The organism is Paenarthrobacter ilicis (assembly GCF_016907545.1).
Lineage (GTDB): Bacteria > Actinomycetota > Actinomycetes > Actinomycetales > Micrococcaceae > Arthrobacter > Arthrobacter ilicis.
In genome coordinates this window covers 797747-913089 of the sequence record NZ_JAFBCD010000001.1, presented here as the reverse complement: position 1 = coordinate 913089, position 115343 = coordinate 797747, and the positions used below count along the sequence as shown (strand labels likewise).

Sequence of the window (115343 nt, the reverse complement as noted above, 5' to 3'; positions counted from 1 at the left end):
GCGCGCACAAAGGTCAGAGACCAGGTAACCAACGAGCGGAAGGTGCTGCAACACCAGCTCGTTGCGCTGTTCGCGATTCAAGAGTGAGTCCCCCCATGAGACCGGAGTGTCAAGAGCCAACCGGGTTTCCTCCTGCTGGGTCGATGCCAGAGACCAATCAAAGCATCGCAGTTGGGGCGTCCAATCAGCTACGTATTCAGTGAACATACCACCTCAAAAGCGCTGTGCGTGTACGCTCAACAGAAGTACAGATAAACCCTGCCAAATCGTAATTTTGGTGGGCCATAAAATGAATTGGGGAACCGTGGGGGCGGACGAGCTATCGGCAACGCTGTGGCGACAACGAAGACAACTGGATTTCCTGCTCTTCCTTCTCGAAACCCAGCTCCTGCACCTCCGGGCCGGCAACTGGCACCGGCTGGATTTCACCGCGTCCGAACTCGAAAAAGTCCTGGAGAACTTCCGGTTCGAATCCCTTGCCCGCGGGGTAGAAGCCTCTGCCTTGGCCGCCGAATGGAACGCCCCGGACCAGGTGAACCTTCCTGCCCTGATTGACCTCGCACCCCCCGGTTTGTGGCCTGAACTTTTCAGCGACCATCGCCGCGAAATGGTGGCCTTGCTGGCCGGCATCGACCACGCTGCCGAAGCCAACACGGAACTCCTGCTGGCGCCGCCGTCCGCGGAGAGCGCCGACGGAGACGTTGGGGACCTCGGATTACTGACACGCGACGCGAATATCCACAGGGCACTGTCCGCGGTACGTGCCGTTTCCCTGCGGACGCTCCGCACCTTCCTGGGCCTGGATTAGCTCAACCACGCCGGGCACCGGGGGCACCAGGTTGCAGCAGGCACCATGTGGGAACGGCGATTTCCACCGATCGTCGCAACAGGTTTGCTGTGATCTTTCATGGCAAGCGGGCCGGTGAAAATCACCCGTTACTTGCAGGGCAGGCGTGTAGCGTTTAGGGCACCTTCACCGGGCAGTTTTACGGGCGGGTCTTACGGGAATCCGGGAACCCCTGAACGCCGGGAAGATTCACGCACGTTAACTTGGGCGGCACGGCGCCCGGTGGCGGACCGTCTTACGGGCGTGCAGATTAGCCTGCCAGAGCGCGACTTTAGTATTTCTGACGTCGAAGGGGGTTGTGGGAGGCTTTACGAAATTAGGCTCTCAGCGTCAGCTGAATCTCGCCTGACTCTCATGATGTTGCTGAGGAGCCCACGAAATGCCACCACGACAGAGTCCTGCCCAGAAACTTGCTGCCAAGCTGCTGCTTGGTGGGGAATGGGCGCCGGTCACCAACACGATCGGCTTTCTTCAACGGCCTCTTGATGAAGCCGTCATTGAGTGGAGGCAGTGGGCTCAAGAGAGCCATTACCAGCCGGCGCCTGGCTTCGGGATCACTGAATACCGGGGCACTCTAAGGGAGTTACTGGGTAAGTTGTTGCCGCTGGGCTACGGTCAGCGCTGGCTTCTGTTGGAGACCACTAACCCCGAGTGGACAGCTGTCATGGAAAACACCCACGACACCTCGAGTCGGGGACCCATAGGGGAACACTTCGCCGCAGCCCGCGGACTCACCACAGTCCAAGTGGAGGACGTCCCGAAGAACATCAAGCGCATGCCGGATGAGCCTGCAAGGGGACGGTGGGGAAGCCGGAACCTGACGGTCTATAACGAGAACGGCTTCCGCAGAGGCCTCAGTCTTGAAGACTTCGAGCCCTGGCGGTTCAGCGAGAACGGAGAGCCGTACGACCTTGAGGACACGGAGCAGTACTCACTGCCGCGGCCTTTGGACTGCTTCCCTCACGAGACATTGGTTGATATCTGCAGGAACCTAGGCCTTGACCCATTCGAGGAGGACTTTTACGTACCGAACGGGCGGGGGTTTATTATCGAATCCCTCCATGAACCAGCCGGTGATGAGCCATGGGCCAAGAGGTACACCTTGGCTGAGGCCAGAGCCGGATATGAGGACCTTGAGCGCCCCCGGGTTGACGATCCCGTCCTAGGGAATGCGCTCTATTCCTTGGGCTCTGCAAACCCGAACCCGGACGTTGTTTATCCTTCGCTGGGGTATCAACCGTTTCGTAAGCCGACACCGTGGGACGAAGCGTTGAAAGAGTTCGAAAAGAGCGTTCAACGCTATGCCAGCTATCCTGCATCGGCGTCGTTGAGTGTAGGGCTGGAGGAGTACGGCGTCCTTGCGTCGCCCACCTACGCCACTGGTGGCACAGGGAGCGAGAGCATAAGTGTGAGTGTCACGCCCCCGCTGCTCGAAGCACCACCGGAAGTCCAGGAATACACTGCCGCCTACTCGGTGCTCCAGTGGACCCAAGCCAATGGCAGATCTGTTAGGGAGTTCTACCCGAACCGGAAGCAGATGACGGTCATTCGTAACTTGTACAAAGACAACGACCTCTACCCCTTCGACGTTACCTCCACCCAGGTCTACGCAACACTGGCCATCGACAAAATGATCCGCGACGTCACCGACCTCAGGATCACCCAGCAGCTCGTGGACTGGGAAACCCAATTAGCTGCCCGAGAACCCGCGGAGAAAACCAATGAGTACGACGAAAGGAACAACTCCTGCGCTTGGGAGATCCGGAAGGTCATCCAAGATCAAGAACACCTGATCTGGAACACCCAAATCGACGGCCGACAGCACTAAGACGTCCAGCACGTAAAGGACCTGCAAAACAGAATCCACGCAGTCTAAGTGCGACGCACGCTGAGGGATCGGCTATCGGACAATCTCGAGAGGAGACTTGGTGCAGAAGCATCTAGGATCTCCTCTATGACAGTTCCCGACCTTTCCGCAGCTCATGAGTGAGATTTCCATCGGCCATAAGGGGACTCTCCACCTCTGCATCGATGATCGAAAGCGAAACTCTGACGGTACTTCCGACTACCTCACGGTCACAGCAGATCTCGACGGGCTTCGCGCCGAAACAGAGATCTACGACGTCGATGGATTCTGGCACCTTCTTTCCTACTTTGAGGAACTTGAAACCAATTGGCGCGGGTGGGATGGCCTCAAAGAATTTAATTCACTGGAACACGACTTCCGACTCTCAGCGAAACACGTGGGGCACTTACGCGTATTCATCGAGTTAGCCGCCCCAGACCGGCTGGATCCTTGGGCGGCCAATGGTGAGTTCGTCCTGGATCCCGGCGAGGAGCTGACGACTGCTGTGGAAGCACTTAGAACCTTATTAGGAGCGCGGTAGAGTATCCTTTACCGGGAGCGCAGTTGAGGGCATTGCCGTCTTGATCGCCGTGGCTGTTATACGTCGTATCCCACATCCGCGAAGGCTCCGATCTCGTCGCGAAGCTGCTCAGCAATCTTCGCTCCCTCAGCTCTCCAAGCGTTCTCAGCATCCGGCGAACTCCAGCCGCTCACGTGCAATTTTTCCACTTCCCAGGCGTCGTACCATGCTCGAAGCCGGGCGGTGAGCGCCGGTGAGAGTCCGAAGTCCGCCGGCTCCATGGTGTACTTGGTCGGGTGCTCGGCCGTGCTGTTCTCCCAGAGCGGCCATAAATGACCATAGTCAGGAAACAGGCGGATAATGCGACGAACTGGCATGACCGAATGTTAGTCCTGATCGCAGATCGTGACACTCCCCCTGGAAAACGGCCCTGCACCACTCTGCGTCAAACAGGTGTCCTTAATCCAGATGCCGGCCGTACGGTTAGGGATCCCTTAGCGGACGCATGGACCAGCTGTCACAGTTAGTGGGCCTGCACCCGAAGTGCGGAGCGACGGCACAGGCCGTAAAGAAGAAGCCGGGGAATTCCGGGTCCGCTACGCTCCGGTGTATGCCTTCCTCTTGGACCGTCCTGATCTCTGTGCACGCAATAGCCGCAAGCTATGCACTCATATTTGGAGCCGTTAACCTGCTGCGGCGGACCAAAGGCGGCAGCCTTCATAAGGTTGTAGGCCGAATCTGGGTTGCTTCCATGTACATCGTGGTGCTGACCTCTTTCGGAATCCGAACCATAGACGGCGGGTTTAATTGGCTCCATGCACTCTCGGTTCTAACGTTTTGCACACTGACGGCAGGACTGTGGGCTGTCCGAAAAAGGAACATCCGTGCCCATCGCAGCTTCATGACCGGTAGCTACTTTGGTCTGATCGGCGCCTTTGTGGGTGTGCTGGCAGTGCCCTCGCGTCGCATCCCCCAGCTCGCCATCCATGAGCTTCCCTTGCTGGGGCTGCTAATTCTGGTTCTGCTGGGCACAGCAGCCCTAACGATTCTTGGCCTTGCTCGGCTTCGCAAAGCGCAAAGGCCTCTCAGCGTCCGGTGAAGGATCTCCCAAAGGGCCCATGGTGGCGTGCGGAGGATACGGGCTTGACCGACACCTGAGCGGATCGACAGCGTAGCCTCGGTTACATGGGGACTTCACTTCGGCTTAAGGTATTCGGCTTGGCAGCAGTACTCACCGGATGTTCGGCTGCGCCGCCAACAATTTCCGAATCTGAATTTAGCGGAGGACTTCCGTCGGAGGCGATTACCGCTAATCCAGGTTCCTGGGCCGAGGATCCGTCGTTCCCTTCTCCTGTCCCCGTGGCCGGCTGGCTGGATGCCGGTGCAATGTTTGCTGTCGTCCTCAGCGGCAGTTCAAGCTGTCCTGCCTTCCCGTCTTCAATCGAGGTCCTCAATCCCCACCACGTTAAATTGAACCTTGCAACCCGTGGCGGGCAAGACTGTTCAGCCGATATGGCCCCGCGTACATACGCAGTCAAGACTCCCGCTGACTTAGACGTCTCCACCGAGGTCACGCTCGAATTTGGAGATACGCGAGTTGTTTTGCCTCCACTGTGAGTCCGCACCAATCGTTCGCCATACTCGGCACCCTGCTTTCGAGGGGCCCGCAAGAGGATCCTTTACCGGGCATGGGTGGTGACTCTTCCTGCTCGGCATTTCGGAACCTACTGTTGATTGGATGGCATTGAGTAACGGACACCGCATCTCGGCGGACCTATGCCCCAAGACGATTGAGTGCGTGTAGGTAGTCGAATCGCCTGGAATGCATAACGATTTCTAGGTTCGATCGCCCTATGACACGTTCTGTCAATCAAATATGAATATTATGTTAGATCTGTTCATCAACATGACAATGGGGTAATCATGGTTCTGAAACACATCAGCAAAGTCGCTGCCATACTGGCAGCCTGCGCAAGCTTGTTGTTCGCGGGACTGGCGCCTGCCGGCGCCGCCTAGCCTGCGGTAGCAGCACAATCCATTTCTGCGTCTCAATCTGAACCCGGGGGGCATGAACTGCGAGAACCGGCGGGACAATATTATTCGTTCTGCATCAACCTTGGGGTTTCCCACAGCTGGACTAACAATGACCCGAGCACCTGCCCGGGTTACCTTGACGTCTACATCGGCGGCAAGCAAGTTGCGCACTTGAACATCGGTGCCAGCGCTGGAAGCATCACTTGGACCTGCGCCGCTGGGGTGGGTTTGGGCATGGTTACTGTGTTCGCCCCAGGTGGAGCAGTGGTCGGCTGGGCCCTCGCCGGTACGTTGACGGGCATCGGACTCACCCTTGCCAGTTGTGCCGGCTGGTAGTCTGCTTCTTCCTTAGCACATCCGAAAGGTGGCCACGTGGCCAATAAAATTCCGAATCCTTGGATAAGCGCCTCGTTCTTCGCCTGGGCGATACTGTTCGCGCTGTGGCAGCCTTTTGTCTGGTGGCGAGGAGTTGCAGCAGTCTTAGCTGTGGCTCTCGGATTTTGGGGTCTTTTCCTGTCGTGGCGCCACAGGCGAAAGAACTCAACCACTGTGCCTCCGAAACCTTAAGAAACCTTTTCAGAGCATTGACAGAGGTGACGGCGTCGCTCCGGAGGGCAGTCCTCCAAATGACACCGCAGGCCAAGAGCGGCGGGGGTACCCCGCCGCTCTTGGTGTTTTGCGTCCTACCCAGGTACTTACCAACCTCGTGACGCTGCTGATAGAAGCTCCCCAGTGTTTTCTGCATGCTCACGGAGGGGTGAATATGTCAACGTAATTCAGGATCACGTGACGGGGTACGAGGACGGATGGAAACTACGCGGCCACTATGTTCGAGGAACCTACGCGGTGCTGGATTCCGCTGGCCGTAATGCCCATCTTGAACGCCCGGAACTCACCGCCGCCCTAGTGAAGGACTGGCTCGCACGGACCGGCACGGCTGCCCGGTAAAGGATCCTTCACCGGGCATCGCTCGTTAACCCACCAACTTGTGGCCGGTAGCCCTCAGAATGTCCCCTAACCACACGAAAGCGTATGAAATGGCGTTGTCGGGATCCGCCGCGACGCTTCTGACGTTCTCCAGGGATTCAGAGAGCTGACCAATGGTGAGTTCGGCCGGCTGGTCATATACGTCGTAGAGCTCATCGGGTGGGATTGACCAGAAATAGTCCGCGTCCACCTCGATGGTCGAACCATGGCGTTCCTCGACGTGCCGTATCAGGACATCGAACGCCTCCCGCAATTCCTGGGTTGTGAAACTCGTTGGATGGTCGGTCATAGAGGTCCTTCGTTCATCAACAAATCTTTGGCGAGCTGGGAAGCTTTAGGCTCCACGTGCATGACACTAATCGTTCCGGACCAAGATGTGAGCTCGTGCGTCCGCTGAAGGATCCGGTTACGAGCGCGCGCTTCCACGGACTAAGAGCCGTGAAGGTAGCCCGGGGGTGTTGGAGGCGTGCATAGTAGAGTCGCTAGCGTCGTTAGCGCTTATAGGTAGTCGAAGTATCTGAGCCACCAGCTCGGCTCGCTTGGCAGAAACACCCTAGCGGGGACACAACCGTCGTAGGGTCTCCACAAAGGCTCTTCTGGAATGAGGATGTAGTTTTCCGCGTCCAAGGACTTAGAAATGCGTGCGATATCACTTTCGTGGACGAGCGCGTCAAACTCCTCTTGGTCGTATGCTCCCGGGTTCTCGAGCGTTAGCACGGCGAGGCCGCCGAAGTTCGAGACTCGGACGACAAGATTCCGCCCGGTGGCCGTGGCAGCGGCAGGAACGATGACCTGGGCGTGATAGGTGGCGTCCTGGACGCTCCGATCTGCGCCGCAAGCAGACCCAAAGGCGGCGTTAAGCCGGAAGACGAGGCCGTCGAACTGTCGGCGTGCGGCCTCCCAGTCAAACCCCTGCGGCATCTCCACGTGTGCGGGGTCGTCCAGTTGGTGCAGTAGCGCCCAGAGATCCCCGCTGTCGATTCGCACTCCGCCAGCCTACTTTGTTCCACGAAGAAGCCGAAGATAGAACGGCAGGCCGCCACTGCGGGTGCCGGCGGTCTTAGGAGTCTTCATGCAATGTACAAGCCCTACAAGCCCGGATGTTCGGTGAGGGATCCCCCTACGGACACCCAAACTGGACGCTATCGCGATACTCTCGCTGGCTCAGCAACATTCCGCGCTCGTGGGGCGTGATCCAATGCGGCAGCAGCGGCGTGATACGCCGCGAACTTCTCAGATGCGGTGGACCGATCCAGGACGGCCCGGGGACGACTGTGGATCTCCTCAGCGGCGAACAGCACATCAGCCGGTTCGACTTCGCTTAGGTCGTCTCCCTTTCGAAAGTACAGACGACAAAGACCATTAGCGTTTTCGTTCGACGCCCGCTGCCAAGGGCTGGCCGAATCGCAAAAGTACACAAGCACACCCAGCGCAGCATTGACCTCAGCCTGCTTAGCCATCTCTGATCCCCGGTCCCACGTCAACGTCCCCAGTAACGTGGCGGGCATACTTCCGAGCGTCTCGATGAGCTGGTCCCGCATGTTGTCGGACCTGTTTCCGGGCCGGAGCGCGAAGGCGATAATGAACCGGGAAGAGCGTTCAATCAGCGTCACTATCGCTGATTTGTTCCCTTTACCCATGACGAGGTCGCCCTCCCAATGGCCAGCTTCTTCTCTGTTCCCAATATGGGCTGGCCGGTCACCGATCTTCAGTGCCGGGCGGATACAGCGACCGGTAGATCGTTTCGTGCGCACTCCAAAATCGCCCTGGGTCACGGGCTATGGAGCGAATACTCGCCCGCACCAGCAGCCGGTCGGCGATGAAGATACGTTCATCTTTGGACCTACAGCGGCTCGGCACGGCTATCGGAAAGGCCTTACGGGGACGCGGGGCCAAGCACTGCTGTTGCGACGTCGGTTGGAAACCGCCAACTACTCAGCCGGAGGCGCCGGGGGACGGAAAGCTGCCAGCAGTTCCTCGGCGTCTGGCCCGGCCTGGGTTGCGGCGAGGTTGGCAGCGGCTATGGCCTCAATAACCTCGCTGCGTTGGATGGACACGCCCCGCGGCGCCTCGATTCCGATCCGAACGCCGTCACCGCGCCCCTCCATGACGGTGATGACGATGTCATCCCCGATCATGATTTTTTCGCCCGGCTTACGCGTCAGTACCAGCATGCTTTCAATCTACCTTTCCGAGGACCGATGCGGTGGCCGGATTGCCGTCCACCCACCCGGCAGGGATGCCCAGGCCATCCACCGTTTCCGGGCTGGACGTCTCCGAAGCCCCGATTACAGCCAGCGCATCCACGCCCAGGCCCGCGCCCTCCAGCGAGCCGCGGAGGGAGCCCACCCACTGTTTGGTGTCCTCCGCCTTGCGCCCGGCATCCACGACGATCCAGACCTGGTCAGCGCCCAGGCCCGCGATGTCGCCGGTCCGGGACGGGACAGCGCGTTGGCGGCCGAGGCCAAACGCAACCACAACGTTTTGGCCGGTTAAGACGGCCTGGGCGCGTGCCGCCGTCGCGCCTTGACGGCCTTGGACATGAAGATGGCCAAAGGCACTCAGGTGTCCTGCGGTGCGGACATCCGAGCCGCCTGCCGCCATGGACATCTCCAGGGCCGGTCCGAGGGCGTCGTCTCCGAGCCCCAGGAGGACAATGAGGTTGCCGGCGCCCTTGAGGGGCCGGGGAACCGGAACAACGCCCGGCACCGGCAACATGGCCGGACCGGGCAACGGCAACGGCAACGGCACCGGCAACGGAACAGAAGGGGGCCCGCTGGGCTGCAACTCCTTTCCCAGCTGCTCCAGCAGTCCGGCGAAATCCGGTGAAGCAGTGGAAACCGGCGCAGGCCTGTGGAGTTCACGCTCGGCGGCGTCGGCACGCTCCAGCAGGGCAGCGATGGCCGGCCCGTGCAACTCGTGCGGCCCGGCCGGCTTCTGGACCGGACCCGACGCGGCAGCAGGGGCCTCGGGGACGTCCAGCACTTCCACCGTGGCCTCAAACCGGGCGGCGGCGAAGAGTCCGGCGATGCCCGGGTTGGTGACCTTCTCCGCAGCGACGATCCGCGCACCTGGGCCGTGCTGACGGAGCGCTTTGGCGCGGATTGCTTCCAGAGAGGGACCACTAAGCCTGAAGCGCTTCTGCATAGCGGACCACCCCTACCGTTTCGATGCGGATGGTGGTGGCGGTCACCTCGCGGTAGGAAAGGACCGGGACACCGCCGTCCGGACCTCCCACCAAGCGGCGGATCGCGGGGCGCAGAGCCGGCGCGCAGACCAGCACGGCTTCCCGGCCGGCAGCGGCAGCCCCGTCAGCGGCCGATGTGAGCGAGGCGAGGACGCCGTCCAGCTTGGCCTGCCCCATAACGATCTGGGTGCCGCCTTCGCCCGGACGCATGTCCTCCAGCATGGATTGTTCCAGGAGGGGATCGATCATGATCACGTTGAGCACGGCGCCGTCCAGGTATTTGTCCGCCACAACCGGTCCCAGGGCGTGCCGTGCCGATTCCACCAGCGATTCCGGATCGGTGGAAACCTTGGCCCGCAGGGCAAGGGCCTCGTAGATCCGGGGAAGGTCGTTGATAGGGACCTGCTCCTCCAGGAGCCCTTGGAGGACCCGTTGGATTTCGGCCAAGGACAGGAGCGCGGGCGTCAATTCCTCCACAGCGGACGGGCTCTGCTTGCGGACGCCCTCCGTGAGCACCCGCACGTCTTCGCGGGTCAGGAGCCGGGCAGCATTGGCCGAGATGATCGAGGACAGGTGCGTGACCAGGACTGACACGCGATCAATCACGGTTGCTCCGGTCATTTCGGCGCTGTGCCGCATCTCCGTGGGAACCCATTTCCCGGACAGGCCGAAGACGGGTTCTATGGTGGCGGTTCCGGGCAGGGCGTCCAGGAATTCGCCCAGGGCGAGGAGCTTGCCCGACGGCGCCACTCCCCTCCCAGCTTCAACACCGGCTATGCGGATGGCATAGGTGGAAGGGGGCAGGTCCATTGCGTCCCGGGTGCGGACGGGCGGGACCACCAGCCCGAGTTCCATGGCGATCTTGTGCCGAAGGGACCTTACGCGGGCCAGGAGGTCGTCCGAGGCGCCGGACACGATATCCACCAGGTCCGGAGCCAGCAGGATCTCCACCGGATGGACCCGCATGTCTTCCATGAGCCGCTCGTTGGGGTCCTCCTCCCCCATCACGACCGCAGCGCTTTCCGCTTCCTGGGCCTCTGCCTGGAGTCTTTGTTGAGTGGCCACCCGCCGCGAGGCCAGAACCAGCAACGCCCCCACCACAAGGAACGGGAGGATGGGCATGCCGGGAATGACGGCCATGCTCCCGGCCGCCAGTCCGGCAATGAGAAGCGCATTGGGCGACTGCATGAGCTGCGAGGAGGCCGTGCGGCCCATGTCCTCCTCGGCGTTGGACCGGGTGACGATCATGCCGGTGGAAACAGCCATGAGCAGCGCGGGAATCTGGGTGACCAAGCCGTCGCCCATGGTCAGAAGGCCGTAGGTGTTCAGGGCATCGCCGGCATCCATCCCGCGCTGCAGCACGCCAATGGCAATGCCGCCCACAAAGTTGATGATGATAATGATGATGCCCGCAATGGCATCGCCTTTCACGAACTTGGAGGCGCCATCCATGGCACCGTAAAAGTCGGCTTCGGCGGAAACTTCGGCACGCCGTTTCCGGGCTTCGGCGTCGGTGATGAGTCCGGCATTGAGGTCGGCATCAATGGCCATCTGCTTGCCCGGCATGGCGTCCAGGGTGAAGCGTGCCCCCACCTCGGCGACGCGCTCGGCGCCCTTGGTGACCACCACGAACTGGATGACCACCAGGATCAGGAACACCACGGCCCCAATGATCAGCGAACCGCCCACGGTGACCTTGCCGAATGCCTCGATCACCTGGCCCGCGAAGCCTTGCCCCAGGACCAGGCGCGTGGAGGCCACATTGAGTCCCAGGCGGAACAGCGTGGCCACCAGCAGCAGTGACGGGAAGACTGAGAAGTCCAGGGGCTTCTTGACGAACATGCTGGTCAGCAGGATCAGGAGGGCCAGCAGGATGTTGCACACGATCAGGAAATCCAGCAGCGCGGCCGGCAGCGGAACAACCAGCAACAGCACAATCCCGACGATGCCTACCGGCACGGACAGCCGTGCAAACTTGTTGTTCTTCATGCCCGCAAACTTTCTTTCATCCGATGGATACCCCGTGCCGTTCCCCGCGTCTTCAGCGACATCACGAAGGCCAGCACTCCGGCCACCGATCGATACAGCTCAACCGGAATCTCCTGCCCCAGCCCACACGCCGAATGAAGGGCCCGGGCCAGCGGGATGTCCTGCACCATGGGTACTCCCTTGGTCTCCGCTTCCTCCCTGATCCGTGCTGCGATCAGGCCCGATCCCTTGGCCACGACGCGGGGCGCCGAAGTGCCGGCGTCGTATTTCAGTGCGACGGCGACGTGCGTCGGGTTGACCAGAACCACGTCGGCGTCGCCGATCGCCGCGATCATCCGGTTCCGGCTCATGCTGAGCTGCCGGGACCGGCGCTGGGACTTGATGAGGGGGTCGCCGTCGGTGTTCTTGTTCTCGTCCTGGACTTCCTTCTTGGACATCCGGGTCTTTTTCCGGTTACGCCTCATCACCACGAAAATATCCGCCGCGGCCAGCACCAGGCCTGCCGCAACAGCAAACTGGATGAGTGCACCGATCCCGCCGGCGGCAGCTGCCAGCACACCGGCCACCGGCATGCCGCCGGCTGTCAGCAACACGGGCATGAGCCCCTGCACCACGGCGTAAAGGACAAGACCCACGACGGCGGTCTTCAGCAATGCTTTGACGCCTCCCCAGAGTGCCTGCCCGCCAAACATCCTCTTGAAGCCGGCCAGTAGGTTGAAGTGCTCGAACTCGGCGCGGAACTTCTTGAAGCGGATGCCACCCTGCAGCGCAGACCCCGCCAGGACCACCACGGTGACCACCAGGAGCAACGGGCCAAGAATGCCTGCCAAGGAGCCCAGCCCTGCTTCAAGCGCTGCCACGGCTTTGGCGGGATCGGGTTCCGCGATCACACCTTTGACGGTAAAAAGCTGGTCCACCGCGGCATTGGAGGCGTGGCCGATAGTGGCCGGGAGCATCGCTGCGGCGGCCCCGACTGCCAGCCAGGCCATGAGGTCCTGGGAACGGGAAAGCTGGCCCTTCTCCCGGACTTCGCGCATCCGCTTATCAGTGGCTTGTTCTGTTTTCTCTTGCGAATCCGCCACTAGCCCACCCCCAGGAGTGTGCTGGCCGCCTGCTCGGCGAGCATGGCTACCAGCCGGGGCAGGGCAAGGAAAAGAAAGCCGGCCAAGGCCAGGGTGATAAAGATCTTGAGTGGAAAGCCCAGGGAGAACGCATTGAGGGCAGGTGCCACCCGGGTCAGCAACCCGAGCCCGACGTCGGCAAGCACCAGCACCACCAGGAGCGGGCCGGCGATCTGCACCGCGGCCAGGAACATCCCTGTGACGGCGCCGATCATGGCTTCGACGGGTTGGCTGAGGTCGAAGCCACCGGCCAGCGGCAAGGCCTTGAAGCTGCCCGTGAGCCCAGCAATGACCACTTGGTAGCCATCCGAGGCAAAGAGAAGGGCCAGGGCGGCCATTTGGAGCAACCGGGTGAACTGGGCCCCGTTGACCATCATTTGCGGATCGAAAGCCTGCGCCATCTGGAACCCGCTGAAGAGGTCAACCAAGCTCCCGGCAGACTGGATCGCGGCGAAAATCACCATCACCAGGAAACCCAGGACCAGCCCCGTCACGAGCTCCAGAACCACGGCTGCCACGAACCCGGCCGTGTCCGCAGGGACGGAGCCGGCGGACAGCCGCTGGGAGACAGCCAGACCCAATCCGATACCAAGCATCGCCTTGATGCGGGCCGGTATGGCGTGGTGGGCGAACGGCGGCGCCACCACCAGAAAGGCAGTCATGCGGACCGACGCCAGCAACAGGACCTGGATCCACGACTGGTCGATGGGGATGTCCACCTCACGCGCCACCAATCAGCCCGGGAATCCGGGCGAACAATTCATTGGTGAACGCCACCATCTCGGAGATCATCCAGTGGCCGCAAACCACCAGCGCGATGGCCACGGCAACAGCCTTGGGGACAAACGACAACGTGGCTTCCTGCAACTGGGTAATGGACTGGAGCAACGAAACGGCCAGCCCAACCACCAGGGCCGTGACCAGCGTGGGTGCTGCGAGCTTGGCGGCGACAATCATGGCCTGGAGGCAAATGTCCAGGACGGCGTTGGTATCCATCAGCCGCTCGAGTAGCTCTGGATCAGGGACGTGATGACCAGTCCCCAACCGTCCACCAGGACGAACAGCAGGATCTTGAACGGCAAGGAGATCATCACCGGCGGAAGCATCATCATGCCCATGGACATGAGGGCTGCCGAGACCACCAGGTCAATGACCAGGAAGGGGATGAAGATCACGAAGCCGATGATGAACGCCGCACGGAGCTCGGAAACCATGAAGGCCGGGACCAAGGTTTGGAACGGCACGGCCTCCGGATTCGCCGGGTTGTCCATCTTGGCGGCCCGCGTCATCAGCGCGATGTCCTCCTCCCGCGTATGCGCAAGCATGAAGTGCTGGAGCGGTGCCCAGCCTGCGGACATGGCCCCGTTGAAGTCCAGTCCACCGTTCAGGTAAGGCTGAACGGCCACCGTGTTGATGTCCGAAACCACGGGCCACATGACGAACAAGGAGAGGAACAAGGCCAGCCCGGCAAGAACTTGGTTGGGCGGAATAGCGGGCAGTGACAGGGCATTCCGGGTCATTGCCAGCACCACGAAGATCTTGGTGAACGACGTCATCATGAGCAGCAATGCCGGTGCCACGGAGAGCAGCGTGATCCCGATGAGCGTGACCACGGCAGTGGACGGCGTCCCGTCCAGCCCGTTGATATCGATGCTGACGTTACCGGAACCGGGAGACGCGGGCGCGCTGGGGGCCGTGGGTTGGGTGGGGTCTATGGGTGTGGCCTGGGCCGCGGCCGTTCCCAGCAGCAGCAAAGCCCCTGTGAGCAGCAAAACCGCCGCACCGGAAAGCAGCTGTGGCAGGGCACCGCCCCGGGAAGCAGGAAATGGCCGGACCCACAGCCCCAGCACAGCAGCCCGCGTCAAGTGCGGCGTCCGCGGATGGCGTCGGAGGCTTGCCGCCACGTGGAAGCGGACAGGATGGAGCCGTGCATGGGATGCTCCTGCACCTGTCCACGGTGGAGCTCGCTGCGCCGCCGGAGCACTGGAAGGGACCCTGTGACCGGTTCCACGGCAGGAAGCGGCACGGATGCCTGGCCCGACGCCTGCCTGAACAGTTCCGCGAAGCTCCCGGCGGATTGTGGAGCTCCCGCATCAACTGCTTCCGGTGCCACGACGGGTGCATCGCTGCTGTGAAGGACCGTTACCGCCTGCTCCGTGACGCCCAGCAGGAAACGCTTGTCCCCGGCGTCGATCACCACCACCGACGCCTTTTGACCGATCACTTGGCGGCTGACCACAGTCAGGGCGGCATCCGCGCGACGCCGGCCCTTGCCCTTCCCCAGGCGCTTCTGCACAAGCCAAATGAAGCCCAGCACGGCGCCGAGGGCTACAAGCACGCGCAGCCCGAGGATGAATGAGTCCATCTACAACGTGCCCTCTGAACCGTCCAGGATGCGGGTGATGCGGACGGCGTAGTCCTGGTCCACAACAACCACTTCGCCGTGGGCGATCAGCCTGCCGTTGAGCAGCACGTCAGCCGGCGCACCGGCTGACCGGTCCAGTTCAATGACCTTCCCGGGCTCAAGGGCCAAGGCGTCGCGTACCGACATCCGGGTACGGCCGATCTCCACCGTCAACGCCATTTCGACGCTGCTGATAAGGCCCAACCTGGCGGCCATGTCATTGCCTTGGCTGCGGGCACCGGCAGTCGACGCTGCCCCATTGTCACGCACGCGGACGGCAAACCAGCCGAAGGGGGCGCCGCCGTCGTTCAGTTCAAAAACTGCAGTGTTGGGATCGGACAGCAGCCCGGCGGAGTCTTCCTCGCGCAGCTCGCCCAACACGCCGGCGTCGAACGCTGAGGCAGCCTGTTCCATGGCGGGGCGCAGGACATCGACGGCCTGCACGGCACTCTGGACCGCACTTCCCAACCCGGCACCCCCGGCGGCGGACAGGAAGGACCGATCCACCAGCAGCAGCGCGAAATCGGCCGTCAACGCACCGACGAACGTGGCCATCACGGAGGGGGAAGCATGGGCAGCCGCGTCCTGGGCCGGAACAATGCCCGCGACGCGCAGCGTGGATGCGCTGGGCAGGCTGCGGGCCAAGCGCTCGGCTGCGGCCGCCTGAAGGGTCAAGATGTTGCTCATCGCTGGTACTCCTCGGTTGTGACGATGACCGCGGCGGCCCGCGAGCCGTTGCGGGCGGCCGCTGCGTTGGCCAGGCGGGTGCCATTGATGGTGACGTCAAAAGGCCGGTTCTCAAGGTGGGGCAAAGGCAGGACATCGCCGACGGCGAGACCCAGGATTTGCCCTGGCGTCACCGGCGCGGGGGTCAACTGGACCGCCACGTCCACGGGGACCTGCGCAAGCTGGGCACGGACCAGTGCCTCGTTGTCCACGCTGTGGACGGTTGGATTCACATCGCCGAGCCTGGACAGAAGGACGTCTGCGGGGATGGCCAAGGTGGCAGCACACTGTGTTTCACCGACGTTGACGCTGAACGATGCCACGATCATGAGCTCCGACGGCGCGGCCGCCTGCGCAAATTGTGAGTTGTACTGGATGCCGTCCATGGTCACGGCCTGGGTCAGGAGGTTGCCCAGGGAGTAGCGGAGATCCTCCAGCACTTCCTCCACCATGCGGGACACCAGGGCCTGCTCAATCTGAGTGAACTTCCGCTCAGGGACCGCTGTATCCCTGGAACCACCCAGCATGCGGCTCAGCCAGGACAACGCGGCCGTGGCGGGGAACTGGATGACCAGACGGGACTCGCTGCCATCGATCCGGCACAGCACCATGGACGTGACGGACGGCAGCGACGCAGAGTATTCGTCGTAGCTCTGCATGCTCAGCTGCTCCAGCGTGGCCGTGGACTTCAGCCGGATCTTGGCGGTGAGCTGGGTACCCCACTGGCGTGCGAAGGTTTCGAAGGCGACCTCCAGCACGCGGCTGTGCTGGCGCGGCAAAGTGGTGGGTCGACGGAAGTCATAGACGTCCACGCTGCGCTGGCGTGCTGCCGCGCGATCTTCCGGTTCTCCCACGGACGGCACTATCGGCACGTCAGTGTGGCACGTAAGACATTTACCGCTACGACTATTTTGCTGCTTTGGCGGCCTCCGCCGACTCCTTGGTCTGGGCCTCGATGGCACCCGGAATGAGGGCGCGCACATCTTCCGGGCTGGCGGACAGGAGCACCACATCCACCCGCCGGTTCAGTTCCATGAGTTCCTCGGTGGAATCGTCCGTCACCTGCCGTGCGGCGCCGAAAGCCACCGCGCCGATCCGCGCCGGTGGCATGCCGGAGTCATCCACAAAATACCTGAGCACATTGACTGAGCGTGCGGCAGAGAGCTCCCAGGTGGAGGCATATTGCGTGATGCCCTTTGCTGCGTGGCCTTCCACCATGACCTCAAGCCCTGAACCCACCACCGTGGGTGCGATGGTCCGCAGGATCTCGAGGGCACGGCTGGTCAAGTCCGGCATGTCCGGCTGGAAGAACGTCTGCGAACCCACCAGCTTCACGGTCAGTCCGCGCTCCCCCACGTCGAACTGCACGTTGGCGCCCAATCCCTGGGCGGCCAGCTTGTCCTTCATCTCGTTTTCGAGGGCAGTGAGCTTGTCCACTTCCTTCACGGCAAGATCAAGTGCAGAGAATCCCTCGCCGTCCGAAGCCGCAAGCTCCGCGGGGACCACCACACCGGTAGCGGTATCCACCTTTTGGCTGATCTGCGTGCCGAAGCCCGTGGCCAGGGAATTGCGCAGCTTCTCGAATTTGTCCTGGTCCACCGATGACATGGCGAACAGGACAATGAACATGCACATCAGCACGGTGACCATGTCCATGTAGGACGCCATCCAGCGCTCGTCAACATGGTGCTCTTCGGGCTGGGAGCCCCGTCTCCTGCGGGACCTCATGCTGCCCTGGACGCCGAAAGCTTGCCGGGCTTGCCGCCGTCGTCCGCTTTGTCCTTGGTTTCCTTCGACTTGCCCTTCGTGTCCGCCGGCGCCATGGCGCGAAGCCTTTCCGCAAGCAGCATCGGCTGGGTTCCGTTCTGCACTGCCAGAAGACCTTCCATCAGCAGCGTCATGCGTTCGACGTCCAGCTCAGACAGGCGCTTGAGCTTGGCACTCAACGGCAGCCAGATGAAGTTCGCGGACAGCAGGCCCCAAAGGGTGGCCACGAAGGCCGCGGCAATCATCGGCCCCAAATGGTCAGGCGAGGAGAGGTTTTCCAGAACGTGGGTCAGCGAGACCACGGTACCGATGATGCCAATGGTGGGGGCGTACCCGCCCAGCGCTGCGAAGAACTTGGAGGACACGTGATCGGCGCGCATTTTGGTGTCGATCTCGTCCTCCATCAGGAGGCGCAATTCCTCGGCGTCCGTGCCGTCGGCGATGTTCTGCAGCGAGCGCTGCAGGAACGGGTCCTTGGCGTTGTTGGCCTCCTCCTCCAAGGACAGCAGGCCGTCGCTGCGGGCCTTCTCGGCAAGCCGGACCAGCTCGTCAATGCTCTCCGTGGGCTTTGCAGGCTTGCCGAGGAAGGCCTTGGGGGCATCCTTGAAGGCCTGGAGCACATCCTGGAGGGTGTTTCCGGCCAGTCCCACAGCAATGGTGGCACCAAAAACAAGGATCATGGGCGCGGGCAGGAGCAGCGACATGAGGTTGGCATGTTCCAGGGTGACCATGGCCACCACGGATGCAAAGGCCAGCAGCAGACCGACGATTGTCATGGACTACCTTCCGTTCGGGTGGGTGGGTTCTGGTGCGTGGCCTGGATCCGGGGACTCCCCCGGCTCCCTCGGTTCCTCCGGTTCCGGGGACCGGACCAGGCTCAGCGGATAACCCGTCACGGCTGGAAGGTCGTGGGCGCGGCGAAGCACACCCGCGCGATAGTTTGCGATCAGCTCCACCACCTCAGCCAATGATTCGCGCACAACGTAAGCGGCGCCGTCGAGCGTCACCAAATGGGTGTCCGGACTCTCGTGGATCCGTTCAAGGATGTCCGGATTCACGGCGAAGCGTGTGCCGTTCAGGCGGGTGACAACGATCATGGGCCGTTTCTGGGTGGCTGTGGCTGGAGGCGGTGCTGTCCCCTACTGTCGGCCGGGAAGCGCGGGACGTTAGGAAGGCGTCCGGAGCACTGTGCTATGTGCCAGATATGGCACATAACCACTTTCGGCTTGAATGTGCAATATTTGGCACAAAATGACGTCAACCGCGTATGATCAATATATGTCACAAACGCCGTTTTACCGGGCCGTGAATGCCGCTTCCTTGGGGCGGGCCATCAGTGATGCCCGCAAGGAAGCTTCCCTGACCCAGCAGGAACTCGCAGACCGGCTCGGCACCGCCCGCCGGACTATCGTCCGGCTCGAGCACGGCGAAGCGGTCTCCGTAGTCGTCGCCATGGAGGCCATCCGGGTGCTCGGCCGCGACGTCGCCCTGGTCCCGAGATTCTCGAAGCTGCAGGTCAAACCGTGAGCCCGCGGAGCAAGAGCCTCGAGGTGTTCCTGCATGGGAAGCACGTTGGTGTTCTGAGCGGACACGGGCTCAGAATGTCCTTCCAGTACGACACGGACATCGTTGCTGAATACGGCTCCTCCTCCATCCTCTTGTCCCTCTCACTGCCGGTGAGCCAGAAGAAAATCGACGGAACGGCGGTGTACAACTACTTCGACGGACTCTTGCCGGAGGGCCAGGTGCGCTCCCACCTCGCGTCGGAGAACGGGCTGTCCACCCCGGATGCCCTGGGGCTGCTGTCCGTCCTTGGCGCCGACTGTGCCGGCGCGGTCCAAGCGCTCCCGGCAGACACGTCACCGAACGGCCCCACCGACTTCCACCCGATGACCGCTGACGAAGTCGTCGGCGTCGTCGAGGCTCTGCCGACCTGGGACCTGCCCGATGACCTCGCGATCACCGCATCGCTTGGTGGCATCCAGTCCAAGGTGCTGTTGAGCCGGCACGGTGACGGCTGGGCCTGGCCGGGCCGGGGGACGGTGTCGACGCACATCATCAAGCCGGAGCCTCTGGATTCGCCGGTCCCGCACCTGCTCGCTTCCGAAAACTGGGCGCTGAAAGTGGCCGCTTCGGCCGGCCTGCCCGCCGCGGAAGCACATCTGGAGACGTTTGGGTCGCGCGAGGCGATCGTCGTAGCCAGGTACGACCGGACTCCGGATGGCGGTCGACTCCACCAGGAAGATTTCACCCAAGCCCTGGCGCTGGCAAGCGCCTCCAAGTACGAAGCCTCCACAAACCCACCGTCCCGTTTGACCCAGCTCGCGAAGGCTGCAGCACCGCACAGCAGGGACGACCGGGAATTCCGGCGCGGGCTGCTGCGGGCCATTACCTTCAACCTTGTGATCGGCAACGGGGACGCGCATTCGAAAAATTACTCCGTCATGCTCCGGGACGGCGGCGAAGTGATGCTCGCTCCTCTCTACGACGTCGCCCCTACCCTGCTGCTCTACGCCCCGAGCTACAACGCCGGCCATGTGGTGGGCGGCCAATCACTGCTCAACTACCTCACCCTGGAACACCTCATCCGCGAAGGCGTCTCATGGGGCATGGACACAGAGGATGCAAAGGCGACGGCGGCCACCGTGCTCGAGTCGGTGGCCACCGCGGCGGCCTTGGAGCCCCCCATCGAAGAGATTGGCTTCCTGAGCGAACTCGTCTCAACGCGGGCCAATGACCTGCTTGCGGGCAGGACGGCCCGCCGTGCCCTCGCCGGCCAGATGCCGGCGGCCACCTAGGAAGCGGAAGGCAGCCACCATCCGTGGGCTATTAGCGCTTCAGATTGCTCAGTTCCTGCAGTACTTCGTCGGAGGTGGTGATGATGCGGGCGTTGGCCTGGAAACCACGCTGCGCCACAATCAGGTTGGTGAATTCCTGGGACAGGTCCACGTTGGACATCTCCAGCGAACCGGACGTCAGCGAGCCCAGCCCTCCTTCACCGGCTACGCCAAGCTGGGCCGCACCCGAGTTTGCCGTGGCAACGTAAGTGGAGCCGCCGGCCTTCTCCAAGCCTTCGGGGTTGGTGAAGCGGGCCAGCGCCACGCGGGCAAGGACCCCCTTGGCGCCGTTGCTGAAGGATCCGATCAGGGAGCCGTCTCCGGCCAGCGTGAAGGACTCAAGTTGGCCGGCCGCGGAGCCGTTCTGGCTGCCGACGGCCAGGGTGCTCATCTGCGCGAAACCGGTGACTGCGCCCATGGCCACGGTGATCCCGCCAACGGTCATGGTCCCGCCGGACGTCAACGCACCGTTGGCGAAAGTGAGAGTGGAAGCACCCGTGGCGCCATTGGCGTCCGCGCCCGCCACATTCCAGCCAGTGGCCGTGCGGCTGAAGGTCAATGTGAGGCTGCGCTCAGCTCCATTGGCGTCGAACACCTTGACCTGGCGCTCAACGGACGTGCCAGTGGCCGCGTCCGAGGGCAGGTTGCCGCCGAGCACCGCGTTGGTAGTCGCAACTGCCGGAGCTGTGGCATCCGGGGACAACGTGATGGGCCCCGTGGCTCCGCCTGTGTTGACCACACCGTTGGTGGCGCTCCAGCCCTGGAGGATGCCGCCGTCGGGACTGACCAAGCGGCCGGCCGCGTCCATCTGGAAGTTGCCCGCGCGGGTGTAGTACTGCTGCGTGCCCTTGCCCGTGACGAAGAAGCCCTCGCCGGAAATCATCAGGTCAGTGCCGCGGCCGGTGCTCTGCGAGGAACCTTGGCCGAAGTTGGTGCTGACACCGGCCACCCGGACGCCGAGTCCGATCTGGGCCGGGTTCGAGCCACCCACCTCCTGCTGCGGGCCGGACGCGCCTTGGGTCATCTGCGACAGTGTGTCCTGGAACTGGGCGGACGAGGTTTTGTAGCCGGTGGTGTTGACGTTGGCGATGTTGTTGCCGGTGACGTCAAGCATTGCCTGATGGGCTCGGAGGCCGGAAATTCCGGAGTACAGCGAACGGAGCATGGTGTTGCCTTTCTTCGGGTTGGTTCGGGGTAAGTCTGGGGTTAATTCAGGAGGCGTTTTTCTGCACTGCTGCGGTCATTCCGGTGATCAGGTCCAACGGCACCTTGGCGGTCCCCACGGTCACGGTCGGAACACCGCCGGCAAAGGACACTGCACTGGCAACGCCCGTCCCTTTGGTGCCGTCGGCCAACGTGTAGCTCACCTCGGTGCCAATGATTTGTGCCGCCGCGGTGCGCATCTGCAGGGAAAAGCTCTCCTTGGAGCCAGCCGTGAGCTCGGTCATCTTCTCCATCATGGAAAGCTGCACCGACTGGCTCATCATCTGGTTGGTGTCCATGGGCGCACTGGGATCCTGGTACCTCAGCTGCGTCACCAGCAAGGACATGAAGACTTCGGAATCCATGGTCTTCACGGGAGTGCGAACAGCCTCCCCCGATCCGACGCCGTTGTTGGCCGCAATTGCGGGAATGGTCATGGTTGTCTCTCCTTCACGTCAGACGAGGATGTCCAGGCGGTGTGGACTGCTGGGGTCATGTACGACGCCGGGTGGCAGCTGGCGGGGTTGGTGCGGTTGGTCATCGGTTCCGTTCCCTGTGGTGTCACCGAAGCGTCGGGGCTGGGCCTCGGGATCACGAGTCCCCGCGCCAAGCCCCGTTCCTTGCCCTGCGCCATGGCCGTGCCCCTGCCCCGTGCCTTGGCCGTCTTTGCCGGAGTCGGCCGGGCTGTTGTGCGAGGAGAGGCTCAAGCTGGCGCCGGATTCTTCAAGCCCCCGCCGGAGTTCCGGGAGGATGTGCCGCACTGCCTCCCTGCCCGCATCACCGGGAGCGAACAGTTCAATACGCACGCCGGTGCCATCGATGTGTGCCCGGACGGTGAGGGGGCCAAGGTCATCCGGGGAGACCCGCAGCGTCATCACGTGCTCCCCGAGCCCGGCCGACGCCAGCGAGAACAGGGGCGTGGCGAGCTGATGCGTGAGGGGCTGTTGGGGTGCGGGGGCAGCCGGAGTGGGCAGGACCGGTGCGGGCGGCAGGGGCGCGGGCTGCAGGGTAGGCGTGGTCTCGAGTGCAAACGCGGGCTGCACCGGAGCGGGCTGCGCAGGCAGGGCTGGCGCGGGTTGTGCTGGCGCGGGTTGTGCTGGCGCGGGCAGGGCTGGCGCGGGTTGTGCGGCGGGGGGTGGGACCGCGCCCAATTCGACGGTTCCCTGCGGATTCGATGGTAGGAAGCGTCGAGTGTGCAGCGAGCCATCTAAATGGGCAGTGGGAGTAGCCGGAGGGGTCGGAGCTGAAACCGGTACGGTCCGGGCGGCCGCTTTACCCCCGGCATCGGAAGCGCCCGCGACCTTCGAAACCACGGCGTCGCGGGCATCACTGCCGGCAGCAACACCCGTCTGAGTACCAGCGGTCGCCCCTACAGCCACAGAACCCTCCAGCCAGGAGCCAGCCACAGGCCCGTCCGTTTCGGGGATTCCCTGCGGGTTGGACGGCAGGAAGCGTCGAGTGGGCAGCGAGGCAGCGTAAGGGGCGAAGTCCATGTGCCCGGCGGACGCAGTCACCACCAGATCCCCACCAAGGGCGGCGGCGTCGTCCTTGGCAGCGGCCGTGCCTGGACGTGCGGACTCGCCCAGCAGCATGGCTTCACCCGCGCCACCAGCCCCAACCCCAGCCCCAGCCCCAGCCCCAGCCCCATCCGAAGCCAAGGAAACCTCAGCACCATTAGCACCAGCGATGCCGGCCAATCCAGCCGGCGATCCGTCCGAAGCACCCGTCGCGCCCGTTTCGGGGGTTCCCTGCGAAACAGGCGGCTCCAACCATCGAATGGGCAGCGAAGCATCGAACTGGGCATCCGTTTCGACGACTTCCTGCGCGTTAGACGGAAGGAGACGTCGGTTGTGCAGCGGGGCATCGACATGGCCATCATCGAGCCAGGTCCCCGAATCCATTTCGGAAGCCATCACGGCGTCGAAGGCACCCCCACCCGAAGAAGCGGCACCTCGCACCTCGCCAGCAGGAGCTCCCACACCGGCAGGACCACCCATGAATCCCCCGGCAGCAAATCCACCAACCGCCTGCATCACGCACTCCCTGCCGGAACAATCCGGCGGATCGACGTCAGGTTGGAGTACTTCTCCCATGCGTCGCGGATTTGGATGGTCTGGCCCGGAACGGGAGCGTCGATGGCCTTGCCGTTGCCCAGATAGATGGAGATGTGTTCGCCGCCGTAGCTGACCAGGAGGTCCCCGGGTTTCGCCTCCGCCAGTGATGCGACAGGTGTGCCCTTCTGCATTTGGTCGCTGACCACGCGCGGCAACTCCACCCCAAGATCCTTGAACACCCTCTGGACGAATCCGGAGCAGTCCATGCCCACCGCCGGGTTGGTGCCACCCCACACGTAGGGCACGCCGATGTACTTCTTGGCAGCTGCCACCACGGCGTCACCCGAAACGGCGCCGCCGCTGGTGCCGACGGCCGCCGCCCCAGCGGTCGCCGTCGTACTTCCAGCAGCGGGCAACAGCGAGCCCAAGCCCGCAGCACCCACCCCGGAAACCAGCGAAGAGGACGAGGAGGATGAGGTCCCCATGGCGCTGCTCAGGGCAGAGGCGAAGGACGCAGCGTCGGCAGCCGAAGCCGCCGAGGAACCCGAAGAAACCGCCGTGGAAGTCCTGGCCCCCTGGGCCAACTGCTGCAGCTGGGACTCGATGCTCTGAATCCGCCCAATGGCATCGGTCATGCTCATGAGCCGGCCTTCCTGTGCCACGCGGTGGAGGCGATTTCGTCCAGGACGCCCTGTTCGGCGCGGAGGGCGGACGCGGCGTATTCGGCATAGTGGCGGACTTCGAGTTTCTCCAGCCCCACGGCGCGGCGCTTCGCTTCGGTGTACTCAGCCCGGGCTGAGGCTGCCTCGGTTTCGGCCACGGCAGCAAGCGCATCCAGCTCGGCCAGCATGCTCTGCGAGGAGGCCCGGGCAGCCGCGATGGCCAGGAGGGACGCGGAATCGCCAGCGTGCCCGGCCGAATCCGCCAGGGCTTCGCGGGCTTCTGCCCGACGCACCCGCAACGATGCCGACCGCGAGTTGGCCGCGGCCAGCCCGCTTTCCGCGGACTTCTGTTCGGCCTGCCGCAGCCGCAAGAGCCCGGCCAGGGAGAATTGTCGGTTCACGCGGCTCCTTCAAAGTGTCCAAAGTGCGCTGAGAGTCGTGTCAGTTCGGCCCAGGCAGTGCTGTGGGGCGTCGATTCGTTCATCCCCTGCCGGAGGAACTGGTTGATGGCATCCTCGTGATCCAGGGCGGCGTCCACCAGGGGGTTGCTGCCGTGCCGGTACGCGCCCACGTCGATCAGGTCCTGGGCACTCCGCCGCGCTGCGAGGACCCGCCGGAGCATCACGGCGAGCGCCGTATATTCGCGGGCGTTCACTTTGGACGCCACACGGGACACCGAGCCCAACACATCAACGGAGGGAAAGTGCCCCGTCACGGCGAGTTTGCGGTCCAGGACCACGTGGCCGTCCAGGATGGATCGGGCGGCATCGGCGATGGGTTCGTTGTGGTCGTCGCCGTCCACCAGCACGGTGTAGATCCCGGTGACAGAGCCGGTTTCGGCGGTCCCGGCGCGTTCCAGCAGCCGGGCCAGGACGGAAAAGGTCGACGGCGGGTAGCCGCGGGTGGCGGGCGGCTCACCTGCGGAGAGGCCGATCTCGCGCTGGGCCATGGCCACGCGGGTCAGGGAGTCCATCATGAGCACCACGTCCTTGCCTGCTTCACGGAAGGACTCGGCGATCCGGGTGGCGGTGACGGCTGCGCGGATCCGCATGAGGGCGGGTTCGTCGGAGGTGGCAACCACCACCACGGAGCGGGCCAGCCCCTCGGGTCCGAGGTCGTCTTCGAGGAACTCGCGGACTTCGCGGCCGCGCTCCCCCACCAGTGCGATCACGGAGACTTCGGCGTCGGTTCCCCGGGCCACCATGGACAGCAGGGAGGACTTGCCCACGCCGGACCCAGCGAACAGGCCCATGCGCTGCCCGCGGCCCAACGTGGTCATGGTGTCCAGCACACGGACCCCGGTCTGCAGGGGTGTGTCGATGCGTGCCCTGCTCATGGCCGACGGTGCTTCCTGATCCAGGGGCACCATGCGCGACGGCGGGAGGGGGCCTTTGCCATCGATCGGCCGGCCCAGGGCGTCCAGCACCCGTCCGAACAAGCCCTTGCCAGTGGGCACCAGCAGGGGGCTTCCTTTGGCCCGCGCCGGAGCCCCAGCGGCCACACCTGTCAACCGGCCAAGGGGCATGCACCGCACGGCCCCGCTGACCGAGGCGACTACTTCGGCGTCGAGCGTTTCATGGCCCGCGCCGACAGTAACAAGCTCACCCACGGCACAATCCAGCCCGGCAATTTCCAGGCCCAGGCCCAGCACGGACGTCACCGTCCCGACGCGCTGCGGGGCGGCGGCCGCAACGGCTGCATGAAAGCGGTCCGCGTGTGGCCTCATGCACCGGCTCCCAGCAGGGCCTGCTTGGCCCGCTCGAGCGCGGCACCAATGCGTGCATCGATCCACCCGTTCAGATACTCCCCCACCGCGTCCCCGGGGGCGAGCGTGTCGTCAGCCGTCAGCTCGACGCCGGCAACGTCCACCACGCCGGCGGCCGCGAGCGCTGCGAGGTCGCGCGGGTGGAGGCGTACCGTGGTGACGCGTCCGACGCCGGTGCCTTGCGTTCCGAGGGCACGCTTGAGTGCGGCGCGGGCGGTGTTCTCCCCTTGGGCAAGTTCGTAGCCCAGGATGGCTTCCGCGAGTTCGATCGCACTGACCGCAAGCACATCCTGCACATCAGCCACAGCGACTTCCTGGCGCTGTTGCGCGGCGCTGGCTGCCGCCTGCAAAAGCTGGACGGCCCGCGCCAAGGCCGAGCGGCCGGCGTCGAGCATTTCCTCATGCTCTTGCTGCAGGCGCTGTTGCAGTTGCAACTGTTCCGCCGCGGCGGCCTGCAGCCCCGCTGAGTAACCGGCGGCATGGCCTTGGACGAAGGCGCGGTCCGGTTCGCCGGAACGCCCGGTGGTGCTGAGCCCGGTGGTGCTGAGCCCGGTGGTGCTGAGCGAGGGAAAAGTGACCGGGGTGTAGCCCTCAGTAGACAAAGTCGTCCTCGTCTCCGCGCCGCACCACGATCGCGCCTTCTGCTTCGAGTTCGCGGATGGACCGGACGATCTCGGCCCTGGCTTCCTCCACTTGGGAGGCACGGACCGGACCGGAGGCGGCCATCTCCGACTCAAGGATTTCCAGGTTGCGGCCGGACATGTTGGCGCGGACGGTATCCAGCACCACCGCCGGGGCGCCCTTCATGGCCAAGGCCAGGACATCGGCGCTGACCCCACGGAGGATCTGCTGGATGTCGCGCGGTTCCAGCTTCACGATGTCCACGAACGTCAGCATGCGTGCCCGGACTTCCGTGGCGAGCTCGGGGTCCAAGGTGCCCAAGCCGTCCAGGACCGAGCGTTCGGTACTGACGTCGGACCGGTTGATGATGTCCACCAACGGTTGGATACCGCCAACAATTTCGTTGGACTTCCGTTGCGACATGACGGCACCAGCGCGGACCTTGAGGGTTTCAGCCACGATGCCAACTGCCTCGGGCGACGCGGAGCCCATGGTGGCGATGCAGCGGGCAACCTCGATGCGCTGGGTGTCGCCCAGCCCGGCCATGACCACCGAGGCCTTCCCCGGCCGCAGGTGGGCGAGGATCAGTGCGATGGTTTGCGGCAGCTCACCGTCGATCAGCGCCAGGATCTGGCCGGGGTCCATCATGTCCAGGAACTCGAAGGATTTTCCGGCCATGGTGGACGCGAGGCGGTCCATGAAGCCGGCGGCTTTGTCCGCGCCGAAGGATGCTTCAAGAAGTCCGACGGCGAATTCCTGGCCGCCGCGGGCCGTGCGGCGGCCGCTGACGGCCAGTCCGTGGAATTCGTTGATGACATGGTCCGCGACCACCGAGGAGACACGGCGCAGCCGGACTATTTCTGCGGCGATCTCTTCGGCCTCGGATTCGGAGAATTGCGCCATGACCGCGGCAGCGCTGGTGGGGCTCATTTGCATGAGCACCACGGCCACCTTTTGCACCCCGTTCAGGGCCGAGGCTTCGGGGACCAGGGTCATACGGACTGCCTCTCATCCATGAGGCCGCGCAGGTACTCTGCGGTGCGGGCGGGGTTGTCGGCCACCATGGCCTCGATCTGGGCGCGCTTGAGTTCGCCGTCAAGTGCTTCCGAGCCCGGCAGCGGCAGCGCGGGCGTCGGCGGGACAGGGGATGCGGGCTGGATGGAGGTCAGCTCGATCGCCGAGGTGGGGGGTCCGCTGATGGCCTGCGTGGGGATGGCCTCCGGCAGCGCAACGTAGTCCACCCGCTCGCCGAGGTCCACGGGCTCACGTCGCTGGCGGCGCTTCAGGGTGATGAGGACCACCACGATCAAAGCGATGGCTGCCAGCAGGATGCTTGCGGCCAGGATCAGGGTGTTCTTCAACGCCGCGTCCTTGGCTGCTTCGGCATCGGCCTGCGCGGTGCCCAGCGCTTCGGCAGCCTTGTCTGCGGCCGCGGTGCTGAAGGGCAGCACTTCAACAGTGACTACGTCTCCCCTTGCCGTGTCGATGCCGGCGGCGGAGGTGACCAGCGCCCGTACCGAATTGACGTTGACTCCACCGGCTGCTGCCTGGTTGATCGCCACCGAGATGGTCTGGCGCTTCACGGCACCCTGGGGAATGGTGCGGTCCTCGGTGACCTTGTTGACGGCGTTGTTCTTGGTGGTATCGCTGGAGTCATAGGATCCGTTGGCGTTGGTTCCGCCCGGGACGGCGATGTTGTCCGGGCCCAGGACACCGGCCGCTCCGCCGCCGGTTCCGGTGTACTTCTCGGTTTTGGTGGACTCGCTCAGTGCAGGGGTGTCGGCGGCGGGCGTGAACGTTTCGCTGCGTTGTTGGGCGGATTCCGCGGTGACATCCGCGGCGACGGCAACAGTTGCATTGCCCGGTCCCACAACACTGTCCAGGACTGCCCGGACGGCGTCGGAAGTGCGCTGCTGGTAATCGGTTGCCTGCTTGGAGGAGGATCCGGTGGCGCCCCCGCCCACAGTGGAGAGGACGTTTCCCTGGGAGTCCACCACGGAGACGTTGGTGGGCTTCAGGTTTTCGATCGCTGCGGAGGTCAGGTGCACAATGGCTTGCACTTTGTCCGCGGACAGGGTGGTCCCGGGCTGGGTCTCCACGAATACCGAGGCTGTGGCCTCCGGTGTGGTGTCCACGAACACGGACTTCTCCGGAATGGCCAGCCTGACCGCGGCGCTCTTGACCCCGTCCATCGCTTGCACGGTGGTGCTGAGCTCGCCCTCCAGTGCGCGCTTGTAGGTCACTGACTGTTGGAACTCAGAGGACGTGACACCCAGTTTGTCCAACAAGGAATAGCCAGTGGCAGCGGCACTCGGCAACCCGGCTGCGGCAGCCTTCAACCGTTCGTCGTAGACCTTGTCCTCCGGGACCAGGATGGTGGAACCACCGTTGCTGAGTTCGTACGGGATGTTGTCTTTCCGGAGTTGCTCCACGATGCTGTTCGCATCGGTGTCCTTCAGCCCGGAGAACAGGGGCGAATAGGCAGGCTTCCCCAGCCATGCAGTCAGGGCCACGCCGCCGAGGACCAGCACCGCGATGCCCAGGATGGCGAGGGTTCGCTGGGCAGGGCTGAATGCCTGGATACCGCCCCCGAGCTTGCGGAAAAACCGGGAAATCGCTGGTGGCATCAGGCCTGCATCCTCATGATCTCGTTGAACGCATCAATGCCCTTGTTGCGGACGGCGGCCACCAGTTCAAAAGTGACCTGGGCCCGCGTCGAGGCCAGGGTGGCCCGGTGAATGTCGTCGAGGTTGCCGGTTACCGCGGATACTGCCAGTTCCTTGGACGTTGACTGCAGGGACTGCAGATTGTCGACGGCGCCAGTCAGGGCGGCGCCAAAGTCGGCACCGGTAGTTGCCGGCGTTGCGGGGCTCGCGTAGCCAGTGCCGCTCACGCCTTGGATCGCGGTAATCGGGCCGAGGGACATCAGGATTTTCCTATCTCAAGGGCGGCCAAGTAGGTTTCGCGTGCCCGGTCAACCACCTGGGCGTTGGCCTGGTAGCCGCGCTGGGCGATGATCAGGGTCCCCATTTGCTCAGCCATGTCAATGTCCGGGTACCGGACATTGCCGTTGGCATCGGCCAAGGGATGGTCGGGTTGGTAAACAATCCGGCCTTCACCATTGCCCAAAGGAGTGCTTTTGACATAGACGCCGTCGCCGTTGTTTCCCTCGGCTGCTTCGATGTACCGGGCGCGGAAGGCCTGGCCATCCGTTCGGGATGCGTTGTTCATGTTGGCGAGGTTGTCCGAGACCGCATCCAACCACTTGCGGTGGACAGTCAGTGCGGAACCGGCGATACCTATTGCGTCGAAGGTCATCAGTTGGTCCTCAAGGCCGTGCGCAGGGAGGTGAATTCACCGGCAGCTGCCCGCGAAGCGAACTGGTAGCGCAGCACGGTGTCGATGTTGGACAGAGTCTCGGTGTCCAGATTGACGTTGTTTCCGTCGGTCCGGGTGGGTTCCTCGGAGGGAGCAACCGTTGCGTTGGCATGGCCGTCGCCGGAACGCACGGAGGCTGCCAGTTGATCTTCGAAAGAGACCCTCTTGGCTTGGTAATTGGGAGTGTTGACGTTCGCGATGTTGTTGGCGATGGTCCGCTGGCGCAGGGAGAGCGCGTCCAAGGCGCTGGCCAAGGCGGCGGAAGTCACGGATTCAAGCACAAAGTCCTCACCTGCTGGTGTCCCAAGGCCAATCCGTGGCCATGCATCGAGCGATCCATGCTCAGCAACACTTATCGGCCGGGTTGGAAAGCACGTTAGGAAAACTTCCGGACTTATTTTGTGCCCTGGTTTTCCCAGCCGGCGCATATTTTCGTGTGGATAGACTGGCGAAACCTACGGCGTCGAACGAAAAAAGGGCAGATTCATGACGATTGACCTCGAAGAGCTTTACAAAGACCTGCACACGAACCCTGAACTCTCCTTCCAGGAAGTCCGGACGTCCGGCATCGCAGCCCAACACCTGGAAGACCTTGGCTTCACCGTGCATCGCAATGTGGGCAAGACCGGGGTGGTGGGTGTCCTTGAGAACGGCCCTGGGCCGGTGGTCATGCTCCGTGCGGACATGGATGCCCTGCCGGTCAAGGAGGCCACTGGCCTGGACTATGCAAGCACGGCAGCCGGCGTGGACCCTGAAGGAAATGACGTCTCCGTGATGCACGCCTGCGGGCACGACGTCCACGTGACGTGCCTGGTGGGCGCGGCCGAATCACTGGCCGGCCGGAAGCAGGAATGGCAGGGCACCCTCATCGCAGTCTTCCAGCCCGCAGAGGAGTGGGGCGGTGGGGCGCAGACCATGGTCAAGGATGGTCTGTATGAGCGCGTTCCCAAGCCGGACGTCGTCCTGGGCCAACACGTGGCGCCTTTTCCGGCCGGTTGGTTCGGCGTGCGCGCCGGCGTCACCATGGCCTCAGCCGATTCCCTCAACGTGATCCTGCATGGGCGTGGCGGCCACGGTTCCCGTCCCGAGACCACCGTTGATCCTGTCTTCATGGCAGCTGCCGCCACCGTCCGTTTGCAGGGAATCGTGTCCCGGGAACTCGCCGCCAGCGACTCTGCAGTGGTAACGGTGGGCCAGATCCATTCCGGTACCAAGAACAACATCATCCCCGAGACCGCGAGCCTGGGACTGAGTGTCCGGTCCTTCAGCGACGCAACCCGGGACAAGGTGCTGGGCTCCATTGAACGGATCGTCAAGAGCGAGGCGACCGCATCCGGTGCCCCCAAGGATCCGGAATTCGTCTATGAAGAACACTTCCCGTTGACGGTCAATGATGAAGCGGCCGCCGCACGGGTCAAGGCCGCATTCCAGACTGCTTTCGGTGAAGGACACATCATCGATCCCGGCCCGGTGTCCGGCAGCGAGGACGTCGGAGCGCTGGCGAAGGCTGCCGATGCTCCCTTGGTGTTCTGGTTCCTTGGCGGTGCGGACCCGGCGTTGTTCCAGGAGTGGGCAACCACCGGCAGGCTCCCCGATGTTCCGTCCAACCACTCCCCCTACTTCGCACCGGTCATCCAGCCGACGCTGGCCCACGGTTCGAAGGCCATGGCTACGGCGGCACTTGAATTCCTCGGCGCCGGGGCCTCCGACTAGCCGCGAACGTCGAGCAATAACGGCCGGTCCGGGCCCGCGCCCGATCGCACGGCGTCGATGGCACCGAGCTGCGTGCCGGCGTCGTGCTTCAACCCCGCAACCATGGCGACCGCGTCCGCTTGGGCATCAAGGACCCTTCGGGCGCGGTCAGCCAAGGCTGCGGGCAGTGGCCCCACCTCCAGCGGGGGCGTCCACGACGGAACCTCCCCACCGGAGACAGCCAGGGCAATGTCCCGCTCGAAACCGTCCAGGATCCCGGCCCAGGCCTCAAGCGACTCCAAGGGCCCTGCCACTGGCAACGGGTGCGGACGTGGGAACCGGGGCATGTGCTGACAGTGCTGCCGCGGCCTCGTGCCAGCCTTGGCGCAACGGCTCAAGGAGTTCGACGCATTCCTTGGTACGGTCCACGTCGCGGTAAATATTGGCGCCTATCAGGGCTTCAAGACAGTAGTCGTAGATGCTTGCCAATGACTCCGCGCCGTCCCAGGCGTCCGTCCGCAGCGAGGAACGCAGCTCAGTCACAATGGCCTGGGCGTGCAGCAGGTTTTCGCGGGCCGTGTCCCACGTGTTGCCCTCTTGGGCGAGCTGGGCGCGCTTGAGGTCCAACAAGAGCCTGTCGTAGAGCATGGTGAGCAACCGTGCTGGAGGCGCGGAAAGGACAGCGTCGTCGTTGTACCGGGAAATTTGCTGGGCGCGGAGTGCCATTATTCTCCTGAGGACTGCTTCGAGAGACTGGAAATTTGACCGGACAACCAGGCCGATTGGGACTGGAGGCCGCCGAGGACAACCTCCATGTTGGTGTAGACCGACTGCAGCGTGGCGCGGCGGGTGATGAGGCGCTGGTCCCAGTCCGCGATCCTGTTGCCGAGATCCCTGACTTCGGATTCGCGGCCCTTGATGAGCCCGGACACCGCGCCCTTGTAAGGGTCCGAGGCTGCCGTGGCGGCGTCGGCGAGCCGTGCCGCGAGTCCCTGGACGGCTGCCTGGGTGGCCACGGGATCAGCGGCGAGTGACTTGGCGAACTTGTCGGCGTCGAAGGTGAAGTCGCCAGCTTTGGTGATGTTGATGCCGTACTCGGCGGGAGACTTCCCGGCGATGGGCCGGGACAGTGCAGCCAGAACTTGGTCGTTGACCGCGCGGACCGTGCTGTTGCCCGTGAAAATCCCGGCCTTGGGCACGGAGGCGCCCTTGGAATCAGTGGTCTTTGACACCGCAGAGTAGATGGCAATGAACCCCAGGACGTCGTTGACCGATTTGACCAGGTCCTCGGCTTTCTTGGTGGTCCCGGCAACGTCGCTCGCAACAGTCACCGTGACCGGACCCGCCGTCACAGCCGACGCCGTGATGGAGACACCGGGAAGGACATCCTGGAAGGTATTGCTGCCGGACGTCAGGACCTGCGCGGCGGCAGTGCCGGCGTACAGCGTCGCTTGGGCGTCTTGGGCGGATTTCACGACGGCGGCACCCGCCTCGCTCACCAGGTCCACTGCGGTGCCATCACCCACCTGCGCGGGGGTGCCACGGTAGGCGGTAAACGCACCGGCCGCCCCTGGGGTGGTGGCTGTGAGCTGCAGCCGGTAAGTCCCGTTGCCCGCCGGGACTTTCACGGCATGCGCACCGGCAGAGGCTGCGTTGATGGCCGAAACCACGTCATCCAAGGATGTTCCCGCAGGGACAACCTCGGTCTTCTTACCCGTGGAATCGACAATCGTGAGCCGGTCAGGCACACCGCCGCCGGCCGGCCAAGCGGTCATTGCAGCAGTGACGTTGACCTGGGTCTGGGCCAACTGCGTGACTGTCAGATCGATCGATCCGGCAGAGGCCGCCGTCGTGGTCTTTGCCGTGATGGAAGGTGCGCTGCTGCTTGCGGTGAAAAGGTTCAGCGCACCGGCAGCCGAGCCTGCCACGGAAAGGTCCTTCAATGCCGTCAGCTTGGTATTGAAGGATTGCAGCGTGGAAATGATGGTCTGGTTGGCCGCCAGCTTGGTCTTGAGCTGGGTCTGCGGCAGTGCCTCGACCGACATGAACGAGTTGATCAGATCGGTGGTTTTGAGGCCGCTGACAAGGCCGTCAATCGCAGTTCCCACGCGTGCCCCTTCCGGAAGGCTCGTTGTACGAAGTGTCCGACGCCGGCCGGCCAGGACGGGTCCCGGCCGGCCGGCGCAGGCTCATGCGTCTAAAAACCGTGAAGGCTTAGCGCAGGAGGGACAGGACACCCTGGCCGGACTGGTTTGCCTGGGCCAGCATGGCAGTGCCGGCCTGGGACAGGATGTTGGCCTTGGTGTACTTGACCATTTCGGCTGCCATGTCCGTGTCGGCGATGCGGGACTGTGCGGCCTGCAGGTTTTCGCCGGAGACGTTCAGCGTCTTGATCGCGTGGTCCAGGCGGTTCTGGTTGGCGCCGAGGTCCGAGCGCTGTGCCGAAACCGTGGTGATCGCTGCGTCGATAGCCGTGATCGTGGTCTGGGCAGCGGCGTTGGTGGTGACATCGAAACCGGTTGCGCCAGTGGCCGAGGACAGGGTGCCGGCAGCCGTTGCCACGTCGCCAAGGTTGACGGCGATGGTGTCGTTGGCAGTACCGGCGGTACCAACCTGGATGTTCTTCGAACCGCCCTTGAGCAGGTCGATGCCGTTGAAGTTGGTGGACTGCGTGATGCGGTCCAGCTCCTTGCCCAGCGAATCGGCTTCGTCCTTGATGGCATCGCGTGCTGCCGTGTTGTTGGTGTCGGAGGCACCCTGGACTGCGAGGTCGCGCATGCGCTGCAGTACGGAGTGGACCTCGCTGAGGGCACCTTCAGTGGTCTGGATGAGGCTGATGCCGTCCTGGGCGTTACGTGCGGCAACCGCGGAGCCGCTCACCTGGGACTTGAGGCCTTCAGAAATGGCAAGGCCGGCTGCGTCGTCCGCAGCACGGTTGATGCGCAGGCCGCTGGAGAGCTTCTCCATCGACTTGGACAGGTTGTCCTGCGTGGCGTTCAAGTTGCGGTACGCGTTGTTTGCCATCAGGTTGTTGTTGATCTGCATGCCCATGTTGTTTCCTCCATGATGTGGACTTAAGGTGCGACAGCCCATCCGTGGGCCGTCACAGAGCACTATCGACCGGCCACTGCGGACCCGTTAGGAAATTCCTGCGTAAAGATTCAGGGGCCCCGCCGCCTAACCCCGGCGCCGGCGCGGCCGATAGCTAATGGGGAGTTGGCGGGAGCTACGCCACCACAACCGCACCCGATACCGGAATTGGAGTTGACCCCCGTGGCCATCCAAGAACTGTCTGCCCTTCTGTGGCGCGAGCGCGAACTATTGGACCTGTTGACCTTTAAGCTCGAAGAAGAGCAACTGCTCCTGACGGCCGGCAAGTCCCGTTGGTTGCCCCACGGCACCCGGGAAGTGGAACAGGTACTGGAGCGCGTTTCCCAGGCCGGACTGGCACGCGCAGTAGAGATCGCTGCCGTTGCTGCGCAATGGGGCGTCTCGCCGGATTCCCCGCTTGCCGAGCTGGCCGAAGCAGCGCCGGATCCTGCCTGGGCCGAGGTCCTCACATCCCACGTCACAGCCATGCGCCAACAGACGGCGGCCATCAAGGAACTTCGCGATGCCAACCAGCAGTTCCTGCGCGCAGCCGTCCGCTCCACCCAGGAAACCCTGGCAGACCTCAAACCCGCGGCTGGGACCTACGACTCCCAGGGCCGCACCGGGGACCGGGCAGCAGCGCACCTGGTCGACCGGCAATTCTGACCGTCACACCAGCGAAAAGGACATCTTCACGTGAGCACCTTCGGCGGACTCAATACGGCCTACCGTGGCCTCACCGCGGCCCAGCAAGCCATCAACCTGGCCGGGCAGAACATCGCCAACGCCACCACTCCCGGCTACACGCGCCAGCGACTGGAACAGTCAGCCATCGGTGCGCCGTCTTCCGTTGGGCTTAACCCGTCCATCGGCCAGGCCGGACAAGGCGTGTCAGTGGACGGAATCGCGCGGCTTGGCAACAGCTTCCTGGACGCAGGAGTCCGCAACACTGCGGCGCAAACCGGCTTTACGGGACTCCGCTCCACCGAATTGCAGCAGCTTGAGGACGCACTCCAGGAACCCGGACCGCACGGAATCTCGACGGCGTTGCACACCTTTTGGGCGTCATGGCAGGGGGTCTCAAACCACCCGGGCGAGGCCACTCCGGCGTCGGTATTGCTGGAAGCCGCCACCACCCTCAGCGCAACGGTGTCCTCGGGCTACAAGGCACTCGATGCTCAGTGGACCCGCGTCAGGGGCGAGGCTTCAACCACCGTGGATGAGCTCAACGCCGTGGCCGGCCGGGTTGCCGAGCTCAATGCGACCATCCGCTCGGTGCTGGCATCCGGTGGTTCCGCCAACGAACTCATCGATGCCAGGAACCAGATGACCGAAGCCATCGCCACGTTGGCGGGCGGAACGGTCCGTGACAACGCAGATGGCACCGCGGACGTGGTCGTCGGCGGCAACGCCCTGGTCTCGGGGACCTCGCACCGGGAACTGAAGCTGGCTGGCCAGACCACCATGGGCGCGGCCGGTCAGCCGGTGCGGCTGGAGTGGAAGGACCGTCCGGGCGTCGCGGTAAACCTCGACGGCGGACAACTCGCCGGAGCGGTATCGCTCCTGGCACCTGCAGCAGCCGGGAGCAAGGGACAAGGAACCGGCGGGGCGATCGCTGAAGCGGCAGCCGCCTACAACGCTTTCGCCACCCAATTGATGAACGACGTCAATGCTGTCCACCGCACAGGTCAAACCCCCAACGGGACAGGCAACCTGGATTTCTTCGCCATCACACCCGGAGCTCCCGCTGCGCTGTCCCTCCGTGTTGTTCCCACCAACGCCGCAGGAATCGCTGCCGGCGCGCCCGGAGGCGGGTCCCTGGACGGCAGCATCGCCGACGCTGTGGCCCAGGTTGGCTCGAAACCGGGTGCACCGGACACGTTCTGGAACGGCGTGGTGGCCGGCATCGGAATGGCCTCCAGGTCAGCCCAACAACACTCCCGGTTGGCTGACGCGGCGAGTGCTTCCGCCGTCGGGCAGCGTTCCTCGTCCGCGGCGGTGAGCCTGGATGAAGAAAACGTGGCTTTGCTGGCAAGCCAGCATGCCTATCAAGCGGCGGCCCGCGTGATGACGGCCATTGACGAAGCCCTGGATGTCCTGATTAACCGCACCGGATTGGTGGGAAGGTAAGCCGTGCTCAATCGAGTGACCAACCAGATGATGTCAGCCTCCGCGCAGCGGAACCTGCAAATGTCCCAATCCCGGCTCGCGGAGTTGCAGGAACGGGCCCAGACGCTGAAGAACATCAGCCGCCCCTCGGACGACCCCGCCGGTGCGGCCCAAGCCATCGCCAAGCGCGCCCAACTCAGTGCAGCTACGCAGTACGGCTCCAATATCAGCGACGGCAACGGCTGGCTGGCCGCCGCGGACACCGCCCTGGGTCAGTCAACCAACATCCTCAACCGCGTGCGGGACCTGGTGGTCCAGGCCTCCAACGGGACGCTCAACAGCACCGCGAAGGAAGCGATCGCCGTCGAGATCGAAGGCCTGGGCAAGGATCTCCTCACGCAGGCCAACACGCAATACCTGGGCCGCAACGTCTTCGCCGGCAGCTCGGACACAGTGGGTGCCTTTACCAACACCACGCCCCCATCGTTCCTCGGGACGGGCGGCAGCTCGGTGGAGCGCCGGGTCGACGCGGCGCGGACCGTCCGTGTGGATTCCGACGGCGGTGCGATCTTTGGCGATGGCGCCGGCTCGGTGTTCGCTTTGGTGAGTGACGTCGTCGCCGATATTCGCTCCGGGGCCGATCCCAACGCCCGGCTGGCCGCGATCGGCGACCGGATCAAAGCGGTGATCGACGGGCGCTCGGACGTGGGCATGCGGCAGACGCGGCTGGGACAGGCTCAGGACTCCCTGGAAGGGATGAAAACTACGCTGGAAACCCAGCGGTCCCGTGTTGAGGACATGGATTTGGGAAAGGCGGTCATGGATTTGAAATTGCAGGAAACCAGCTACCAGGTGGCGCTTGCCGTCACGGCCAAGGTGCTGCAGCCCACGCTCATGGACTTTCTCCGATGAGCACGGCTTTGGCGTTCGACACGCTGGATTTTGTCTCGCCCATGCCGGGCCTGGAGTCCGCAGAAGGCTTCTCCCTGCGCGGGATTGCCGGCGCGGAGGGCCTCTACGCACTGGAAGTGGCCCAGCCGCGGGTGCGGATGTTCGTGGCGGACGCTGCCGTGTACGTCCCTGATTACCAGCCGGTTGTCCCTCCCGCGGTTTTGGAAACACTGGGAATGGGCAGCACTGCGGAGGGAACCGTCTTGGTGGTGGTGAACCCTGCACCCGGGAAGACCACCGTGAACCTGATGGCCCCCCTTCTGGTGAATCCGGACGGCCGGTGCCTCCAGGTCATCCTGGATGGCGCCGCCTATCCACTCCGGGCGGAGCTGGCGGGCTGAGCCTGGCGCTATAAGGCCACGGGTGCTTTCCGTGCGGCCTCCACAGCGGCCTTTGTCTCGGCCATGATCAGGTCCGCGTTGATGGCGGCTCCGGCCATGGTTCCCGCAGCGGCCGATGCCATGACCTGCGCCGTGGGGTTGGCGACGTTGCCGGCGGCCCACACGCCAGGCACCGAGGTGGCACCGCCCATGGGGTCCGCCTCGATGTACGTGCCCACGCCCATGGGGTGTTCCACGGCAGGAATGCCGAGGGACTCCAGGACAGCGGAGCGCACGTCCATCCGCGGCGCGGCAACGATCGCGTCCACCGGCACCACTTTTCCTGAGGCAAGCACCACACCGCTCAGGGCATCCCCGGTAACGTCCAGGGCCTGAACCCTGCCTTCCACCACGGTGATGGAACGTGCGGCCAACTGCTCCCACTGCTCGTCCGTGGGTTCCACTGACTCGTTGAGGAACAGGGTGATGTCCGGGCTCCACTGCCGGAAGAGCAATGTCTGGTGCATGGACATGGGCCCGGATCCCACGATTCCAATGGCCTTGTCCTTGACCTCCCACCCGTGGCAATACGGGCAGTGCAAAACGTCTTTGCCCCACCGCTCCTGCATTCCTGCAACGTCAGGAAGGGTGTCCACTACTCCGGAAGCCACCAGCAGGCGCCGCGCGCCCACAACGGTTCCATCGGCCAGCACCACCTCGAAGGCGGGCCCGGCAGCAGCCCCGGGTTCCGCCGTCGAACGCGCTGCCACCACTTCGCCGTTCACGACGACGGCCCCGTAGGAAAGTGCCTCTTCGCGCCCAAGTGCCAGCAACTCCAGCGGGCTGATGCCGTCCCGGGACAGGAACCCGTGGACGCCCGCGGCCGGCGCGTTGCGTGGTGCGCCGGTGTCCACCACCAGCACCGATCGCCGTGCCCGGCCCAGCGTCACGGCCGCACTTAACCCGGCCGAGCCACCACCAACCACCACGACGTCGTACTGATCAAGCGTCCGGTCATTCCCTGAATCGCGTTCCACTGTTCCTCCACATCCTTGGACCGGCTCCTTGCCGCCTCTTCCATGGTTTGCCACAGGAAGCCAATCCGGCAATTATTTTTGCCGCTATGGCAAACTGGAGCCATGACATCGGACTTCAGCACAATGCTGGACGCAGTGGGCCCCCGCCTGCGGGCCATGCGGACCCAGCGCAACGTGACCCTGGCCGAGGCTTCAGCGGCCACAGGAATTTCAGTCAGTACACTGTCGCGGCTTGAATCCGGCCAGCGGAAACCCACGTTGGAACTGCTGCTCCCCATAGCCCGGCTGCACCAGGTGCCCTTGGAGGAACTGATTGATGCACCCGAAACGGGAGACCCCCGCATCCACCTCAAACCCCACGTCCATGAGTGGGGAACGGCGGTCCCGCTGACCAAGAGGCCGGGCGGAATCCAGGCGTTCAAAATGGTGCTTCGCCCCGGAACCGGCAAGGAGATGCCCACCCCGCAGTCCCATGAGGGTTATGACTGGATGTATATCCTCAACGGCAACCTGCGGCTGGTATTGGGCGACAACGACTTTGTCCTCAAACCCGGCGAAGTGGCCGAGTTCGACACGCGCACACCCCACTGGTTCGCGAGCGCCGACGGGCGTCCGGTTGAGCTGCTGACACTGTTTGGCCAGCAGGGCGAGCGGATGCACGTGCGGGCCAGGCCAAAACGATCCGAATAATGGCCCATGAACAGCCCCGGCTAGGAGGCGAGCCACTCGCGGGCGTTGCGGCGGGAGGCCACGGCATTATCCGGCTGGTTGATTTCCGCCCACACTTCATCCAGGGAGAGGCCCAGCACGTCCGCGATGGCTGCAACGGTGGGGAAGGCCGGGGTGGCAACGCGGCCCGACTCGATTTTCCTGAGGGTTTCCGGTGAAACCCGGGCATCCAGCGCCGTCTCCAGCATGGAACGCTCACCCCTTGCCCGTCGCAAAAGGGCGCCGAGACGCTGACCGCGCTCGGCCTCTGCGGGCGTAAGGGGAAGCCTGACCATGGCTCCAATTCTAATACCGGGATAATATTGCCGGGATAGTTATTGGAATTTCCTTCGAAAGGCGCGTCATGATCGAAATCCTCAGCCCCAGCGAACTTCTCCGAGCCAAAGATGCGGGCGCACTTGTGGGCAATATCCTGCACAGCCTGAAGTCCCGCTGCACCGTGGGAACCAACCTCCTGGAGATCAATCAGTGGACCAAGGACATGATCCTTCAGGCGGGCGGGCAGTCCTGCTATGTGGACTACGCGCCATCGTTCGGGCGGGGTCCCTTTGGGCATTACATTTGCACCGGGGTCAACGATGCCGTGTTGCACGGGAAGCCCCGCGACCATGTCCTGGCTGACGGGGACCTCCTGACTCTGGACCTGGCCGTATCCCTCCGCGGGATCGCCGCCGATTCGGCCATCAGCTTCATTGTGGGCAACTCCAAGCCGGCAGAGAGCGTGGCGATGATCGACGTTACCGAACAGGCCTTGAAGGCAGGCATCGCCGCAGCCCGGCCCGGGGCGCGGATAGGCGATCTCTCCTACGCGATCGGATCAGTGCTGGGTGAGGCGGGCTACCCCGTCAACGTCGAGTTCGGCGGCCACGGCATCGGATCCACCATGCACCAGGATCCGCACGTTCCCAACATGGGCCGTCCGGGGCGGGGATACAAGCTGCGCCCGGGTCTCTTGCTGGCCCTTGAACCGTGGGTCATGGAGGACACCGCCCAGCTGGTCACCGACGACGACGGCTGGACGCTGCGAAGCGCCACTGGCTGCCGCACGGCCCACAGCGAGCACACCATCGCCATCACCAGGGATGGCGCAGAGATCCTCACACTTCCCACAGGAGCCGATCTGGGCTGAAGCACGTGGCATCACTCCAGTAACAAATGAATGGCATTCGCTTAAGCCTTGCGCTCCAGCGTGACACACACCATACTAAATGAACGCTATTCATTTAGTGACTGTCGTCTCATCGGAGTACATGCCACCATGATTGAAATTACCCGCCTTGAAGCCCCCACCTCCTTGGCCCGCACCGAGCCCTCCACCCGCACGCCGCTGCGTGTCGGCGTCGTCCAACACCGCTGGCACGCCGACCAGGCTGCCCTGCACGCCGAACTGAACCACGGCATCGAGCGCGCAGCCCAGCTGGGCGCCTCGGTGGTGTTCCTTCCGGAGCTGACGCTCTCCCGCTACCCGGCGGACACCCGGCCGGAAAACAACCCGGGTGCGGGGATCCGTCCATCGGACATCACGGAGGACCTGCTCACGGGTCCCACGTTCACTTTTGCCGCCCACGCGGCGCGGAAGTACGGTGTCTCGGTCCACGCCTCGCTGTACCAGCGCGCAGAGAATCCGGACGGCACGGACGACGGCCTGGGCCTGAACACCGCCATCCTGGTATCCCCCGCCGGCGAGCTTGTGGCCCGCACGCACAAGCTGCACATCCCCGTCACCGCCGGATATTACGAGGACAAGTTCTTCCGCAAAGGCCCTGACGCCCAGGACGCCTATGCGGTCCACGCCCCCGCGGAACTGGGCGGCGCCAAGCTGGGCATGCCCACCTGCTGGGATGAATGGTTCCCGGAACTTGCCCGCCTGTACTCCCTGGGCGGCGCAGAAATCCTGGTGTACCCCACGGCAATCGGTTCCGAACCGGACCACCCGGACTTCGATACCCAGCCCCTCTGGCAGCAGGTGATCGTGGGCAACGGGATCGCCAACGGGCTGTTCATGGTGGTTCCCAACCGCTACGGCAACGAAGGGACCCTGGACTTCTACGGATCCTCCTTCATTTCAGATCCCTACGGCCGCATCCTGGCCCAGGCTCCCCGCGACGAATCCGCCGTCCTGGTGGCGGACCTGGACCTGGACCAGAGGAGGGACTGGCTGACGCTGTTCCCGTTCCTTTCAACCCGGCGCCCGGAAACATACGCCCGCCTCACCGAACCGGTGAACGCCGACGCTCCCCTCGGCTCCGAGAACCAGGCAGTCAGCGCGTGAGCGCCTGGCGCATGCCGGCGGAAACGGCACCGCAGGACCGCGTCTGGATGGCTTTCCCCACCGGGGGTTACACCCTGGGTGACACTGAGGAAGAGGCACACGCCGCGCGCTCCACCTGGGCCGCCGTCGCCAATGCAGTCCTGGAATTTGAGCCGGTCACCATGGTGGTGGCGCCCGACGACGTCCAGCTGGCTGCGCGTTACCTGGACCCACGCGTTGAGGTACTGACCGCCGAGCTCAACGACGCCTGGATGCGGGACATCGGACCGTCGTTCGTGCTCGACGCCAACAGGACACTGGGAGCCGTGGACTGGATCTTTAACGGCTGGGGCGGCCAGGACTGGGCTGCCTGGGACAAGGACTCCCTGGTGGCCGAATGCGTGGCCGGCAACTCTGGAGCCCGGCACCTTCCTTCCGGAATCGTCAACGAAGGCGGCGGCATCCAAGTGGACGGCGAAGGAACCGTACTGGTCACCGAGACGGTTCAGCTGGATCAGGGCAGGAACCCCGGCCTGACCAAAGCGGACATCGAGCAGGAACTGGCCCGTACCATCGGCGCCACCCACGTGGTGTGGCTCCCCCGCGGCCTGACCCGCGACTCGGAGAAGTTCGGCACACGTGGCCATGTGGACATTGTGGCTGCCATTCCAAGCCCGGGGACGCTGCTGGTCCATTCCCAGCAAAACCCCGCGCACCCGGACCACAAAGTCTCCCGCGACATCATCGACTTCCTGCGCACCACCCATGACGCAGCAGGCCGCGAATGGAACATCATCGAAGTTCCGGCACCGCAAACCCTCACGGACGACGAAGGGTTTGTGGACTTCAGCTACATCAACCACCTGGTGGTCAACGGCGGAGTCATCGCCTGCAGTTTCAACGACCCCATGGACGAGAAAGCACAGCGCATTCTCGCCGATGCCTACCCCGGACGCCGCGTCGTCAGCGTTGACGCACGCGAGCTCTTTGCCCGGGGTGGCGGCATCCACTGCATCACGCAGCAGCAGCCTTCGGCCATCTAGAAAGGGCCCACTATGAGCCAGACCATCCGCAGCAGCGCCAAGGCTGCCCCCGCGCACCAGATCAGCGGCAAGGGACTGAAGACGGGGCAACTGGGGCTCCTCGCCGTCGTCGTTCTTGGTATTTCCACCGTCGCCCCGGCCTACACGCTGACCAGCGCGCTGGGCCCAACGGTCAACCAGGCCGGGCTGCAACTGCCCGTGATCTTCCTGATCGGCTTCATCCCCATGATCCTGGTTTCGCTGGCCTACCGGGAGCTCAATGCCGACTCCCCGGACAGCGGCACAACCTTCACCTGGGTCACCAAAGCGTTCGGCCCATGGGTGGGCTGGATGGGTGGCTGGGGCCTCCTCGCCGCCAACATCATTGTTCTGTCCAACCTGGCCGGGGTAGCCGTGGACTTCTTCTACCTCTTCCTGGCACAGGCCACCGGCAACGCGGAACTGTCGGACCTCGCGGACAACAAGGCCGTGAACGTCCTGACCTGCCTGGTGTTCGTTGCCTTGGCCGTCTGGATCAGCTACCGGGGACTCCACACCACCAAGATCGTCCAGTACGGATTGGTGGGGTTCCAGTTGCTGGTCCTGGGGCTCTTTGTGACCATGGCCTTCGCCAACTGGTCCACGTCGGAGACCGCCGTCCCGTTCAGCATGGACTGGTTCGACGTCACCAAAATCGAAACGTTCGGCCAGATTGCAGCAGGCATTTCACTGTCCATCTTTGTTTACTGGGGCTGGGACGTCTGCCTCACCGTGAACGAGGAAACGGCCAACGGCAAGAAGACCTCCGGACTGGCCGGCACCCTTACCGCCGTGGTTGTCCTGGGCATCTACCTGGTGGTGACCATTGCCACCATGATGTTCGCCGGCGTAGGAGACACCGGAGTGGGACTCAACAACCCGGAGAACCAAGCCAACGTTTTCACCGCCTTGGCGTCTCCCGTGATGGGCCCGTTTGCCATCCTTATGTCCCTGGCAGTGCTCTCAAGCTCGGCAGCGTCCCTCCAGTCCACGTTCACTTCCCCCTCCCGGAGCCTGCTGGCGATGGCGCACTACGGCGCCCTCCCCAAGCCCTTCCGCCACATGAGCAAAAAGTACTCGACGCCGGGCTTCGCCACCATTGCTGCCGGCGTCCTGTCCGCGGGCTTCTATGCGGTGATGCACGTGATCAGCGAGAACGTCCTGAACGACACCATCCTGGCCCTGGGCCTGATGATCTGCTTCTACTACGGGCTCACGGCCATTGCCTGCGTTTGGTACTTCCGCAACAGCGTCTTCTCCAGTGCACGGAACTTCTTCCTCCGCCTGATGTGCCCGTTGCTGGGCGGCGTCGGCCTGTTCGTGGTGTTCCTGCAGACCGCCGTGGACAGCTGGGCACCGGAATTCGGGAGCGGCTCAGAAATCTTCGGTGTGGGGCTGGTGTTCGTCCTGGGAATTGGGATCCTGGCACTGGGGGCAGTGGTCATGCTCATCTTTGCCCGGGTGAGCCCGGGGTTCTTCCGGGGCGATACCCTCCGGAAAGACACCCCGGCCTTGGTGGTCCCCGAGTGAATGGATTACCAGTGGTGGGCCACGTCCACCACCAAGCGTGAACCGCCGTCGGGACCATCAAGGATGAGTACCCTGAACGGAAGCCGGGCACGTACGCCCACTCCCAGGCTGGTGGTGCCCTCAAAGCTTCCGGCGTAAGCAATCTGCCGGAACGTTTGATAGCCGCCGACGTTGGAGACTTCTTCCTTGAACACCGGGGCGTACGTTACCTGACCGGCGGTGTCGTAGGACGGAGCAGTGACCGTCAACTGGAGGTAGGCGCCGCCGGCCATGGGGATCTGGAAGCCGGTGGCATCCTGGATGACTGCCGGGACATAGCGCACGGAATACCCTGCTGCTTTGCCGGTCATATCGATCACCAGGCGGTCGTAGCACGGTTGCTGGCCTGTGCGGACGCCGGTGACATTTGCGGAACTCATATGGGGATCGGCCTTGGCCAACGAACCCCACGGGATGCCGCAATACGTTGCAGCCGAGGCGGGCCCCGGCACTGCCAGACCGAGCCCGGCGACTGCGAGTACGGCCGCCAAACCCGCTCCGAATTTCCTCATTTTTCTGCCTCCTTCAGGCGAAGTTGATACTTCAACTTTAGGAGGCAATGCGGGCAAAAGAACGGGCCGAGACCGCTTCGGCGCAGAACCGTTAGGAGAGGTTCCGGACGGTCACAGGAGGGTTATCGGAAGCCCGAAAAGCGGGCATTCCAGGGGTCGGACAGGGTTGGCCCTGCCCCCTCCCGTGACCAAGGGTAACGAAGTGCCGGACGATTAGCCTTCGCAGTCCTTGCAGTACTTCATGCCATTCTTTTCCAGGGCAACCTGGGAGCGGTGGCGGACCAGGAAGCACGAGGCACAGGTGAATTCATCAGATTGCTCGGGCACCACAACCACCGTCAGTTCCTCGCCGGAAAGGTCGGCGCCCGGAAGGTCGATTCCTTCGGCTGTATCGGTGTCCTCAATATCGATCACTGCCGCCTGCGCGGAGTTGCCTCGTGATGCTTGGAGTGCCTCAAGCGATTCGGCGGGAGAGTCTTCTTCTGTCTTGCGAGGGGCGTCGTAATCAGTAGCCATTGAGGGTTCGCTTTCGTTGCCGCAGAGTGCCTATTCCGGCACCTCAGTGCAGCAGTTTAGGCCACGGGAGCCCTATACAACGAAAAGTGTGCTCAACGCAACACTCAAGCCAACCCCTGTCGCGAAACTAGGCCTCCCGGGAGGCCGCGGCCGCGTGCGACTGAATGGCCCTGGCGCTGGCTACGGTGACTCCGCTGAGGGCCGGGAGCCACGTCAGGTCGCCCCCACGGCCCTGGTGCGTTTCAGCATCCGGACCACTGCAGTCCAGCACATAGGCGGCTTCGATCCACGCTCCGATGGTGGAGCCTATCTTGGTTGCCAACGAGGCTGCTGCTGCGATCATGTGCCCACGCTAACCAGCCCCGGTTCTGACGGGGTTTCGCTGATGTCACGGGCTTGTAAACTGTCACGGCGCACCTTGGTGGCCCGCAGCTGCGGCGACTCAGCCAGCCAGTGCTTGCTCCACGATGTACTCCGCGATAGCCATGGAGGAAGTAGCCCCGGGAGAAGGCGCGTTCCGGACCATTACTGCGTCCCGGCGTCGTGCGATGACGAAGTCATCCACCAAGGAGCCGTCGCCATTCATGGCCTGGGCGCGCACGCCGCGGGTTCCCGGGAGCACCGTGGCACCCTCCAGCGCGGGCACGAAGCGCATGGCCTCGCGGAGGAACTTCTTCTTACTCACTACCGTGTGGAACTCACGGACCGCGGACGGAACGTTCTGCCGGGCAAAGTTCCAAAATCCCGGGAAGAGAGCGTAATCCAGCACGTCTTTGGGGTTCACAGTGCCCCACGAATACGCCTCACGCCCCAGGGAGATGAACGCGTTGGGGCCAAGCATCATCTCGCCGTCGATCCGTTTGGTCAGGTGCACGCCCAGAAACGGGTGCTTGGGATCGGGGACGGGGTAAATCAGTCCCCTCACCTGTGCCCGCGCTTCCGGGCCCAGGAGAAAGTACTGGCCAAAGAAGGGCACAATCCGGGGAGTTGACGGTTCTCCGGTGGCCTTGGCCAAACGATCGGACTGCAGGCCGGCGCAGGCAACCACCAGGTCAAAGTGCCCGCTGCCATCCTTGGTCTGCAGCTGCACGCCATGGTCCTGTTGCTCAAGCGAGGTAACTTCCAGCCCCAACCGGATGGACCCACCTGCCGCCCGGACGTCGTCGGCCAGTGCATTGGTGATGGCTGCGTAGTCCACGATTGCCGTCTCCGGCGAGTGCAGCGCGGACAGTCCCACGGCATTCGGTTCCACCTCGCGAATTTGCTCGGCACGCAGCATCCGCACCCCCGGCACCCCGTTGGCCCAGGCCCGGGAGAAGATGGCCTCCAGGCGTCGTTGTTCCTCAGGTGTTTGGGCAATGACCAGCTTCCCGCAGGCCTCATAGGGCAGGTTCTTGTCTGCACAGAAGTCTCTGAGCAGGTTCACCCCGCGCCGGCAGAGTTTCGCCTTGAGACCGCCGGGCTCGTAATAAAGGCCCGCGTGGACCACCCCTGAGTTGTGACCGGTTTGGTGCGCAGCCAGGCGGTCTTCCTTCTCGTAGAGGGTGACCTCAACGCCGTCGAGCCTCTTACCCAGTTCCCGCGCCACCGCCACACCAATGATCCCGCCGCCCACCACGGCACAGCGCTTGATGAGTGTCCTGGCCATGGCGCTCCTCGTCGTCGGGGGTGGTCCTTGTGTGAGACAGCATGCCATGGAGTGGCTGGTCAGGGCACGCACAAGGGGCGGCACATCCGTGCCGCCCCTTGTGCGTGCTTATTGCTGAGGCCGTGCCTGGTTCGTGACTAGGCAGTCGGCTGATCAAACCGCTGACCGGCCGGGTTGGACGGCAGGAGCGAGAGGACCAGAACCACGATCGGCACAACAACCAGCAATGCCAGCCAGCCGCTGAAGTTGCCATCGTGGAGACGACGAACCAACAGGGAAAGCGACGGGATCAGGATTGCCAAGTAGAAGACGACGTAGATGATCATGCCGATAACGAAGCCCGGGCCAGGCGTGGCGGTTCCGCTTGCGGAAACGGTGGCCCCGGCTGCTCCAAGAACGCCGGCGAGGATCTGCAGCACAAGGCCGACAACGCCGAGCACCAAGGCGACCCACCAGTATTCGCTGCGGCTGGCGCGGCCGCTGAACGTGGCGTACTTCTTGAAGAAACGCTGGACGGCTGCGCCAATCGGTGCGCCGTAGTAGGGTGCCCACAGCGGCGGCTCGCCGGCCTGCGCTGCGTAGGGCTGGGTCTGTTGCGGTTGTTGCGGATAGCTCATTGGTATATCCCCCGGGGCTAGGTGAGTTGGGTGTACTCAGTGACGAGTCGTGCCAATCGTAATGCCCCCAGCCCGGATTAGGCAGTTCGATGGATGAAATTAACCCGGATTTAGCCTGTTGAAGGAATATGTCGTCAATAAGTCGGCCGGAACTGCGAAAGCATCACTAGTGGGCGAACTGCCGGCGAAGGTCCGTTTTACGGATCTTCCCACTGGCTGTCCGCGGCATGTCCTGAACGAACACCACGGACTTGGGGATCTTGTACCGCGCCAGCTTCCCGTCCAGGTGCGAGCGCAGCTCATCCTCCGTGAGCGTCAGCCCCTCCCTCAACGTCACGACAGCGCGGGGAACTTCGCCCCACAGCTCGTCAGCGACGCCGATCACGGCCACGCTGGCCACGGCCGCCAGCTCCGCGATGGCGGCCTCCACCTCTGCCGGGTAGATGTTCTCGCCACCGGAAATGATCATGTCCTTGATCCGGTCCGAGACAAAGAGGAATCCTTCACTGTCCACATACCCCATGTCCCCGGAGCGGAACCAGACCGAGTCGGCATAGCTGTCTGCCGTGGCTTCGGGCCGGTTCCAGTACTCCTTGATGACATTGGGTCCGGAGATCTGGATTTCGCCCACCTCGCCAAGGCCTGCGATGCCGCCCAAGGGATCGGCGATGCGGACATCGGTAAAGAAGTGCGGCAACCCCGCGGAGCCTGCCTTGTCCTTGGAATTGGCAACCGGAAGCATGGTGGCACCCGGCGCGGTCTCGGTCATTCCATAGCAACTGGTGAAGCCGATTCCGCGCTGTTCATACGCATCCAGGACTCTCTGCGGAACGGCGGAACCGCCGCAGGTGAGTTTCTCCAGGGAGGTCAGATCCGTCGTCGCCCAGGTGGGGTGGTCGCACAGCATCTGGAACGTGGTGGGGACGCCGTTAAGCGTGGTGATCTTGTGGCGTTCCACCAGCTCCAGAACCAACCCGGCGTCGAACTTCGCTTCGAGCACCACCGTGGCGCCCTTGAGCAACATCGGCAACAGGCCCATGTCCAGTGACGCCACGTGGAACAGCGGAGAGATCATCAGGGCTACGTCGTTCCGGCTGAGGTCCATGTCCACCACGGTGTTGATGCAGTTCCAGGTGATGTTTCCGTGGGTCAGGAGCGCACCCTTGGGTTTACCGGTGGTGCCTGAGGTGTAGAGGATCATGGCGGCATCCTCCAACGCCACCGGTTGGTCCAGGGGCGCGTCGGCCGCCGCTTCAATCACCGCAGCATAGTGTTCGACGCCGGTTGGCAGCTGGGGCGCCGCGCTTTCCGGGCCGTCGTCGGGAGCCACCACAAAACGGTGGGTGACCTCCGTGTCCGACACGGCCGCGGACGCCACACCTTCCAGGGCGGATGCGTTGATCAACAGCCGGGCTCCCGAGTCCTGAAGCTGGAACTGAAGTTCCGGTGCTGCCAGGCGGGTGTTGAGGGGAACGAACAGGGCTCCCACCACACCACAGGCAAAGAAGGTCTCCACAAAGGACGGGTGGTTTTCACCGAGGTAGGCCACGCGATCTCCCTTGACCACTCCCCTGGCCGCCAAGGCATTGGCCAATCGGTCCGTCCGTTCCGAGAGCCGGGCGTAGGTGAGCGTGCTGTCCCCGGAAACCAAGGCCGCTTTGGACCCCGATTTTGCGAGGCGTCGGCGCAGCCAGGATCCAACTCCGTTGTTGTCCATGGTTCGGTACTCCTAACTGACCGTTGAAAGGTCGTTGTTCTTAGACTCCCGTGTCAGCAGGATGAAGACAATCGATACCAGCGACATCACTGACAGGAAGATCACTACGGGGACGATGCTTTGGCCCGAGTCCTTGTACAGCCCGGCAACGATCCCCGGTGTGAAGCCTGCGCCGATCAGGGTGGCCAGCTGGTAGCCCACGGCAGCACCGGTGTAGCGGTTGGTGGTACCGAATTGCTCGGAGACGAACGCTGCCAAGGGGCCGTAAAGCGATGAGTGCAGGATCAAGGCCACAGCGAATGCCAGGAAGACCAAGGCGACGTTGCCGGAACTGAGCAGCCCGAACATGGGGAACAGGTACAGAACGAACATGGCCAGTCCGGCGATCATCACTGGCCGCCGCCCCAAACGGTCCGACAACCGCCCGCCCAGCAGGACAAAGAGGATGGAAATCGCTGAAGCCCCTGCGAAGGCGTACAGCACTCCTTGCTGTGGCGCCCCTTTGGACACCGCGTAGGTGACGGCGAAGGTGGGCAGCACCACCTGGAGGCCAAAGCCCGCCGCTCCGGCAAACATGATCATGATGAGTGCTTTGGGATGCTTCAGCACTTCAAGCAACGGAATTTTGCGCTGCTTGCCCGCTGCGGTTTCCTTGGCGACTGCCTCGGCAAAGATGGGACTCTCCGAAACGCGCAGCCGCACGAACATACCCACGATCAGCAGGACAAAGGACAACAGGAACGGCACACGCCAACCCCACGCCAGGAACGCGTCCTGCGGGAGGGCCGAGAAAATACCCATGACAACGGTGCCCAACACGGCGCCGGTGGGTGCGCCGGCGTTCACGAATGAAGCCGCGAAACCGCGCCGTTTGGGGTCGGAGTGCTCCAGCGCCATCAGCGCGGCACCTCCCCATTCGCCGCCGACAGCGATGCCCTGGAAGACACGCAGCACCACCAGCAGCACGGCACCCCACGGGCCAATGACGTTGGCTCCGGGGATCAGCCCGATCATGGTGGAGGCGATGCCCATCATGGCCATGGACACAATGAGCATTCCCTTCCGTCCGATGCGGTCCCCGAAATGACCAAAGATGATGCCGCCCAGGGGCCGCGCGACGTAGCCTGCGGCGAAGGTTGCGTACGCTGCCACCACGCCCACCCATTCATCGGTGCCGGCGAAGAACACCTTGGGAAACGCGACGGCTGCGGCGGTTGCGTACAGCAGGAAGTCGTAGAACTCGATGGTGCTGCCCAGGTAGCTGGACATGATGACGGTGCGCGCTTCTTTGCGCTTGCCGGCCGTGCTCGACGATGCGAGCGCAGTGCGTCCTGACATGGCTGTTCCTTGGAGTTGAAGGAGAGGGTTTGGTTATTTGTAGAAACGGGCCAGGAATTCGGCCACGACGGCCGGGCGTTCCTGCCCCTCGATCTCGATGGTTGCGTTGACTTTGATCTGGGCCCCGCCCTTGACCTCAGTGACCTCGGCGATGCTGCCGTTCATGCGGACCTTGGAGCCCACCTTCACCGGTGAGGTGAACCGGACCTTGTCCAGGCCGTAGTTGACTTTGGTGGTGACGTTTTCGACGTCGAACAGCTCGCCCCAGAAAGGGATGATCAGGGACAACGTGAGGAACCCGTGGGCGATCGGGGCACCGAAGGGTCCGTCTTTGGCGCGCTCCGGATCAACGTGGATCCACTGCTGGTCATCCGTGGCATCTGCAAACAGGTTGATCTGCTGCTGGGTGATTTCACGGTAGTCGGTGGTTCCCAGGTCCTTGCCGGACATGGTGAGCAGGGTGTCGAAATCGACGACGAGATTGGGCATCTTTGCCTCCTGGCAGTTGGTGGTTGAAGAGAATCAGTGGGTGAAGGCGCTGGCGCCTGTGAGCGCCCGGCCAATGATGAGGGCGTTGATGTCGTGGGTGCCTTCGTAGGAATAGACGGCCTCGGCGTCCGCGTGGAAACGCGCGACGTCGGAGGCGAGCGTTATGCCGTTGCCGCCCACTGCTTCGCGGGCAAGGGCCACGGTTTCGCGCATCAGCAGCGACGTCTGCATTTTGGCCAGGGCCGAGTCCTGGTCCCGGAAGATTCCCCAGCCCTGCTGTTCGGTCAGCCGCACCACCAGGGAGAGTGACGCGGTGATGTTGCCAAGCATCCGGGCAAGCTTCTCCTGGACCAGCTGGAAGGATCCCAGCGACCGCCCGAACTGTTGGCGTTCCTTGACATAGGCCAAGGCTGCTTCAAAGGCGCCTGCCTGGAGCCCGGTCGCGATCCACGCAACATCCGAACGCATGGCGCGAAGCATCGCCGCAACATCCTTGAAGGAGTTCACTTTGTGCAGCCGCTGCGCCTCCGGGACCCGGACACTGTTCAGGGTGATGTGGGCGTTTTGCATCATCCGCAATGAGGTTTTCCCATGGATTTTCTCCAGGTTCACCCCGGCGGCGGTTCGATCCACCAGAAAAGCCTTCACCTGCCCGTCGGCCACATCCCGGGCGAACACACACAGCACGTCTGCCGCTGAGGCTCCCCCGATCCACCGTTTGGCTCCGTCCAAAACCCAACTTCCGGCGTCAGATGAGGTGGAACCGTCGGGTCCCGGCTCGAACCGTGCAGTGGTTGAGAGGCCACCGGCGATGTCCGAGCCGTGCTCCGGTTCGGTCAGCGAGAAGACTCCCTTGAGGGAGAAATCTAAGACCTTCGGCATCCATTCCCGCTGCTGCTCTTCGGAAGCCCCCACCCGGATGGCGGTCCTGAACAGACCGGCCTGCGCGGTGTACCACGTGGCCAGGGAAGCATCGGTGCGCGCGAATTCGAAGATCCGGAAACCGTGAAAGATCCCGCGGGCGGGTTCGTCAAAGGGTTCCATCAGGTCAAGATCAATCAGGGGCCGTGCCAGCTGGTCCGGGAATTCGCCCTTTTCCCAGTACTCGGCCAAGAGCGGCTTGGCTTGGGAGTCCAGAAAGCTGCGGAGCCGGGCCAGCACCCTGCGTTCGTCGGTGGTGAGCAGCGCCTCGGCGTCGTACCAGTCCGACGCGGAGTAGAGCCGCTCCCCCGGTGCCGGAATTCCGGCACCCATGCCGGTCTCCGTCGTCGTATGCGTCATATCAGCCACCCAACCCGAGCAGCCTGACGGCGTTGTCCTTGAGGATTTTGGGGCGGACTTCGTCCTTCAACGGCAGGTCCGCGAACGCGCCCAGCCATTTCTGTGGGGTGATCAACGGGAAGTCCGTGCCGAACAACACCTTGTCCTGGAGAACAGAGTTGGACAGGCGGACCAGCGATTCCGGGAAGTACTTGGGCGACCATCCGGAGAGATCGATGAAGACGTTGGACTTGTGCGTCGCGATCGAGTTCGCCTCATCCTGCCACGGCACGGAAGGGTGCGCCATGATGATCTGCAGCCCGGGAAAATCAGCTGCCACGGAATCGAGCAACAAGGGGTTGGAGTAGGCCAGCTTGATGCCGTAGCCACCGGGCAGGCCCGCACCCATGCCGTTCTGGCCGGTGTGGAAAATACACGGCAGACCCTGTTCCTGCAGCGTCTCCCACAAGGGGTAAAACTGCTGGTTGGACGGATCGAAACCCTGCAGTGACGGGTGGAATTTGAAACCCCGTGCGCCCAGTTCAACAGCCTGGTGCTTGGCCCCGGCAATTGCGTCCTCCCCAGTGCGGGGGTCGACGCTGCCGAACGGAATCAGCACATCGTTGTTCCGCGCCGCCCCTTCAATCAGCTCAGGAATGCTGTTGGGCTCATGCTTGAGCTGCGTCCGGGCATCGACGGTAAAGACGACGGCGGCCATGTTAAGTTCGCGATACACCTCCGCGATCCGGTCCAACGATGGTGTCCTGTCCTCCGCCTTGAAGTACTTTGCCGAGGCTTCGGTGAGTGCTTCGGGGAGGGAGCCGTGACCGCAGCTGTCCACTTCCAGGTGGACGTGCATGTCGATTGCGTCCAGGGCCTCAACGTCGAGGCCAAGTTCATACCGGGCCATGGCTAGTGGGCCTGTGCCGCTTCAGGGGTGGCCGGTTCGGGTTGCAGGCCTTCAGGAAGCGGCAGGAACTCCTCACCATAGCTCTGGAGCGCATCCGGACCGAACAGGGACTGCGCGTTGCCAATCAGGGCCTCGTACGTCCAACCACCCTCGCGGTACTCGGTGCTGGCGGCCTCGGGGTGGGTCCATACCTGCAACCGGTCACCGCCGGCACCAATGGCCTGGCCCGTGATCCCGGCAGCCTCATCCGAGGCAAGGAAGGCAATGAGCCCCGCGACGTCGTCGGCCGTGCCAAACCCCAGGTCATGGCGGAAGAAGGACGGCATGGCCTCGCCGCGTTCCTCGGCTTCGACGGCCTTCCGGAAGTACGGGACGGTCTTGGTCATGGCTGTGGCCGCCACCGGTACCACCGTGTTCACGGTGACTCCGGCTTTATTCATTTCGAGCGCCCAGGTGCGGACCATGCCCACAATGCCGGCCTTGGCAGCGGCGTAGTTGGTCTGCCCGAAGTTGCCGCGCTGCCCCGTGGGAGAACCGATGGTGATGATCCGGCCGGCCACACCGTTTTCCTTGAAGTACGCGAACGCTTCACGAACGCACGTGAACGTTCCCTTCAAGTGCACGTTGATGACCAGATCAAAATCCTCGTCCGTCATCTTCAGCAGGCTCTTGTCCCGCAGGATTCCGGCATTCGTGACCAGGATGTCCAGCCGGCCGAACGCCTCAACAGCACCGGCTACCAGCGCCTTGGCCGCCTCGGTGGTACCCACCGGAACCACCACGGCCGTGGCCCGGCCACCGTCAGCCTCAATCTGCGCAACAGCTTCCGCCGCGGTCCCAGGGTTCACGTCGTTAATGACGACGGCGGCGCCCTGGCGGGCGAGTTCCCTCGCGTAAGCGAGTCCAAGACCCTGTCCACTACCAGTGACGATTGCAACCTTGCCGTTCAAACTCATGGCCTGCTCCTTCGCATGCAGTATCCGGCTGGAGCCGGTGGGGCCGATCCCACGGCCACGTGAGATCCTTGTCATGATCAATGACAATACGGATCATTGAAAATGTCAACGATTGTTTTTCTTTACTATTGGAGTTCTCATGGGCCGGCAAGGCACTGAAGTGGAAGCACCGCGCCTGGCGGCGGCCCGGATCGGCAACGATGTGGGCTTGCTGCTGGCCAAACTTCACGCCACAGGATCAATACTCAACAACAAGGCGTTGGCCGATTACGGGCTCCGGGAACGGTCTTTCTCCGTCCTGACACTGGCCTGCAGCGGACTAGAGCCAACGCAGCGGGAACTGGCCGATTTCCTGAGCCTGGACCCGAGCCAGGTGGTCAGCCTGGTGGACGACCTGGAAAACCGGAGGCTGGTGGAGCGCGCTCAGGGAAAGCTGGACCGGCGGGCCAAAATCATCGTGGCCACAGCTGAGGGACGCAGGATCCACACCAAGGCCCGCGCAGCGCTGGATGCCTGCGAGCAAACGCAACTGGAACGGCTGGATGACGAGGAGAACGCGCAATTGAGGGCGCTGCTCAGGAAGGCTCTGTGGGGTTAGCCGTCGGCACTTCCGGCTGGAGCTACAACCACTGGGAGGGCGTTCTCTATCCTCCCGGGCTGGCAACCGCCAAAAGGCTGGCTACGTACGTTGAAAGATTCAGCACGGTTGAGTTAAACGCGAGTTTCTACCGCGGGCCCCGCTACACCATTTTTGGGGGTTGGCGGAATCGCCTACCGGAGGGCTTTGCCATGTCGGTCAAGGTGGCCTCCTTCCGCGGTGGATCCGGGTGGCGGTCGAATTCAGGCACCAGACCTGGGACCATCCGGACGTCTACGGGCTCCTGGAACGCCACGGCGCCGCCTATTGCATCATGAGCGGCGCCAATCTGCCCTGCATTCTCCGCGCAACGGCACCCTTCGTGTACGTACGGATGCACGGACCGGATCGCCAGCATCTCTACGCAGGTTCCTACCCGGATGAGGACCTGAGGTGGTGGGCCCAACGAATCCAGGAGTGGAGCGGCCAGGGAAGGGACGTTTATGTCTACTTCAACGACGACGGCGGTGGTCACGCCGTGCGGAATGCAGACACTCTGCGCCGGCTACTGGGGGAAGGTTGATACACCCTCCCCCGTCACCTTCGCTCAGGCGAGGCGGCCCCGGACGATCTCGCTGACAGTTTTTCCGTCGAACCGCCCTGCGACCTTGGCGGTGACCGGCTTCATGACAACCCCGATTGACCTCATGGAGAGCTCCTGCCCTTCAGCTTTCAACCCAACGATGATGTCATCCACCATCGCTTCAACTTCCTCGCGGGTAAGGGCCTTGGGCAGATAAGCCTCAATGATCACGGCTTCCGCAACCTCCGCTGCCGCACGATCGTCCTCACCGGCTTCCGTGTAGATGCGGGCGGTGTCGCGACGCTTGGCAGCTTCTTTCTGCAGCAGTGACGTCACCTGCGCGTCGTCAAGTTCAACCGGAGTCTTTCCGGACTTCTCCCGCGTGGTGATCTCACCCAGCACGTTCCGCACGGTGGTCAAGGCCACCTTGTCGCCCGCCTTCATATGATCCACAACGTCGGCTTTCAAGCGTTCTTTGAGTGACATGCTGCTCCTTGTTCGAGAATTCTGTTCCCATCTTCGCAGTTAGGGTTGGCATGTGACAGCAGACAACCGCAGCACACCTTTGCACTCAGGCTCCCGTGGGCGACGCCGGCTCAAGCTGCTTTTGTGGCGGACAGCAGCTCTGCTGTTTCTCATTGGGGCCATCGCAGGCTCGGCGGCGCTGGTGACGACGCAGGCCCAGGTCGCCCTGTTCAGTGAGATTGTTCCAGCAACCGTCATCGCCCAGGATGCCTCCCGACATAGGGGCGAGCACTGCGTGGTGCAATTGGACTATGTCGTTGGCGGACAGGGTTACCGGGGGTCCTTTGATACGAATTCCACGTGCAGAGCAGTCCCCGGCCCGGGATCGGACGTCATGGTCAGTGTCTACTCGCACGATCCCCGGCAGCACCTGAAGCTCGTGGGGCATGACGGGAGCAGCTGGACACCTTGGCCTGCCTTTGTTGCCGGTGCGTTGTTAATAGGGGTGGCTTGGGTAATTTTTGTCATCACCAGCGAGGCCTACAAGCAGCAAATAGACGCAGGACCCTTACCAACCAATCCAGGGGCGCGGCCTTGGTAGCTACAGGCGTCCTGCAGCCGATCTTCTAGGGAGCCTCGCTGGGTGGCACTGGCCGGGGCGGATCCTTCTCCACTGGCCCACTGACCACCACTTGCGCCGGGCTGTGCAGAAGGTAACCGTTGAGCCAGGAAAAGAGCGCGCGGGCCTTTTGCTGAAGCCCGGACAACAGTGCCAAATGCACCACCAGCCAGGAAAGGAACGCGAACGGCCCCTGCAACTGGATACGTTTGCGGCCCAGTTCGGCAACTGCCGCTCCGCGCCCCACCATCGCCATATATCCCTTGTCCATGTATTTGAAGGGCGTGCGGGTTCCGCCGTTCAAATCAGCCAAGATATTGGTGGCCGCCCACTTGCCGGCCTGCTGCGCCACGGATCCCAGCTGCGGCAGCTTGGCCCCGGTGGCGTCGGTGATGTTGGCGGCATCGCCCAGGACGTACACGCCATCCACTCCGGGGGCAGTCAGATCGGTTTCGACGTCCACACGCCCACCCCGGCCTTGCGGCAGTCCAGAGCCAGCAATGAGGTCCCCCGCCTTCAGGCCGCCGGCCCAGACCACAATCCTGGCGGGCACTACGCTGCCGTTGGCCAGCGTGACCCCGTCCTCCCTTACCTCGGTTACTCCTACGCCCATGTGCAGCTGCACGCCGATTTTTTCCAGATGATCGGTTGCATAGCTTTGGGACTTGGCCGAGAACATGCTGAGGACACTGGGAAGCATGTCCACAAGGTGCACCCGGCACCGCGCAGCAAGCTCCGGAGAAAAGTACTTTTCCACCACGTATTTCACGTTCTCCGCCATGGCACCCGCTGTCTCCACCCCGGTTGGCCCGCCGCCCACCACAACAACGTCCACCGACCCGCCGGGCGTCTTGTCTGCCTGGTCAAGCAAGCGGGTGATACCCGTGCCAAGCCGCGTGGCATCGGTCACGGAGTACAGCGGGAAAGCGAACTCTTCCGCACCGGGAGTATTGAAGAAATTGGGGACGGCACCCACCGCAATCACCAGAATGCCCGCACGGATGGTGCGGCCGTCGGCCGTGGTCACCGAGCGTGCGGCGGCATCAACGGACTCCACCTTTGCCGTGACCACCCGGACAGATTTGTAGCGGCGGAACACCGATCGCAGAGGCCGCGCAATAGCGGAGACGCCGATTTGGGATGTCGCAACCTGATACAGGAGCGGCTGGAATTGATGATAGTTGTTCGAGTCGATGAGCAGGACGCGGACCCCCTTGCGGCCAAGCTCCTTGGCTGACGCAACGCCCGCAAAACCGCCACCAACAACTATGACCTGGTATGAGTCGTCCATGCGAGCAACATACTTCACTGATGGTCTGCGCAACAGGGGTTCCCCAACCCAGCCGGGGACCCTTTCTGCACAGCCTCGTCGCGGGCCGGCCCGCCCGTCAGGCGGGCTTCAGCAATCCGTGCTCCACCACGGCTGCCCGGGACAGGGTTTTGTAGCCCTCCTGCTCGAAGAGGACGGTGATGACGTCGTCTTCATGCCGCATCACAAGCCCCTGTCCCCATTCCTTGTGGATCACCGTGGACTGCAGCGGGAACGGATCGTCGGACTGGGCCGCGCCGGCCGAGTGATCCGGCTGCCCGGGGCGCCTGTCCGGATCGGTGCAATCGTCACAATTTCCGCACGGCTCCGGCAGGTCCTCACCGAAGTAGGCCAGCAGGAACTGCCGCCGGCATCCGTCAGCCTCGGCGTATCCGCGCATCATGGTGAGCCGTGACTGGTCCATCCGCTGCCTCGCCTCGGCCAGTTCGACGGCGCGCTCCACCAAAGTGGGCAGCTTGGCTTTGGATTTCAGCCGGACACCGCGCTTCCCGATGGCCACCGCGTCCGCCTCCTCCAACTGGTTCACCAGGGACGTGATGCGACGTTCCGGCAACCCCGTCAATTCCACCAGGGCGCTCTTGGGAGCCGGAGCCTTGGCGTTCTTGATCAACGCCAGCAGAGACAACAGGGCCTTGGGGTCCGTCGAATGCGTTCCGAAGAACTTGCGCAGGCCGAGGTCCTCGGCACGGTAGTGCAGTATGGCTGCTGCCGGCCCGCCGTCGCGGCCCGCTCGCCCTATTTCCTGGTAGTAGGCATCCAGGGATTCGGGGATGTCGGCGTGAACCACGAACCGGACATTGGGCTTGTCGATGCCCATCCCAAAGGCCGTGGTGGCAACAACCACATCCAGGTGGTCATCCAGGAACTGCTGGTGGATGTTCTCGCGATCGACCGCGGATTTACCTGCGTGATAGGCCGCGGCCCGGAGCCCGGCAGCGTTGAGCTTGTCCGCGTACTTTTCCGTGTCCTTGCGGGTTGCCGCATACAAAAGGCCCATGCCTTGCTCTTTGACCAGGGCAGTGACGTGCCCAACCACCGCTTTGCGTTTGCCTTTGTCCTCCTGGTGGCGGACAACCTCAAGGCTGATGTTGGGACGGTCGAAACCCCGCACCAAAACCACAGGGTCCGTCATGCCCAGCCGCTCCACGATCTCGTCCCGCACGGGAGGCGATGCGGTGGCAGTCAGCGCCACCACCGGCGGATTGCCGAGTCGTTTGCGGACGTTCCCCAGGTCCAGGTAGTCGGGCCGGAAGTCATGGCCCCACGAGGAAACGCAGTGTGCCTCGTCCACCACCAGCATGGTGATGTCCATGGCTGAAATCCGTTCCACTGTGTCCGGCTTGGCCAACTGCTCCGGCGCCAGAAACAGGAAGGAAGCCGTCCCTGACACCACAGCCTCCCAGGCCTCGTCCACTTCCGCGTCGCTGTGCGAAGAGTTGATGGCCACCGCGGACCCGGCTCCAAGGTCCTCGGCCAAGCCGTCCAGCTGATCCTCTTGAAGGGCGATCAGCGGCGATACCACGACGGCGGGACGTCCGGTTTTGTTGTGAAGGTACTGGGCCGCCACCTGGTAGGTGGCTGACTTGCCGTATCCGGTGGGCATGACAGCCAACACATCGCGGCCTTCGGCTAATGTCTTCATACCCGCGAGCTGGCCATCACGCAGGTGTGGGAGGGAAAAAGAGGCAGCCGCCAGGGCTGCGAGATCACGGCTCAGTGACATTGTGGATTGGCTCCGCACGGTGGTTCCTACGGCCACTTGCTTCAGCCGAGATACCCACCCTAACGCGGCAGGGCGCCAGTCGCCGCACGCGCTCGGGCGCATGTGGATAACCTCATCGCCTGCTCGCTGCCGACTTGGCAGTCGAGCAATTTCGTGCCTAAGGTGGAATTCATAAGCTTACTTAGCTTCTTCGTGTTCCACACCTAAACCGCCAGGAGGACCACCATGACGGACCAGTACACCTTCCGAAACCCGGTCACCGCGTACCAGCAGATCTCACCGCCCAAGCAGCACCAGCCGGAGCCGGGATTGGATGCAGACCTCACACCCAAGGCGGACCTTGGCGAGGAAAGCTACCGTGGCACTGGACGCCTGGAAGGGCGCAAAGCGATCATCACCGGCGCGGACTCCGGCATCGGCGCAGCCACGGCCATTGCCTTCGCCCGCGAGGGGGCCGACGTCGTCCTTTCCTATCTGCCGGAAGAAGAAGAGGATGCATCGCGCATCGCCGGGTTCATCGAAGCCGCTGGCCGCAAGGCCATCAAGGTTCCGGGTGACCTGAAGGACTCGGACACCTGCCGGAAGGTGGTGGAAACCGCCGTCTCAGAACTGGGCGGAGTGGACATCCTGGTCAACAACGCCGGCAAGCAGGTGGCGCAGAAGGACTTGGCGGACATCACCGACGAGCAATTCGACCACACGCAGAAGACCAACGTGTATGCGATGTTCTGGTTGACCAAGGCAGCACTCCCGCACCTGCAGCCGGGATCAACAATCATCAACACCACATCCATTCAGGCCTACAGCCCGTCGCCCACCTTGGTGGATTACGCCACCACCAAGGCCAGCATCAACAACTTCACCAAAGGCCTTGCCCAGCAGCTGGCACCCAAGGGAATCCGCGTCAATGCAGTGGCACCGGGCCCCATCTGGACTCCCCTCCAGGTAAGCAGCGGCCAGCCCAAGGAGGAACTGCCGGAGTTCGGGCAGTCCACTCCCCTTGGCCGGGCCGGCCAACCGGCCGAGCTGGCACCGGCCTACGTCTTCCTGGCGTCCGCGGAGTCCAGCTATGTGGTGGGCGAAACGCTCAACGTCAACGGCGGCAGCCCCACTCCGTAGGGTCTGCTCGACGCGACGCACGACGGCGGCACTCCCCTCGCGCGGGGAGTGCCGCCGTCGCGTTTATCCAGCGGAGAGCAGGCGGTCCCGAACCGCTGTCCGGTCAACGTTCAGTTCTTTGAGAAGCGCGGACGCCGGATCCTGCTCTTCGCGCTCCATCAGGGATACCAAGAGGTTGCCGGTGGTGATCTTGCGGGATTTTTCCTTCGCCGCATAGCCAACCATTGCGGCCATCACGTCCCGGGCACCGGAGCTGAACGGTGGCTTCCTGCCACGGACCGGCATTTTGGCGACGGGAAGCCCGCCAACTTCCAGGCCGATAGCCTTCAGCGCCGCGGAATCCAGGCGTCGTGCGGCCTCGCGGGCCTGGTCAAGGCTGACACCCAGCACTTTGGCAGCCCCTGCCTCGTGCAAAGCTCCCAGCAGCAGGTGTTCGGTTCCCAAGCGCTTGTCTCCCCGGCTGCGGGCTTCCTCCATGGAGTACCCCACGATCCTGCGCGTGTCCTGGGCAAATTTCTCGAACATGGCTTACCTCATTCTTTGTATTTTGCGTGCACCGATTGCCGCGAGACACCCAGGGCGTCCCCGATCTGCTCCCATGTCCAGCCCGCGTCACGTGCCGTCATCACATGGACGGCCTCCACCTGCTCGGCCAACCGATGCAAGGCACCCACCGCCCGGAGGCCGATCGCCGGGTCCAATGATTGAATCTGCGTGGAGAGTCCCTGAGCATCCATACGTGTCAGGCTAGCCTGACACAGTGCTGGCTGTCAACGTAGACTGACACGCTTTTGATGCCGCCCTGTTGGGTTGCGGGAGTCTTGAGGTTTTCCTGAGTCAGTGTTGTGGGTTTGTGGTGGTGGTTCTTGATCCGGTCCCGGGAAAGTAGTTCTTGCCAGCCACACAGGCCGGCACCCAAGGGCACAAAGAACAGGCCGGCCGGAAGCGGTGGCCAACTGAAAGGACACTGATCCCCATGGCCATCAGCCTCAAAACCACCTCCGGCAAAATCCTCGCCTCCGTCGCACTGGTCGGCACCGCAGCCGCCGTCGCCGGCATGGGAACCTACGGCGCGTTCACCTCCTCCACCTCCGCCTCCCAGGCCGTCACCGCAGGAACGGTCACCATCGCCCTGGGCGCCCCCGGAGCCGCGAACACCCTGAACGTTCCCGTCACCAACATCCTGCCCGGCGACAAAGTAGAAAAACTCGTCACCCTGGCCAACACCGGCAACTCAGACCTGAACAACATCACCCTCACCACCAACGCCGGAACCACCGCAACCCTGCTCACCACCGACGCCACCAACGGCCTGCAACTGACCATCGAAAACTGCTCTGTGGCCTGGACCGGAACCGCAGCCCCCTACACCTGCGCCGGCACCAAAACCACCGTCCTGGCCAACGGCCCCGTCATCGCAGCGAACAAAACCCTGAACAACCTCACCTCCCTGACCAACACCAAAACCGACAACCTCAAAGTCACCACCACCCTGCCCACCACAGCAGACAACACCTTCCAAGGCGCCACCTCCACCATCGCCTTCGCCTTCACCGGCACCCAACGCACCGAAACCACCAAGTAACCACCACCCCACTGCCGGCAACCGGCAGAACCCGGACCCCGCCGTCGAGGTCCACCCATCAGGCCCCGGGGGCCGGCCGGCATGCCCTTCCGGCCGGTCCCCGGTCCATTTCCCATGAATCCTCGAAAGGACCGCCACGCATGAACTCATCAAGCATCCGCGGCCTGCCCGAAAGGGCCGGGTCATGACGCCCCGCAACAACCGGGAGGGATTCGATATGGAACGGTTGAGGAACCTCGCCGAGGACCTTGGCGATCCCGCGCCGGCCCTGCGCTTCCTCAACAAGTACCTGTCCATGCTGCCCAACCGGGTGGGCCGGATAGTCGAGGCTGTTGAGCACGGCGACCCGATAGAAACCACGACGGCGGTACTGAGTCTGCGGATCACTTCGGCCATGGTGGGTGCGGTTGAGACCGAACACCAGTGCAGGGCGATCGAGTCCATGATTCGCGACGATCACTTCGCCGAGGCGGCGAGCGCACTTCCGGCTCTACAGCAGACGGCCAACCGCTGCGTGGCTTCCCGATCCGATGTGATTAGTGCGGCGCGCACCTCGATGACGCGTCGGGGCGGGTTCTTCCGGTCCTGACGCCAGGGCTGATGCCCTTCGCTTAGTTGCTCATCCGAGGATTCGTCAGTGGCGGGTGGATGTGCCGCCCGGTGGAAGTGAACAGCGCCGCAGGAGCACCTCCGGCAGCCGCCCGAGCCTTATGGCCCGTGGGATTAAGGTGCGGCATCATTTTGCGCGTGAAGTTTCCAGCAGGCAGCGTGGTGTCCCAGACGGCGTCGTAGACACTTCGGAGTTGCGTCAATGTGAACTCGTGGGGCAGCAGGCGGGCGGCCACGGTGGTGTACTCCATCTTCCCGGAGAGTCGCGCGAGCCCGTCCTGCAGGATGACCTCATGGTCAAAGGCCAGGTCCCCGCCGGCAATGACGTCATGGACCGGCTGCCACGTGGCCGCAGCAGCATCGGACCCCGCGGAAATCCGCGGCAGGACGGTTCCGCCAGTTGCCAGGAGCGCCAGATGGGCCACTGACACAACGCGCATTCTGGGATCCCGACCTGGACTGGTATAGGTGGCCAGCTGCTCAACGTGGACGGGCAGCGTGCCCAGATCCAGCCCTGTCTCCTCTGCCAGTTCCCTCCTCGCCGCTTCTTCTGCGGACTCCTCAGGTCCAACGAAACCGCCCGGCAGCGCCAAGGAACCTTTGAAAGGGTGCTCCCCCCGTCGCACCAGCGCAACATTCAACAACCCGGCCGAAACGGCGAAGACCACCAAGTCCGATGTCAGGGCAACTGATGGGTACTTTCCTGGGTCATAAGCCTCCAGGAATTCCTTGGAGGTCTGCGGCTTCGCCTTCATGCCGGCGCTCCTTCCAGTGCCGTCCGGGTTGCCCACGGCGGGGAGGTGAAGCCGTTGCGCTGGGACAGGATGAGATCGATGGTTTCGACGGCGGTCTTCATCCGCCGCTGGTGGTCACCACTGACAAGTATCCAGGAGTGCCCTTCGGCCGTCAGGCTTTCCTTGAACCATTCAGTCATTTCAGCTCGACGGTGTTCACCTTCCCGCCATCCATCGTCCTCGAATGGCACGCCCTCATGGTCCGTGATGAGGTAGAGATCCCTTCGTGGCAGAACATCGGCCGCGTGATAGGAGCCGAAGCTTCCCTCCCCGAGGTAATACCGCTCCCAGAGAGTGGTTGCCAAGGCGTCGGTGTCTGCAATGACCAAGGGGCAAGCATCTGCCGCAGCGTTTTCCATGGCGTTCTGCTGGCCCGCAATGAGACTGAAGTCCTCCGCCGTCCACACCATGTCCGCCAGTGCTGCCTCAGGCTGGTCGGAGAGCAACCGGGCAAACTTGTCATAGGTGTACTGGCGGCCGTATTCGGGGACATCTGCCAGGTGCGGAAAACGGTATACATAGTGCTCCGCGAGAGCCCGGGTCAACGTGGTGGTTCCCGTGGACTCGGCCCCAACAACAATGATGCGGGTCGCCAGGTCCTGGCGTGCGGGCGGGATGATGCTCGCCCAGGTGGCGCCGAGGTCGTCCCGGCACAGGGTGCCACTGATGGGGTGTACGCGCCGGGATGGATCCACCAGGATGTGCTCCGCGCCAAACATCGTGGCAAGCTGTTCGCCGTATCGCTCAGAGGTGAACACGGCGTCCACCGTGCTCACGCCGTTGGACTTGAGTGCCAGCCTCATGAGCTCGGCTTGGGCCAGCCAAATCTCGGCTGAAAGATAGTCCTCGGGGCAATCGTTGGGCATCCCGATGATGTGCACTCCGTCGGCGTCGGCGAATTGCTCCGACAGCCACGCGACCCGGTCCGCAATGGAGATGGATTCGAACCGGCTCCCCAACACCAGGACTGCAACTTCCTTGGACTGCGCGGCCGCAGTGGCGATCAGGTGGGCGTGCCCGGTGTGCGGCGGGTAGAACTTTCCAATAACCATCGCTTGCTGGAACACGTCAGACTCCTGTGGTGATGTTGTCGGTGGCGGCAGCTGCCTTGGCTCCCCGGACCTTCTTCCAGTCAATGAGTCCGTACACGCAGAGGGCCAGGAAACCCAGGTAAAGAAGCCCGGTCAGAGCCAGTCCGCGGCTGAAGTAGAGCGGGACGGATACCACGTCGATCAAGATCCACACGTACCAGTGCTGGAAGATCTTCTTGGCCTGCCAGTAGGTGGCTACCAAAGAGGCCGTCAAAACGAAAGCATCGGGCCATGGGACTTGGGAGTCAGTTCCGTGGGTCAACACTTGGGCCACCACAACCGTGCCCACCACAGCGACGCCCGCAGCCAAGAGCAGTTCCTTCCTTCCGGCGTCGCGGATTGGAAGGTCGTTCGACTCCGAAGTGGCTGAGCTGCCGCGCACCCAGTTGTACCAGCCATAGGCGGAGACCACAGCGAAGATCAACTGGAGGACTGTTTCACCGTAGAGCCCGGCGCCGAAAAACAGAATGATGAAGGCCAGGTTGTTGAGGATGCCTACCGGCCAGTTCCACAATTTCTGGCGGGCCACTCCGTAGACGCAGGCCGCGCCGGTCACGAACCCAATGATCTCGATCCAGCTGACAGGGCTGCCGAGAAGATCGGGGATTGCCGGGGAGTTCATCCAATCGATGAGAGTCATCACTTGTCCGTTCGTAATTATCAATCTGATAATTAAGAGGGTAGCAGACTTATTATGAGTCTGACAATAACCGTTGCATGCATCCGGCGGACCAACTTGTCTCGTCCACGGCCCCATGTGAGCGGGATGGCGCCTCTGGCTCCCCGGGCCGGAGCTTTCAGGCGGCTGCGCCCCATTTCGCCAGCCGGGCGTTGAGCCGGTCCACTTCGTCGAGGACCTCCTCTGCTGCCCACGCCTTGCTGCGTTTGCTCTGGGTGATTGGCGTGATGACACCAGCCGTCGTCAGCCTCTCCAGTGCGCCGTACACTGATGTCTCGGCTACTCCGGCGATATGCGCCGCATGATTCGCTTCGAACACGGGCCGCTCCAGAAGCCAAGGGATGATCTTCTCCTCGGCGGAGCCCTTGCGGGGCTTGGACATCTCCAGCCACATCGCCGGCAGGGCGTCCAGAGCGGCCACACTTTCCCTCGCGGCGTCTGCGGCGCGCAGGGCCGAGTTGGCCAGGTAAAGAACGAACGGGTCGACGTCACCGGTCCGGTAGTTGTTGACGAGGGTAAAGTATCGGTGCACATCGGCGACCATCGCCGAGGCGATGGGAGTCACCGTGTTCTTCGTCAGGCCACGCCGACGGGAGATGGCACCAATGAGCGCCCGCCCGATGCGGCCGTTGCCGTCCGTGAAGGGGTGGATGGATTCGAACTGCGCGTGGGCAATCGCGGCCTGCGCCATGATCGGCACGTCGTCCCGATTGCAAAACGCCATCAGGTCCTCCATCAGCTCTGACACCATTTCCGGCGAAGGGGGAACGTGGACGGCTCCGCGCGGTGAGTAATCGCTGCCGCCGATCCAGTTCTGGACGTCCCGGATCTTCCCTGCGTGCTTCCAGTCCACGGGGTCGTCCTTCATGAGGGTGTGGTGGGCCTGAAGGAGAGACTCCAGGCGCACCATGCCACTCTTTCCGGCGTCGTCGATCATGAACTGGACGGCGTCGGCGGCGGCGACCATCGACCTGGCGTTCTCACTGGCCTTCAAACCGATCATGGCCTTCGCGTAGTCATTGCGGTTGGCGTCTACATGTTCGATCTTCGAGGATGACACAGCCTCACTGCGCAGGAGGAACCCGCTGATGGCGGCCATGCGAGTGCCGGCCGTGACATCCAAGGAGGCGACTGAAACCGCAGCTTTTTCCAGTGCGACGATGGTTTCCCGGCTCGGGCTGTACCAAAGGTCCCCGATCATGGGTGGCACGGAAACCTCGACTTCGGTGAACTCACGGTCTTCACGTGGGGCCCTCCCTGAAGTCGTCCAAGGAATGGTTTTGGAGCCGTGCGGCGGCCAGACATCAGTCATGGGATCCTCAAAAAGTCTGAATAAGGGTGGTGCTATTTAGATTTTAGCCATTAAATCAAAATAGCTCGACGGTTATTGCTCATTTGAGAAGCTGGTGACGGAAACTCCAAGTGGGGGATTGTGACGACGGCCGGCCCCTGCCTTGGGGACGTTATGGAGCAACAGGCAACATTCAGACACAAAAAACCCCTCCACTCCCGGAAAGCAACCGGAAGGGAGGGGTTCGTGGAGCCCCCTGTCGGATTCGAACCGACGACCCCCGCTTTACAAGAGCGGTGCTCTGGCCAACTGAGCTAAGGAGGCAAAACGACTGGTGTCTCAGCCGTTCTGCGCCGTCAAAAACAGCGCTCCACAAGGTTAGCCCAGACCATCCCCCACAATGAAATTCCGGCCCTCAATGCCCGGGGTTAAACCAAACGGCCGGCCACCTTGACATCAAGGTGACCGGCCGTCGTCGTACTTTTGGTTCGCGTTAGCCTTTGGCCGTAATGGCAGTCTGGATCTCGGCGTTCAGGTCCGTAGAGCCGTCCCACTGCTTGCCGTCGATGAAGACGGTGGGGGTACCGGTGACGCCGATCGCGGCGGCTTCCTGCGTGGCGACCTTCACCCACGGGCGGTACTGCTTGCTGTCGACGCAGGAGTCGATGTTGGCCGCTCCCACCTCAGTGGCCATGGCCTTGAGGTCCTTGTCCGAGATACCCGCGCTGCCCTCGGCGGGCTGGCGCTCGAAGAGGAGGTTGAAGAAGTCCGCGTACTTTTCCGGGGAGGTGTTCACAACGCAGGCAGCGGCGTTGGCTGCGCGCGAGGAGTAGTTGGTGGTGGACTGCTGGTCCAGGAACCCAAGCGGGCGGTACTCGAGGGAGATTTTGCCCTCGTTGCGCAGGCTGGTCAGGGACTCGCCGTAGGTGGTCTCGAAACGCTTGCAGACCGGGCAAATGAAGTCGATGTAGGCAATGACCTTGACGGGCTTGCCGGCCTCGGCCTCGCCACCGGGAACGGTGACTGTTGCGGGCTTGGTGGCCTGCGGTGCCGGAACATCGGCCACGTTGACGGTAGCGGGATCGGACTTTACAACCTCCGAGTTGGCCAGCAGGGTCACGCCGCCGTGAACGTTGCCGTTGGCGGGAGTGGGTCCGTTGTCTGCAATCGGCGCGTTGTTCTGGACGTTGCCCACAACCACGAACGCCACAACAGCGATGATGACGACGACGGCAACCACAATGCCCCAGCCAACAAGAAGCTTGTTCCGCTTCTCCTTCTTCAACTGCTCTTCGCGGATTGCGCGCGCCTTTTCCCGTGCCTGGGCGGTGCGTTCAGCCTTTGACAGGCGGGGTTCGTTTGCGGGGCTCATCAGTTCCTCGGGTTACTCGACATCTCAGGGTTTGGCTTGGGGCAACGGGGACAGTTTACGGGAGCGATCTTGGAGTTTTACCGCAACTTCCTGGCCCGGTTGTTGAACGATCAAGTGGCTGTGAAGATTCCGCTAGTAGGCTGGGAGGTGAATCACAGCAACCTTAGGGAGCATTGATGCAGGATTTGGCAAGCGAAAAAGTCGAGGCCGAACAAGGCACCCGGGCTTCTCCCACGAAGAAGCCCACGGCAACCAAGTTCGACTTCATGGTGGTTTCCAACAGGTTGCCCGTTGATCGCATCAGCGATGACAACAAGGAAAGCGGCTGGCGCCGCTCACCCGGTGGCCTGGTCACGGCCCTGGCACCCATGATGACCAAGAGCGACGGCGCGTGGGTGGGTTGGCATGGCGCCCCCGACGAAACCGTGCGTCCGTTCAGCCACGAGGGCATGGACCTGCTTCCGGTCCAGCTCAGCAGCGACGACGTTGAACTGTTTTACGAGGGCTTCTCCAATGCGACCATTTGGCCGCTTTACCACGACGTCATCGCGCCACCCGAGTTCCACAGGACCTGGTGGGATTCCTACCGCAAGGTCAACCGGAAGTTTGCCGACGCCGTCACCCGCCACGCTTCCGAGGGCGCAACGGTGTGGGTCCAGGACTACCAGCTCCAGCTTGTTCCGAGGCTTCTGCGCGAATCCCGCCCGGACCTGAAGATCGGCTTCTTCAACCACATCCCGTTCCCTCCGCCGGAGATCTTTGCGCAGCTCCCGTGGCGTCGCGAAATCATTGACGGCCTGCTCGGCGCGGACCTGTTGGGCTTCCAGCGCCCCAGCGATGCCGGCAACTTCATGAGATCGGCCCGCAGGTTCCTGGGCGCGAGCGTCAAGCAGCAGCAAGTCCACGTCAAGGGCGCCAACGGCCAGGTCACCCACATCGCGCGGGCCCAGGCCTTCCCGATTTCCATCGATGTCGCCCAGATCCGCGAGCTCGCAGACCGTCCGGATATCATTGAGCGTGCCCGGCAGATCCGCAAGGACCTGGGCAACCCCAAAACCATCCTCCTGGGCGTGGACCGCTTGGATTACACCAAGGGCATCCGGCACCGCCTCAAGGCTTTCGAGGAACTCCTGGCGGACGGCCACATCAAAGTGGAGGACGCCACGCTCATCCAGGTGGCGAGTCCCAGCCGCGAACGGGTGGAGCAGTACCGGCTGCTGCGTGAGGAAATCGAAGGTACCGTGGGCCACATCAACGGCACCTACGACACCATCCAGAACACGGCGGTGCGCTACTTGCACCACAGCTACCCGGTGGAGGAAATGGTCGCGCTGTACCTCGCGGCGGACGTCATGCTGGTCACCGCGCTGCGCGATGGCATGAACCTTGTGGCCAAGGAATACGTGACCGCACGCCAGAACGACGACGGCGCGTTGGTCCTCAGCGAGTTCGCCGGCGCTGCCGATCAGCTCAAGCAGGCGTTCCTGATCAATCCCCACGACATCGATGGCCTCAAGTCGACAGTCCTCAAGGCCATCACCCTGGATCCCAAGGAAGCGCGCCGTCGCATGAAGCTGATGCGCAAGCAGATCCTGGACCACGATGTTGACCATTGGTCGGCGGCGTTCCTGGCGGCACTGGAAGAAAAGGTGGTGCGTGATGACAGCTGAGAAACTATCCCTGAAGCCTGAACTCCTGGAGGCGATTGTCCGCATCGCGGGAACCGAACATCTCCTGGTGGCGCTGGATTTCGATGGCACACTCTCCCCCTTGGTGGATCGCGCAGAAGATGCCCGCCCCCTGCCGCGGTCCGCTGCGGCATTGGAGGCGCTGGCCGCGCTTCCACGCACGACGACGGCACTCATCTCCGGGCGCGCGCTGGACAGCCTGCGGCTGGCAGCCTCCCCACCGACAGGGACACTGCTGGTTGGCAGCCATGGGGCGGAGGTCTGGTTGGGGGAAGGTTCCCAAGGACTGGAGCTTGACGACCAGCAGCGGTCCACCCTGGCTTCGGTCCGGGAAATCCTGGCGGAAATCGTGGCGATCGCTCCCGGGACGCTGCTGGAGGACAAGCCTGCCGGCGTGGTCCTCCACACAAGGATGGCTGACGACGACGTTGCCGAGGACGCTGTGGAAGCGGCAACGCGCACGCTCAAGAACCATCCCGGCGTGTACCTGAAGACGGGCAAGCGCGTTCTGGAAACCTCCGTTGTGCACGCGTCGAAGGGAGAAGCCGTGGAGTTCCTCCGCCAAGCCATCGGGGCCACGGCAATCCTGTTCGCCGGGGATGACGTGACGGACGAGGACGCCCTGGGCAGGCTCCTGGGCGACGACGTTGGCGTGAAGGTTGGCCTGGACTTCACCCAGGCGGAGCACCGCGTTGAGGCGCCCGTCCACATGGCCGAATTGTTGGAAACGTTGGTGCGGGAACGGCGCAAAGCGACCTCAGCCGGTTAGCAGCGTGATGCATCACACCTGTGACGTTTGTAACATTTAGGTGGTTTGGCTATAAATCTGACATACTCTTGAATGTGATGTGACGCACAGTACCGTGCGGTGTCACACGATCCTCCCCGGCCCCAGGCCGGGGAGTTCAACTGAAGAAAATGAACCATTCACTACGGATCGTCCGGCACGTACCTGCCGGTGAAGGGATTGATAACTGTGGCTACAGTTACTTTTGATAACGCTACGCGTCTGTACCCGGGCACAGATAAGCCCGCCGTCGATAAGCTCAACATCGACATCGCCGATGGCGAATTCCTGGTCCTCGTTGGACCCTCCGGTTGCGGTAAGTCCACCTCCCTGCGCATGCTCGCAGGCCTTGAGGACGTCAACGCCGGCCGCATCCTGATTGGCGACCGCGACGTCACCGACGTTCCGCCGAAGGACCGCGACATCGCAATGGTCTTCCAGAACTACGCCCTGTACCCACACATGACCGTGGCTGACAACATGGGCTTCGCCCTGAAGATCGCCGGCATCTCCAAGGAAGAGCGCGCTGAGCGTGTCCGCGAAGCCGCCAAGCTCCTTGACCTTGAGCAGTACTTGGACCGCAAGCCGAAGGCACTCTCCGGTGGTCAGCGCCAGCGTGTTGCCATGGGCCGCGCAATCGTCCGTAACCCCCAGGTCTTCCTCATGGATGAGCCGCTTTCCAACCTTGATGCCAAGCTCCGCGTTCAGACCCGTACGCAGATCGCATCCCTGACGCGCCGCCTGGGCGTCACCACGGTTTACGTGACGCACGACCAAGTTGAGGCCATGACCATGGGTGACCGCGTGGCTGTGCTGAAGGACGGACTGCTGCAGCAGGTTGACACCCCGCGCAACCTGTACGACCGCCCGCAGAACGTCTTCGTAGCCGGCTTCATCGGCTCCCCGGCCATGAACCTTCTGGAACTGCCCGTTGTTGACGGCGGCGTTCAGTTCGGCGGAACGGTTTACCCCGTGCCGCGCGATGTCCTCCAGGAAGCACACGGCCAGACGGTTACCGTTGGCTCGCGTCCGGAAGACCTCGAGACGGTTGGCAACGGCGAAGGCCTCCAGGTTGAGGTCGACGTTGTTGAAGAACTCGGCGCCGACGCTTACGTCTACGGCCACACCATCCTTGATGGCAAGAGCCACGACATCGTTGCCCGCGTAGACGGCCGCCGTCCCCCGATGAAGGGCGAGTCCATCTTCGTCCGTCCGCAGTCCGGCCACGTGCACCTGTTCGACACCAAGACCGGTCTCCGCCTGGGCGACTAATACCCACCTGCACCACTTCCGCATTGTGACAGCGGCCCGACCCTTCCCGGTCGGGCCGCTCCCGCGTTAACCAACTCCCGCGAAAGAGCAGCATGCACACGACGGATACTTTGATCCCGCGGCCCTCCCACGTTGAACTTGCGGACGGTCCGGGTTTTACGCTCTCCCCCACAGCCCGCATCGCCGCGCCGGCGGAGGCCGCGCAGGTGGCAGAACAACTGGCTGAATTTCTGCGCCGGGGCACGGGCTTCGGACTCCCCGTCACCGGGGACGCCACGCCGGGGGACATCACCCTCGCCCTGGAGGACGCGTCCGACGGCGGCCCTGAAGCGTACGCGCTCAGCGTCACCCGGGAGGGCGTCCGCCTCACAGCCTCCACACCCGCTGGACTCTTCAACGGGATGCAGACGCTGCGGCAACTCTTCCCCGCGGCCATCGAGTCCGGGAGCCGGGGCCACGGTGCAGACTCCGGCGCGGACGACGCGTGGGTGATTCCCGCCGTCCAGATCGCGGACGCACCGCGGTTCGCCTACCGCGGGCTGATGCTGGATGTTGCGCGCAGCTTCTTCACCGTGGCTGAGGTGAAGCAACAGATCGACGTCATGGTCCAGTTCAAACTCAATGCCCTGCACCTGCATCTCACGGACGATCAAGCGTGGCGCATCGAAATCCACGATCCCGGTGCTGAGCGCAACCCGTCCGGCCTGGACTACTCCCAGCTGACCGCGCTGGGCGGTACCGGCGCCGTGGAAGTGCCAACAGCACTCCCTCCCCGCGGCAACCAGGGGTTCTACACGCAGCAGGATTTCAGGGACATCCAGGCCTATGCCGCGGACAGGAACGTGTTGGTGGTGCCGGAAATCGATCTCCCAGGACACGTCAACGCTGCCCTCGCCGCGATTCCGCAGCTGAACCCCGATGGCCTGGCCAAGCCCATGAGCACCACCGCCGAGGTTGGTTGGTCAACCCTCACCGCCGGCCTCCCCGCTACCTACGAGTTTGCCCGCGAAGTCCTCCACCAGCTTGCGGCCATGACTGATGGACCCTACCTCCACATCGGCGGGGATGAAGCCCACGTCACCGGCCACGACGACTACGTGGACATGGTTCAGCAATTCGTCCGGATTGCCGCCGCCACCGGCAAGGGCGTGGTGGGCTGGAACGAGTTCGCCGCCGTCGAGCTTCCGGAGGGCGCCGTGGTGCAGTACTGGCACGGAGAGTTCACCAACACCGTGAAGCAGGCGGAGGCCGGAGCCAGGGTCATCATGTCCCCGGCCGCCAATACCTACCTGGACCAGAAGTACTCGCCGGAGAGCCCTGTGGGATTGTCCTGGGTGGAGGGCGGGCCCTTCACCTGGTCCGAGTACTACAACTGGGACCCCGCCCAAGGCGGACTTCATGACAGCCGGATCCTCGGCGTCGAGGGCCCGCTGTGGTCCGAAACCGTCCGCAACAACCACCAGGCCCAATGGCTCCTCTTCCCGCGCGCCATCTCCTTGGCTGAAGTGGGCTGGTCCGGTCAGGAACTGCGGAACGGAGGTGACTTCCGACGTCGGCTGGGTGCGTTCGGCGAGCGCCTCACCAACCAGGGGGTCACCTTCCAGGAAGCGCCCGACGTCGACTGGTCCGCCCAGCCTGAATGGCCATTCCCCGGGCAAATGACCGCCTCCGACTCCAAGTACGGAACAATTGAGGCATGAGCGAGCAAAACGGAGCCCAGTGGCACGACGAACCCACCGACTACGGGCAGATCGGCAAGCTCCCCAGGACTGAGGCAGCCAGCGCGCAGGACACCGCACCCCCGGCCAGTGTGATCGGTTCGCTGAACATCACGGCCGCTGCAGCCGATCCTGAACTGCTGGACCTGCCGTGGCACATTGCACTGGAGGACTGGCCCACTGAAAACCTGGCGGCCCTACCCCGTGGTATTTCCCGGCACATTGTGCGCTTTGCCCACCTCGGCGGCTCGGTCATTGCCATCAAGGAAACCTCCGAGCACGTTGCCCGCCACGAGTACCACATGCTCCGGAAGCTGGCACGGTTGGACGTTCCCTGCGTGGAGCCGGTAGCCGTCATCACCGGCCGCACCACCGCGGACGGGCGTCCCTTGAATCCTGTGCTGGTTACCCGGCACCTGAAGTTCTCCATGCCGTACCGTGCGTTGTTCTCGCAGATGCTGCGCAAGGACACCCTGACCCGCTTGATCGACGCGCAGGCGCTGCTGCTGGTGCGCCTGCACCTTGTGGGGTTCTACTGGGGCGACGTTTCGCTGTCCAACACCCTGTTTCGCCGTGATGCCGGCGCGTTCGCCGCTTACCTGGTGGACGCGGAAACGGGCGAGCTCTACCCGGATCTCTCCATGGGCCAGCGTGAGTACGATCTTGAAATTGCCCGGGTGAACATCGCCGGTGAGCTCATGGACCTGCTGGACGGCGGGCTGATCGAGGAGAAGGTGGATCCTGTAGCCACCAGCGAGTTGATCATGGACAGCTACCGGCGGCTCTGGACTGAGCTGACGGAGAAGGAGTCCTTCGAACTCGGCGAACGCTGGCGGGTGGCTGCCCGTATCCGTCGCCTCAACGAGCTCGGTTTTGACGTTGAAGAGTACGCCATCAAGACCACGGCGGACGGCTCCACCATCCAGCTTCAGCCCAAGGTGGTGGACGCGGGCCACCACCAGCGGCGGCTGCTGCGCCTCACCGGGCTGGACGCCCAGGAGAACCAGGCCCGCCGCCTGCTCAACGACATGGACCAGTTCCGAGCGGATAACAATCCGGAGCTGGATGAGGAGATCAGCGCCCACATCTGGGTCAGCCAGATCTTCGAGCCCATTGTGCGCTCCATTCCGCGTCACTTGGCCGGAAAGCTGGAGCCGGCGGAAGTTGTCCACGAGGTCCTGGAGCACCGCTGGTACATGAGCCAGAAGCAGGACCGCTACGTTCCTTTGGCCGAGACCGTGCAGAGCTACCTGGATTCGGTTCTGCAGCATCGTCGTGACGAGGCCGCGATCATGCTGAATCCCGACACGGAGCTGTTGAAGATCCTTGAGGTCGAGGTCGAAGAATCCGGCCGTTATGACGACGAGGACGAGTACCCGGACTCGGACGACTAAGGTTCCAGTGTCTGGGCGAGGCCGGCCAGAACAGGTTCGCGGCCCAGCTCGATGTGCGAGTACGCCAGTGAGTAGGCCAGTTCCGGCTTACCCTTCAGGATAGCGTTGCAGAGTTCGGTATGTTCATCACGCTGCAGCTCGTTGCTGCGGTTGTGGGCCAGCCCGAATATCCAGCGCATCCGCCCGAACAGCGGTTTCACGGATTCAATGAGCAGCCTGTTCCCGGAGAGGCGCACGATTTCGGCGTGGAGCTCGGCGCTGATCAAGGCGACGTCCTCCGTCCGATCGTCGTCGATTGCTTCCTTGGAGGCAGCCATGAGTTCCTCGAGCCGTCCGCCGTCGCTGCCCTCGGCAACACGGGTGGCGGCCATGCGTGCCGCAAAGGTCTCCAGGCAAAGGCGCACGTCAAAAAGCTCGTTGACATCCGTGAGGGTCAGCTGCCGCACCACCGCGCCGCGGCGGGGGAAGGTGGCTACAAAACCGTCCTGCTCCAGGCGCTGGATTGCCTCGCGCACGGGAATGCGGGAGACGTTGTAGAGCTCCGAAAGCTCACGCTCCCGCAACCTCATCCCCTGCGCGTAGGTGCCCGTGACAATGCCTTCCAGCACCAGTTGGTAGACGTTCTCCGCGCGGGCCTCTTCATCGCGGCCATTCCCGTTCTCCGGCATCGCCTCAGCCACTGTCAAACTTCCCTTCATGCCAGTGTCCGCCCCATGTGCCGGACGGCGCCGGTCAGCGTTCCACCCGAGCATACACGGGAGGAAACAGCTCATCCTCCGTGCGGTTCCGGCCGTCCCGGACGGTGTACGCGCCCCGCATCTTGTCAAAGAGTTCCTGGCCCTTGGCGCGCCAGGAGTCCAGATCCACTCCCTCGATCTTTCCGTTGGCCATGATGGTCCTGCCGGCCACCACGGAAAGCACGGCTTGGCGGGCTGTGCCGTTGAGCAGGAGGGTTCGGAGCGGATCATCATGGACTCCGTCACGGATGTCTCCCAGCGAGAAAGCCACCATGTCGGCCTGCGCACCCGGTTGGAGCCGTCCAAGGTCCGGCCGTCGCAGGGCATGCGCTCCCCCGATCGTGGCGGCGTCGAAGTATCCGGCGACGTCACCGGCGTCGTTTGTCCCGGCCATGATCTTGGCGAGCTGCACGCCCGCCTCCATGCCGCGGATCAGGTCCGGCGGGAACGAATCCGTGCCGAGGGAAATGTTGATGCCCGCTTCTTTGTAAGCATTGAACGAGTCCAAGGTGCTTCCGTAGCGCATGGACGTCAGGGGGCAATGGATGATGCTGGCACCACTTGCCGCTAATGCGGCCAGGTCACCGCGGTCTTCGCCAAACACCGCGGGATTCCTGTCCGTATAGGTTGCATGCGGAATCAGGAGGCGTTCGTTGAGCAGTCCCACTTGGTCCAGGAGTTCCAAGGGCGTGACTCCGTGCCAGTCCAGGATGAGCTCGCGCTCCACCAGGCCCTGCAGTGAGTGGAGGCGTACCAGGACATCGCGCTCCGCGGAGGCTGCGGCGGTCTCCTTGAGCAGTTCGATGTCCAGTGTTTCGATCCGGCACGGGAGCAGGACTCCCTGAACCAGGGGATCGTTGAGTTCAGCAGCGTGGTCAATGAAGCGCAATGCGTCAGCGAGTCCCTCACGGCCCCTGCCGTCGTCGAACATTACCGACCGTTCACCGTTCTCCAACACGACGTTCACGCCGGATCTATAGGCGGGGCCCAAGTAGCCGCGCAGGCCCAATCGTCGGCTGGTATCCGCCATGCCCACCAGTTCTTCGAAAGGCTCAGCCCACTCCGAGTGAACTTCGGAGGCGATGGGCATATAGGTGGTGATGCCGTGGAGTATGAGTTGTATCAAGGCGTACTCGCGGATCTGCTGGCGTTCTTCGGCTGTGAAGACGTCCGCGCGCCGGTTCAGGAAGTAGTCCTCTGACCATTGGTGCCCTTTGGCCTGCTCAGCGCCTGCCCAACTGTCCAGGATGAGGTGATCTATATCCGTCAACGCATCAAGGTCGATCAAGCCGGGCATCAGCAGGGCTTCGCCGACGTGGACTTCCTCGTCCACCGGCCCGGTGTACGCGTATCCCACGTAGTCGATGGTGTGGCCGCTGTAGACCACGCACGCATTTTCGAGCAGAACGTGGCGGCCGTTCTGATGCCCCAGCACGTAGCGGGCGGTGACCTTGGTAGGCACGGCGACTCCTGTTCCCTGTCCGGGAGGGACAGCTCGTATTACTCTCTGGTATTCCAAACAGTACATTATTTGTGATTTACATCGCATCAATCCTGCTCTAGTCTATTTTGGTATACAAGAACTCCGGAGCCAGCTCCTGATCACGAAACGAGCAGAACCGTTGACCCAGATACAGTCCGTTGAACCAAGCACCGGCAGTCCCCCACTTCCTCCGGCAACGTCGCCGGAGGCCAAAGCACCTGCCGAAGCACGTTCCCTCCTCGCCACGGCCTGGATGAGGATCCGGCGCAGCAAGGTCGCCCTCCTCAGCCTGTGCGTGGTGGTTGCCATCCTGCTGTTCGCCATCCTGGCTCCCGTCCTCAGCGCCATGTCAGGCAACGACCCCTACACGTCCAACACCAGTCCCGAGGTTCTGGATGACTTTCAAACACCCGGGCTGCCTCTCCCCGGGTATATGTATCCATCGGCCCAGCACTGGTTGGGAGTGGAGCCGGGCCTCGGCCGTGACCTCTTCGCCAGGCTTGCCTACGGCGGACAAGTATCACTCACCATCGCCTTGCTCTCCACGGTGGTTTCAGTGGTCCTCGGAACGGTCCTTGGCGCAGCAGCGGGCTACTTCGGCGGCAAGACCGACGCCATCATCAGCCGCATCATGGACTTGTTCCTGGCCTTCCCGCACCTTCTCCTGGTGCTCTCGCTGACACCCATCCTGCAGTCGCGGCTGAGGGATACGCCGCTGGGCCAAGGCAGCTTCCTTCCCATGGCCTCACTGGTGATCATCCTGGGCTTCTTCGGCTGGGCGTACCTCGCCCGCATTGTCCGTGGCCAGGTGCTGAGTCTCCGCGAGCGCGAGTTCGTCGAGGCCGCCCGGTCCTTCGGCGCCTCGCACCTGAGCATTCTCTTCCGCCAGATCATCCCCAACGTCATGGGAGTCGTCCTGGTGTACGCCACCATGCTGATCCCCACCAACATCTCGGCCGAAGCCGCCCTGTCCTTCCTGGGCGTCGGCGTCAAGGACCCCACACCGTCGTGGGGCCAAATGCTCAACGCCGCCCAATCCGGCAACTGGTACCTCAGCGATCCGTGGTTCCTCGCGGTCCCCGGCATCATGCTCATCGTCACCGTCCTGGCCTTCAACCTTCTGGGCGACGCCGTCCGGGATGCCCTGGACCCCAAGTCCTCCCGCTAGCAAATTTCGCACTAACCCTCATCCCCGCATCGCCTCCCACCCCTCACAAGGAGCATCATGAAAACCCCTGCAAGAGCTCTGGCACTTTCGGTGTTGATCGCCATGGCCGCCACAGGCTGCGCGGCCGGACAGAACCAGCCCGCCAACTCCAACCCGGCCCAGTCCGTCACGGAACTTGCCCCGGTTGTGGTCAAGTCCGGCTTCAACGGCAAGGGCGGGAACATCAACGTCCTCATGTCCTCCGACTTCCAGACCCTGGATCCGGGAAACAGCAACTACGTCCAGACCGCCAATGTGGGCCAGCTGTACTACCGCACGTTGACCATGGCCAAGGAAACGGCCGGCCAGCCGCCAACAGTGGTTCCGGACCTCGCCACGGACACCGGCAAGGTGTCCGATGACGGACTCAGCTGGACGTTCACCCTCAAGGAAGGCGTGAAGTTCGAAGACGGTACGCCCATCACCTCCGCCGATATCAAGTACGGCGTGGAGCGCACCTTCGCGCAGGATGTCTTCACCCAGGCGCCGCAGGAATTGAATGCGGCGCTCGACGCCGGCGGGTACAAGGGGCCGTACAAGGATCCTTCCGCTGCGCTCAAGGCGGTTGAAACGCCCGATGAGCGCACCGTGGTGTTCCATTTGAAGAAGCCCTTTGCGGAGTTCCCGGCCTTGGCATCGCGTTCCAACACGGCGCCGGTCCCGAAGGCCAAGGACACCAAGCTGGATTACACCAATCACCCGGTGTCCTCGGGCCCTTACATGGTGGAGTCCTACAACCGCGGCAAGTCCCTCAAGTTGGTCCGCAACCCGCACTGGGATCCCGCCACGGACCCCAACCGCTCGGCCCTTCCGGACACTTTCAGCTTCTCGCTCTCCACCTCACAGGCCACCATCAGCCAGCAGTTGCTCGCCGACTCTGACCCCAACGCCATCACGCTCGATTCCAATGGCGCACTCCAGACCTCGGACTCAGCCAAGCTGGCCGACGCCAAGGTAAAGGACCGCGTTGCCTCCGGCCTCTTGGGATGCAACGACGTCCTGAGCCTGAACACCCAGAAGATCACGGACCCGGATGTCCGCAAGGCCATCGCCTTGGCCCTGGACCGTCAGTCCATCCTGGTGCAGTACGGTGGACGCCGCTTCGGCGAAATCACGCAGAGCCCCCTGAACGCCAAAATGCGCGGCTATGTGGAGACCGAACTGGAACTTGATCCCACCGGTAAGCCAAAGCTTGAGGAAGCCAAGAAGCTCCTGGAAGGCAGGGACTACCCCAAGACCCTCACCTATGGGTACGCCAACAACCGCGATGCCTTCAAGAACACCGGCACCGTGGTTCAGCAGAACCTGAAGGCCCTGGGCATCGAGGTTGAGCTGGTTCCGATCCCGGCACCCAACTACTACTCCGTCCTGGCCAGCGAGCAGCTGCCGGACATGGGCCGCTCCGGCTGGTGCGGCGGTGCCGATCCGGCGTCGATCCGCACGTCCGCCGATCCCCTCCTGGGACCGAACAACGAGGGCACCAGCTACGGCTTCTCCAACACGTCCCGCTACTTCGATCCCGTAGTTTCCAAGGCCATGTTTGATCTCCGCAATACGGACGGCACCTCGGAGGAACTGGGCAAGAAGTGGTCCGAAGCCTTTGGCTCAGCGTTGAAGACCTACCCGATCGTCCCGCTGATCCGCAGCCACACCAACAGCGTGGTGGGCTCCAACGTCCGCAACGCCCAGGTGGGCTACTTCTTCGGCGGTATCGATCTTTCGATCGTCGGCGTCGAGCAATAGCCGCCACCATCATGATGACTTTCATTTTCCGCCGGACCGGATCACTGGTGCTGCTCCTGGCAGCGGTCAGTTTCATCACCTTTACCTTGTTCCAGCTGGGTCCTTCCGATCCTGCCGCGGCCGCCTGCGGACAGGAATGCACACCGGAACGGGTCGCAGAAGCACGGGTTGCGCTGGGCATGGACCAGCCGTTCCTTGTCCAGTACGCAGATTACATCCGCGGGCTCTTCTCGTCGCGGATGATCGGCGCCCCGGGAGCCCAGACCCTGTGCGAATGGCCGTGCCTGGGCAAGTCCTTCCAAACCAACGAGAACGTAGCGGACATCATCGGACGGTCACTCCCCTACACCTTCTCCATGGCCATCGGCGCGCTGGTGCTGTGGACTGTGACAGGTGTAGGGCTTGGACTCCTTGCCGCCCTGCGCAAGGGCTCGCCCGCGGACAAGTTCATTGTTGGTGCTGCCTCAGTAGGCGTTTCCCTGCCTATTCCGGTCACCGGACTGTTCCTGCTCCTGCTCTTCGTCAATCAACTGCACCTGCTGCCCTTCACCACCAACGAGATCAACAGTCCCTTTGGCCCACAAGGGCCCGGGGCATGGGTGGCCAACTACCTGCTGCCCTGGATCGCCCTGGCAGTCCTGTTCAGCGCGTCCTACATCCGGGTGACGCGCACCAACATGATCGAAACCTTCGGCGAAGACTTCATCAGGACCGCACGGGCCAAGGGACTGGCACCGCGGACGGTTACCTTCAAGCACGGCGTGCGAGCCGGCATCACGCCGGTGGTGACCATGCTCGGCATGGACATTGGCCTGTTGCTGGGCGGTGCAGTTCTCACCGAGCAGATCTTCTCCGTCCCAGGCCTGGGCTTCACCGCCGTACACGCCGCCATTTCCGGCGATCTCCCCGTCACCATGGCCATCACCATGTTGGCCGCGTTCTTCGTGATAGTGGCGAACGTTGTGGTGGACCTCGCCTACGCCGCTATCGATCCCCGAGTGAGGCTCCAATGACCCAGTTGAATATCACCACCAAGAAGGCGAGCGCCACGGCCGGCAGCACGGCAACAGCACCGTTCCTTGAGGTCCGCGACCTCACCGTGAAGTTCCCTACGGATGACGGCGTTGTCTCTGCAGTGAACGGCATGGACTTCTCACTGGAACGGGGTCAGACCCTGGGCATTGTGGGCGAGTCCGGTTCAGGAAAATCCGTGACCAGCCAAGCGCTGATGGGCCTGCTCAAAGGTACGTCGGCTCAGGTCACTGGCCAGGCGATGTTCCAGGGCAGGGACCTGGTCACCTTGCCCGAGTCCGCCATGCGCCCTCTCCGTGGCCGCAACATCGGCATGATCTTTCAGGATCCACTCTCGGCGCTGCACCCCTTCTATACGGTGGGTCACCAGATTGCCGAGGCGTACCTGGTCCACAACAAGGCGAGCAAGAAGCAGGCCCGGGCTGCCGCCGTCGACATGCTGGGAAGGGTGGGTATCCCCAGCCCCGAGCAGCGCTACGACGAGTACCCCCACCACTTCTCCGGCGGAATGCGCCAGCGCGCCATGATCGCCATGGCGCTGATCTGCGAGCCTGAACTGTTGATCGCCGATGAGCCAACCACGGCGCTGGACGTGACGGTTCAGGCCCAGATCCTGGATTTGATGTCCGAACTCCAGGAGGAAACCAACTCTGCGCTCATTCTGATCACCCACGACCTCGGTGTGGTGGCAGAGGTGTGCGACAACGTGCTGGTCATGTACGGCGGGCAGTGCGTTGAGTCCGGGCCGGTGGACGAAATCTTCTATGACACCCAGCATCCCTATACCCTGGGCTTGCTCAACTCGATGCCCACGCTCAACAGCGCCTCGAGCCAGTTGAACCCCATACCCGGCCAGCCGCCGTCGCTCCTTGACCTCCCGAAGGGCTGCATCTTCAGCGCGCGGTGCCAGTACACCGAACTCGCCGGCGACGGCATCTGCACCAGCCAGCGGCCGGAATTGCGGCTTGAGGACGGCCACGGCAAGCGCTGCCATTTGAGCGGCCCGCAGATCATCACCATCCGGAATTCGCGTTAGGACCCGCCATGGAACATCAGCCAATTCTCCAGGTGGAGAACCTGCAAAAGCACTTCCCGCTGAAGGGCGGCATGCTTCCGGGCGCCCCTAAGCGCTCGGTCAAAGCGGTCGACGGCGTATCGTTCAGTCTCGCTCGGGGCCAGACTTTGGGGCTCGTGGGTGAGTCCGGGTGCGGTAAGTCCACCACCGGCCGCATGGTGGCCCGCCTCATGGACCCCACCGGCGGGAGGATTCTGGTGGACGGCGAGGACATCAGCGGACTCCGGGGCAAGGATCTGTACAACTTCCGTCGCAAAGTCCAGATGATTTTCCAGGATCCCTTCGCATCGTTGAATCCGCGTCAGACGGTGGGCACGGCCATTGCCGCGCCCATGGTGGCGCAGAAGATCAACCCGCCGGGTGGGCTCAAGAACCGGGTCAAGGAACTCCTGGACCAGGTGGGGCTCAAGCCAGAACACTACAACCGGTTCCCTCATGAGTTCTCCGGGGGTCAGCGTCAGCGCGTGGGTATAGCCCGGGCGATTTCCCTGAACCCTTCGGTGATTGTGTGCGACGAACCAGTGTCCGCCCTGGATGTCTCGGTGCAAGCACAGGTGGTGAACCTGTTGCAGCAGATCCAACGTGACACCGGCGTTTCCTACATCTTCATCGCCCACGACCTCTCGGTGGTCCGGCACATTTCCCACGAAGTGGCGGTGATGTACCTGGGCAAGATCGTTGAGCAGGGGCCTCGCGACGCTTTGTTCAGCGATCCCTTGCACCCGTACACCAAAGCCCTGCTGTCCGCAGTGCCGCTACCGGATCCCCGGGCCGCACGCGAACAGGTGAAAATCCGGCTGCGGGGAGACCTTCCCTCCCCGGCCAATCCACCCAGCGGCTGCGTCTTCCGGACCCGGTGCCCGTTGATTGGCACACTTCCCGAGGACCAGCGCCAACGGTGCATCGAGCAGATCCCCACACCAGCCACGCCCGCCGCACCAGCCTGCCACCACGCAGGTATGGCCGTGCCGGTCCTGGCCGGTGTGGAATAGATTCACAACCAAAGGAGTACACATTGAATACCCTGATCCGCGCCGTCCGCCCCTGGGGGCAAGCGCTCAGCGACGTCACCCTCGTCGCTGGCGAAGCAGGCGGCAAGATCACCGCCGTCGAACCCCATGACCCTTCCCGGGTTCTTCCGGAGGGCTTCACTGTTGTTGAGGGACGCGGGCGCCTCCTGCTTCCCTCCTTCTCGGATGTCCATGTGCACTTGGACTCCACCCGGATCGGCCTCCCGTTCCGGGAGCACACCGGAGGTCCGGGCGTGTGGACCATGATGATGAACGACCGTCAAAACTGGCGCAACGCCGAGGTCCCGCTGCAGGAGCGCGTGAACGACACCCTGGGCCGGATGATCGCCCGGGGCACCACCCGCGTGCGCTCGTACGCCCAGGTGGATGTGGACTGCAGGCTGGAGCGTTTCGACGCCGTTGCTGCTGCCAAGGAGAAATTCGCTGGTCAGGCGTCGGTTGACATCATTGCCTTTCCCCAGGCTGGCCTGTTGTTGGAGGAAGGGACGGTGGAACTCATGGAGGAGGCTTTGAAAGCAGGCGCCAACGTCATGGGCGGCATCGATCCCTGCACCTTGGACCGGGACCCCGCCAAGCACCTGGACATCGTGTTTGGACTGGCTGAGAAGTATCAGGTTCCCATCGACATCCACCTTCACGAACCGGGTGAGCTGGGCGTCTTCAGCACCGATCTGGTGCTGGAGCGGACCAAGGCGCTGGGAATGCAAGGCAAAGTGACCATGTCCCACGCCTACCAGTTGGGCAGCGTCAACGAAGCCACCACCCGCAGGCTCATCGATTCCTTCGCCGAGTTGGACGTCTCCCTGGCGTCGGTTGCTCCCTCTGCGGCGGGGCAGCTGCCCATCCCACTGCTGACCGAGGCCGGCGTCCGGTTGGGCTTGGGCGAAGACGGGCAGCGGGACTACTGGTCGCCCTATGGCAACACGGACATGCTGGACCGCACCTGGCAGCTGGCCTTCACCCACGGTTTCCGCAAGGACGAGCTCATCGAGCACTGCCTGGCAATCGCCACCATCGGCGGAGCGAGCATCCTTGACCCCAGCGCCACCAGGCTCAAGGACACATCCCACCGTCCCGGCGTCGAGGTCGGCGATCCCGCGGAACTCCTTCTGGTGGACGGCGAAACCGTTGCCTCCACGGTGATGGACCGCAGCAAGGACCGCACGGTCATCCACGCAGGAAAGGTGGTGGCCGACCAGCTGGAATTGGTCTAGCTCCGGGAAAACCCGCCTCCTGCAGGGGGCGGGTTTTTGCGTTAAAGGTTATTCGTCCCGTGCTGTGGTGGCGTCGTCCAGCGGCGTCCACCACGTCACAGCCGGAGTGACGGTGAAGCGGCGGCCTGTGACCTCACGGGGAGCGATCCGGATGAACTGGTCCTTCTGCCCGGCCTCCCAAGGAAACAGCAGGAGGCCGATGGTATCCAGCACATCCTGGGTGAGCTTCACCGCGGACGCCTGGCCCTTCACCACCACGCTCCATGCCACGCCTGTTTCCGCGTTGACGCCATCGGCTTCAATGGCCACAGGTGCATCGCCAAGTGCTGCGTGGAGTTTGGTGCCCTCACCGGTCCGGAACACCAGCGTTCCGTGGTCAAGCTTGTAGTTCACGGGGAAGATGTCCGGGTGATCCCCCACCACAACGGCGAGCCTGCCCACCGAAACGCCGCGGAGGAGCTCCCAACACTGGTTGGTCTCCAGGACTTCAGTGGCCGGGGTGCCTGACTGGTTGGGGCGCGTTGGTGGGTTGCTCATAGGGCCGAGGATACGCCGCCGAGTTGCGCCCGGACAGACCCACCAGGGGACCCCGGATGGCCAGGAACCCGGCACCAGCCAGCACCATGGCTTCAGCGGCCAGCACCCAGAACGTCGCTTCCCACCCCCCGGTCAGGGAATGCAACACTCCTGCACCCAGAGGGCCGAGGGACGCCAAGGCGAAACCGAACCCCTGGCTCATGGCCGAGAGCTTCCCTGCGGACCGGGAGCCATCGGAGCGGATCACCACCAATGCCATGGCCAGCCCGAATCCCGCGCTCTGGACCACGCCCAGGATGCCAACCATCAGGAACATCAGCTCCACGGGTGCCATCAGGACCCCCACCAACGCCAGTGCCACCGACAGTCCGAGTCCAGGAGCCATGATCCTCAGGATGCCTGCACGCCCGGCCAGCACGGGCGCCAGCAGGCTGGCCGGCAAGCCTGCCAGGCTGAACCAGGCGAGCAAAGCGGCGGCATCGGCGGGGGTGAGCCCGCGGGATACCAAGTAAACGGCCAGCCAGGACGTGATTGCGAAATACAGCATGGCCTGGAGTCCGAAGAAGGCAGTTACCGCCCAGGCGGTGCGCTGCTTCCTCAGTGGCGTGGGTACCGGGGCGGCAGCCGGGATGGTTCCCTCTGCGGCAGGGCGGGTTCCATCAGCAGCAAGGGGCGCCGCCGCGCGTGTTCCGGCCCGGTGGACAAGGAAAGCACCCAGCAGGGCCGGGACCGCCCACACCGCCAGGGCGGAGGGCAGGTTGCCGCCGAAGGCCTTTTCGAGTGGTTGAACCAGACCGGCCCCCAAGGCGGCTCCGAGCCCGAACCCCATGGTGCAGAGTCCTGTCCACCAGCCAGTGCCGCGGTTTGCCTTGACGATCTGGGGCACCAGGACGCTGGCGGTCATGATGGCCGCGCCGGCCAGGAAGGTGCCGGGCAGCAGAAGTGCCGGCACGGTGGCACGGACGATCAAGGCAGCAGCAAGGATCATCAAGGCAACGGCCACGGCCCGCCCTGTCCCCAGCCTCCCGGCAAGCCACGGCCCGATGGGACCGGAAATGCCGAAGGCCAGGACGGGCAATGTCCCAAGCAGCGGAAGAAGGGCCGAATCCAGGCCGAACTCCCCCGGAACCTGGTTCATGACGCCTGCAACGGTGGTGATGGCAGGCCGGAGATTGATGGACACCACCACCAGCGACACCAGCACGAAGCCCGTCATCAACCCCGGACTCCGTACAGCGCCGGTCACCGTCTTCTTGCCCACGTCATTCTCCTCATAGCAACTTTGGTATACCAAGTAAGACTATGAGGTGAGGGGTTGAATGTAAATGCGTCTGTATCTAAGGATCTTTGGCGTTGTCGGGTGGGGGATCGATATGCTCTGGAATACCAGAGGAGTCCAACCGTTCCAGATCCCTCAGATAGCTTTCCCGGGGTTCAGGATGCCCTGGGGATCGAAAAGGTCCTTGATCCTCCGCTGCAGTTCCCGTACAGGCTCGGCTTGCTCCAGCCCCAGCCACCGCAGCTTGTATTGCCCCACTCCGTGCTCGCCGGTGATGGTGCCGCCCATGCTGAGTCCCACCCGGATGGACTCGTCCAGTGCGGCATTGAGGCGCTTCAAGGCATCGGCATCGGCCACCGGGTCAATGCGATCCATCCAGAAGGTGGGGTGCAGGTTGCCGTCGCCGGCGTGTGCCACCACTTTGAGGCGGACATCGAAGCGGGCCGCCATTGCTTCAAGCTCCGCCACAAAATCCACCAACCGGGACCGCGGCACGGCAATATCTTCGCCCACCCGGAACTCGTCATCCACTTCCACCCCACGGCTGTTGCGGCGCAGTTCCACCAGCATTTCCGCTTCCTCGCTGGCCTCGGTGGTGACTGTTGCCCCGCCGTCGGCCAGTACCTGGCGAACAACCTCGGCCTCGGCGGCCGCACCGAAGCCGTCCGTCTGCACCAGGAGGAGGGACTTGCCCCGCTTTTGGAGGTCGCCACCATGGAGCTCGTCCAGCTGAACCAGAGTGCCGTTGTCCAGCAGTTCCATGATTGCCGGCTGTACCCGCGCCTTTCCCACCGCCAACACCCCGGCCGCAGCGCTGCGGAAGTCCTGATAGAAGGCTGCGATGGTGTGCACGTCCCGCGGCAGGTACTTCAGGCGCACGGTCACGCCCACCACCACCCCCAGCGTCCCCTCGGAGCCCACCATCAACGCGGTGAGGTCATAGCCTGCTACGCCTTTAAAGGTCTGGTGCCCTGTATGCATCAAGGAGCCGTCTGCCATCACAACATCAAGGGCCAGGACGGAATCCCGGGTGACTCCGTACTTGGCACACCTCAGACCGCCGGCATTGGTGGCAACGTTCCCGCCGATCGTGGACATTTTGTAACTGGCGGGATCCGGCGCATACATCAGGCCGTGTTCGGCTGCAGCGGCGTTGAGGTCGGCGTTGATCACTCCGGGCTCGACGACGGCGGTCTCGTCATCGGCGTTAAGGTCAAGGATGCGGTTCATCCGTTCAAGGCCCAGGACGATGCAGCCCTCGGTGGCGTGGGCGCCTCCGGAGACCCCGGTACCGGCGCCCCGGGACACGATCGGCACACCGTATGCTGCGCAGGTGCGGACCACGTGCTGGACGTCCCCAACGGATTCCGCCCAGACCACGGCAAGGGGAAGGTGCCGTTCCAACAGGGGGCCCTGATCGGCCGAGTAGATGGTCCGGGTCTCTTTGTCCCCCGCAAGCTGGTCCGTGGACAGCCCCGCGGCCAGCTCGTCCAGGAAGGCGCGCTGACTGGAGGCGACCGGTCCGGCCTCCGGCAGTCCACCAGCCCGTTGGTTGATGTTTTCCTCTGATGTTCCGGCCATGGCCGTTTCGTCCGACAAGGCAATCCCTTCGTGCGCACCGCGGACGCGCCGTCTGCGCTGACTTCGCGGCATCAAGTGTTCACAGTCTAGTCAGCCGGTGAAACCGGACGGGTTCCTCCCCGCCCGCCGCAAGGTGCCGACGTCGGAAATCCTGCCTATCGCTGTAAACGCTTCCAAAAGGAAGCATGCTGATCATGACCATCGCGTAGCGTAACCCTCAAAGGACCGGGAGCACCCACTGTCCAGCATTATGGAAGCGCTTCCAATTCACGGCCCACTCTCTTACGATGTTCAGCATGTCCGTTGATTCTTTGCTCTCGGTTCCCGGCCTCGCGCCCACCGCAGACTTCACACAGCTCACCCCGGTCCACCAAGCCTCAGAGGCTCCCGGATGGTGGAGGTCCGCCGTGATCTACCAGATCTACCCGCGCTCATTCCGGGATCTCAACGGCGACGGTGTTGGGGACTTGGCCGGGATCACCGCCGAACTGGCCGAGCTGGCCCACCTGGGCGTGAACGCCATCTGGCTGTCGCCGTTCTACCGCTCGCCCCAGCGGGACGCCGGGTATGACGTCAGTGACTACTGCGACGTCGATCCCTTGTTTGGCACTCTGGGTGACTTCGACGCCCTCATTGCCGAGGCCACGCGGCTGAACCTGCGCGTCATTGCCGACCTCGTTCCCAACCACTGCTCGGACCAGCACGTCGCGTTCCAGGCCGCACTGGCTGCCGGCCCCAACAGCCCAGAACGGGACATCTTCATTTTCCGTGACGGGCAGGGCCAGGACGGCAACCAGCCACCCAACAACTGGCAGTCGCACTTTGGCGGCTCCGCCTGGACCCGCATCATTGAGGCGGACGGACAGCCCGGCCAATGGTTCCTGCACCTCTTCGACTCCTCGCAGCCGGACTTCAACTGGGACAACCCTGCCGTACATGCCGAGTTTGAGCGGGTACTCCGCTTCTGGCTGGACCGCGGCATTTCGGGCTTCCGGGTGGACGTGGCGCATGCACTGGTGAAAGCCGCAGGACTGCCCGATTGGGGCGGCCGCGCCGATGGCAACAGCTCGGAAGGCTTCCCGGGACAGGATGCGCCCATGTTCGGCCAGCCCGCTGTCCACGACATCTACCGCCGCTGGCGCTCCATCCTGGAGGAATACGGGCCGGACAGGATCCTGTGCGCCGAGGCCAACGTGGACCCGCTCCCCCGGCTGGCGGAATGGGTCCGCCCGGACGAGATGCACCAGGCCTTCAACTTCCCCTACCTCCACGCAGGCTTGGACGTCCACAGGCTCCGCCACATCATCACGGACTCCCTGGTGTCGCTGGACGCGGTAGGCGCTCCCAGCACCTGGGTATTGTCCAACCACGATGTTGTGCGGCACGTTTCCCGCTTCGGGTACGACGGCTCCGGCCCCCGCGACGGCGACGGCATCGGTCCCGACGATGTCCAGCCCAACGAGGAAATCGGACGACGCCGGGCTGCCGCGGCCACCCTGTTCATGCTGGGCCTGCCCGGTGGCGCCTACCTTTACCAAGGCGAAGAGTTGGGCTTGCCCGATGCCACCCATATCCCCGGAGACCTGCGGCAGGACCCCACATTCGCCAGGACCGGTGGCCAACGGATCGGACGGGACGGCTGCCGCGTGCCTCTTCCGTGGCGTTCCAACGAACTGCATGCCGGCTTCGGCGCAGGCATGGATCCATGGCTGCCCCAACCCGAGTCCTGGCCCGCACTGGCCAGGGACCTGCAGAAGAGCGATCCGGCGTCGCACCTCAACCTGTACCGCAGTATGTTGGCCCTCCGCGCCGACCACAGGCTGGGCGAAGGTTCGCTTGCCTGGGTGGAGGACCTGTGCTCCGACAGCTGCTTGGCTTTCCTGAACGGCAACACCCTGGTGATGATGAACGTTGGTCATGAGCCCCTCCCGTTGCCTGCGGGCCGGCTGATCCTGCGCAGCTTCACCACGGAAGCCGATCTGGATCCACTAGGCTCTGGGGAGACCATCTGGCTCACTGCCAGCTGACCTTCCACCAAGGAGCGGCATGACAGGCATCAAGGACGTGGCCCAGCGCGCGGGATTGTCCGTCGCCACCGTGTCCCGGGCCCTGAGCGGCAAAGGCAACGTGTCCCCGGCCAGCCGCGAACGTGCCCGCTCAGCTGCTGCTGAGCTTGGCTTTGTGGTGTCCTACCCCGCATCAAGCCTGGCTTCCGGGCGAACGCAGAATGTGGGTTTGGTTGTCCCCTCGGTCCACCGCTGGTTCTTCTCAGCGGTGATCGAGGGGGCCTCAGCCGCCCTGTTGGAAGCCGGCTACGATCTCACGCTCTACAACATCGGCGACGAACCGGAACACCGCCAGAGCGTCTTCAACGATTTCCTCCTGCGCAAACGGGTGGACGCTGTGATCGCCGTTGCCCTCAAGCTCAGCGACGACGAGCTGAAGCAACTGCACGCGGTACACCGTCCCTTGGTGGGAATCGGTGGAGCCCTTCCCGGCGCCGCCACCATCAGGATCGATGACGCGGGGATAGCACGGCAGGCAACCAACCACCTCCTGGGCCTGGGGCACACCAGGATCGCCCACATCACAGGCCTCGAAGCCTACGATCAGGACTTCAAGCTGCCCGGCACCCGCCGCGGCGGTTTTGAGAAAGCAATGAACGACGCCGGGTGTCCCGTCAGGCCCGAATGGATCGCCTTTTCGGACTTCACGGTCGCAGGCACGTACGCAGCTGCCCGCCAGCTCCTGGCTGGCTCCGTTGAGCGCCCCACAGCTGTCTTCGCGGCATCGGACGAAATGGCGATCGGCACCATCCTTGCTGCCCGCGACTTCGGCCTGCGCGTCCCGCAGGACCTGTCCGTGGTCGGTATCGACGGCCACGACCTCGGCGAGGTCCTGGGACTCACCACCATTGACCAGGACGCCAAAGGCCAAGGGGCGTTGGCCGTCCACACCCTGTTGAAGGCCCTCTCCACCGGTGAAGTGCTGGAACCCGCCGATACGGAACACCCCACCCGCTTGGTGGTGCGCTCCAGCACAGCTGTACCGCCGGCCAACAACTGACCAGCGGGCGCAGGGGTCCTAGGAAACCACTCCACCCATAAAACGCTGGTACCGCTCCAGGACCCGTGGCCAGCCATCCGCATAGGCCGCCCGTGTACCCTCCGGATCCTCGGCACCTTCCCACCCATCGTGGATCAGGCGGACCTCGGTCCCCTCCCCCACGGATTGGAAGACCACACGGATTTCCGTGGACCAAAGAGGCGTGCTGCCCGGGTACCAACTGGCATGGAAAGACATCGGAGGCTGCCAGTCGTCGATGGTGCCCCAAATGGTGGTGCGGCCATCCTCAGCAGTCTCAAGAACCAGGTTTTCTTCGAACTCCACATGGGAGCCGGCACCGTAGACGCTTTTCTCCTCCAACGGCCACCACAGGTGGGGGTGATCCGTGAACCCCTGGAAGGCATGGGAGACCGTGGTGGGCACAACGACAGAGACGATCAGCGGTTCAAGATCATCCAGGCCCGCACGGGAGGGCTCGGGTTCCGGGGCGGGGTGGCTGAAGAGGTTTTCCATGACCACCAACTCTACCGGGGTCTCAACGGGTGCGTTTGGTGGGGTGGTGGTTAAGTGCGGAAGGCCCCGAACCGGGTGGTTCGGGGCCTTCTCGTGAATGGTTGTCCGGCGGTGTCCTACTCTCCCACACCCTCCCGGGTGCAGTACCATCGGCGCTGTGGGTCTTAGCTTCCGGGTTCGGAATGGGACCGGGCGTTTCCCCCACGCTATGACCGCCGTAACTCTGTTACCCGTCCCGTCCCCGTGGTGGGGGTGGGTGGGAAATCTTGGGTTACAACTGTGGTGCTTGGTTGTTATGTAGTTGTTTGTTGGTTCCTGTGAACGGTTGTTGTTCGGGAACCACATAGTGGACGCGTGCAGTGTTTTTTGTGTGTGGTGTAAGTTGTTGGCCTATTAGTACCGGTCAGCTTCACGAGTCTTTAGTCCTCGCTTCCACATCCGGCCTATCAACCCAGTGGTCTGGCTGGGGGCCTCTCACACAAATTGTGTATGGAAATCTCATCTTGAAGCGAGCTTCCCGCTTAGATGCTTTCAGCGGTTATCCCATCCGAACGTAGCTAATCAGCGATGCACTTGGCAGTACAACTGACACACCAGAGGTTCGTCCGTCCCGGTCCTCTCGTACTAAGGACAGCCCTTCTCAAATTTCCTGCGCGCGCAGCGGATAGGGACCGAACTGTCTCACGACGTTCTAAACCCAGCTCGCGTACCGCTTTAATGGGCGAACAGCCCAACCCTTGGGACCTACTCCAGCCCCAGGATGCGACGAGCCGACATCGAGGTGCCAAACCATGCCGTCGATATGGACTCTTGGGCAAGATCAGCCTGTTATCCCCGAGGTACCTTTTATCCGTTGAGCGACGGCCATTCCACAATGTACCGCCGGATCACTAGTCCCGACTTTCGTCCCTGCTTGAGATGTCTCTCTCACAGTCAAGCTCCCTTGTGCACTTACACTCGACACCTGATTGCCAACCAGGCTGAGGGAACCTTTGGGCGCCTCCGTTACTTTTTAGGAGGCAACCGCCCCAGTTAAACTACCCATCAGGCACTGTCCCTGACCCGGATCACGGGCCGAAGTTAGATGTCCAAAGTGACCAGAGTGGTATTTCAACGATGACTCCACCCGAACTGGCGTCCGGGTTTCAACGTCTCCCACCTATCCTACACAAGCCACTCCGAACACCAATACCAAACTATAGTAAAGGTCTCGGGGTCTTTCCGTCCTGCTGCGCGTAACGAGCATCTTTACTCGTACTGCAATTTCGCCGAGTTTATGGTTGAGACAGCGGGGAAGTCGTTACTCCATTCGTGCAGGTCGGAACTTACCCGACAAGGAATTTCGCTACCTTAGGATGGTTATAGTTACCACCGCCGTTTACTGGGGCTTAAATTCTCAGCTTCGCCCGTAAGGGCTAACCGGTCCTCTTAACCTTCCAGCACCGGGCAGGAGTCAGTCCGTATACATCGTCTTGCGACTTCGCACGGACCTGTGTTTTTAGTAAACAGTCGCTTCCCCCTGGTCTCTGCGGCCCACACCCGCTCCACAGAGCAAGTCTGTATCACGGGGCAGGCCCCCCTTCTCCCGAAGTTACGGGGGCATTTTGCCGAGTTCCTTAACCATAATTCTCTCGATCGCCTTGGTATTCTCTACCTGATCACCTGTGTCGGTTTGGGGTACGGGCAGCTAGAACCTCGCGTCGATGCTTTTCTCGGCAGCATAGGATCACCGGATCCCCCCTTACGGGAGTCCCATCAGATCTCAGGATCGTGCTCGAAGCACACAGGAACGGATTTGCCTATCCCTGACCCTACATCCTTAGACCGGGGCAACCATCGCCCGGCCCGGCTACCTTCCTGCGTCACACCTGTTAATACGCTTACCTCCCGGGATCAGGTCCCGCGCTCGGCCAAAACCCACACACCACAAGGGTGCTAGGGCAGGCTCCGGGCGGTTAGTATCCCCCGCTTGGCATGGGCGGTTCTTCGCCGGTACGGGAATATCAACCCGTTGTCCATCGACTACGCCTGTCGGCCTCGCCTTAGGTCCCGACTTACCCAGGGCAGATTAGCTTGACCCTGGAACCCTTGATCATTCGGCGGACGGGTTTCTCACCCGTCTTTCGCTACTCATGCCTGCATTCTCACTCGTGTAGGCTCCACCGCTGGTTTCCACCGCGACTTCACTGCCCACACGACGCTCCCCTACCACTCCACACCCCTGAACCACGAAGGCTAGGGTACTGTGTGAAATCCACAACTTCGGCGGTGTACTTGAGCCCCGCTACATTGTCGGCGCGGAATCACTTGACCAGTGAGCTATTACGCACTCTTTCAAGGATGGCTGCTTCTAAGCCAACCTCCTGGTTGTCTTCGCAACTCCACATCCTTTCCCACTTAGCACACGCTTAGGGGCCTTAGTTGGTGGTCTGGGCTGTTTCCCTCTCGACTATGAAGCTTATCCCCCACAGTCTCACTGCTGCGCTCTGACTTACCGGCATTCGGAGTTTGGCTGACGTCAGTAACCTTGTAGGGCCCATCGGCCATCCAGTAGCTCTACCTCCGGCAAGAAACACGCAACGCTGCACCTAAATGCATTTCGGGGAGAACCAGCTATCACGGAGTTTGATTGGCCTTTCACCCCTACCCACAGCTCATCCCCTCCATTTTCAACTGAAGTGGGTTCGGTCCTCCACGACGTCTTACCGTCGCTTCAACCTGGCCATGGGTAGATCACTCCGCTTCGGGTCTAGATCACGCCACTACACTCGCCCTATTCAGACTCGCTTTCGCTACGGCTACCCCACACGGGTTAACCTCGCGACGTAACACTAACTCGCAGGCTCATTCTTCAAAAGGCACGCCGTCACAGTAACCAAGACTGCTCCGACGGATTGTAAGCACACGGTTTCAGGTACTGTTTCACTCCCCTCCCGGGGTACTTTTCACCTTTCCCTCACGGTACTGGTCCGCTATCGGTCATTAGGAAGTATTTAGGCTTATCAGGTGGTCCTGACAGATTCGCACGGGATTTCTCGGGCCCCGTGCTACTTGGGATACTCTCCAGGCTGCACACAACATTACGGTTACGGGGCTCACACCCTCTCTGGCCGGCCTTTCAAGACCGTTCACCTATGCACGCACATCACCTCACTGGTCCGGCAGAACCAGAACGGAAAGTCCCACAACCCCGCCCATGCAACGCCCGCCGGCTATCACACATGAAACGGTTTAGCCTGATCCGCGTTCGCTCGCCACTACTAACGGAATCACTATTGTTTTCTCTTCCTGCGGGTACTGAGATGTTTCACTTCCCCGCGTTCCCCCCACGCACCCTATGTGTTCAGATGCGGGTCACACAATCACCTTGCAGCGTTGTGCGGGGTTTCCCCATTCGGACATCCTGGGATCAACGCTCGGTTATCAACTCCCCCAGGCTTATCGCAGATTCCTACGTCCTTCTTCGGCTCCTAATGCCAAGGCATCCACCGTGTGCCCTTAAAAACTTGACCACACAAAGATCAAAAACTTACTCGAGAGAACCACGAGCCACTTGGGCCCAGGGTTCATTCATAAGAAATTGCTGTATAAGAACACCCACACCACAGGCATGTGTGTTCTTAGATGCTCGCGTCCACTATGTAGTTCTCAAACAACAACCCCATCAACCAGACCACCCCCACACACACGTGCAAGAACAGAACCAGAAGCAGGAAACACAGAAACAACCGTCCCATGCATTGCTGCACAAGGTCCTGTTGCCTCAGAACCCCAACAGTGCGCCAAACACAACCCCCACACACCACACCCCGGAACGCTTTCCCAACAACACCACACCCCCCACAAAGGAAGACGCACGTTGCCGTACTCACACCAGGACACAGCACAGAAGACCATGCCAAAAAAAATGATTCGTTGATATTCCACCCATGAGCACCCACCGCAGAACAGACGCCTGCGCAATGGGCAACACTGACAACCACCACCACACCCATACAGGCACAGCAACCAGTTGCTAGCAGCTCCTTAGAAAGGAGGTGATCCAGCCGCACCTTCCGGTACGGCTACCTTGTTACGACTTAGTCCCAATCGCCGGTCCCACCTTCGACGGCTCCCCCCACAAGGGTTAGGCCACCGGCTTCGGGTGTTACCAACTTTCGTGACTTGACGGGCGGTGTGTACAAGGCCCGGGAACGTATTCACCGCAGCGTTGCTGATCTGCGATTACTAGCGACTCCGACTTCATGGGGTCGAGTTGCAGACCCCAATCCGAACTGAGACCGGCTTTTTGGGATTAGCTCCACCTCACAGTATCGCAACCCTTTGTACCGGCCATTGTAGCATGCGTGAAGCCCAAGACATAAGGGGCATGATGATTTGACGTCGTCCCCACCTTCCTCCGAGTTGACCCCGGCAGTCTCCTATGAGTCCCCGGCCGAACCGCTGGCAACATAGAACGAGGGTTGCGCTCGTTGCGGGACTTAACCCAACATCTCACGACACGAGCTGACGACAACCATGCACCACCTGTAAACCGACCGCAAGCGGGGCACCTGTTTCCAGGTATTACCGGTTCATGTCAAGCCTTGGTAAGGTTCTTCGCGTTGCATCGAATTAATCCGCATGCTCCGCCGCTTGTGCGGGCCCCCGTCAATTCCTTTGAGTTTTAGCCTTGCGGCCGTACTCCCCAGGCGGGGCACTTAATGCGTTAGCTACGGCGCGGAAAACGTGGAATGTCCCCCACACCTAGTGCCCAACGTTTACGGCATGGACTACCAGGGTATCTAATCCTGTTCGCTCCCCATGCTTTCGCTCCTCAGCGTCAGTTACAGCCCAGAGACCTGCCTTCGCCATCGGTGTTCCTCCTGATATCTGCGCATTTCACCGCTACACCAGGAATTCCAGTCTCCCCTACTGCACTCTAGTCTGCCCGTACCCACTGCAGAACCGGAGTTGAGCCCCGGTCTTTCACAGCAGACGCGACAAACCGCCTACGAGCTCTTTACGCCCAATAATTCCGGATAACGCTTGCGCCCTACGTATTACCGCGGCTGCTGGCACGTAGTTAGCCGGCGCTTCTTCTGCAGGTACCGTCACCTTACGGCTTCTTCCCTACTGAAAGAGGTTTACAACCCGAAGGCCGTCATCCCTCACGCGGCGTCGCTGCATCAGGCTTGCGCCCATTGTGCAATATTCCCCACTGCTGCCTCCCGTAGGAGTCTGGGCCGTGTCTCAGTCCCAGTGTGGCCGGTCACCCTCTCAGGCCGGCTACCCGTCGTCGCCTTGGTAGGCCATTACCCCACCAACAAGCTGATAGGCCGCGAGTCCATCCAAAACCACAAAAGCTTTCCACCACCATGACATGCGCCAGATGGTCGTATCCGGTATTAGACCCAGTTTCCCAGGCTTATCCCAGAGTCAAGGGCAGGTTACTCACGTGTTACTCACCCGTTCGCCACTAATCCCCCAGCAAGCTGGGATCATCGTTCGACTTGCATGTGTTAAGCACGCCGCCAGCGTTCATCCTGAGCCAGGATCAAACTCTCCGTTGAAAAATAACAGACACAACCACACCCACCGGAAATAACGGCAAAACGCGGCTGCACAAAATTCGAAACCAGCTGAAAACCAGACCACCACACACGGGGGTGCGCAATGATCCAGCCATAATTTCAACCAATCAATAAAACAATCGGTATCAACAAACTTGGCACACTATTGAGTTCTCAAACAACAGACACTAACCGGCACCACCCACACCCAAAAGGGTCCAAGATCGCTCCGGAGCAACTTTTCAAACTTACCGGCTGCATCCCTTGCGGTCAAATCGGCAAGACTGACTTGATTTTTCCTTGCGGTTTCTTGTCAGTTTGCGGTCTCAACCAGTGGAGCAGCGCGGGTACTAACTATACCCACACTTTGCCCCCGTTGGCAAAGCCGCGTTGGTGACGGCCGCCGTCGTCGAGCGTTTGCCTGCCAACCGGGCCGCAAACCAAAGGTGTGCGGAACCAGCAACGCTCCCCCACCGGAGTGAGAGAGCGTTGCGAGAAAGCGGCCGTTATGTGAGAGAAGGACGCCCAAAACGGGTGGTGATGTGAGAGAGGGTCAGTCTGCCAGGGTGAACCAGGCTGCTCCCAGCGGCGGCAGTGTCACGGACAATGCGGCCGGCTGGCCATCGGTCCCGGGGGCTGCGGCCTTCAACGAACCCGTGTTCCCCACACCCGAACCGCCATACTGCCCGGCATCGGTGTTCAGGACTTCGTTCCACTCGCCGGCGGACGGTACGCCCAGGATGTAGTCGTGATGGGGTGCGCCGGAGAAGTTGATCGCACAGACCAGGGGCTTGCCGTCGTGATCCCAGCGGATGAAGGTGAGGACGTTGTGGTCCACATCCCCGCCGTTGATCCACTGGAAACCGCCGGCCTCGTTGTCCCGCTGGTACAACGCCGGAGTCGCGGCATAAAGCTCATTGAGGTCCTTGATCAGCAGCTGTAGGCCACGGTGTGCCGGGATGTCGGCCAGGAACCAGTCCAGGCCGTACTGCTCCGACCATTCGGCTTCCTGGCCAAATTCGGTACCCATGAAAATGAGCTGCTTGCCAGGGTGCGCCCACTGGTAGGCGAAGAAGCTGCGGAGGTTTGCAAGCTGCTGCCACCGGTCACCGGGCATCTTCCGGAGCATGGAGCCCTTGCCGTGCACTACCTCATCGTGGCTGATGGGCAAGAGGAAGTTCTCCGTGAACGCGTACACCAGGGAGAACGTGATGGTGCCGTGGTGCCACTTGCGGTTGATGGGATCCTCGGAGATGTACTTCAGGGAATCGTGCATCCAGCCCATGTTCCACTTGAGGCCGAAGCCCAGGCCGCCGTGATCGGTGGGGGCAGTGACCCCGGGGAAAGCCGTGGACTCTTCGGCAATGATGATGGCACCGGGGTGGGACTTGTACACCGTGGCGTTGACTTCCTGCATGAAGGAAATCGCCTCGAGGTTTTCGCGGCCGCCGAACTTGTTGGGCCGCCACTGGCCTTCCTCGCGTGAGTAATCCAGGTAGATCATGGAGGCAACCGCGTCCACACGCAGTCCATCGATGTGGAATTCCTCCAGCCAGTACAGCGCATTGGCCACCAGGAAGTTGCGGACCTCGCTCCGGCCGAAGTCGAAGATCAGCGTTCCCCAGTCGGGGTGCTCGCCCAGTGCCGGGTCGGAGTGCTCGTACAGGGCCTGACCATCAAACTTGGCCAAAGCCCAGGCGTCCTTGGGGAAGTGCGCCGGAACCCAGTCCAGCAGCACGCCGATTCCGGCCTGGTGCAGGGAGTCCACAAGGAACCTGAACTCGTCCGGGTGCCCGAACCGGGACGTGGGCGCAAAGTAGGAGGTCACCTGGTAGCCCCAGGATCCGCCAAACGGGTGTTCCGCCACGGGCATGAACTCAACGTGGGTGAAGCCAAGCCACTTGACGTAGTCCACCAGTTCCTTGGCGAGCTCCTTGTAGCCCAGGCCCAGCCGCCACGAGCCCAGGTGGACCTCGTAGACGCTCATGGGTGAGTTGTGCGGATCCTTGGCTGCGCGGGCGGCCATCCATTCCGAGTCCTTGAACCGGTAACCGGCGTCAACAACCCGGGATGCCGTCAGCGGGGGCACCTCGGTACCAAACGCCATGGGGTCGGCCTTCTCCAGCCATTCCCCACCCTTGGTCAGGATCTCGTATTTGTAGCACGCCCCTGCTACAACGCCGGGGATGAAGACTTCCCATACTCCCGACGAGCCCAGGGAACGCATGCCGTGGGAGCGGCCGTCCCAGCCGTTGAAGTCACCCTTGACGCGCACTGCCTGCGCATTGGGAGCCCACACAGCGAAGGACACGCCGTCCACCTCGCTGAGGGAAGACCGGTAATGCTGGACGTGCGCGCCCAGGACATCCCACAGGCGCTCGTGGCGCCCCTCTCCGATCAGGTGCAGGTCCACTTCACCCACGGTGGGCAGGTAGTGGTACGGGTCATCGATGGTGACGGTCTGGTCGTCGTACGCCACTTCCAAACGGTAGTCCGGCACGTGGCCGGGCTGCAGCGGCTCCAGGACGCCAACCCACACACCATGGGCCTCGTGGCTCATTTCGGTGCGCCCGGCCTCAGTCACCACGGTGACGGAAGTGGCCAAGTGCTTCACGGTCCGGACCGTCACGTGGCCGTGATCGTCAAGATGCGCACCCAGTACGGAATGCGGGGCGTGGTAAGCGCCGGCCGCCACGCGTTCCAAGGTCTCCGAATCCACGTGCAGTGGAACCCGCGGCCGTTCGGTGCGTGCAGAGCCAGTCATGTCATTACCTTCCGCTGTAGCTGCCGCGTGCTTTCCGCGGCCTGTAGTGTCGAGGATCCGTCGTGATGCATTAACCGGGATTTCCAGCCAATCGGGCCGGTTTCTCAGCTCGTAGACCACCTCATATAAGGCCTTGTCCAGCCACAATGCCACAAACAGCGGCGAGCGGCGGTCAATGGTTCCGGGGGTCACATCTCCGTAGCCCTCCAGGAACGCTGCGGCACAGTCATCCACCCAGGTTTCGGGCACCACGGCGGCCGGATTCTCCCGCGTGGCTGCACCCGCTGCATAGTCGAAGGACCTCAGCATGCCAGTGACATCCCGCAGGGGCAGGTCCGGGGAATTGCGCTCCTCAATGGTCCGCAGGGGTTCACCTTCAAAGTCCAGGATGGCCCAGCGGCCAGTGTCTCCACCGGATTCCGGGACCCACAGGATTTGGCCCAAGTGAAGGTCGCCGTGGACCCGCTGCAGCCGGCCCACGTCCCCGGCATCCAAGGTGGCCAGCAGTTCGTTGAGGTTCTGGTCATAGGATCCGACGGCGGACCCCGCCTCAGCCCACGACTGGCGGACCCGCCGGGTGAGGGCCGCGATGATGTCGCTCCCATGCTCGCCGCCGTCCTTGGTGCCGAACGTTTCTGCCAAGCGGGCGTGCACGGACGCGGTTGCCGCTCCGAGCCCGCGGGCCTGGGACGTGAAGTCGGCGCCGGTTGCTGCTGCCTCAACTGCAAGCCGCCAGGCATCCTGCCCGCCCACCAGGAATTCGTGGGCCACGGTCAAGTCACCCGTGGCATCCAACGAGGCCCCCGACGACGGCTGGTCCCATGTGCCGGTAATCCAGCCGAGCGTCGCGGGAACCTCGGTGGTGTGGGCCGCAGTCAGCGCCGCCCCCAGCTCCACTTCGGGGTTCCTGCCTGCGGCGAGCACCCGGAAGACCTTCACAATGGCCGACGATTGGCCGTCGCTGACGATGATGGACGTATTTGATTGCTCTCCGGAAAGTACCTGCACCGAGGTGGGCGTTCCAGGGAGTGTTGCGCGGCCGCGGGTGAGGTGGCCTTGGGCCAGTCCTTCCGGCAGGGACGATTCACTGCGCATGAAGGACAACCACGCGGTGGCGAACCCGGGGTCATACACGGCGTCGTACACCCATTGCGTGCCCGACTCAGGATCCTTGTACTCCCCCACCAGGGCCGGAGCTGCCTCAGCCACGGGCTGGCGGTGGAAGCTCAACGGAACCTGGACAACATCGGTGCGGGGACCGCCGTCGGCCGTCCTGTACGTCACCGCCAGCAGCACGATCTCCAGCACGGCGCCGCCGCTGCTGTTGGGCAGCGTGAAACCGCCAACGCGTTCCAACGCGAAATCGGGGCTGTTGACCGGGAACCAGCGCTTGCCGGGAAGCCAGGTCCGCAGAAGTCCTTCAATGATGGGGTTCAAGTGTGCCTTGCTCATCTCATCCTTTGGAGGTCACCACAGGGATCGCCTGGGTATATGGCGACGATGGATTGGAAAACGCCGAGCGGACCCGCAGCCAGTAAAAGCTGTGGCTGCCCAGCATCACGGTCAGGTGACCGTTGTCTCCGACGGCCGGGAACGGCTGGCCGCCAAAAATATCTCGCAGGCCGCGGCCCGCGAACTCGGGAAGGTCCAGGGTGGCTGCAACCGGGTGCTGGGAGAGGTTGAAGACGCACAGGATGGTTTCCGCGTCCTCCCCTTCCGGGTTGCCGGTAGGCAGCTCCCGCACGTAGGCCAGCACGACCTCGTGGTCTGCCTCAATGTGCCGGAACGCACCCAGACCGAACACGGGGTGGTTCTTGCGCACGCTGAGGATCTGGCGCGTCCAGCGGAGCAGCGAGCCCGAGTGGGCGGCCTCAGCTTCAACGTTGGCCATGCTGTAGTTGTAGACCAGGGACTGGATCACCGGCAGGTAGAGCTTTCCGGGATCCGCGCCGGAGAACCCCGCATTCCGGTCCGGGTTCCACTGCATGGGAGTGCGGACGGCATCGCGGTCATCCAGCCAGATGTTGTCCCCCATGCCGATCTCGTCCCCGTAGTACAGGAAGGGGCTGCCCGGCAGGGACAGCAGCAACGCGTTGATGAGCTCGATCTCGGAACGGGAGTTATCCAGCAAGGGCGCCAACCTCCGCCGGATGCCGATGTTGGCCCGCATGCGCGGATCCGGCGCATACCAGCCCAGCATTGCGGCGCGTTCCTCCGCGGGGACCATCTCCAGCGTCAATTCGTCGTGGTTCCGCAGGAAAGTCCCCCACTGTGCACCCTTGGGGATATCCGGGGTATCGCGGAGGGTCTCAATGATCGGGGCGGCCTTCTGGTCCCTCAACGCGTAGTACAGCCTGGGCATGATGGGGAAGTGGAACGCCATGTGGCACTCCGGGGCTTCCTCGGTCCCGAAATACTCAACCACCTCGTCCGGCGGCTGGTTGGCCTCGGCAATGATCACCCGGCCTGGATAGTTCTCGTCCACCATCCGGCGCAGGTCACGCAGGAAGCCGTGCGTTGCCGGCAGGTTCTCGCAGTTGGTGCCCTCTTCTTCGAAAAGGTACGGGATGGCGTCGGCCCGGAAGCCGTCGATTCCCTGGTCCAGCCAGAACCGCACCACGTCGAAGAGGGCTTCAATGACTTTGGGGTTCTCGAAGTTCAGGTCAGGCTGGTGGCCGAAGAAGCGGTGCCAGAAAAACTGTCGGCGGATGGGATCGAAGGTCCAGTTGGATTCCTCCGTGTCCACAAAAATGATGCGGGCGTCCTGGTACTTCTCATCCGTATCGCTCCACACATAGAAGTCGCCGTAGGGCCCGGTGGGGTCCTTCCGGGATTCCTGGAACCAGGGATGCTGGTCCGAGGTGTGGTTTAACGGAAGATCGATGATCACCCGGACACCACGGGCGTGGGCCTCGGCCACCAGGCGTTTGAAGTCGCTGATAGTGCCGAACTCGTCCAGCACGGAGGTGTAATCGGCAATATCGTAACCGCCGTCGCGCAACGGGGAATGGAAGAACGGCGGCAGCCACAGGCAATCGACGCCAAGCCACTGGAGGTAATCCAGTTTTTCGATCAACCCATGGAAATCGCCGGAACCATCCCCGTTGGCGTCCGCAAAGGCCCGCACCAGTACTTCATAGAAAACTGCCTTGCGGTACCAGGTTGGATCATGCTGGAGACCGGGGGCGTTCAACTCGAAGGTGTTCTTCGGAGTGAAGTACTGGCTGGGGTTTTGCGGAGTGAAACTCACTAAGGATGCCTCCGGATGCTCAGGATGTGGGCCGGCTCAACGTGGGCATCCAGGCGGACGTAGTTGTGCTCTCCCCATTCCCAGCTCTGGCCGCTGATGAGGTCATCCACCCTGTACCGGCCGTCCTCATTGAGGTCGGCGGGGTCCAGCTGCAAGGCGGCAAGGTCCAGGGACACCGTGCTTTCGCGGGTGTTGTGCGGATCCACGTTGACCACAATGATCAAGGTGTCCTTGGTGCCGTCCGGCAACGTCTTGTGCTTGGAGTACACAACGGTGGCGTCATCCGTGCTGTGGTGCAGGGTGAGGTTCTGCAGGTCCCCCAAGGCCACGTGGTTCTTACGGATGGCGTTGAGCCGGGTGATATACGGGGCCAGGGTCCTTCCGGATGCCGCAGCGCCTTCCCAGTCCCTGGCCTTGATCTCGAACTTCTCGTTGTCGATGTACTCCTCGGCACCCGGACGGGCCACGTGCTCGAACAGTTCGAATCCGGCGTAGACGCCCCACAGCGGGCTGGCCGTCGAGGCCAGGACTGCGCGGATCTTGAACGCGGCCGGACCGCCGAACTGCAGGTACTCCGTGAGGATATCCGGGGTGTTCACAAAGAAGTTGGGCCGGAAATACGCCGGGCTGACGTGGCTGATCTCGTGGAAGTACTCTTCCAGTTCAGTCTTGGTATTCCGCCAGGTGAAGTACGAGTACGACTGCTGGAACCCTGCGCGGCCCAGTGCGTGCATCATGGGCGGGCGGGTGAAAGCCTCGGCGAGGAAAACGACGTCGGGGTGTTTCTTGTTGATCTTCCCGATCAGCCATTCCCAGAACCACACCGGCTTGGTGTGCGGGTTGTCCACCCGGAAGACCTTCACGCCGTGGCTGATCCACAGCTGGACGATCCGCAGGATTTCCTTGGAAAGGCCGGCGGGGTCGTTGTCGAAGTTCAGGGGGTAGATGTCCTGGTACTTCTTCGGAGGATTCTCCGCGTAGGCAATGGAACCGTCCACGCGGGTGGTGAACCACTCGGGATTGGACGTAACCCAGGGGTGGTCCGGAGCTGCCTGCAACGCAAGGTCCAGGGCCACCTCGAGTCCCAGCTCATTGGCGCGCGCCACGAAGGCGTCGAAGTCCTCGAAAGTACCCAGTTCCGGGTGGATGGCGTCGTGGCCACCGTCCTTGGACCCGATGGCCCACGGCGAACCCGGATCATTCGGCCCCGGAGTCAGGGTGTTGTTGCGGCCCTTGCGGTGCTGGACACCGATGGGGTGGATGGGCGGCATGTAGATGACGTCAAAGCCCATCTCTGCCACGGCGTCCAGCCTCTTGGCGGCAGTCCGGAAGTTGCCGGACGTCCACACGCCTGTGGTGTGGTCAAGCACCGCACCTTCGGAACGGGGGAAGAACTCATACCAGGCGGCCCGCCCGGCCAGGTCTCGCTCAACCTGCAGTGGGTACCGCTGGGAAACCGTCACCAGTTCACGGATGGGAAGGCGTTCGACGGCGGCCAGCACCCCGGGGCTGAAGCCGGCAGCAAGGCGTTCCTCGGCTGTCTTGGTGGTGTCGGCGAGCGCGAGTGAAGCGGCACGCAGGGTGCGCTTGTCAGCGCCGGCACGACCGGCGTCGTCGGCTGCCTCTTCCAGGAGGGCCGCGCCCTCGGCAAGCATCAACTCCACGTCAACGCCGGCAGCGATCTTTACCTCGGAATTGTGGTGCCAGGTGCCGTAGCGATCGTGCCAGGCTTCAATGACGAAGGACCACGCACCGGTACCACCGGGGGTGATGAGGCCCTCCCAGCGGTCAAGGCCCTTCCACTCCTCGCCTTGGGCGGGGGCCAGGCGAACGCGCTGGCGTTCACGGCCACGCGGGTCCAGCACCACGGCGGACACACCAAGCTGGTCGTGGCCTTCACGGAACACCGTGGCACCAACAACCAGGTCCTCCCCGGGCAAAGCCTTCGCCGGGAACCGGCCTCCCTCAACCACGGGCTGGACAGCCGTGATGGGGAACCGGCCGAAACGAAGTCCGTCGGTGATGTCCGTTTTCGTCTTGGATTTCAGGGCGGCAATGGGTCGCGAGGTAGTCGTCACAAACATGACGTTAGCGACAATCACCTGAGAATGCTAAGCACACGACCTATCTCACTGACGCAAGATGACTTTTACCTAAAAGAAACCCAAAGCGGTTCCGGCTGCCATGTACGTCAGTTAGTGTGGCGCTCGTGAAGGCAATTCGAAGGTTTACAGTCCGTACCGTCCTCCCCGAGCCCATCAGGCCTTTGGCCCGGTTGGCGACCAACCTGCGTTGGTCATGGCACCGTCCCACCCGGGAGCTTTTCGCGAGCCTCAACCCGGCGCTCTGGGAAGCGTCGCAGCACGATCCCATTGCCCTTTTGGGTTCCATCAGCCGCGACCAGCTCCAGGACCTCGCCAACAACGGCGAGGTTGTTTCCCGGGTCCAGGACGCTGCCGCTGATTTGGACAGGTACCTCAGCGAACCGCGCTGGTACCAGGGCCTCAACGAGGACGCTCCGGCCTGCATTGCCTACTTCTCTCCCGAGTTCGGCATCAGCGAGGTTCTGCCGCAGTACTCGGGCGGCCTGGGCATCCTGGCCGGCGACCACCTCAAGTCAGCCTCGGACCTGGGTGTTCCCCTCATCGGCGTGGGACTTCTGTACCAGGCCGGCTACTTCAAGCAGTCGCTCTCACGCGATGCATGGCAGCAGGAAACCTACCCGGTCCTGGATCCCGACGGGCTTCCGTTGACGCTGCTCCGCCACCCGGGCAAGGACGGCGTCCCCGGGAAGCCGGTCCACATCTCCCTTCCGTTGCCCAACGGACGCGAGCTTCACGCGCACGTGTGGCGTGCCGACGTCGGACGCGTTCCGCTGCTGCTGCTGGACTCCAACGTTCCCTCCAACGACGAAGCCGCGCGCGGCATCACGGACCGCCTGTACGGCGGCGGAGGCGACCACCGGCTGCAGCAGGAACTCCTCCTGGGCATGGGTGGCGTCAAAGCACTTCGGGTGTACCAGGAACTGACCGGCACCCCGGCCCCCGAGGTTTTCCACACCAACGAGGGCCACGCGGGATTCCTGGGGATCGAGCGTATCCAGGAAGCCATGTCCAACGCGGCCGATCCCCTCAGCTGGGATGAAGCCCTGGCCGCCGGGCGTGCCTCTACTGTCTTCACGACGCACACGCCCGTTCCGGCCGGCATTGACCGCTTTGAGACGGTCCAGATCAAGCACTTCTTCGACGCCGGATTGGCACCTGCCGTTCCCACGGAGAAGATCCTGGAGCTCGGCCGCGAAAACTACGACGGCGGAAACCCGTCGGTCTTCAACATGGCCGTGATGGGCTTGCGCCTGGCCCAGCGGGCCAATGGTGTGGCCAAGCTGCACGGTGTGGTGTCCCGGGAAATGTTCTCCGGCCTGTGGCCGGGCTTTGATCACTCCGAAATTCCCATCACTTCCGTCACCAATGGCGTCCACGTACCCACCTGGGTGGATCCGCGCATCTCTGCCCTGGCCCGCCACCAGTTCGGCGCCGAGGCAGAAGCCTTGGGCCGTTGGGACCTGGCCTACAACGTCAGCGACGAGGACGTCTGGTCCATGCGCCGCGAATTGCGCGCACAGCTCATTGATGATGTTCGACGACGGCTCCGGTCGTCCTGGAAGAAACGCGGCGCAGCCGACGCCGAGCTCGGCTGGACCGACTCCGTGCTGGACCCCGACGTCCTGACCATCGGCTTTGCCCGCCGCGTGCCCACCTACAAGCGCCTCACATTGATGCTGCGGGATCCCGCCCGTTTGAAGGCACTGCTCCTGGACCCCAAGCACCCCATCCAGTTGGTCATCGCCGGCAAATCACACCCCGCTGACGATGCCGGCAAGAAGATGATCCAGGACTTGGTCAGGTTCACCGACGATCCCGAGGTCCGCCACAGGATCGTGTTCCTGCCCAACTACGACATCGCCATGGCCCGCACCCTGTTCCCCGGCTGCGATGTGTGGCTCAACAACCCGCTGCGCCCCTTGGAGGCCTGCGGCACCTCCGGCATGAAGGCCGCCATCAACGGCTCACTGAACCTGTCCGTCCTGGACGGGTGGTGGGATGAGATGTACGACGGCGAGAACGGCTGGGCCATCCCCACCGCCAACAACAACGCCACCGCGGAGGAACGCGACGACATTGAAGCCTCGGCGCTCTACGAACTGTTGGAAACCCAGGTGGCTCCGCGGTTCTACGGCACCACCGTTGCGCAGGGTGCGGGGGCAGCAGGGCCGTCCGAGTCCAGCACGGAGACCGTGCCTACCCACTGGGTATCCATGATCAAGCACACGCTGGCCAACCTGGGCCCTGCGGTCTCCGCGGAACGCATGCTGCACGACTACGTGAACAACCTCTATTGCCCGGCCGCGGTGTCAGGTCGCCGCGCCACGGCCGGGTCCTTCAAGGAAGCCAAGGAACTCGCTGCCTGGACGTCCAAGGTTCGTGGTGCCTGGCCCGGCGTTGTGGTGGAACACGTTGATTCCGTGGGCGTCTCCGAGGAACCCCAGGTGGGTGACACCCTTCAGGTCAACGCCTACGTGGCCCTGAACAACCTCACGCCGGATGACGTGAGTGTGGAAGTGGCCTTCGGACGCGCCGAAGAAAGCGATGAGCTGGAAGACGTGGTGGTGGCTGAACTGGCTTCCGTGGAAGACCTCGGGAACGGCCGGCACCTCTTCAACGGGTCACTGGTCATCAACCGCTCAGGCTCCTTTGGCTACACCGTCCGCGTGTTCCCGAAGCACTCGGCCCTGGCATCGAAGGCAGAGCTGGGGCTGATCGCCAACGCCTAGTCCCAGGAACGTGGCTGGCCCGCTTTCCCGTTGTTGGGTAACAACGGGAAAGCGGGCCAGCCACGTTTATGCAGGGCACAGGGATCTTAGCCTTAGCGAATTCTTGGGGCTTGCTAGCCGCGAATCGCAATAGCGGGATCCTTGCGGCTGGCGACCCAAGCCGGGTAAATGGCGCTCACAATACCGGTGGCCGTACCCAGAAGGATTCCAACCAGCCATAGCCCTGAGGGCAACACAGGTGGCCAGGCCTGGATCCAAGACACAGAAAGCGTCGTGATGGTTCCGATGACCCCGCCTAGGGAACCCGCTGTTATTCCAACGATGAAGCCCTCAAGGATGAAGGATCGGCAAATTAGCCATCGACTAGAGCCGATCGCTCGTCGTAGGGCTATCTCGGCCGACCGGGATTGGACGGTCAGGTACGGGAGTTGGCCGGCACGAAAGGTAAATCGGCGCAGTTAGTGCTGGAACACCGCAATGACCGCCAGGTCGCGGCCGGCGTAGCGCTCTGCGTCCTGCAGGATTTCGCACACGACACCGAAGGAACGGTCTGTGCGGTAGGCCGCGGGGACCTGCCAGATCATGGTGACGGGGCCGCCGTCGTCCTCTGACAGCGCGTCAGCGTAGTCGTGCAGGGAGTCGTTCAGGGCGTCAAGGTTCACGCCGTAGTATTCCGGAAAGTTTAGGACCTGTCCGAAGACCTCGAGGACCGTTTGTTTGGTGGTCGCGGGTGGGACCATGACAGTCCTGCGGCCCGCGTCGGAGACCTGCTCCTGCAATTCGTCCAAGGTCCAGGTATCTGCGGAATAGATTTTCATGGGCTCCTACTTGTCCTCGACAATGAACGCGAACGACTCGTAGTGGTCCGCGGTGTAGTACTTGGCGGTGTCCTTACCCACGATGATCCGGCGTGCACCCCGGTCCGACTCCCCAGGCGTGACCACGGTGTACTCCTTGTAGAACCCGCCGGCTTTCCGCGGCAGCAGTCCCTCGAAATTGCCGAAGTTAACGCCGTCGCGGCTGTACGGGTACGGTCCGCCCTTGGCGATCAGGGCCAGCGTCTGCCGGGCTTCCCCGGGCAACTGCGAGGCGTTGATGGAAGGCAAGTTGGACGGATTGGCAACGGCTGCCCCGGTTTTGGCCGGAGCGGTTGTGCTGCCCGGTACGGCACGGGGCGCCGCCGTGGAAACGCCGGGAGCCGGCGTCGCGGTCTGCGTTGCAGTGGGCGCGGTCAAGGCGCCGCCACCCACCATCGCCACCACCAGCACGACGACGGCGATCACCAAGCCCGCGAAGGCCACCCACTTGCTGCGGCTGCGGTTCATTCGGAAAACTCCTGCCCGGCTGGTGCCTACGTGCGGTAGACGTTGATGGTGTTGGCCTGCAGGATATCCCGTTCACCGGAGGCCACCAACGCGCCCTTGCGGCGTTCATGGAGCACCGACGTGGTGAACCGGAGCTCGAACATGCGCTTGGGGGTGCCCTTCTCGCTCAGGATCTTGGGCAGCACCATCTTCACGTCCTGGTTGCTGCCGTTGATCACAATGAGCCCACGCGTGTCGCTGTCCTCGTGCCCCATCAGCAACTGCACGGTGCGGAGGTTGGGTTGGTTCCAGCTGGCAGGAGTCATCCGCTGGCCCTTGTCATCGAACCATTGCAGGCTTGAATCGTTGGCCTTTCCCGGGAAGCTCTCCGGCTGGTGCCGCAGGAACCACCGACGCACCCTGATCAGCTCACGGGTGGTCCGGAACATGGCGTTGGCTTCCTGGGTGCGGCTCCAGTCCAGCCATGCGGTGTGGTTGTCCTGGCAGTAAGCATTGTTGTTGCCCTGCTGCGTGCGGCCCAGCTCATCCCCGGCCGTGATCATGGGAACTCCGAAGGACAACAACAGGGTGGTCATCAGGTTCCGGACTGACAGTGCCCTGGCGGCAACTATTGCCTCGTTTTCGCTGCGGCCTTCAGCACCGTGGTTGTAGCTGCGGTTGTCTCCGTGCCCATCGCGGTTTTGCTCGCCGTTCGCCTCATTGTGCTTGCGGTCGTAGCTCACCAGGTCCTTGAGCGTGAAGCCATCGTGCGCAGTGATGAAGTTTACCGATGCCAGCCTGCTGCGTCCGGAAGATGCGAAGAGGTTGGCGGATCCTGCCACCAGCTCAGCCAGCCCGGCCACCGACCCACCCCGGCCACCGGCCTCCATGGCGGCGCGGTCCGAGAGCCAGAAACTGCGGACGCCATCGCGGAAGTGGTCGTTCCAATCCGACCAGCCCTGCGGGAAGCGGCCAGTCTGCCAGCCGCCGTAGCCAACGTCCCAGGGTTCGGAGATCAGCTTCACTTCGGACAGAACCGGATCCTCGGCAATCGCCTGCAGGAAAGGATGCTGCGGATCGAAGGAATTCCCGGCGTCGCGGCAGAGCGTGACGGCGAGGTCAAAGCGGAAGCCGTCCACATGGAAGTCATTTACCCAGTACCGGAGCGAATCCAGGGCCAGGTCCACCACCACGGGGTCGCTGAAATCCAGGGTGTTGCCGCAGCCGGTGGTGTCCAGGTACCGGCCGTGGGCATCATGGCGGTAGTAGCGGTCCTCCGCGAGCCCCCTGAAGCTGATGGGCGCACCGTCAGGACCTGCCTCGGCAGTGTGGTTGTACACCACGTCAAGGATGACCTCTATACCGGCTGCGTGGAGCAGCTTGACCATGCCCTTGAGCTCGTCCTGCACGGCGTGCGGCCCGGCGGCCCGGGCTGCTTCCGTGGCGTAATCAGCGTGCGGCGCGAAGAAGGCTGCGGTGTTGTAGCCCCAGTAATTGGTGAGGCCCAGGTCCTGGAGGTGTGATTCGTCCAGGTGGAAGTGGATGGGGAGGAGCTGCACGGCAGTGATGCCCAGCTCGGTGAGGTGTTGGATCATCACCGGATGCGCCATGCCGGCGTAGGTGCCCCGCAAGTGCTCAGGTATCTCCGGGTGCAGCATAGTCTGCCCACGGACGTGTGCTTCATAGATCACCGAGGTGCGCAGAGGCGTGCGCGGCGGCTGGTCATTGCCCCAGTCAAAGCCGGTGTCAACGTGCACGCTCGTCAGGAGTTCGCCGCGCTGGTCCACGGCGCGGCCGTAAGGATCCAGCAGCAGGTGCTGACCGGCGTCGTGATCCACATCCTCAGCGGGAACCGATACAGGGAGGCCGCCTTCCGAAGGCGCGGCGCGGAATCCGTACCGCGTGCCGGGCGGGATCCCGTCAACCAGGCCAAAGTGGACTCCATCCCCGGTATTGGGAAGCACATGTGCCTTCCACACTCCGCCGGGGGCCTGGAACACCATCTCGACGCGCTCAAGGCCCGGAGCAAACACCGCGACATTCACCGTGTGATCGCGTGAATTTTCCGCGTCCGAGGGACCGGGCTGCGGGGCGCTCAGTCCGAGGGGCCGGGGCTGTGAAGCATCCACGGCTGCTGCTGTGTCAAAGATAGGCATAACCATTGTTGGCAAGTTTAGTTCCACGCCCACTAAGTACCGCCTCGGGCGCGCATATGACGCGGTTGGGCCATGCCTTGTGGATTCTTGCCATACTGGACGCAGACAAATGGAGGTCTCATTGCGTGTTGCATTGGCTCAAGTCATCACCGGCCGCGACGTAGCTGCCAACCTGCTGCTCCTTGAGGAGTACGCCCGCAAGGCCAAGGACGGCGGCGCTGCGCTGGTGGTCTTCCCGGAGGCCATGATGCGCGCCTTCGGCAACTCGCTGCTGGACATCGCCGAACCCCTGGACGGCCCGTGGGCCAGCCGGGTACGTGCCTTGGCCGCGGAACTCCAGCTGGTGATTGTGGCCGGGATGTTTACCCCGGGCAACGCCTCCGAATCAGGGGCGCCGCGCGTACGCAACACCTTGGTGGCCACGGGCCCGGGCGTCGAGGCCAGCTACCACAAGATCCATCTTTTCGATGCGTTCGGGTTCGCGGAATCGGACACCGTTGAGGCCGGTACAGACCCCGTGACGTTCGACGCCGGCGGCCTCACCTTTGGTTTGGCCACCTGCTACGACATCCGATTCCCGGCGCTGTTCACGGCCAACGCGGACCGTGGGGCAGTGGTGAACATCGTGTCAGCGTCCTGGGGATCGGGCCCCGGCAAAGCTGAACAGTGGCAGCTTTTGGCCCGCGCCCGCGCTGTGGACACCACCACGTTCGTCCTGGCCTGCGGCCAGGGGGATCCGGCCACCCAGGGTGCAGAGCCCAAAGGCTCCGCGCCCACCGGGGTGGGGTACTCCGCCGTCGTCGATCCTTTGGGCGGGGTGCTCGATGCCCTTGAGGGCGAGCCGGGTCTCATCTTCGCGGACCTCGACCACGCAGAGGTGGACGAGGCCCGCAAAAAGCTTCCGGTCCTGGCGAACCGCCACGTCTTCTGACCCGGCCGGCCCGCCAGGAAGGCGGAGAACTATTTGGCCGAACGCTGCCTGGAGACTTCGTACAGCGAGATGCCCACGGCCATGGAAGCATTGAGCGATTCCATGCCTGAGTCGATGGGAATCGAGACGATCTGGTCGCAGTTTTCGCGGACCAACCGGCTGAGGCCCTTGCCCTCTGAACCCACCACGATGCACACCGGCTCGGTGGCTACGGTGAGGTCGGGCAGCGAAACGTCGCCGTCGCCGTCCAGGCCCAGGACGTAGATGCCCATGTTCTTGAACTGCTTCAAGGCGTTGTTGAGGTTCGACGCGCGGGCCACGGGGACGCGGACAGCGGCACCGGCGCTGGTCTTCCACGCAGACGCGGTGACGCCAACGGACCGGCGCTCGGGAACGATCACGCCATGGCCACTGAAGGCGGACACGGAGCGGATGATGGCGCCAAGGTTGCGGGGGTCGGTGATGCCGTCCAGCGCCACGAAGATCGGGGCGTTGGAGATGTGCCCCTTCTTCCACTTCGCGAGTGTTTCCTCAGCGAGGTCATAAGCGTCCTGGTACTCGTACGGCGGGATCTGAAGCACGAGGCCCTGGTGGACAGCGTCCTCGGTCATGCGGTCCAGTTCCGGCTTGCCGGTTTCCAACAGCGGAATGCCACGCTCTGCGGCAAGCTTGAGGGATTCCTTGACGCGATCGTCCATTTCGATGCGGATAGCCACGTGCAGTGCCTTCGCAGGGATGCCTGCGCGCAGGGCTTCCACCACGGAGTTACGGCCGGTGACCATTTCTTCGGTGGCACGTCCCTTGGGGCCGGAGCGGGCTCCCCCGCCGGCGGAACGTGCACCGGGTGCGCGCTTGGCGGCTGAGCGCTCAGCCAACTGCTTGCTCTTGTGCGCCTTGTGATAGACGCGGTCCTCCGCCTTGGGCGTGGGACCCCTGCCCTCGAGGGCCTTGCGGCCGTGGCCACCGGTTCCGGTGGAGGGGCCCTTCTTCTTCTTGACCGACCGGTTACCGTTGTTGGCCATGGGATTCCATCCTTGATTTTGTGAGTAAGTCTGGAATCAAGTCTACTGAACCCATGCAATTCGGCCGCAGCGCCATTTTGTCAGTCGCGTTTGAGGCTCCACGTGGCACCGTCCGCACCATCTTCGACCACGACGCCGGCTGCAGCCAGCGTGTCCCGGATGGCGTCCGAGGCCGCCCAGTCCTTGGCGGCCCTGGCTGCGGCACGCGCTTGAAGTTGGGCTTCAACCAGGACCTGGAGGGCGGAGTCTTCATGGCCCTGCGCGGAACCGGGTTGAGTGACGGCGTCCAGGCCCAAAACATTGGTCATGGCCAGCACGCTGTAGAGGGCTGATTTTGCGGTGTCCACATCCCCGGACGCAAGCGCCGTGTTTCCGGCGCGGACCGTTTCGTGGAGGACTCCCAAGGCCTGGGGAATATTCAGATCATCATCCATGGCGGCAATGAATGCCTCTGGCATGTGGGCCTGGGGCGCCATGGCGAACTGCTGCGGTCCGCCCATAGTGTGCTTGACCTTTGCTGTGGCCTTGGAGATGAAGCCATCGATGCGTTCCACCGCCGCGGCGGCCTCCTGCAGCGACGTGGGACGGTAGTCCAGGACGGAGCGGTAGTGTGCTTGGCCCAGGTAATAACGGACCACGCGCGGCGGGGCGAGCTCCAGCATCTCTGCAGGGCTGACCGTGTTGCCGATGGATTTGGACATTTTCTCACCGGCGTAGGTGACCATGCCGTTGTGCATCCAGAAGTTTGCGAACCCGTCCCCCGCAGCCTGCGACTGGGCCATTTCGTTTTCGTGGTGCGGGAAGCGGAGGTCCAATCCCCCACCGTGGATATCAAAACGTTGGCCCAGGTATTTGGTGACCATCGCGGAGCATTCGAGGTGCCATCCGGGTCGGCCCGCACCCCACGGCGAGTCCCATTTTGCGGTGACGGGCTCACCGTCTTTGAAACCCTTCCACAACGCGAAGTCCCTCGGGTCGCGTTTGCCGCGCGGGTCGGCGTCCGGCGCTCCCTGCATGTCGTCAATATTTTGCCGCGTCAGCGAGCCGTACTTGGTCCAGGAACGGACATCGAAGTAGACGTCGCCGGAGTCATCCAAGGCGGGGTAGGCATGTCCGCGGTCGATGAGGCGCTGGATGAGCGCGTGCATTTCCGGGATGTGGCCGGTGGCGCGGGGCTCGTACGTGGGCCGTTGGACGCCCAGGGAATCGTAGGCCTTCTGGAATTCCTGCTCGTAGCGGTAGGCCAGGGCCCACCACTCTTCGTTTTCGCGCCCCGAGGGTTCGGAAGCCCAGTCCGGGCCGAACGACTGCGCGGATTTTGTGAGGATCTTGTCATCAATATCCGTGACGTTGCGGACCACTGTGACCCGGTGTCCGCGGAACTCCAGCCAGCGCGTCAACTGGTCGAAGGCAATGGCTGAGCGGACGTGGCCCACGTGGGGCATGCCCTGCACGGTGGCCCCGCAGTAGTACACGCTGGCCTTGCCGTCTTCGAGGGGAACGAAGTCGCGGACTTCGGCGGAGGCGGTGTCATAAAAGCGCAGGGTCACCGCTCCAGATTAGCCGATGACGCGCGGGGACCTGCCTACTTGCAGTATTCGCCGATCTTGTTGAAC

At 63.1% G+C, this 115343-nt stretch carries 109 protein-coding genes, 1 tRNA gene, 3 rRNA genes and 1 pseudogene (2 of these 114 running past the window's edge); 37 read left to right on the top strand and 77 right to left on the bottom strand.

Going from position 1 to position 115343, the window contains the following annotated elements:
* Positions 1-81, bottom strand: the start of a protein-coding gene (locus JOE60_RS04335) for a sigma-70 family RNA polymerase sigma factor (RefSeq protein ID WP_167264407.1). The gene continues 735 nt to the left of window position 1, outside the view; the window shows 81 of its 816 coding nt (coding positions 1-81); its start codon is at positions 79-81; the stop codon falls past the left edge of the window.
* A 208-nt stretch (positions 82-289) separates the two neighbouring features.
* Between JOE60_RS04335 and JOE60_RS04330 the strand changes: the two genes are divergently transcribed.
* The 3 genes from JOE60_RS04330 (at position 290) to JOE60_RS04320 (ending at position 3234) form a co-directional block, all read left to right on the top strand.
* On the top strand, positions 290-808 hold the full coding sequence (locus tag JOE60_RS04330; protein ID WP_167264405.1) for a flagellar protein FlgN: 519 nt from the start codon (positions 290-292) through the stop codon (positions 806-808).
* A 418-nt stretch (positions 809-1226) separates the two neighbouring features.
* Positions 1227-2675, top strand: coding sequence for a hypothetical protein (locus JOE60_RS04325; RefSeq protein ID WP_167264403.1), 1449 nt, complete (start codon positions 1227-1229; stop codon positions 2673-2675).
* A 154-nt stretch (positions 2676-2829) separates the two neighbouring features.
* A complete protein-coding gene (locus JOE60_RS04320) occupies positions 2830-3234 on the top strand; it encodes a DUF6228 family protein (protein ID WP_167264402.1) in 405 nt (134 codons plus the stop codon).
* A gap of 56 nt (positions 3235-3290) precedes the next feature.
* On the opposite strand, the gene JOE60_RS04315 is transcribed toward JOE60_RS04320, so the two are convergent.
* A complete protein-coding gene (locus JOE60_RS04315; RefSeq protein ID WP_167264400.1) occupies positions 3291-3590 on the bottom strand; it encodes a hypothetical protein in 300 nt (99 codons plus the stop codon).
* Between the two features lie 128 nt (positions 3591-3718).
* Here JOE60_RS04315 and JOE60_RS18475 point away from each other — a divergent pair, with 128 nt between their 5' ends.
* On the top strand, positions 3719-4312 hold the full coding sequence (locus tag JOE60_RS18475) for a DUF2306 domain-containing protein (RefSeq protein ID WP_338112520.1): 594 nt from the start codon (positions 3719-3721) through the stop codon (positions 4310-4312).
* Between the two features lie 1908 nt (positions 4313-6220).
* On the opposite strand, the gene JOE60_RS04305 is transcribed toward JOE60_RS18475, so the two are convergent.
* From JOE60_RS04305 to JOE60_RS04230, 16 genes are all read right to left on the bottom strand, one after another.
* Positions 6221-6523, bottom strand: a complete 303-nt coding sequence (locus JOE60_RS04305; RefSeq protein WP_079582587.1) for a hypothetical protein — start codon at positions 6521-6523, stop codon at positions 6221-6223.
* A 209-nt stretch (positions 6524-6732) separates the two neighbouring features.
* Positions 6733-7221, bottom strand: coding sequence for a hypothetical protein (locus tag JOE60_RS04300; RefSeq protein ID WP_167264396.1), 489 nt, complete (start codon positions 7219-7221; stop codon positions 6733-6735).
* 155 nt (positions 7222-7376) lie between these two features.
* Positions 7377-7988: an IS30 family transposase gene (locus tag JOE60_RS18565; protein WP_420851411.1), complete on the bottom strand. Its 612-nt coding sequence runs from the start codon at positions 7986-7988 to the stop codon at positions 7377-7379.
* A gap of 177 nt (positions 7989-8165) precedes the next feature.
* Entirely contained in the window at positions 8166-8408 is a 243-nt protein-coding gene (gene csrA, locus JOE60_RS04290; protein WP_167264392.1) for a carbon storage regulator CsrA, read from the bottom strand.
* A 4-nt stretch (positions 8409-8412) separates the two neighbouring features.
* A complete protein-coding gene (locus tag JOE60_RS04285; RefSeq protein ID WP_167264390.1) occupies positions 8413-9381 on the bottom strand; it encodes a hypothetical protein in 969 nt (322 codons plus the stop codon).
* Positions 9359-11410 (bottom strand): flagellar biosynthesis protein FlhA, encoded by a 2052-nt coding sequence (locus JOE60_RS04280; protein WP_167264388.1) that lies wholly within the window; start codon positions 11408-11410, stop codon positions 9359-9361. Before JOE60_RS04280 ends, JOE60_RS04285 begins: the two co-directional genes overlap by 23 nt.
* The gene (locus JOE60_RS04275) at positions 11407-12492 is read right to left on the bottom strand and encodes an EscU/YscU/HrcU family type III secretion system export apparatus switch protein (protein ID WP_167264386.1); all 1086 of its coding nucleotides are present in this window, start codon (positions 12490-12492) and stop codon (positions 11407-11409) included. Before JOE60_RS04275 ends, JOE60_RS04280 begins: the two co-directional genes overlap by 4 nt.
* Positions 12492-13250, bottom strand: a complete 759-nt coding sequence (locus tag JOE60_RS04270; RefSeq protein ID WP_167264384.1) for a flagellar biosynthetic protein FliR — start codon at positions 13248-13250, stop codon at positions 12492-12494. Before JOE60_RS04270 ends, JOE60_RS04275 begins: the two co-directional genes overlap by 1 nt.
* A gap of 1 nt (position 13251) precedes the next feature.
* Positions 13252-13527 (bottom strand): flagellar biosynthesis protein FliQ, encoded by a 276-nt coding sequence (gene fliQ / locus JOE60_RS04265; protein ID WP_167264382.1) that lies wholly within the window; start codon positions 13525-13527, stop codon positions 13252-13254.
* The gene (gene fliP / locus JOE60_RS04260; protein ID WP_420851410.1) at positions 13527-14324 is read right to left on the bottom strand and encodes a flagellar type III secretion system pore protein FliP; all 798 of its coding nucleotides are present in this window, start codon (positions 14322-14324) and stop codon (positions 13527-13529) included. Before fliP ends, fliQ begins: the two co-directional genes overlap by 1 nt.
* Before the next feature lie 68 nt (positions 14325-14392).
* A complete protein-coding gene (gene fliO, locus JOE60_RS04255) occupies positions 14393-14896 on the bottom strand; it encodes a flagellar biosynthetic protein FliO (RefSeq protein ID WP_167264380.1) in 504 nt (167 codons plus the stop codon).
* A complete protein-coding gene (gene fliN / locus JOE60_RS04250) occupies positions 14897-15622 on the bottom strand; it encodes a flagellar motor switch protein FliN (protein ID WP_167264378.1) in 726 nt (241 codons plus the stop codon).
* On the bottom strand, positions 15619-16515 hold the full coding sequence (locus tag JOE60_RS04245; protein WP_338112519.1) for a flagellar motor switch protein FliM: 897 nt from the start codon (positions 16513-16515) through the stop codon (positions 15619-15621). Before JOE60_RS04245 ends, fliN begins: the two co-directional genes overlap by 4 nt.
* A 52-nt stretch (positions 16516-16567) precedes the next feature.
* Positions 16568-17389: an OmpA/MotB family protein gene (locus JOE60_RS04240; protein WP_167264374.1), complete on the bottom strand. Its 822-nt coding sequence runs from the start codon at positions 17387-17389 to the stop codon at positions 16568-16570.
* Positions 17386-18204, bottom strand: coding sequence for a motility protein A (locus JOE60_RS04235; protein WP_167264372.1), 819 nt, complete (start codon positions 18202-18204; stop codon positions 17386-17388). Before JOE60_RS04235 ends, JOE60_RS04240 begins: the two co-directional genes overlap by 4 nt.
* 3 nt (positions 18205-18207) lie before the next feature.
* The gene (locus tag JOE60_RS04230; RefSeq protein WP_167264370.1) at positions 18208-18525 is read right to left on the bottom strand and encodes a flagellar FlbD family protein; all 318 of its coding nucleotides are present in this window, start codon (positions 18523-18525) and stop codon (positions 18208-18210) included.
* Between the two features lie 181 nt (positions 18526-18706).
* Between JOE60_RS04230 and JOE60_RS04225 the strand changes: the two genes are divergently transcribed.
* Both JOE60_RS04225 and JOE60_RS04220 read left to right on the top strand, forming a co-directional pair.
* Positions 18707-18955 carry a helix-turn-helix transcriptional regulator gene (locus tag JOE60_RS04225; RefSeq protein ID WP_167264368.1) on the top strand — a complete coding sequence of 83 codons (249 nt, stop codon included), beginning with the start codon at positions 18707-18709 and terminating at the stop codon, positions 18953-18955.
* Positions 18952-20226 (top strand): HipA domain-containing protein, encoded by a 1275-nt coding sequence (locus JOE60_RS04220; RefSeq protein WP_167264366.1) that lies wholly within the window; start codon positions 18952-18954, stop codon positions 20224-20226. The genes JOE60_RS04225 and JOE60_RS04220 overlap by 4 nt, the downstream gene beginning before the upstream one ends.
* Before the next feature lie 31 nt (positions 20227-20257).
* On the opposite strand, the gene JOE60_RS04215 is transcribed toward JOE60_RS04220, so the two are convergent.
* From JOE60_RS04215 to flgB, 12 genes are read right to left on the bottom strand one after another with little or no spacing between them, the layout of a single operon-like run.
* Positions 20258-21430 carry a flagellar hook protein FlgE gene (locus JOE60_RS04215; RefSeq protein ID WP_167264364.1) on the bottom strand — a complete coding sequence of 391 codons (1173 nt, stop codon included), beginning with the start codon at positions 21428-21430 and terminating at the stop codon, positions 20258-20260.
* Positions 21431-21476: 46 nt separating this feature from the next.
* Positions 21477-21905, bottom strand: coding sequence for a flagellar hook assembly protein FlgD (locus JOE60_RS04210; RefSeq protein ID WP_167264362.1), 429 nt, complete (start codon positions 21903-21905; stop codon positions 21477-21479).
* Positions 21906-21923: 18 nt separating this feature from the next.
* Complete coding sequence (locus JOE60_RS04205; protein ID WP_167264360.1) at positions 21924-23501, bottom strand: flagellar hook-length control protein FliK; 1578 nt, start codon at positions 23499-23501, stop codon at positions 21924-21926.
* The gene (locus JOE60_RS18470) at positions 23501-24163 is read right to left on the bottom strand and encodes a C40 family peptidase (protein WP_167264358.1); all 663 of its coding nucleotides are present in this window, start codon (positions 24161-24163) and stop codon (positions 23501-23503) included. The genes JOE60_RS04205 and JOE60_RS18470 overlap by 1 nt, the downstream gene beginning before the upstream one ends.
* Entirely contained in the window at positions 24160-24585 is a 426-nt protein-coding gene (locus JOE60_RS04195; protein WP_167264356.1) for a flagellar FliJ family protein, read from the bottom strand. Before JOE60_RS04195 ends, JOE60_RS18470 begins: the two co-directional genes overlap by 4 nt.
* Complete coding sequence (locus JOE60_RS04190) at positions 24582-25910, bottom strand: FliI/YscN family ATPase (RefSeq protein WP_167264354.1); 1329 nt, start codon at positions 25908-25910, stop codon at positions 24582-24584. Before JOE60_RS04190 ends, JOE60_RS04195 begins: the two co-directional genes overlap by 4 nt.
* A complete protein-coding gene (locus tag JOE60_RS04185; RefSeq protein WP_167264352.1) occupies positions 25907-26551 on the bottom strand; it encodes a FliH/SctL family protein in 645 nt (214 codons plus the stop codon). Before JOE60_RS04185 ends, JOE60_RS04190 begins: the two co-directional genes overlap by 4 nt.
* Positions 26541-27566: a flagellar motor switch protein FliG gene (fliG, locus tag JOE60_RS04180; RefSeq protein ID WP_167264350.1), complete on the bottom strand. Its 1026-nt coding sequence runs from the start codon at positions 27564-27566 to the stop codon at positions 26541-26543. The genes JOE60_RS04185 and fliG overlap by 11 nt, the downstream gene beginning before the upstream one ends.
* Complete coding sequence (gene fliF / locus JOE60_RS04175; RefSeq protein ID WP_167264348.1) at positions 27563-29197, bottom strand: flagellar basal-body MS-ring/collar protein FliF; 1635 nt, start codon at positions 29195-29197, stop codon at positions 27563-27565. The genes fliG and fliF overlap by 4 nt, the downstream gene beginning before the upstream one ends.
* Positions 29197-29496, bottom strand: a complete 300-nt coding sequence (fliE, locus tag JOE60_RS04170) for a flagellar hook-basal body complex protein FliE (protein WP_167264346.1) — start codon at positions 29494-29496, stop codon at positions 29197-29199. The genes fliF and fliE overlap by 1 nt, the downstream gene beginning before the upstream one ends.
* Positions 29496-29888: a flagellar basal body rod protein FlgC gene (locus tag JOE60_RS04165; RefSeq protein WP_167264344.1), complete on the bottom strand. Its 393-nt coding sequence runs from the start codon at positions 29886-29888 to the stop codon at positions 29496-29498. Before JOE60_RS04165 ends, fliE begins: the two co-directional genes overlap by 1 nt.
* Positions 29888-30229 carry a flagellar basal body rod protein FlgB gene (gene flgB, locus JOE60_RS04160; protein WP_167264342.1) on the bottom strand — a complete coding sequence of 114 codons (342 nt, stop codon included), beginning with the start codon at positions 30227-30229 and terminating at the stop codon, positions 29888-29890. Before flgB ends, JOE60_RS04165 begins: the two co-directional genes overlap by 1 nt.
* A 205-nt stretch (positions 30230-30434) precedes the next feature.
* Here flgB and JOE60_RS04155 point away from each other — a divergent pair, with 205 nt between their 5' ends.
* Entirely contained in the window at positions 30435-31661 is a 1227-nt protein-coding gene (locus tag JOE60_RS04155; RefSeq protein WP_167264340.1) for an amidohydrolase, read from the top strand.
* Here the strand turns inward: JOE60_RS04155 and JOE60_RS04150 are convergent.
* From JOE60_RS04150 to JOE60_RS04135, 4 genes are all read right to left on the bottom strand, one after another.
* Positions 31658-31942, bottom strand: coding sequence for a hypothetical protein (locus JOE60_RS04150; protein WP_167264338.1), 285 nt, complete (start codon positions 31940-31942; stop codon positions 31658-31660). The genes JOE60_RS04155 and JOE60_RS04150 overlap by 4 nt on opposite strands.
* Entirely contained in the window at positions 31929-32366 is a 438-nt protein-coding gene (fliS, locus tag JOE60_RS04145; RefSeq protein WP_167264336.1) for a flagellar export chaperone FliS, read from the bottom strand. Before fliS ends, JOE60_RS04150 begins: the two co-directional genes overlap by 14 nt.
* Complete coding sequence (fliD, locus tag JOE60_RS04140; RefSeq protein WP_167264334.1) at positions 32366-33748, bottom strand: flagellar filament capping protein FliD; 1383 nt, start codon at positions 33746-33748, stop codon at positions 32366-32368. The genes fliS and fliD overlap by 1 nt, the downstream gene beginning before the upstream one ends.
* A gap of 106 nt (positions 33749-33854) precedes the next feature.
* On the bottom strand, positions 33855-34691 hold the full coding sequence (locus JOE60_RS04135) for a flagellin N-terminal helical domain-containing protein (RefSeq protein ID WP_204814829.1): 837 nt from the start codon (positions 34689-34691) through the stop codon (positions 33855-33857).
* Between the two features lie 222 nt (positions 34692-34913).
* Between JOE60_RS04135 and JOE60_RS04130 the strand changes: the two genes are divergently transcribed.
* Genes JOE60_RS04130 through JOE60_RS04115 form a run of 4 tightly spaced genes read left to right on the top strand, consistent with a single transcriptional unit; the run spans position 34914 to position 38131 of the window.
* Complete coding sequence (locus JOE60_RS04130; protein ID WP_167264332.1) at positions 34914-35396, top strand: flagellar protein FlgN; 483 nt, start codon at positions 34914-34916, stop codon at positions 35394-35396.
* 30 nt (positions 35397-35426) lie between these two features.
* Positions 35427-36860 carry a flagellar hook-associated protein FlgK gene (gene flgK / locus JOE60_RS04125; RefSeq protein WP_167264330.1) on the top strand — a complete coding sequence of 478 codons (1434 nt, stop codon included), beginning with the start codon at positions 35427-35429 and terminating at the stop codon, positions 36858-36860.
* Positions 36861-36863: 3 nt separating this feature from the next.
* Positions 36864-37751 carry a flagellar hook-associated protein FlgL gene (flgL, locus tag JOE60_RS18525; protein WP_167264328.1) on the top strand — a complete coding sequence of 296 codons (888 nt, stop codon included), beginning with the start codon at positions 36864-36866 and terminating at the stop codon, positions 37749-37751.
* Positions 37748-38131, top strand: coding sequence for a flagellar assembly protein FliW (locus tag JOE60_RS04115; protein WP_167264326.1), 384 nt, complete (start codon positions 37748-37750; stop codon positions 38129-38131). The genes flgL and JOE60_RS04115 overlap by 4 nt, the downstream gene beginning before the upstream one ends.
* A gap of 8 nt (positions 38132-38139) precedes the next feature.
* On the opposite strand, the gene JOE60_RS04110 is transcribed toward JOE60_RS04115, so the two are convergent.
* Positions 38140-39147, bottom strand: a complete 1008-nt coding sequence (locus JOE60_RS04110) for an FAD-dependent oxidoreductase (RefSeq protein WP_167264324.1) — start codon at positions 39145-39147, stop codon at positions 38140-38142.
* Positions 39148-39249: 102 nt separating this feature from the next.
* On the opposite strand from JOE60_RS04110, the gene JOE60_RS04105 reads away from it, so the two are divergent.
* On the top strand, positions 39250-39837 hold the full coding sequence (locus JOE60_RS04105; protein WP_204814828.1) for a helix-turn-helix domain-containing protein: 588 nt from the start codon (positions 39250-39252) through the stop codon (positions 39835-39837).
* 20 nt (positions 39838-39857) lie between these two features.
* Here JOE60_RS04105 and JOE60_RS04100 read toward each other — a convergent pair whose 3' ends face one another.
* Positions 39858-40151: a helix-turn-helix domain-containing protein gene (locus JOE60_RS04100; RefSeq protein WP_167264320.1), complete on the bottom strand. Its 294-nt coding sequence runs from the start codon at positions 40149-40151 to the stop codon at positions 39858-39860.
* 68 nt (positions 40152-40219) lie between these two features.
* Here JOE60_RS04100 and map point away from each other — a divergent pair, with 68 nt between their 5' ends.
* The 4 genes from map to JOE60_RS04080 all read left to right on the top strand — a co-directional run bounded on the left by map (position 40220) and on the right by JOE60_RS04080 (position 44718).
* Positions 40220-41005 (top strand): type I methionyl aminopeptidase, encoded by a 786-nt coding sequence (map, locus tag JOE60_RS04095; protein WP_167264318.1) that lies wholly within the window; start codon positions 40220-40222, stop codon positions 41003-41005.
* 129 nt (positions 41006-41134) lie between these two features.
* Complete coding sequence (locus JOE60_RS04090; protein WP_167264316.1) at positions 41135-42148, top strand: nitrilase-related carbon-nitrogen hydrolase; 1014 nt, start codon at positions 41135-41137, stop codon at positions 42146-42148.
* Positions 42145-43170: an agmatine deiminase family protein gene (locus JOE60_RS04085; protein WP_167264315.1), complete on the top strand. Its 1026-nt coding sequence runs from the start codon at positions 42145-42147 to the stop codon at positions 43168-43170. Before JOE60_RS04090 ends, JOE60_RS04085 begins: the two co-directional genes overlap by 4 nt.
* Before the next feature lie 12 nt (positions 43171-43182).
* Positions 43183-44718, top strand: coding sequence for an APC family permease (locus JOE60_RS04080; protein WP_167264313.1), 1536 nt, complete (start codon positions 43183-43185; stop codon positions 44716-44718).
* Between the two features lie 5 nt (positions 44719-44723).
* On the opposite strand, the gene JOE60_RS04075 is transcribed toward JOE60_RS04080, so the two are convergent.
* The 11 genes from JOE60_RS04075 to JOE60_RS04025 form a co-directional block, all read right to left on the bottom strand.
* Entirely contained in the window at positions 44724-45269 is a 546-nt protein-coding gene (locus JOE60_RS04075; RefSeq protein ID WP_167264311.1) for an AMIN-like domain-containing (lipo)protein, read from the bottom strand.
* A gap of 213 nt (positions 45270-45482) precedes the next feature.
* Positions 45483-45785, bottom strand: a complete 303-nt coding sequence (locus JOE60_RS04070) for a DUF4193 domain-containing protein (protein ID WP_167264309.1) — start codon at positions 45783-45785, stop codon at positions 45483-45485.
* A 127-nt stretch (positions 45786-45912) separates the two neighbouring features.
* Entirely contained in the window at positions 45913-46128 is a 216-nt protein-coding gene (locus tag JOE60_RS04065) for a hypothetical protein (protein WP_167264307.1), read from the bottom strand.
* Positions 46129-46227: 99 nt separating this feature from the next.
* The gene (gene lhgO / locus JOE60_RS04060) at positions 46228-47433 is read right to left on the bottom strand and encodes an L-2-hydroxyglutarate oxidase (protein WP_167264305.1); all 1206 of its coding nucleotides are present in this window, start codon (positions 47431-47433) and stop codon (positions 46228-46230) included.
* 137 nt (positions 47434-47570) lie between these two features.
* Positions 47571-48050 carry a DUF805 domain-containing protein gene (locus JOE60_RS04055; protein ID WP_167264303.1) on the bottom strand — a complete coding sequence of 160 codons (480 nt, stop codon included), beginning with the start codon at positions 48048-48050 and terminating at the stop codon, positions 47571-47573.
* Positions 48051-48216: 166 nt separating this feature from the next.
* Entirely contained in the window at positions 48217-49767 is a 1551-nt protein-coding gene (menE, locus tag JOE60_RS04050) for an o-succinylbenzoate--CoA ligase (RefSeq protein WP_167264301.1), read from the bottom strand.
* A gap of 12 nt (positions 49768-49779) precedes the next feature.
* Positions 49780-51105 (bottom strand): MFS transporter, encoded by a 1326-nt coding sequence (locus JOE60_RS04045; RefSeq protein WP_167264299.1) that lies wholly within the window; start codon positions 51103-51105, stop codon positions 49780-49782.
* Positions 51106-51138: 33 nt separating this feature from the next.
* A complete protein-coding gene (locus JOE60_RS04040) occupies positions 51139-51594 on the bottom strand; it encodes a MaoC family dehydratase (protein WP_167264297.1) in 456 nt (151 codons plus the stop codon).
* 33 nt (positions 51595-51627) lie between these two features.
* The gene (locus JOE60_RS04035) at positions 51628-52875 is read right to left on the bottom strand and encodes an acyl-CoA dehydrogenase family protein (RefSeq protein ID WP_239528810.1); all 1248 of its coding nucleotides are present in this window, start codon (positions 52873-52875) and stop codon (positions 51628-51630) included.
* A gap of 1 nt (position 52876) precedes the next feature.
* Positions 52877-53764 carry an amidohydrolase family protein gene (locus JOE60_RS04030; protein WP_167264296.1) on the bottom strand — a complete coding sequence of 296 codons (888 nt, stop codon included), beginning with the start codon at positions 53762-53764 and terminating at the stop codon, positions 52877-52879.
* 2 nt (positions 53765-53766) lie between these two features.
* The gene (locus JOE60_RS04025; RefSeq protein ID WP_167264294.1) at positions 53767-54720 is read right to left on the bottom strand and encodes an SDR family NAD(P)-dependent oxidoreductase; all 954 of its coding nucleotides are present in this window, start codon (positions 54718-54720) and stop codon (positions 53767-53769) included.
* A gap of 139 nt (positions 54721-54859) precedes the next feature.
* Here JOE60_RS04025 and JOE60_RS04020 point away from each other — a divergent pair, with 139 nt between their 5' ends.
* Both JOE60_RS04020 and JOE60_RS04015 read left to right on the top strand, forming a co-directional pair.
* On the top strand, positions 54860-55318 hold the full coding sequence (locus JOE60_RS04020; RefSeq protein WP_167264292.1) for a MarR family winged helix-turn-helix transcriptional regulator: 459 nt from the start codon (positions 54860-54862) through the stop codon (positions 55316-55318).
* A pseudogene (locus tag JOE60_RS04015) lies at positions 55309-55880 on the top strand (DUF72 domain-containing protein). Before JOE60_RS04020 ends, JOE60_RS04015 begins: the two are co-directional and overlap by 10 nt.
* Positions 55881-55904: 24 nt before the next feature.
* Here JOE60_RS04015 and JOE60_RS04010 read toward each other — a convergent pair.
* Complete coding sequence (locus tag JOE60_RS04010; RefSeq protein WP_167264290.1) at positions 55905-56366, bottom strand: GatB/YqeY domain-containing protein; 462 nt, start codon at positions 56364-56366, stop codon at positions 55905-55907.
* Between the two features lie 52 nt (positions 56367-56418).
* Between JOE60_RS04010 and JOE60_RS04005 the strand changes: the two genes are divergently transcribed.
* Positions 56419-56946: a hypothetical protein gene (locus JOE60_RS04005; protein ID WP_167264288.1), complete on the top strand. Its 528-nt coding sequence runs from the start codon at positions 56419-56421 to the stop codon at positions 56944-56946.
* A 25-nt stretch (positions 56947-56971) separates the two neighbouring features.
* Here JOE60_RS04005 and JOE60_RS04000 read toward each other — a convergent pair whose 3' ends face one another.
* Both JOE60_RS04000 and JOE60_RS03995 read right to left on the bottom strand, forming a co-directional pair.
* Positions 56972-58255: an NAD(P)/FAD-dependent oxidoreductase gene (locus JOE60_RS04000; protein ID WP_167264286.1), complete on the bottom strand. Its 1284-nt coding sequence runs from the start codon at positions 58253-58255 to the stop codon at positions 56972-56974.
* A gap of 97 nt (positions 58256-58352) precedes the next feature.
* Positions 58353-60017 carry a RecQ family ATP-dependent DNA helicase gene (locus JOE60_RS03995; protein WP_167264284.1) on the bottom strand — a complete coding sequence of 555 codons (1665 nt, stop codon included), beginning with the start codon at positions 60015-60017 and terminating at the stop codon, positions 58353-58355.
* Between the two features lie 225 nt (positions 60018-60242).
* On the opposite strand from JOE60_RS03995, the gene JOE60_RS03990 reads away from it, so the two are divergent.
* The gene (locus JOE60_RS03990; RefSeq protein WP_167264282.1) at positions 60243-61136 is read left to right on the top strand and encodes a glucose 1-dehydrogenase; all 894 of its coding nucleotides are present in this window, start codon (positions 60243-60245) and stop codon (positions 61134-61136) included.
* Positions 61137-61199: 63 nt separating this feature from the next.
* Here JOE60_RS03990 and JOE60_RS03985 read toward each other — a convergent pair whose 3' ends face one another.
* On the bottom strand, positions 61200-61661 hold the full coding sequence (locus JOE60_RS03985) for a Clp protease N-terminal domain-containing protein (protein ID WP_167264280.1): 462 nt from the start codon (positions 61659-61661) through the stop codon (positions 61200-61202).
* Between the two features lie 8 nt (positions 61662-61669).
* Positions 61670-61873, bottom strand: a complete 204-nt coding sequence (locus JOE60_RS03980) for a helix-turn-helix domain-containing protein (protein WP_167264278.1) — start codon at positions 61871-61873, stop codon at positions 61670-61672.
* Positions 61874-62112: 239 nt separating this feature from the next.
* Between JOE60_RS03980 and JOE60_RS03975 the strand changes: the two genes are divergently transcribed.
* Both JOE60_RS03975 and JOE60_RS03970 read left to right on the top strand, forming a co-directional pair.
* Positions 62113-62721 carry a TasA family protein gene (locus tag JOE60_RS03975; protein ID WP_167264276.1) on the top strand — a complete coding sequence of 203 codons (609 nt, stop codon included), beginning with the start codon at positions 62113-62115 and terminating at the stop codon, positions 62719-62721.
* A gap of 184 nt (positions 62722-62905) precedes the next feature.
* On the top strand, positions 62906-63310 hold the full coding sequence (locus JOE60_RS03970; RefSeq protein ID WP_167264274.1) for an Hpt domain-containing protein: 405 nt from the start codon (positions 62906-62908) through the stop codon (positions 63308-63310).
* A gap of 22 nt (positions 63311-63332) precedes the next feature.
* On the opposite strand, the gene JOE60_RS03965 is transcribed toward JOE60_RS03970, so the two are convergent.
* From JOE60_RS03965 to JOE60_RS03940, 6 genes are all read right to left on the bottom strand, one after another.
* On the bottom strand, positions 63333-64085 hold the full coding sequence (locus JOE60_RS03965; protein ID WP_167264272.1) for an NUDIX hydrolase: 753 nt from the start codon (positions 64083-64085) through the stop codon (positions 63333-63335).
* Positions 64082-65191: an AAA family ATPase gene (locus tag JOE60_RS03960; RefSeq protein ID WP_167264270.1), complete on the bottom strand. Its 1110-nt coding sequence runs from the start codon at positions 65189-65191 to the stop codon at positions 64082-64084. The genes JOE60_RS03965 and JOE60_RS03960 overlap by 4 nt, the downstream gene beginning before the upstream one ends.
* Before the next feature lies 1 nt (position 65192).
* Positions 65193-65855 (bottom strand): nicotinamide riboside transporter PnuC, encoded by a 663-nt coding sequence (pnuC, locus tag JOE60_RS03955; protein WP_167264268.1) that lies wholly within the window; start codon positions 65853-65855, stop codon positions 65193-65195.
* 157 nt (positions 65856-66012) lie between these two features.
* Positions 66013-67206 (bottom strand): Fic family protein, encoded by a 1194-nt coding sequence (locus tag JOE60_RS03950; RefSeq protein ID WP_167264266.1) that lies wholly within the window; start codon positions 67204-67206, stop codon positions 66013-66015.
* A 226-nt stretch (positions 67207-67432) separates the two neighbouring features.
* Positions 67433-67509 (bottom strand) — tRNA-Thr (locus JOE60_RS03945).
* 169 nt (positions 67510-67678) lie between these two features.
* The gene (locus tag JOE60_RS03940) at positions 67679-68557 is read right to left on the bottom strand and encodes a DsbA family protein (RefSeq protein WP_167264264.1); all 879 of its coding nucleotides are present in this window, start codon (positions 68555-68557) and stop codon (positions 67679-67681) included.
* A gap of 176 nt (positions 68558-68733) precedes the next feature.
* On the opposite strand from JOE60_RS03940, the gene JOE60_RS03935 reads away from it, so the two are divergent.
* The 5 genes from JOE60_RS03935 (at position 68734) to JOE60_RS03915 (ending at position 75416) form a co-directional block, all read left to right on the top strand.
* Positions 68734-70227: an alpha,alpha-trehalose-phosphate synthase (UDP-forming) gene (locus JOE60_RS03935; RefSeq protein WP_167264262.1), complete on the top strand. Its 1494-nt coding sequence runs from the start codon at positions 68734-68736 to the stop codon at positions 70225-70227.
* Complete coding sequence (gene otsB / locus JOE60_RS03930; protein WP_167264260.1) at positions 70217-71014, top strand: trehalose-phosphatase; 798 nt, start codon at positions 70217-70219, stop codon at positions 71012-71014. Before JOE60_RS03935 ends, otsB begins: the two co-directional genes overlap by 11 nt.
* Positions 71015-71221: 207 nt before the next feature.
* The gene (locus JOE60_RS03925; protein ID WP_167264258.1) at positions 71222-72304 is read left to right on the top strand and encodes an ABC transporter ATP-binding protein; all 1083 of its coding nucleotides are present in this window, start codon (positions 71222-71224) and stop codon (positions 72302-72304) included.
* A 92-nt stretch (positions 72305-72396) separates the two neighbouring features.
* The gene (locus tag JOE60_RS03920; protein ID WP_167264256.1) at positions 72397-74004 is read left to right on the top strand and encodes a beta-N-acetylhexosaminidase; all 1608 of its coding nucleotides are present in this window, start codon (positions 72397-72399) and stop codon (positions 74002-74004) included.
* Entirely contained in the window at positions 74001-75416 is a 1416-nt protein-coding gene (locus tag JOE60_RS03915; protein WP_167264255.1) for a DUF4032 domain-containing protein, read from the top strand. Before JOE60_RS03920 ends, JOE60_RS03915 begins: the two co-directional genes overlap by 4 nt.
* Here the strand turns inward: JOE60_RS03915 and JOE60_RS03910 are convergent.
* Positions 75413-76114, bottom strand: coding sequence for a GntR family transcriptional regulator (locus tag JOE60_RS03910; RefSeq protein ID WP_239528809.1), 702 nt, complete (start codon positions 76112-76114; stop codon positions 75413-75415). The two genes, JOE60_RS03915 and JOE60_RS03910, sit on opposite strands and share 4 nt — an antisense overlap.
* Positions 76115-76148: 34 nt before the next feature.
* The gene (locus JOE60_RS03905) at positions 76149-77615 is read right to left on the bottom strand and encodes a chlorohydrolase family protein (RefSeq protein WP_167264251.1); all 1467 of its coding nucleotides are present in this window, start codon (positions 77613-77615) and stop codon (positions 76149-76151) included.
* A gap of 160 nt (positions 77616-77775) precedes the next feature.
* On the opposite strand from JOE60_RS03905, the gene JOE60_RS03900 reads away from it, so the two are divergent.
* Genes JOE60_RS03900 through JOE60_RS03875 form a run of 6 tightly spaced genes read left to right on the top strand, consistent with a single transcriptional unit; the run spans position 77776 to position 84938 of the window.
* Complete coding sequence (locus JOE60_RS03900; protein ID WP_239528807.1) at positions 77776-78804, top strand: ABC transporter permease; 1029 nt, start codon at positions 77776-77778, stop codon at positions 78802-78804.
* A gap of 57 nt (positions 78805-78861) precedes the next feature.
* Positions 78862-80586: an ABC transporter substrate-binding protein gene (locus JOE60_RS03895; protein ID WP_167264249.1), complete on the top strand. Its 1725-nt coding sequence runs from the start codon at positions 78862-78864 to the stop codon at positions 80584-80586.
* Positions 80587-80597: 11 nt separating this feature from the next.
* On the top strand, positions 80598-81599 hold the full coding sequence (locus JOE60_RS03890; protein WP_167264247.1) for an ABC transporter permease: 1002 nt from the start codon (positions 80598-80600) through the stop codon (positions 81597-81599).
* On the top strand, positions 81596-82654 hold the full coding sequence (locus JOE60_RS03885; protein ID WP_167264245.1) for an ABC transporter ATP-binding protein: 1059 nt from the start codon (positions 81596-81598) through the stop codon (positions 82652-82654). Before JOE60_RS03890 ends, JOE60_RS03885 begins: the two co-directional genes overlap by 4 nt.
* Before the next feature lie 8 nt (positions 82655-82662).
* Positions 82663-83685 carry an ABC transporter ATP-binding protein gene (locus JOE60_RS03880; RefSeq protein ID WP_167264243.1) on the top strand — a complete coding sequence of 341 codons (1023 nt, stop codon included), beginning with the start codon at positions 82663-82665 and terminating at the stop codon, positions 83683-83685.
* Positions 83686-83708: 23 nt separating this feature from the next.
* A complete protein-coding gene (locus JOE60_RS03875; protein WP_167264241.1) occupies positions 83709-84938 on the top strand; it encodes an amidohydrolase family protein in 1230 nt (409 codons plus the stop codon).
* A gap of 48 nt (positions 84939-84986) precedes the next feature.
* On the opposite strand, the gene JOE60_RS03870 is transcribed toward JOE60_RS03875, so the two are convergent.
* From JOE60_RS03870 to JOE60_RS03860, 3 genes are all read right to left on the bottom strand, one after another.
* Positions 84987-85475 (bottom strand): pyridoxamine 5'-phosphate oxidase family protein, encoded by a 489-nt coding sequence (locus JOE60_RS03870; protein WP_167264239.1) that lies wholly within the window; start codon positions 85473-85475, stop codon positions 84987-84989.
* Positions 85426-86736, bottom strand: coding sequence for an MFS transporter (locus tag JOE60_RS03865; RefSeq protein ID WP_314326449.1), 1311 nt, complete (start codon positions 86734-86736; stop codon positions 85426-85428). Before JOE60_RS03865 ends, JOE60_RS03870 begins: the two co-directional genes overlap by 50 nt.
* Positions 86737-86889: 153 nt before the next feature.
* Positions 86890-88335 (bottom strand): FAD-binding oxidoreductase, encoded by a 1446-nt coding sequence (locus JOE60_RS03860; protein WP_167264935.1) that lies wholly within the window; start codon positions 88333-88335, stop codon positions 86890-86892.
* A gap of 296 nt (positions 88336-88631) precedes the next feature.
* Here JOE60_RS03860 and JOE60_RS03855 point away from each other — a divergent pair, with 296 nt between their 5' ends.
* Together JOE60_RS03855 and JOE60_RS03850 are read left to right on the top strand one after the other, a co-directional pair.
* Positions 88632-90362, top strand: a complete 1731-nt coding sequence (locus tag JOE60_RS03855) for a glycoside hydrolase family 13 protein (protein WP_167264237.1) — start codon at positions 88632-88634, stop codon at positions 90360-90362.
* Positions 90363-90381: 19 nt separating this feature from the next.
* Entirely contained in the window at positions 90382-91401 is a 1020-nt protein-coding gene (locus tag JOE60_RS03850) for a LacI family DNA-binding transcriptional regulator (protein WP_167264235.1), read from the top strand.
* 18 nt (positions 91402-91419) lie between these two features.
* On the opposite strand, the gene JOE60_RS03845 is transcribed toward JOE60_RS03850, so the two are convergent.
* The 7 genes from JOE60_RS03845 to JOE60_RS03815 form a co-directional block, all read right to left on the bottom strand.
* Positions 91420-91914 carry an SRPBCC domain-containing protein gene (locus JOE60_RS03845; protein WP_167264233.1) on the bottom strand — a complete coding sequence of 165 codons (495 nt, stop codon included), beginning with the start codon at positions 91912-91914 and terminating at the stop codon, positions 91420-91422.
* Positions 91915-92017: 103 nt separating this feature from the next.
* A 5S ribosomal RNA gene (gene rrf, locus JOE60_RS03840) occupies positions 92018-92134 on the bottom strand.
* A 152-nt stretch (positions 92135-92286) separates the two neighbouring features.
* Positions 92287-95426, bottom strand: a 23S ribosomal RNA gene (locus JOE60_RS03835).
* A gap of 518 nt (positions 95427-95944) precedes the next feature.
* Positions 95945-97466: ribosomal RNA gene (locus JOE60_RS03830) — 16S ribosomal RNA — on the bottom strand.
* The 16S, 23S and 5S rRNA genes sit together here, the layout of an rRNA operon.
* A 553-nt stretch (positions 97467-98019) precedes the next feature.
* Positions 98020-101682 carry a 1,4-alpha-glucan branching enzyme gene (locus tag JOE60_RS03825; RefSeq protein ID WP_167264982.1) on the bottom strand — a complete coding sequence of 1221 codons (3663 nt, stop codon included), beginning with the start codon at positions 101680-101682 and terminating at the stop codon, positions 98020-98022.
* Position 101683: 1 nt separating this feature from the next.
* Complete coding sequence (gene treS, locus JOE60_RS03820) at positions 101684-103480, bottom strand: maltose alpha-D-glucosyltransferase (protein WP_167264983.1); 1797 nt, start codon at positions 103478-103480, stop codon at positions 101684-101686.
* Positions 103480-105564, bottom strand: a complete 2085-nt coding sequence (locus JOE60_RS03815) for an alpha-1,4-glucan--maltose-1-phosphate maltosyltransferase (RefSeq protein ID WP_167265674.1) — start codon at positions 105562-105564, stop codon at positions 103480-103482. Before JOE60_RS03815 ends, treS begins: the two co-directional genes overlap by 1 nt.
* Positions 105565-105689: 125 nt before the next feature.
* Between JOE60_RS03815 and glgP the strand changes: the two genes are divergently transcribed.
* On the top strand, positions 105690-108314 hold the full coding sequence (gene glgP / locus JOE60_RS03810; RefSeq protein ID WP_204814826.1) for an alpha-glucan family phosphorylase: 2625 nt from the start codon (positions 105690-105692) through the stop codon (positions 108312-108314).
* A gap of 113 nt (positions 108315-108427) precedes the next feature.
* Here glgP and JOE60_RS18560 read toward each other — a convergent pair whose 3' ends face one another.
* Genes JOE60_RS18560 through glgX form a run of 4 tightly spaced genes read right to left on the bottom strand, consistent with a single transcriptional unit; the run spans position 108428 to position 111780 of the window.
* Positions 108428-108733 (bottom strand): ABC transporter permease, encoded by a 306-nt coding sequence (locus tag JOE60_RS18560; RefSeq protein ID WP_420851408.1) that lies wholly within the window; start codon positions 108731-108733, stop codon positions 108428-108430.
* 39 nt (positions 108734-108772) lie between these two features.
* Positions 108773-109132 (bottom strand): barstar family protein, encoded by a 360-nt coding sequence (locus JOE60_RS03800; protein WP_167264985.1) that lies wholly within the window; start codon positions 109130-109132, stop codon positions 108773-108775.
* Between the two features lie 6 nt (positions 109133-109138).
* The gene (locus JOE60_RS03795) at positions 109139-109639 is read right to left on the bottom strand and encodes a guanyl-specific ribonuclease (protein ID WP_167264986.1); all 501 of its coding nucleotides are present in this window, start codon (positions 109637-109639) and stop codon (positions 109139-109141) included.
* A 26-nt stretch (positions 109640-109665) separates the two neighbouring features.
* Entirely contained in the window at positions 109666-111780 is a 2115-nt protein-coding gene (gene glgX / locus JOE60_RS03790; protein ID WP_167264987.1) for a glycogen debranching protein GlgX, read from the bottom strand.
* A gap of 115 nt (positions 111781-111895) precedes the next feature.
* Here glgX and JOE60_RS03785 point away from each other — a divergent pair, with 115 nt between their 5' ends.
* A complete protein-coding gene (locus JOE60_RS03785) occupies positions 111896-112705 on the top strand; it encodes a carbon-nitrogen hydrolase family protein (protein WP_167264988.1) in 810 nt (269 codons plus the stop codon).
* Positions 112706-112734: 29 nt separating this feature from the next.
* Here JOE60_RS03785 and rlmB read toward each other — a convergent pair whose 3' ends face one another.
* The 3 genes from rlmB to JOE60_RS03770 all read right to left on the bottom strand — a co-directional run.
* Positions 112735-113727 carry a 23S rRNA (guanosine(2251)-2'-O)-methyltransferase RlmB gene (gene rlmB, locus JOE60_RS03780; RefSeq protein ID WP_167264989.1) on the bottom strand — a complete coding sequence of 331 codons (993 nt, stop codon included), beginning with the start codon at positions 113725-113727 and terminating at the stop codon, positions 112735-112737.
* Positions 113728-113807: 80 nt separating this feature from the next.
* Complete coding sequence (cysS, locus tag JOE60_RS03775) at positions 113808-115277, bottom strand: cysteine--tRNA ligase (RefSeq protein WP_167264990.1); 1470 nt, start codon at positions 115275-115277, stop codon at positions 113808-113810.
* 35 nt (positions 115278-115312) lie between these two features.
* Positions 115313-115343, bottom strand: the end of a protein-coding gene (locus JOE60_RS03770; RefSeq protein WP_167264991.1) for a hypothetical protein. It continues 326 nt past the right edge of the window; only the last 31 of its 357 coding nucleotides appear in the window; the start codon falls outside the window, past its right edge; its stop codon occupies positions 115313-115315.

Bases quoted from the DNA above. Each gene is read 5' to 3' on its own strand.
- JOE60_RS04330 (WP_167264405.1), top strand. From the start codon at position 290: ATGAATTGGGGAACCGTGGGGGCGGACGAGCTATCGGCAACGCTGTGG.
- JOE60_RS04325 (WP_167264403.1), top strand. From the start codon at position 1,227: ATGCCACCACGACAGAGTCCTGCCCAGAAACTTGCTGCCAAGCTGCTG.
- JOE60_RS04320 (WP_167264402.1), top strand. From the start codon at position 2,830: ATGAGTGAGATTTCCATCGGCCATAAGGGGACTCTCCACCTCTGCATC.
- JOE60_RS04315 (WP_167264400.1), bottom strand. From the start codon at position 3,590: ATGCCAGTTCGTCGCATTATCCGCCTGTTTCCTGACTATGGTCATTTA.
- JOE60_RS18475 (WP_338112520.1), top strand. From the start codon at position 3,719: ATGGACCAGCTGTCACAGTTAGTGGGCCTGCACCCGAAGTGCGGAGCG.
- JOE60_RS04305 (WP_079582587.1), bottom strand. From the start codon at position 6,523: ATGACCGACCATCCAACGAGTTTCACAACCCAGGAATTGCGGGAGGCG.
- csrA (WP_167264392.1), bottom strand. From the start codon at position 8,408: ATGCTGGTACTGACGCGTAAGCCGGGCGAAAAAATCATGATCGGGGAT.
- JOE60_RS04285 (WP_167264390.1), bottom strand. From the start codon at position 9,381: ATGCAGAAGCGCTTCAGGCTTAGTGGTCCCTCTCTGGAAGCAATCCGC.
- JOE60_RS04280 (WP_167264388.1), bottom strand. From the start codon at position 11,410: ATGAAGAACAACAAGTTTGCACGGCTGTCCGTGCCGGTAGGCATCGTC.
- fliQ (WP_167264382.1), bottom strand. From the start codon at position 13,527: ATGGATACCAACGCCGTCCTGGACATTTGCCTCCAGGCCATGATTGTC.
- fliO (WP_167264380.1), bottom strand. From the start codon at position 14,896: ATGGACTCATTCATCCTCGGGCTGCGCGTGCTTGTAGCCCTCGGCGCC.
- fliN (WP_167264378.1), bottom strand. From the start codon at position 15,622: ATGAGCAACATCTTGACCCTTCAGGCGGCCGCAGCCGAGCGCTTGGCC.
- JOE60_RS04240 (WP_167264374.1), bottom strand. From the start codon at position 17,389: ATGAGGTCCCGCAGGAGACGGGGCTCCCAGCCCGAAGAGCACCATGTT.
- JOE60_RS04235 (WP_167264372.1), bottom strand. From the start codon at position 18,204: ATGACAATCGTCGGTCTGCTGCTGGCCTTTGCATCCGTGGTGGCCATG.
- JOE60_RS04230 (WP_167264370.1), bottom strand. From the start codon at position 18,525: ATGATCGTTGTCACCCGCCTGAACGGCACACGCTTCGCCGTGAATCCG.
- JOE60_RS04225 (WP_167264368.1), top strand. From the start codon at position 18,707: ATGTCACAAACGCCGTTTTACCGGGCCGTGAATGCCGCTTCCTTGGGG.
- JOE60_RS04215 (WP_167264364.1), bottom strand. From the start codon at position 21,430: ATGCTCCGTTCGCTGTACTCCGGAATTTCCGGCCTCCGAGCCCATCAG.
- JOE60_RS04210 (WP_167264362.1), bottom strand. From the start codon at position 21,905: ATGACCATTCCCGCAATTGCGGCCAACAACGGCGTCGGATCGGGGGAG.
- JOE60_RS04205 (WP_167264360.1), bottom strand. From the start codon at position 23,501: ATGCAGGCGGTTGGTGGATTTGCTGCCGGGGGATTCATGGGTGGTCCT.
- JOE60_RS18470 (WP_167264358.1), bottom strand. From the start codon at position 24,163: ATGAGCATGACCGATGCCATTGGGCGGATTCAGAGCATCGAGTCCCAG.
- JOE60_RS04190 (WP_167264354.1), bottom strand. From the start codon at position 25,910: ATGAGGCCACACGCGGACCGCTTTCATGCAGCCGTTGCGGCCGCCGCC.
- fliG (WP_167264350.1), bottom strand. From the start codon at position 27,566: ATGACCCTGGTCCCCGAAGCCTCGGCCCTGAACGGGGTGCAAAAGGTG.
- fliF (WP_167264348.1), bottom strand. From the start codon at position 29,197: ATGCCACCAGCGATTTCCCGGTTTTTCCGCAAGCTCGGGGGCGGTATC.
- fliE (WP_167264346.1), bottom strand. From the start codon at position 29,496: ATGTCCCTCGGCCCGATTACCGCGATCCAAGGCGTGAGCGGCACTGGC.
- JOE60_RS04165 (WP_167264344.1), bottom strand. From the start codon at position 29,888: ATGACCTTCGACGCAATAGGTATCGCCGGTTCCGCACTGACTGTCCAC.
- JOE60_RS04155 (WP_167264340.1), top strand. From the start codon at position 30,435: ATGACGATTGACCTCGAAGAGCTTTACAAAGACCTGCACACGAACCCT.
- fliS (WP_167264336.1), bottom strand. From the start codon at position 32,366: ATGGCACTCCGCGCCCAGCAAATTTCCCGGTACAACGACGACGCTGTC.
- JOE60_RS04135 (WP_204814829.1), bottom strand. From the start codon at position 34,691: ATGGGCATGCAGATCAACAACAACCTGATGGCAAACAACGCGTACCGC.
- JOE60_RS04115 (WP_167264326.1), top strand. From the start codon at position 37,748: ATGAGCACGGCTTTGGCGTTCGACACGCTGGATTTTGTCTCGCCCATG.
- JOE60_RS04105 (WP_204814828.1), top strand. From the start codon at position 39,250: ATGACATCGGACTTCAGCACAATGCTGGACGCAGTGGGCCCCCGCCTG.
- JOE60_RS04100 (WP_167264320.1), bottom strand. From the start codon at position 40,151: ATGGTCAGGCTTCCCCTTACGCCCGCAGAGGCCGAGCGCGGTCAGCGT.
- map (WP_167264318.1), top strand. From the start codon at position 40,220: ATGATCGAAATCCTCAGCCCCAGCGAACTTCTCCGAGCCAAAGATGCG.
- JOE60_RS04090 (WP_167264316.1), top strand. From the start codon at position 41,135: ATGATTGAAATTACCCGCCTTGAAGCCCCCACCTCCTTGGCCCGCACC.
- JOE60_RS04080 (WP_167264313.1), top strand. From the start codon at position 43,183: ATGAGCCAGACCATCCGCAGCAGCGCCAAGGCTGCCCCCGCGCACCAG.
- JOE60_RS04075 (WP_167264311.1), bottom strand. From the start codon at position 45,269: ATGAGGAAATTCGGAGCGGGTTTGGCGGCCGTACTCGCAGTCGCCGGG.
- JOE60_RS04070 (WP_167264309.1), bottom strand. From the start codon at position 45,785: ATGGCTACTGATTACGACGCCCCTCGCAAGACAGAAGAAGACTCTCCC.
- JOE60_RS04065 (WP_167264307.1), bottom strand. From the start codon at position 46,128: ATGATCGCAGCAGCAGCCTCGTTGGCAACCAAGATAGGCTCCACCATC.
- lhgO (WP_167264305.1), bottom strand. From the start codon at position 47,433: ATGGCCAGGACACTCATCAAGCGCTGTGCCGTGGTGGGCGGCGGGATC.
- JOE60_RS04055 (WP_167264303.1), bottom strand. From the start codon at position 48,050: ATGAGCTATCCGCAACAACCGCAACAGACCCAGCCCTACGCAGCGCAG.
- menE (WP_167264301.1), bottom strand. From the start codon at position 49,767: ATGGACAACAACGGAGTTGGATCCTGGCTGCGCCGACGCCTCGCAAAA.
- JOE60_RS04045 (WP_167264299.1), bottom strand. From the start codon at position 51,105: ATGTCAGGACGCACTGCGCTCGCATCGTCGAGCACGGCCGGCAAGCGC.
- JOE60_RS04040 (WP_167264297.1), bottom strand. From the start codon at position 51,594: ATGCCCAATCTCGTCGTCGATTTCGACACCCTGCTCACCATGTCCGGC.
- JOE60_RS04035 (WP_239528810.1), bottom strand. From the start codon at position 52,875: ATGACGCATACGACGACGGAGACCGGCATGGGTGCCGGAATTCCGGCA.
- JOE60_RS04030 (WP_167264296.1), bottom strand. From the start codon at position 53,764: ATGGCCCGGTATGAACTTGGCCTCGACGTTGAGGCCCTGGACGCAATC.
- JOE60_RS04025 (WP_167264294.1), bottom strand. From the start codon at position 54,720: ATGAGTTTGAACGGCAAGGTTGCAATCGTCACTGGTAGTGGACAGGGT.
- JOE60_RS04020 (WP_167264292.1), top strand. From the start codon at position 54,860: ATGGGCCGGCAAGGCACTGAAGTGGAAGCACCGCGCCTGGCGGCGGCC.
- JOE60_RS04010 (WP_167264290.1), bottom strand. From the start codon at position 56,366: ATGTCACTCAAAGAACGCTTGAAAGCCGACGTTGTGGATCATATGAAG.
- JOE60_RS04000 (WP_167264286.1), bottom strand. From the start codon at position 58,255: ATGGACGACTCATACCAGGTCATAGTTGTTGGTGGCGGTTTTGCGGGC.
- JOE60_RS03995 (WP_167264284.1), bottom strand. From the start codon at position 60,017: ATGTCACTGAGCCGTGATCTCGCAGCCCTGGCGGCTGCCTCTTTTTCC.
- JOE60_RS03990 (WP_167264282.1), top strand. From the start codon at position 60,243: ATGACGGACCAGTACACCTTCCGAAACCCGGTCACCGCGTACCAGCAG.
- JOE60_RS03985 (WP_167264280.1), bottom strand. From the start codon at position 61,661: ATGTTCGAGAAATTTGCCCAGGACACGCGCAGGATCGTGGGGTACTCC.
- JOE60_RS03980 (WP_167264278.1), bottom strand. From the start codon at position 61,873: ATGGATGCTCAGGGACTCTCCACGCAGATTCAATCATTGGACCCGGCG.
- JOE60_RS03975 (WP_167264276.1), top strand. From the start codon at position 62,113: ATGGCCATCAGCCTCAAAACCACCTCCGGCAAAATCCTCGCCTCCGTC.
- JOE60_RS03970 (WP_167264274.1), top strand. From the start codon at position 62,906: ATGACGCCCCGCAACAACCGGGAGGGATTCGATATGGAACGGTTGAGG.
- JOE60_RS03965 (WP_167264272.1), bottom strand. From the start codon at position 64,085: ATGAAGGCGAAGCCGCAGACCTCCAAGGAATTCCTGGAGGCTTATGAC.
- pnuC (WP_167264268.1), bottom strand. From the start codon at position 65,855: ATGACTCTCATCGATTGGATGAACTCCCCGGCAATCCCCGATCTTCTC.
- JOE60_RS03950 (WP_167264266.1), bottom strand. From the start codon at position 67,206: ATGACTGATGTCTGGCCGCCGCACGGCTCCAAAACCATTCCTTGGACG.
- JOE60_RS03940 (WP_167264264.1), bottom strand. From the start codon at position 68,557: ATGAGCCCCGCAAACGAACCCCGCCTGTCAAAGGCTGAACGCACCGCC.
- JOE60_RS03935 (WP_167264262.1), top strand. From the start codon at position 68,734: ATGCAGGATTTGGCAAGCGAAAAAGTCGAGGCCGAACAAGGCACCCGG.
- otsB (WP_167264260.1), top strand. From the start codon at position 70,217: ATGACAGCTGAGAAACTATCCCTGAAGCCTGAACTCCTGGAGGCGATT.
- JOE60_RS03920 (WP_167264256.1), top strand. From the start codon at position 72,397: ATGCACACGACGGATACTTTGATCCCGCGGCCCTCCCACGTTGAACTT.
- JOE60_RS03915 (WP_167264255.1), top strand. From the start codon at position 74,001: ATGAGCGAGCAAAACGGAGCCCAGTGGCACGACGAACCCACCGACTAC.
- JOE60_RS03910 (WP_239528809.1), bottom strand. From the start codon at position 76,114: ATGAAGGGAAGTTTGACAGTGGCTGAGGCGATGCCGGAGAACGGGAAT.
- JOE60_RS03895 (WP_167264249.1), top strand. From the start codon at position 78,862: ATGAAAACCCCTGCAAGAGCTCTGGCACTTTCGGTGTTGATCGCCATG.
- JOE60_RS03890 (WP_167264247.1), top strand. From the start codon at position 80,598: ATGATGACTTTCATTTTCCGCCGGACCGGATCACTGGTGCTGCTCCTG.
- JOE60_RS03885 (WP_167264245.1), top strand. From the start codon at position 81,596: ATGACCCAGTTGAATATCACCACCAAGAAGGCGAGCGCCACGGCCGGC.
- JOE60_RS03880 (WP_167264243.1), top strand. From the start codon at position 82,663: ATGGAACATCAGCCAATTCTCCAGGTGGAGAACCTGCAAAAGCACTTC.
- JOE60_RS03870 (WP_167264239.1), bottom strand. From the start codon at position 85,475: ATGAGCAACCCACCAACGCGCCCCAACCAGTCAGGCACCCCGGCCACT.
- JOE60_RS03860 (WP_167264935.1), bottom strand. From the start codon at position 88,335: ATGGCCGGAACATCAGAGGAAAACATCAACCAACGGGCTGGTGGACTG.
- JOE60_RS03855 (WP_167264237.1), top strand. From the start codon at position 88,632: ATGTCCGTTGATTCTTTGCTCTCGGTTCCCGGCCTCGCGCCCACCGCA.
- JOE60_RS03850 (WP_167264235.1), top strand. From the start codon at position 90,382: ATGACAGGCATCAAGGACGTGGCCCAGCGCGCGGGATTGTCCGTCGCC.
- JOE60_RS03845 (WP_167264233.1), bottom strand. From the start codon at position 91,914: ATGGAAAACCTCTTCAGCCACCCCGCCCCGGAACCCGAGCCCTCCCGT.
- JOE60_RS03825 (WP_167264982.1), bottom strand. From the start codon at position 101,682: ATGAGCAAGGCACACTTGAACCCCATCATTGAAGGACTTCTGCGGACC.
- JOE60_RS03815 (WP_167265674.1), bottom strand. From the start codon at position 105,564: ATGTTTGTGACGACTACCTCGCGACCCATTGCCGCCCTGAAATCCAAG.
- JOE60_RS03800 (WP_167264985.1), bottom strand. From the start codon at position 109,132: ATGAAAATCTATTCCGCAGATACCTGGACCTTGGACGAATTGCAGGAG.
- JOE60_RS03795 (WP_167264986.1), bottom strand. From the start codon at position 109,639: ATGAACCGCAGCCGCAGCAAGTGGGTGGCCTTCGCGGGCTTGGTGATC.
- glgX (WP_167264987.1), bottom strand. From the start codon at position 111,780: ATGGTTATGCCTATCTTTGACACAGCAGCAGCCGTGGATGCTTCACAG.
- rlmB (WP_167264989.1), bottom strand. From the start codon at position 113,727: ATGGCCAACAACGGTAACCGGTCGGTCAAGAAGAAGAAGGGCCCCTCC.